This is a genomic window from Mucilaginibacter celer, from assembly GCF_003576455.2.
Classification (GTDB): Bacteria; Bacteroidota; Bacteroidia; order Sphingobacteriales; family Sphingobacteriaceae; genus Mucilaginibacter; species Mucilaginibacter celer.
This window is the reverse complement of sequence record NZ_CP032869.1, coordinates 3,803,470-3,918,812: the sequence shown is the minus strand read 5'-3', so window position 1 is coordinate 3,918,812 and position 115,343 is coordinate 3,803,470. Positions and strand designations below refer to the sequence as shown.

At 43.7% G+C, this 115,343-nt stretch carries 84 protein-coding genes and 1 tRNA gene (2 of these 85 only partly in view); 56 read left to right on the top strand and 29 right to left on the bottom strand.

Annotation, left to right across the window (positions count from 1 at the left end; all coding sequences use genetic code 11):
- Positions 1-883 carry the final stretch of a chromosome segregation protein SMC gene (gene smc / locus HYN43_RS15700; protein WP_119410249.1) on the top strand. It extends 2,660 nt beyond the left edge of the window, so 883 of the gene's 3,543 nt are visible here — the last part of the coding sequence; its start codon lies beyond the left edge, outside the window; the stop codon is at positions 881-883.
- Positions 884-1,588: 705 nt separating this feature from the next.
- On the opposite strand, the gene HYN43_RS15695 is transcribed toward smc, so the two are convergent.
- From HYN43_RS15695 to HYN43_RS15680, 4 genes are read right to left on the bottom strand one after another with little or no spacing between them, the layout of a single operon-like run.
- Positions 1,589-3,133, bottom strand: a complete 1,545-nt coding sequence (locus HYN43_RS15695) for a S41 family peptidase (protein ID WP_119410248.1) — start codon at positions 3,131-3,133, stop codon at positions 1,589-1,591.
- A 55-nt stretch (positions 3,134-3,188) separates the two neighbouring features.
- The gene (locus HYN43_RS15690) at positions 3,189-3,797 is read right to left on the bottom strand and encodes an HAD family hydrolase (RefSeq protein ID WP_119410247.1); all 609 of its coding nucleotides are present in this window, start codon (positions 3,795-3,797) and stop codon (positions 3,189-3,191) included.
- Complete coding sequence (locus tag HYN43_RS15685) at positions 3,797-4,096, bottom strand: hypothetical protein (RefSeq protein ID WP_119410246.1); 300 nt, start codon at positions 4,094-4,096, stop codon at positions 3,797-3,799. The genes HYN43_RS15690 and HYN43_RS15685 overlap by 1 nt, the downstream gene beginning before the upstream one ends.
- Before the next feature lies 1 nt (position 4,097).
- Positions 4,098-4,757, bottom strand: coding sequence for an ABC transporter ATP-binding protein (locus HYN43_RS15680; RefSeq protein ID WP_119410245.1), 660 nt, complete (start codon positions 4,755-4,757; stop codon positions 4,098-4,100).
- Between the two features lie 296 nt (positions 4,758-5,053).
- On the opposite strand from HYN43_RS15680, the gene sucC reads away from it, so the two are divergent.
- Positions 5,054-6,247 carry an ADP-forming succinate--CoA ligase subunit beta gene (gene sucC / locus HYN43_RS15675; protein WP_119410244.1) on the top strand — a complete coding sequence of 398 codons (1,194 nt, stop codon included), beginning with the start codon at positions 5,054-5,056 and terminating at the stop codon, positions 6,245-6,247.
- A gap of 433 nt (positions 6,248-6,680) precedes the next feature.
- On the opposite strand, the gene HYN43_RS15670 is transcribed toward sucC, so the two are convergent.
- The 3 genes from HYN43_RS15670 to lpdA all read right to left on the bottom strand — a co-directional run bounded on the left by HYN43_RS15670 (position 6,681) and on the right by lpdA (position 10,135).
- A complete protein-coding gene (locus HYN43_RS15670) occupies positions 6,681-7,541 on the bottom strand; it encodes a sigma-70 family RNA polymerase sigma factor (protein ID WP_090466905.1) in 861 nt (286 codons plus the stop codon).
- A gap of 232 nt (positions 7,542-7,773) precedes the next feature.
- The gene (locus HYN43_RS15665) at positions 7,774-8,613 is read right to left on the bottom strand and encodes an MBL fold metallo-hydrolase (RefSeq protein WP_119410243.1); all 840 of its coding nucleotides are present in this window, start codon (positions 8,611-8,613) and stop codon (positions 7,774-7,776) included.
- 130 nt (positions 8,614-8,743) lie between these two features.
- On the bottom strand, positions 8,744-10,135 hold the full coding sequence (gene lpdA, locus HYN43_RS15660; RefSeq protein ID WP_119410242.1) for a dihydrolipoyl dehydrogenase: 1,392 nt from the start codon (positions 10,133-10,135) through the stop codon (positions 8,744-8,746).
- A 396-nt stretch (positions 10,136-10,531) separates the two neighbouring features.
- Between lpdA and HYN43_RS15655 the strand changes: the two genes are divergently transcribed.
- Positions 10,532-13,885: a TonB-dependent receptor gene (locus HYN43_RS15655; protein WP_119410241.1), complete on the top strand. Its 3,354-nt coding sequence runs from the start codon at positions 10,532-10,534 to the stop codon at positions 13,883-13,885.
- A gap of 159 nt (positions 13,886-14,044) precedes the next feature.
- Here the strand turns inward: HYN43_RS15655 and HYN43_RS15650 are convergent, their stop codons facing one another.
- The gene (locus HYN43_RS15650; RefSeq protein WP_205589780.1) at positions 14,045-15,226 is read right to left on the bottom strand and encodes an AIR synthase related protein; all 1,182 of its coding nucleotides are present in this window, start codon (positions 15,224-15,226) and stop codon (positions 14,045-14,047) included.
- Between the two features lie 460 nt (positions 15,227-15,686).
- On the opposite strand from HYN43_RS15650, the gene HYN43_RS15645 reads away from it, so the two are divergent.
- Entirely contained in the window at positions 15,687-17,465 is a 1,779-nt protein-coding gene (locus tag HYN43_RS15645; protein WP_119410240.1) for a chloride channel protein, read from the top strand.
- Positions 17,466-17,659: 194 nt separating this feature from the next.
- Here HYN43_RS15645 and HYN43_RS15640 read toward each other — a convergent pair whose 3' ends face one another.
- A complete protein-coding gene (locus tag HYN43_RS15640) occupies positions 17,660-19,834 on the bottom strand; it encodes a glutamine synthetase III family protein (RefSeq protein ID WP_119410239.1) in 2,175 nt (724 codons plus the stop codon).
- A gap of 603 nt (positions 19,835-20,437) precedes the next feature.
- Here HYN43_RS15640 and HYN43_RS15635 point away from each other — a divergent pair.
- The 3 genes from HYN43_RS15635 to HYN43_RS15625 all read left to right on the top strand — a co-directional run bounded on the left by HYN43_RS15635 (position 20,438) and on the right by HYN43_RS15625 (position 23,993).
- The gene (locus HYN43_RS15635) at positions 20,438-22,045 is read left to right on the top strand and encodes an ammonium transporter (RefSeq protein ID WP_119410238.1); all 1,608 of its coding nucleotides are present in this window, start codon (positions 20,438-20,440) and stop codon (positions 22,043-22,045) included.
- Positions 22,046-22,274: 229 nt separating this feature from the next.
- On the top strand, positions 22,275-23,315 hold the full coding sequence (locus tag HYN43_RS15630; protein ID WP_119410237.1) for an outer membrane beta-barrel protein: 1,041 nt from the start codon (positions 22,275-22,277) through the stop codon (positions 23,313-23,315).
- A 78-nt stretch (positions 23,316-23,393) separates the two neighbouring features.
- Positions 23,394-23,993, top strand: coding sequence for a DUF4468 domain-containing protein (locus HYN43_RS15625; RefSeq protein WP_119410236.1), 600 nt, complete (start codon positions 23,394-23,396; stop codon positions 23,991-23,993).
- A gap of 436 nt (positions 23,994-24,429) precedes the next feature.
- On the opposite strand, the gene HYN43_RS15620 is transcribed toward HYN43_RS15625, so the two are convergent.
- Together HYN43_RS15620 and HYN43_RS15615 are read right to left on the bottom strand one after the other, a co-directional pair.
- Positions 24,430-25,740 carry an ammonium transporter gene (locus HYN43_RS15620; protein WP_119410235.1) on the bottom strand — a complete coding sequence of 437 codons (1,311 nt, stop codon included), beginning with the start codon at positions 25,738-25,740 and terminating at the stop codon, positions 24,430-24,432.
- A 148-nt stretch (positions 25,741-25,888) separates the two neighbouring features.
- On the bottom strand, positions 25,889-26,206 hold the full coding sequence (locus tag HYN43_RS15615; protein ID WP_162996510.1) for a hypothetical protein: 318 nt from the start codon (positions 26,204-26,206) through the stop codon (positions 25,889-25,891).
- A 337-nt stretch (positions 26,207-26,543) separates the two neighbouring features.
- Here HYN43_RS15615 and HYN43_RS15610 point away from each other — a divergent pair, with 337 nt between their 5' ends.
- Complete coding sequence (locus tag HYN43_RS15610) at positions 26,544-27,386, top strand: energy transducer TonB (protein ID WP_119410233.1); 843 nt, start codon at positions 26,544-26,546, stop codon at positions 27,384-27,386.
- Between the two features lie 82 nt (positions 27,387-27,468).
- On the opposite strand, the gene HYN43_RS15605 is transcribed toward HYN43_RS15610, so the two are convergent.
- On the bottom strand, positions 27,469-27,924 hold the full coding sequence (locus HYN43_RS15605; protein ID WP_119410232.1) for a GNAT family N-acetyltransferase: 456 nt from the start codon (positions 27,922-27,924) through the stop codon (positions 27,469-27,471).
- Positions 27,925-28,092: 168 nt separating this feature from the next.
- Here HYN43_RS15605 and HYN43_RS15600 point away from each other — a divergent pair, with 168 nt between their 5' ends.
- The 8 genes from HYN43_RS15600 (at position 28,093) to HYN43_RS15565 (ending at position 34,592) form a co-directional block, all read left to right on the top strand.
- Entirely contained in the window at positions 28,093-28,365 is a 273-nt protein-coding gene (locus HYN43_RS15600; protein WP_162996509.1) for a hypothetical protein, read from the top strand.
- 221 nt (positions 28,366-28,586) lie between these two features.
- On the top strand, positions 28,587-29,402 hold the full coding sequence (locus HYN43_RS15595; RefSeq protein WP_119410230.1) for an SDR family oxidoreductase: 816 nt from the start codon (positions 28,587-28,589) through the stop codon (positions 29,400-29,402).
- Positions 29,403-29,574: 172 nt separating this feature from the next.
- The gene (locus HYN43_RS15590; protein ID WP_119406542.1) at positions 29,575-29,907 is read left to right on the top strand and encodes a hypothetical protein; all 333 of its coding nucleotides are present in this window, start codon (positions 29,575-29,577) and stop codon (positions 29,905-29,907) included.
- Complete coding sequence (locus HYN43_RS15585; RefSeq protein ID WP_119410229.1) at positions 29,904-30,812, top strand: IS3 family transposase; 909 nt, start codon at positions 29,904-29,906, stop codon at positions 30,810-30,812. The genes HYN43_RS15590 and HYN43_RS15585 overlap by 4 nt, the downstream gene beginning before the upstream one ends.
- Before the next feature lie 203 nt (positions 30,813-31,015).
- Entirely contained in the window at positions 31,016-31,924 is a 909-nt protein-coding gene (locus tag HYN43_RS15580; RefSeq protein WP_119410228.1) for a helix-turn-helix domain-containing protein, read from the top strand.
- Positions 31,925-32,096: 172 nt separating this feature from the next.
- Positions 32,097-33,239, top strand: a complete 1,143-nt coding sequence (locus tag HYN43_RS15575) for a C1 family peptidase (protein ID WP_119410227.1) — start codon at positions 32,097-32,099, stop codon at positions 33,237-33,239.
- A 260-nt stretch (positions 33,240-33,499) separates the two neighbouring features.
- Positions 33,500-34,078 (top strand): cupin domain-containing protein, encoded by a 579-nt coding sequence (locus HYN43_RS15570; RefSeq protein ID WP_119410226.1) that lies wholly within the window; start codon positions 33,500-33,502, stop codon positions 34,076-34,078.
- A 34-nt stretch (positions 34,079-34,112) separates the two neighbouring features.
- Positions 34,113-34,592, top strand: a complete 480-nt coding sequence (locus HYN43_RS15565) for an SgcJ/EcaC family oxidoreductase (protein WP_119410225.1) — start codon at positions 34,113-34,115, stop codon at positions 34,590-34,592.
- Between the two features lie 164 nt (positions 34,593-34,756).
- On the opposite strand, the gene HYN43_RS30420 is transcribed toward HYN43_RS15565, so the two are convergent.
- Positions 34,757-34,918: a hypothetical protein gene (locus HYN43_RS30420; RefSeq protein WP_162996508.1), complete on the bottom strand. Its 162-nt coding sequence runs from the start codon at positions 34,916-34,918 to the stop codon at positions 34,757-34,759.
- Positions 34,919-35,159: 241 nt separating this feature from the next.
- Here HYN43_RS30420 and HYN43_RS15560 point away from each other — a divergent pair, with 241 nt between their 5' ends.
- From HYN43_RS15560 to HYN43_RS15525, 8 genes are all read left to right on the top strand, one after another.
- Complete coding sequence (locus HYN43_RS15560) at positions 35,160-37,124, top strand: AIPR family protein (protein ID WP_119410224.1); 1,965 nt, start codon at positions 35,160-35,162, stop codon at positions 37,122-37,124.
- Positions 37,125-37,411: 287 nt separating this feature from the next.
- The gene (locus tag HYN43_RS15555; protein ID WP_119410223.1) at positions 37,412-37,912 is read left to right on the top strand and encodes a MarR family winged helix-turn-helix transcriptional regulator; all 501 of its coding nucleotides are present in this window, start codon (positions 37,412-37,414) and stop codon (positions 37,910-37,912) included.
- Positions 37,913-38,061: 149 nt separating this feature from the next.
- Positions 38,062-38,286, top strand: coding sequence for a hypothetical protein (locus HYN43_RS15550; RefSeq protein WP_162996507.1), 225 nt, complete (start codon positions 38,062-38,064; stop codon positions 38,284-38,286).
- A 131-nt stretch (positions 38,287-38,417) separates the two neighbouring features.
- Positions 38,418-40,640: a phosphoribosylformylglycinamidine synthase subunit PurL gene (gene purL / locus HYN43_RS15545; RefSeq protein ID WP_119410221.1), complete on the top strand. Its 2,223-nt coding sequence runs from the start codon at positions 38,418-38,420 to the stop codon at positions 40,638-40,640.
- A 2-nt stretch (positions 40,641-40,642) separates the two neighbouring features.
- Positions 40,643-41,032, top strand: coding sequence for an SMU1112c/YaeR family gloxylase I-like metalloprotein (gloA2, locus tag HYN43_RS15540; RefSeq protein ID WP_119410220.1), 390 nt, complete (start codon positions 40,643-40,645; stop codon positions 41,030-41,032).
- Between the two features lie 611 nt (positions 41,033-41,643).
- Positions 41,644-42,408 (top strand): tRNA1(Val) (adenine(37)-N6)-methyltransferase, encoded by a 765-nt coding sequence (locus tag HYN43_RS15535; protein WP_342633833.1) that lies wholly within the window; start codon positions 41,644-41,646, stop codon positions 42,406-42,408.
- A gap of 1 nt (position 42,409) precedes the next feature.
- Positions 42,410-42,718 (top strand): hypothetical protein, encoded by a 309-nt coding sequence (locus HYN43_RS15530; protein ID WP_119410218.1) that lies wholly within the window; start codon positions 42,410-42,412, stop codon positions 42,716-42,718.
- Entirely contained in the window at positions 42,706-43,200 is a 495-nt protein-coding gene (locus HYN43_RS15525) for a metallophosphoesterase family protein (RefSeq protein WP_119410217.1), read from the top strand. Before HYN43_RS15530 ends, HYN43_RS15525 begins: the two co-directional genes overlap by 13 nt.
- A 31-nt stretch (positions 43,201-43,231) precedes the next feature.
- Here the strand turns inward: HYN43_RS15525 and rnhA are convergent, their stop codons facing one another.
- Together rnhA and HYN43_RS15515 are read right to left on the bottom strand one after the other, a co-directional pair.
- Complete coding sequence (gene rnhA / locus HYN43_RS15520) at positions 43,232-43,699, bottom strand: ribonuclease HI (RefSeq protein ID WP_119410216.1); 468 nt, start codon at positions 43,697-43,699, stop codon at positions 43,232-43,234.
- Between the two features lie 179 nt (positions 43,700-43,878).
- Positions 43,879-45,972: a heavy metal translocating P-type ATPase gene (locus tag HYN43_RS15515; protein ID WP_162996506.1), complete on the bottom strand. Its 2,094-nt coding sequence runs from the start codon at positions 45,970-45,972 to the stop codon at positions 43,879-43,881.
- Positions 45,973-46,095: 123 nt separating this feature from the next.
- On the opposite strand from HYN43_RS15515, the gene HYN43_RS15510 reads away from it, so the two are divergent.
- Positions 46,096-46,169, top strand: a tRNA-His gene (locus HYN43_RS15510).
- 72 nt (positions 46,170-46,241) lie between these two features.
- On the opposite strand, the gene HYN43_RS15505 is transcribed toward HYN43_RS15510, so the two are convergent.
- The 3 genes from HYN43_RS15505 to HYN43_RS15495 all read right to left on the bottom strand — a co-directional run bounded on the left by HYN43_RS15505 (position 46,242) and on the right by HYN43_RS15495 (position 52,172).
- Positions 46,242-48,518 (bottom strand): histidine kinase dimerization/phosphoacceptor domain -containing protein, encoded by a 2,277-nt coding sequence (locus HYN43_RS15505; protein WP_119410214.1) that lies wholly within the window; start codon positions 48,516-48,518, stop codon positions 46,242-46,244.
- 438 nt (positions 48,519-48,956) lie between these two features.
- Complete coding sequence (locus HYN43_RS15500; RefSeq protein WP_119410213.1) at positions 48,957-50,447, bottom strand: DUF5977 domain-containing protein; 1,491 nt, start codon at positions 50,445-50,447, stop codon at positions 48,957-48,959.
- A gap of 228 nt (positions 50,448-50,675) precedes the next feature.
- Positions 50,676-52,172: a DUF5977 domain-containing protein gene (locus HYN43_RS15495; RefSeq protein WP_119410212.1), complete on the bottom strand. Its 1,497-nt coding sequence runs from the start codon at positions 52,170-52,172 to the stop codon at positions 50,676-50,678.
- A 228-nt stretch (positions 52,173-52,400) separates the two neighbouring features.
- Between HYN43_RS15495 and HYN43_RS15490 the strand changes: the two genes are divergently transcribed.
- On the top strand, positions 52,401-53,837 hold the full coding sequence (locus HYN43_RS15490) for a DUF3863 domain-containing protein (protein WP_119410211.1): 1,437 nt from the start codon (positions 52,401-52,403) through the stop codon (positions 53,835-53,837).
- A gap of 19 nt (positions 53,838-53,856) precedes the next feature.
- On the opposite strand, the gene HYN43_RS30415 is transcribed toward HYN43_RS15490, so the two are convergent.
- A complete protein-coding gene (locus tag HYN43_RS30415; protein WP_162996505.1) occupies positions 53,857-54,123 on the bottom strand; it encodes a hypothetical protein in 267 nt (88 codons plus the stop codon).
- Positions 54,124-54,290: 167 nt separating this feature from the next.
- Here HYN43_RS30415 and HYN43_RS15480 point away from each other — a divergent pair, with 167 nt between their 5' ends.
- Positions 54,291-55,484 carry an MFS transporter gene (locus HYN43_RS15480; RefSeq protein ID WP_119410209.1) on the top strand — a complete coding sequence of 398 codons (1,194 nt, stop codon included), beginning with the start codon at positions 54,291-54,293 and terminating at the stop codon, positions 55,482-55,484.
- Here the strand turns inward: HYN43_RS15480 and HYN43_RS15475 are convergent.
- The 5 genes from HYN43_RS15475 to HYN43_RS15455 form a co-directional block, all read right to left on the bottom strand.
- Entirely contained in the window at positions 55,481-56,611 is a 1,131-nt protein-coding gene (locus tag HYN43_RS15475; protein WP_119410208.1) for a TFIIB-type zinc ribbon-containing protein, read from the bottom strand. The genes HYN43_RS15480 and HYN43_RS15475 overlap by 4 nt on opposite strands.
- A gap of 30 nt (positions 56,612-56,641) precedes the next feature.
- The gene (locus tag HYN43_RS15470) at positions 56,642-57,766 is read right to left on the bottom strand and encodes an SPFH domain-containing protein (protein WP_119410207.1); all 1,125 of its coding nucleotides are present in this window, start codon (positions 57,764-57,766) and stop codon (positions 56,642-56,644) included.
- Between the two features lie 207 nt (positions 57,767-57,973).
- A complete protein-coding gene (locus tag HYN43_RS15465; RefSeq protein ID WP_119410206.1) occupies positions 57,974-59,848 on the bottom strand; it encodes a RagB/SusD family nutrient uptake outer membrane protein in 1,875 nt (624 codons plus the stop codon).
- A 16-nt stretch (positions 59,849-59,864) separates the two neighbouring features.
- Complete coding sequence (locus tag HYN43_RS15460) at positions 59,865-63,053, bottom strand: SusC/RagA family TonB-linked outer membrane protein (RefSeq protein WP_119410205.1); 3,189 nt, start codon at positions 63,051-63,053, stop codon at positions 59,865-59,867.
- Between the two features lie 696 nt (positions 63,054-63,749).
- Positions 63,750-65,642 (bottom strand): 7TM diverse intracellular signaling domain-containing protein, encoded by a 1,893-nt coding sequence (locus HYN43_RS15455; protein ID WP_245446924.1) that lies wholly within the window; start codon positions 65,640-65,642, stop codon positions 63,750-63,752.
- A gap of 605 nt (positions 65,643-66,247) precedes the next feature.
- Between HYN43_RS15455 and HYN43_RS15450 the strand changes: the two genes are divergently transcribed.
- The 15 genes from HYN43_RS15450 (at position 66,248) to HYN43_RS15380 (ending at position 88,852) form a co-directional block, all read left to right on the top strand.
- Positions 66,248-67,432 carry an alginate lyase family protein gene (locus HYN43_RS15450; RefSeq protein WP_162996504.1) on the top strand — a complete coding sequence of 395 codons (1,185 nt, stop codon included), beginning with the start codon at positions 66,248-66,250 and terminating at the stop codon, positions 67,430-67,432.
- 293 nt (positions 67,433-67,725) lie between these two features.
- Positions 67,726-68,724, top strand: coding sequence for a family 43 glycosylhydrolase (locus HYN43_RS15445; protein WP_119410202.1), 999 nt, complete (start codon positions 67,726-67,728; stop codon positions 68,722-68,724).
- Position 68,725: 1 nt separating this feature from the next.
- On the top strand, positions 68,726-69,958 hold the full coding sequence (locus tag HYN43_RS15440) for a DUF2264 domain-containing protein (RefSeq protein ID WP_245446923.1): 1,233 nt from the start codon (positions 68,726-68,728) through the stop codon (positions 69,956-69,958).
- 9 nt (positions 69,959-69,967) lie between these two features.
- Positions 69,968-71,095 carry a glycoside hydrolase family 43 protein gene (locus tag HYN43_RS15435; protein WP_119410201.1) on the top strand — a complete coding sequence of 376 codons (1,128 nt, stop codon included), beginning with the start codon at positions 69,968-69,970 and terminating at the stop codon, positions 71,093-71,095.
- 319 nt (positions 71,096-71,414) lie between these two features.
- Positions 71,415-71,981 carry an RNA polymerase sigma factor gene (locus HYN43_RS15430; protein WP_119410200.1) on the top strand — a complete coding sequence of 189 codons (567 nt, stop codon included), beginning with the start codon at positions 71,415-71,417 and terminating at the stop codon, positions 71,979-71,981.
- A gap of 299 nt (positions 71,982-72,280) precedes the next feature.
- On the top strand, positions 72,281-73,297 hold the full coding sequence (locus tag HYN43_RS15425) for a FecR family protein (protein WP_119410199.1): 1,017 nt from the start codon (positions 72,281-72,283) through the stop codon (positions 73,295-73,297).
- A 109-nt stretch (positions 73,298-73,406) separates the two neighbouring features.
- Positions 73,407-76,874 (top strand): SusC/RagA family TonB-linked outer membrane protein, encoded by a 3,468-nt coding sequence (locus HYN43_RS15420; protein ID WP_119410198.1) that lies wholly within the window; start codon positions 73,407-73,409, stop codon positions 76,872-76,874.
- 11 nt (positions 76,875-76,885) lie between these two features.
- Positions 76,886-78,379: a SusD/RagB family nutrient-binding outer membrane lipoprotein gene (locus HYN43_RS15415; RefSeq protein WP_119411248.1), complete on the top strand. Its 1,494-nt coding sequence runs from the start codon at positions 76,886-76,888 to the stop codon at positions 78,377-78,379.
- Positions 78,380-78,411: 32 nt separating this feature from the next.
- Positions 78,412-79,911, top strand: coding sequence for a DUF5689 domain-containing protein (locus tag HYN43_RS15410; RefSeq protein WP_119410197.1), 1,500 nt, complete (start codon positions 78,412-78,414; stop codon positions 79,909-79,911).
- Positions 79,912-80,107: 196 nt separating this feature from the next.
- On the top strand, positions 80,108-81,523 hold the full coding sequence (locus tag HYN43_RS15405) for a calcineurin-like phosphoesterase C-terminal domain-containing protein (protein WP_119410196.1): 1,416 nt from the start codon (positions 80,108-80,110) through the stop codon (positions 81,521-81,523).
- Positions 81,513-82,415, top strand: coding sequence for a glycerophosphodiester phosphodiesterase (locus tag HYN43_RS15400; protein ID WP_119410195.1), 903 nt, complete (start codon positions 81,513-81,515; stop codon positions 82,413-82,415). Before HYN43_RS15405 ends, HYN43_RS15400 begins: the two co-directional genes overlap by 11 nt.
- 274 nt (positions 82,416-82,689) lie before the next feature.
- Positions 82,690-84,090, top strand: a complete 1,401-nt coding sequence (locus tag HYN43_RS15395) for an alpha-L-fucosidase (RefSeq protein ID WP_119410194.1) — start codon at positions 82,690-82,692, stop codon at positions 84,088-84,090.
- Between the two features lie 155 nt (positions 84,091-84,245).
- Positions 84,246-85,109 (top strand): HD domain-containing protein, encoded by an 864-nt coding sequence (locus HYN43_RS15390; protein WP_119410193.1) that lies wholly within the window; start codon positions 84,246-84,248, stop codon positions 85,107-85,109.
- Between the two features lie 519 nt (positions 85,110-85,628).
- Complete coding sequence (locus HYN43_RS15385) at positions 85,629-88,103, top strand: glycoside hydrolase family 95 protein (protein ID WP_119411247.1); 2,475 nt, start codon at positions 85,629-85,631, stop codon at positions 88,101-88,103.
- On the top strand, positions 88,100-88,852 hold the full coding sequence (locus HYN43_RS15380; protein WP_119410192.1) for an SGNH/GDSL hydrolase family protein: 753 nt from the start codon (positions 88,100-88,102) through the stop codon (positions 88,850-88,852). Before HYN43_RS15385 ends, HYN43_RS15380 begins: the two co-directional genes overlap by 4 nt.
- Positions 88,853-88,965: 113 nt before the next feature.
- Here HYN43_RS15380 and HYN43_RS15375 read toward each other — a convergent pair whose 3' ends face one another.
- Entirely contained in the window at positions 88,966-89,232 is a 267-nt protein-coding gene (locus HYN43_RS15375) for a CHC2 zinc finger domain-containing protein (protein ID WP_119410191.1), read from the bottom strand.
- 251 nt (positions 89,233-89,483) lie between these two features.
- Here HYN43_RS15375 and HYN43_RS15370 point away from each other — a divergent pair, with 251 nt between their 5' ends.
- Positions 89,484-90,059 (top strand): RNA polymerase sigma factor, encoded by a 576-nt coding sequence (locus HYN43_RS15370; protein ID WP_119410190.1) that lies wholly within the window; start codon positions 89,484-89,486, stop codon positions 90,057-90,059.
- A 222-nt stretch (positions 90,060-90,281) separates the two neighbouring features.
- Here the strand turns inward: HYN43_RS15370 and HYN43_RS15365 are convergent, their stop codons facing one another.
- From HYN43_RS15365 to HYN43_RS15350, 4 genes are all read right to left on the bottom strand, one after another.
- Positions 90,282-91,052 carry a hypothetical protein gene (locus HYN43_RS15365; protein ID WP_162996503.1) on the bottom strand — a complete coding sequence of 257 codons (771 nt, stop codon included), beginning with the start codon at positions 91,050-91,052 and terminating at the stop codon, positions 90,282-90,284.
- Between the two features lie 83 nt (positions 91,053-91,135).
- Complete coding sequence (locus HYN43_RS15360; protein WP_119410188.1) at positions 91,136-92,578, bottom strand: hypothetical protein; 1,443 nt, start codon at positions 92,576-92,578, stop codon at positions 91,136-91,138.
- A gap of 160 nt (positions 92,579-92,738) precedes the next feature.
- Positions 92,739-96,029: a TonB-dependent receptor gene (locus HYN43_RS15355; protein ID WP_119410187.1), complete on the bottom strand. Its 3,291-nt coding sequence runs from the start codon at positions 96,027-96,029 to the stop codon at positions 92,739-92,741.
- 92 nt (positions 96,030-96,121) lie between these two features.
- The gene (locus HYN43_RS15350) at positions 96,122-97,114 is read right to left on the bottom strand and encodes a FecR family protein (RefSeq protein ID WP_119410186.1); all 993 of its coding nucleotides are present in this window, start codon (positions 97,112-97,114) and stop codon (positions 96,122-96,124) included.
- A gap of 318 nt (positions 97,115-97,432) precedes the next feature.
- Between HYN43_RS15350 and HYN43_RS15345 the strand changes: the two genes are divergently transcribed.
- The 13 genes from HYN43_RS15345 to HYN43_RS15285 all read left to right on the top strand — a co-directional run.
- Positions 97,433-98,812: a S41 family peptidase gene (locus HYN43_RS15345; RefSeq protein WP_119410185.1), complete on the top strand. Its 1,380-nt coding sequence runs from the start codon at positions 97,433-97,435 to the stop codon at positions 98,810-98,812.
- 135 nt (positions 98,813-98,947) lie between these two features.
- The gene (locus HYN43_RS15340; RefSeq protein WP_119410184.1) at positions 98,948-100,213 is read left to right on the top strand and encodes a PQQ-dependent sugar dehydrogenase; all 1,266 of its coding nucleotides are present in this window, start codon (positions 98,948-98,950) and stop codon (positions 100,211-100,213) included.
- Positions 100,214-100,730: 517 nt separating this feature from the next.
- Positions 100,731-101,180 (top strand): GNAT family N-acetyltransferase, encoded by a 450-nt coding sequence (locus HYN43_RS15335; protein ID WP_119411246.1) that lies wholly within the window; start codon positions 100,731-100,733, stop codon positions 101,178-101,180.
- A 129-nt stretch (positions 101,181-101,309) separates the two neighbouring features.
- Positions 101,310-101,666 (top strand): hypothetical protein, encoded by a 357-nt coding sequence (locus HYN43_RS15330; protein ID WP_119410183.1) that lies wholly within the window; start codon positions 101,310-101,312, stop codon positions 101,664-101,666.
- A gap of 23 nt (positions 101,667-101,689) precedes the next feature.
- A complete protein-coding gene (locus HYN43_RS15325; protein WP_119410182.1) occupies positions 101,690-102,163 on the top strand; it encodes a Dps family protein in 474 nt (157 codons plus the stop codon).
- A gap of 120 nt (positions 102,164-102,283) precedes the next feature.
- Positions 102,284-102,982, top strand: coding sequence for a LytR/AlgR family response regulator transcription factor (locus HYN43_RS15320; RefSeq protein ID WP_119410181.1), 699 nt, complete (start codon positions 102,284-102,286; stop codon positions 102,980-102,982).
- Positions 102,983-103,102: 120 nt separating this feature from the next.
- On the top strand, positions 103,103-105,292 hold the full coding sequence (locus tag HYN43_RS15315; RefSeq protein WP_245446922.1) for a response regulator: 2,190 nt from the start codon (positions 103,103-103,105) through the stop codon (positions 105,290-105,292).
- A 468-nt stretch (positions 105,293-105,760) separates the two neighbouring features.
- Complete coding sequence (locus HYN43_RS15310) at positions 105,761-106,939, top strand: sensor histidine kinase (protein WP_119410179.1); 1,179 nt, start codon at positions 105,761-105,763, stop codon at positions 106,937-106,939.
- Positions 106,940-108,153: 1,214 nt separating this feature from the next.
- Positions 108,154-111,396, top strand: a complete 3,243-nt coding sequence (locus tag HYN43_RS15305) for a glycosyl hydrolase (protein ID WP_119410178.1) — start codon at positions 108,154-108,156, stop codon at positions 111,394-111,396.
- A 229-nt stretch (positions 111,397-111,625) separates the two neighbouring features.
- Positions 111,626-113,389 (top strand): alpha-L-rhamnosidase-related protein, encoded by a 1,764-nt coding sequence (locus HYN43_RS15300; RefSeq protein WP_119410177.1) that lies wholly within the window; start codon positions 111,626-111,628, stop codon positions 113,387-113,389.
- Positions 113,390-113,625: 236 nt separating this feature from the next.
- Positions 113,626-114,513, top strand: a complete 888-nt coding sequence (locus HYN43_RS15295; protein ID WP_119410176.1) for a diacylglycerol/lipid kinase family protein — start codon at positions 113,626-113,628, stop codon at positions 114,511-114,513.
- Between the two features lies 1 nt (position 114,514).
- Complete coding sequence (locus HYN43_RS15290; RefSeq protein WP_119410175.1) at positions 114,515-115,066, top strand: dual specificity protein phosphatase family protein; 552 nt, start codon at positions 114,515-114,517, stop codon at positions 115,064-115,066.
- Between the two features lie 174 nt (positions 115,067-115,240).
- On the top strand, positions 115,241-115,343 hold the beginning of the coding sequence (locus tag HYN43_RS15285; protein WP_119410174.1) for a TolC family protein. Its footprint extends 1,220 nt past the window's final position; the window shows 103 of its 1,323 coding nt (coding positions 1-103); its start codon is at positions 115,241-115,243; the stop codon falls past the right edge of the window.

The following is a 115,343-nucleotide window of genomic DNA, read 5'->3' as shown; positions in this document are numbered from 1 at the left end:
CGAGCAGGAATATTACCAATGGCGCGGACTTATAACCGAAAATGAAAACGAAATAAGCGCGCTGAGGCGTAAAAAAGACAACAGCGAGGTTATTGAAAACGAACTTCGCGATGAGCGCAATAACCTTAAACTTGACCTGAACGCCTTGAAGGAGCGTTTATCGGTTGAGTTTAACATCAATATTGAAGATTTGCCCGAGGCTGAAGTACCCGAAGGTGAAAACGAGCATGACCTTCGCGAGAAAGCTGAAAAGCTTAAAAAGCAACTGGACGATTTTGGGGCTATAAACCCCATGGCGGTTGAGGCTTATAACGAAATGAATGAACGTTATACCTTTATCCAGGCTCAAAAGAAAGACCTTAGCGAAGCCAAAGCATCTCTGCTGGCTACCATTCAGGAAATTGACGATACCGCCAAAGATAAATTCATGACCGCCTTCATCATGGTGCGCGAAAACTTCATCAAAGTATTCCGTTCGCTGTTTAATGAAGAAGATTCATGCGACCTGGTTTTGACCGATCCAGACCACCCGCTTGAATCGGACATTGATATCATTGCCAAGCCAAAAGGCAAACGGCCGTTATCCATCAATCAGCTATCGGGTGGCGAAAAAACGCTTACAGCTACAGCTATCCTGTTTTCGCTGTACCTGTTAAAGCCGGCCCCATTCTGTATTTTTGATGAGGTTGACGCGCCGCTTGATGATACCAATATTGATAAGTTCAATAACATTATCCGCACCTTCAGTAAAGAATCGCAGTTTATCATTGTATCGCATAACAAACGTACTATTGCCAGTACCGACGTTATTTATGGCGTGACGATGGTTGAGCAGGGGATTTCAAGGGTGGTGCCGGTGGATTTAAGGGAACTGGCTGATTAACTAAAGTACAAATCAATTATTTTCTCTCATATAAACGTAATCTCGATCATTACTCATTGATTAATATTAGATAATCACGTTATAAAGCAGTAACAAAAGAGCGTGGGGCTGACAGAAAAGCGGGCCGGGAGTATGGCCTCGCGGGTAGAAGCTTTTTTCTGTCTTGGGTTTTTGGTTACTTTTGGGCCAAGCCAAAAGTAACAGCCTCCGCGGCAAATGAGCGGCCAATGTTCTTAATATTGAACCAAGGTTCTTTACATAACGAGAATAACGAAGGCCTGATGCTAATTACAGTAACACGAAAGGTCTTTCGCTATAAACTAACGCGGTCGCCCTCTTGGCCGGGCGGGGCCAGGTACTTTTGTCTTGACACAAAAGTACCCAAAAAGTAAAGTCACCAGGAAGGCTTCCTTGTCGCACCGGCCTGCGCTCATTCCCTACGCTCGCCTTTGCGCTGCAAACCGGGCAGAACCGCGGGCTGCTAAATTTTGCCCTACTGCGTTCGGTCATAGCCCCGGCTTCTGCAAAAAGTAGCTATGCCCCTTCCTGCGCTCAAGGCCACCATCGTTCCGCCCGCTTTCGCCCGAAGCTTTCCTGTTGACGGATTCGTCTTCGAGCCGGCACTTCGTTATTGCTGATAGAAAAACAAAAAGGGCGAAAAGTACTTTACAACTCTTCGCCTTCGCATATAGATTACAAAAATCCTTATTGCTTCTTTTTAAACACAGCAGGGGTTTTCAGCATCAAACCTTTAATCTTACTTTGATTAAACTTTTGCACCATCGCACGTTTCTGTTCGGTGGTCATGATGCTTTTTGATGAGCTTGCAAAACTTTGAGTTTGCGTTGAGGTGGTTTTGTATTTGCCGTTGGCTATGTAGTATAAAGCCTGTGATACCAAATTTTCTGTAGGATCGCCAAAATCTTTGGTCAGGTCATCATCGGCCAATTTTCCTTTGTACACACCCGAACCCGGGGCCATGCCATCGTAATAGTCGCCATTGCCTGATGCGTTTTTAGTTGAGAACATAGGCATATATAGCTGATATTTGTTAATATCGATACCGTAAAAGCCAACCGGTTTACCATAAGTCTGATCGCCTATTAATTCTACATCTAAGCTGGGTATGCCTAAAAGGTTGTTGATAGTAAGTTCGCTGGCTGATGCTGTACCACCACCCACCAGGAAGATGATTTTGCTGAAGTTAAACGAACCCTGTTTTTGGAAATTCACAGTTTGGTTGTTTACCGAGAAAAAGCCGTTGGGGATATCGTACAGTTTTTTAAACAGTGTATAATTATCGCTTGTGAGCTTATCATTAAAATATGCGGTATACATTTTGGTGCCGTTTTTTGCCGACGGAACCAGCAGGTTATCGAAGTACTCGGCGGTTTCTACCGAGCCGCCGCCGTTATATCTTAAATCGATAATAACATCGCTAAGGCCACTAAAGCTGTTTAAAGCCTCGAGTATTTTAGGGCCGGCATTACTTTTATCAGTAAACGAGTTAAAAACCATATAACCCGCCTTTTTGCCCGAGCCGGCATCCAATTGTTTATAGGTAATAACGGGGTTGATGGTATATTTATCTGTATTGAGCGTAACATCAATCGAACTGCCGTCGTACCGCGTAAGTGTCATGTTGATGGTTTTGCTGTAAGCATAGGCCTGGATTACAAACTGGGTTGTTGCGCCGCCATCGTCATAATCAAGATTAGTGCGGCCGTTTATTTTGGTGATACGATAACCACGTTTTACCCCCAATTTATCGGCGGGAGAGTTGGGGTATACGTATTTTATCCGCAGATCTGAACGGGTTGGGTAAAATACCGAAAAGCCAAAATCGCCGCCGTTGCCACCTAACTCGCTGGATACGGCACCATCATCAATAAATGAATATTTGGCCGTACCCGAGGCATCGTAATATTCATAAGGGCGGTTGCTGGTAGGATTAATGGCATATTGCGAAAGATGATCAACCTCGCTGCTTAAGCCCGTAATGGTATCGCTGCTTACGTAATTGCGCGGCTGGAAATCTTTATATGAGGGTAATTGTTGGTACCACAGGTAAGTTTCTTTTGGATATAGGAAAACCGAATCCCTGATTTTATCTAACACCGTGCCGGTAGCCGGAGGGCCGGAATTGTCGTTGTTATTATCATTTCCTCCTCCGGTTCCTGGTTTGTTTTTTTTACAGGCAGCTAATGAAACTACGGAGATAACGGCTAAAAAATAGAATATTCTTCTCATATAAAACAGAGTTTATGTGTTTAACGCCTTATTGTTAAGTATGTTATAACTTATGTTATAAAAACTCTTCAACATTAATATAGTCAACCCCGCAGGCTTCTGCACATAAGATGTCGGCTTGCGAATTACCTATCATTATTATATCACGCCGTTGCAAATTATTATCCTTCATCAGTAATTCAATTACATCGGGTTCGGGTTTGGGGGCAGTTTCTTCAGCAAAATAACACCTCAGGTATTTTTCCAAACCATGCCATTCGGTTTGCTTTATTTTGTTAATCTGCTCCTGGATGTTTCCGTTGGTTACAATGAACAGCTTCTTACGGTCAACCACTATTTCCTGCATCAAGGTAAGCATATTTTGGTATAAAAGCAGTTTTAACGGCAATTTCGCTGTCAGAAGCTGGTTTTCAAACTTGTCGCGGTATTGCTCGGCTTCCGGAAACTGTTGTGCTAAATTATTAAACGCGGCATCCTTTCCTTCTGCTATATACGTATCTGTAAGCACTTTGGTTGCCGCTTTGGCATCGGTAAGTTCAACGTACTCAAGCATATTGGCAAACAGGTAATAAACCTGGAAATAATAATCCTTCCCGGGAAAAAGTACATCATCCAGCTCAAAAATAAAAGCGGTTTTACGTTTATCTATGTCCTTATATTCCATTAAGCAACAACCTGTAAGGTGATATTATATTCATTAAAAAGAGTTTCGGCCTTTAATAATAAAGCGGTTTCGTCGGGCCTGAATAAATAAACAGTATCCACCTCTTTATCCAGGCAAAGCGTAAGGATTTCGTGCGTGTAACTTGCCGATGCTGGTTTGGGCAATGTAATCATCCTGCCTGTTTTTACCATAAACTCAGGCAGTTCCTGATAATCGCCTAAAATAATGTCATGCCCTTCCAGTTTGTTTTTAAGCTGATAGGCCTGTGCTGATGTTGCTGCCGTAATTAAAATAGCCATATCAATGCCCGTTTACAATTAATCCGTCTTTCATGGTCACCGTCCTGTCCGACAGATTTGCAAGGTCTTCGTTATGGGTAACAATAACAAAGGTGTGTTTAAACTCGTTTTTAAGTTTGATAAACAGCTCATGAAGTTCGAGTGCATTCACAGAATCAAGATTGCCCGATGGTTCATCGGCAAAAATAAGTGCCGGCCTGTTAATGAGAGCTCTCGCTACAGCCACACGCTGCTGTTCGCCGCCTGATAGCTGGTTAGGTTTGTGATGCAGCCGATCTTTCAGGCCCAACAAATCCAATAATTCGCCGGCACGTTTTTCGGCTTCGGTTTTTGATTTGCCTGCTATAAAAGCGGGGATACACACGTTTTCTATCGCGCTGAATTCGGCTAATAAATGGTGAAACTGAAAAATAAAGCCTATTTGCCGGTTACGGAAATCGCTTAATTGTTTGTTGTTGAGTTTACTCAATTCGAGGCCGTTGATGGTTAAAGTACCTGAATCGGCCCTATCAAGCGTACCTAATATATTTAATAATGAGCTTTTGCCTGCGCCGGATGCACCTACTATGGTTACAATTTCGCCTTTTTGTACTTCAAGGTCAACCCCTTTAAGTATTTGAAGCTGCCCGTATGATTTGTGAATGGATGTTGCTATCAGCATTTGGCAAAGTTAACGGATTAGCTGATTTATTTTTGTTGGGATTACACCGATTATTTTTTGATTACACGGATTTTGATCGTTGATTGATTTTTGATTACGTTGATTTCGCTGATTTTTCTGAACCTGGATTTTTGGGGGATTGTAACATGGGCAGGATTTTGCTTAATTTCATGCATTATTCTGTTAATCCTAAAATTCTGTAAATTCTGATTCAGACTAAAAGGAATCAAATAAACTGAAACAAGCACTTTACCGTTTCAAACAAAATTGTAGCTTTACCGCAAATTCTTCAAAACATGAATATTCACGAATATCAGGGTAAAGCTATATTAAAAAGCTATGGCGTTAGAGTTCAGGAAGGCATTGTAGCCGATACTGTTGAGCAGGCTGTTGAGGCTGCCCAAAAAATGAAAGAAGACTTCGGTTCGGACTGGGTTGTTATCAAAGCTCAGATACATGCAGGCGGCCGTGGTAAAGGCGGTGGTGTTAAACTGGCCAAAAATGTTGACCAGGTAAAAGAACATGCCGGTAACATCATCGGTATGCAACTGGTTACTCCGCAAACCGGACCAGAAGGTAAAAAAGTTAAGAAGGTTTTAGTAGCTCAGGATGTTTACTATCCTGGCGAAAGCGCTACCAAAGAGTTTTACATGAGCGTACTGCTTGACCGCGCCCGTGGCCGCAACATCATTATGTATAGTACCGAAGGTGGTATGGATATCGAGGAAGTTGCACACTCAACTCCCGAATTGATATTTAAAGAAGAGATTGATCCTAAAGTTGGTTTACAGGGCTTTCAAACCCGTAAAATTGCCTTTAACCTTGGCCTTGAAGGCGAGGCGTTTAAGGATATGACCAAATTTATTGCCGCTTTATACAAAGCCTATGAAGGTACCGATTCATCGCAATTTGAAATTAACCCGGTTTTAAAAACCTCTGATAATAAAATTTTAGCCGTTGACGCTAAAGTAAACCTTGACGACAACGCGTTATACCGTCACCCGGATTATGCTGCTCTGCGTGATACCGACGAGGAAGACCCAACCGAGGTTGAAGCAAGCAAATCAAACCTTAACTATGTAAAACTTGACGGTAACGTTGGTTGTATGGTTAACGGTGCAGGTTTAGCTATGGCTACCATGGATATCATTAAAATTGCAGGCGGCGAGCCGGCTAACTTTTTGGACGTAGGTGGTACTGCTAACGCGCAAACTGTAAAAGCAGGTTTCAATATCATCCTGTCTGATCCAAACGTTAAAGCTATCCTGATCAACATCTTCGGTGGTATTGTTCGTTGCGATCGTGTTGCGCAAGGTGTTATTGATGCTTATAACGAGATCGGTAATATCCCTGTGCCAATCATCGTTCGTTTGCAAGGCACCAACGCTGCCGAGGCTAAAGAACTGATTGATAACTCAGGCCTGAAAGTTTACTCGGCTATCTTGCTGAAAGAAGCTGCTGACCGCGTTAAAGAAGTGTTGGCGCTTTAAGTTTAGAGATTAGAGGTTGGTGATTAGAGATTAGTTGCTGTGCCTTTTAAAATAATGAAAGCGGTGGGTTTTACCTGCCGCTTTTTTTGTTTGTAAGCCACCACGTAATTGTGTGAGTAAAAGCCGCGGCATCTGAAGGAGATATGACATTTTCCCCTTTGTCATGCTGAGGAACGAAGCATCTTCTTCGCCCTGCATAGCCGCCATGCTTGTTGAAGAAGATCCTTCGCTATCGCTCAGGATGACAATTTTTTTTAATTATGTCATCATGAGCTTGTCGAAGGCGCGCGCCTAAAGGCCCTGCCCGCCATGCTTCGACAGGCTCAGCATGACACCCATTTTAAATATTTCATAAGTAGGAACGCACGTGATGGTAACTAACAAAAAAGCCACCGGCTTTACCGATGGCTTCAAATATTGAGAAAGGCTTTAATTAACCTAAGTACGATTTCAGGATCTTGCTCCTTGACGTATGGCGCAGGCGTTGCAAAGCCTTATCCTTAATCTGGCGAACACGCTCGCGGGTAAGGTTAAATTTTTCGCCTATTTCTTCCAACGATAGCGGGTGGTTGGTACCTAAACCGAAAAACAACACAATGATCTCACGCTCACGCTCGGTAAGGGTTGAGAGCGAACGTTTAATCTCTTCAGATAACGACTCGTTAATCAGGATGGAATCAGTGTTGGGTTCCTGGTTTTCCAGTACATCCAGCAGCGTGTTTTCTTCGCCCTGAACAAACGGCGCATCCATCGAAACATGGCGGCCTGAATTGCTTAAAGTATCAGAGATCTTATCAACGGTGGTTTCCAAAATGTCGGCAAGTTCTTCGGGCGATGGTTCGCGCTCGTATTCCTGCTCTAATTTTGAGAAAGCCTTGCTTATTTTACTTAATGAACCTACCTGGTTTAACGGTAAACGCACAATACGCGATTGCTCGGCAATAGCCTGCAATATCGACTGGCGGATCCACCATACGGCATACGAAATGAACTTAAAACCTTTAGTTTCGTCAAAACGTTTGGCAGCCTTGATCAAACCAAGGTTACCCTCGTTAATCAAATCGCCCAGCGTTAAGCCCTGGTTTTGGTATTGTTTAGCAACGGATACAACAAAGCGGAGGTTGGTTTTAGTTAAACGTTCTAAAGCCGCCTGGTCGCCCTCGCGGATTTTTTGAGCTAAAATTACTTCTTCTTCAGCGGTTATCAGGTCTACCTTACCAATCTCGTGCAGATATTTATCAAGTGACTGCGACTCGCGATTGGTAATGGATTGCGTTATTTTGAGTTGTCTCATTTAGTTATTAAGCCTCGCTATTCGTGTTTAGGGATTACAACGTGTAAAGCTACAAATTTGTTCTAAAAAATTACAATTGCATAACGTATTTTGAAAAAAAATATGTAATTAAGAAAAATTTTAATAAGCTGATAATTAGTATGTTGTAAAATCAGAATTAAGAATAAGTGTAATTTTTACATTATTGTTAAGGATTGTTGCAAGCGGTATGATTTTTGCGGAATGCGGGAAATTATAACTCATTCAGCTTAAAAGTTTCCTTTATCCTGATACCTTTTTCTGTTTGTTGTAAGGTGCAGCATTCGTTTATAGGGTCGTGTTCAAAGTACAAAACGTAATCATTTTCAAGTGCCTCGTTTAAAAATAATTTCTTCTCGGCAAGGGTAATAAGCGGGAACATATCGTAGCCCATAACGTAGGGGATAGGGAGATGCCCGGTTGATGGCAGCAAATCGGCCATATATAATATTTTATGCCCTTTATAATTAATAAGCGGCAACATCATCGATTCGGTATGGCCGGATACAAAGCGCACGTCAAAATCATTGCCGAAATTTACGCCATCCTTAACATCAATAAACTGCAACTGCCCGCTTTCCTGTATCGGAATAATATTTTCTGTAAAGAACGAAGCTTTTTCACGTTCGTTAGGATTTACCGCCCAGTCCCAGTGCTTTGGATTGCTCCAGTAAGTAGCATTTTTAAAGGCAGGTAAAAGTGCTTCGCCCTCACGTACAGCCGCTCCGCCTACGTGATCAAAGTGCAAATGGGTTAAAAATACGTCGGTGATATCATCCCGATGAAAACCTAAAGATTTTAATGAACTATCCAGGCTGGCATCACCATGTAAATAATAATGGCTGAAAAACTTTTCGCTTTGTTTGTTACCAATGCCGGTATCTATCAAGGTAAGCCTGTCGCCATCTTCAACCAGCAGGCAGCGCATGGCCCAGGTGCAAAGATTATTCTCGTCGGCAGGGTTTGTTTTGTTCCAGATAGTTTTGGGCACAACGCCAAACATGGCGCCGCCATCCAATTTAAAAAAGCCGGTATCGATGGTGTGTAGTTTCATGTTGGTCGATAGTCCATAGACCATGGTCTATGGAGCGTGTTTAAAACAAAAATAGCCATAAATTGAATGTTTAATACATCAATTTATGGCTATCATAAACTATTGTTTCCCCTTCATGGGGTTAGGGGGCTTACAAGTGGATACACTCGCCATAAGCTTCGGCAGCTGCTTCCATTACAGCTTCGCTCATGGTAGGGTGCGGGTGTACCGATTTGATGATCTCGTGGCCGGTAGCTTCCAGTTTGCGGGCTGTAACTACTTCGGCAATCATTTCGGTAACGTTGTAGCCTAACATGTGCGCGCCTAAAAACTCGCCATACTTAGCGTCAAATATCACTTTTACAAAACCATCTTTAGCACCTGCAGCACTTGCTTTGCCCGATGCCGAGAATGGGAATTTGCCTACTTTAATTTCGTAACCGGCCTCTTTAGCCGCCTTTTCGGTATAACCTACCGAAGCAACTTCAGGCGAGCAGTAAGTACAGCCCGGAATGTTATTATAATCAAGCGGATGAGGGTTTTGACCTGCAATTTTTTCAACGCAGATAATACCTTCGGCAGATGCTACGTGAGCAAGGGCCTGGCCTTTTACAATATCGCCAATGGCATAAACGCCTTCAACGTTGGTGCGGTAAAAATCATCAACCAATACTTTACCACGATCAGTTTTAACACCGTTCTCTTCCAAACCGATGCCTTCAAGGTTGGTAGCGATACCAACTGCCGATAACACGATCTCTGCTTCTAATGTTTCGGTACCGGTAGCGGTTTTAACGCTAACCTTGCAAAGCTCGCCGCTGGTATCAACCGATTCAACGTTCGAGCCGGTCATGATATTGATACCTTGTTTTTTAAGGATACGGGCAAGGCTTTTTGATACATCTTCATCCTCAAGCGGAACGATGTTATCCAGGTACTCAACCACGGTAACTTTAGTGCCTATCGAGTTGTAGAAATAAGCAAACTCGATGCCGATAGCGCCTGAACCAACCACAATCATTGATTTTGGTTGCTGAGGCAGTACCATAGCCTGGCGGTAGCCGATAACTTTTTTACCATCCTGTTTAAGGTTAGGTAACTCGCGCGAGCGGCCGCCGGTAGCTAATATAATGTGCTTGCCGTTGTAAGTTTTAGCAGTACCATCGGCAGCTTTAACTTCAACTACGCCTTTGCTTTTTAATTTGCCGAAGCCAACAAGTACGTCAATTTTGTTTTTCTTCATCAAAAACTGAACACCTTTGCTCATGCCATCGGCAACGTTGCGGCTTCTTTTAACAACAGCGGCAAAGTCAACCTCGCCGGCGCCGTTAATTTTAATACCGTAATCGGCACTATGGTTGAGGTATTCAAAAACCTGGGCGCTTTTTAACAAAGCCTTGGTTGGGATACAACCCCAGTTTAAGCAAATGCCGCCTAATGATTCTTTCTCTACAATGGCGGTTTTTAAACCAAGCTGGGATGCGCGGATAGCAGCAACATAGCCACCCGGACCAGACCCAATAACAATTACATCGTAATCCATATTATTGATATACTTTTTAATTTCTTCAAAAGGTAAATAAGCGCTGTATTTAATTAGTCTTAAAATACAGGCATTATTTTTTGAATGCCAAAGCTAAGTAAAAGGGCTGAAACAATGAAATGCAATCAAATAGCTAATACTGCACCGATGGCACTTTGTATCTTCTTAATGTCATAAAACACGATGTGTTAATTTTAACCGTAGGCCCGATATGATTTAGGTTATAAAATTTACAATATTTTCAGCAATAATGACCATTATTTTAGGGGTTTTGTGTTTATCTTGTAAAATGTTGATAAATATATAATAATTGTTAACCTTAATTTAACATTGGGAATTGGTTCATTAATTATCTTTGCGCCAATTAATTAAACGTATAATTAAAAAAAGCAATTTATGAGGAAGCATTACCTTCTTTTATTCATTTTTTCGCTGCTTACCCTAAATTTTGCGTTCGCGCAAAACGTTACTACGAGTAGTATGTCGGGTACAGTGGTTGACGAAAAGGGATTACCACTCCCTGGTGTAACCATCACAGCGTTACACACCCCTACAGGTACTAATTATTCAACCGTTAGCCGTGTTGATGGCCGTTACAACTTACCAAACATCCGTGTTGGTGGTCCGTACACTATCAGCTTCAAATTTATCGGTTTTAACACTTTTACTCAAGACAACATCACCTTGTCTTTAGGTCAGGATTTCAAGATCAACGCTAAAATGGCTCCAACCAACACCGAATTGAAAGAGGTTGTTGTGTCTGGTGTTCAAAACAAGGTGATCAACACTTCACGCACAGGCTCGCAGGAGATCATTAACCGTGCCCAGATCGATCGTTTACCAACTATCAACAGGTCAATTTATGATTATACTAAATTAACGCCTACTGCTAATGGTACATCATTCGGTGGTCGTAACGGTAACGGTAACAACTTAACTGTTGACGGTGCGTTGTTTAACAACTCATTTGGTTTGTCAAACACTTTGGGTGGCCAGGCAAACTCTCAGCCAATTTCGTTAGACGCGATTGAGCAGATCCAGGTTTCTGTTTCTCCTTTCGACGTTAGCCAGGGCCGTTTTGCAGGTACCGGTATCAATACCGTAACCAAATCAGGTACCAACGAATTTAAAGGTAGTGTATACTACTACAAACGTTCGGCCGGTTTAACAGGTTTACACACCCTTACCACTGATGTTCAAAAACCAACAGTTGATTATAATCAACGCGGTATCAGCTTAGGTGGCCCGATCATCAAAAACAAATTATTCTTCTTTATATCTGGCGAGCAGGAAAGGATTAAAGACCCTGCAACTTCTTACACCGCTTTACGCGATGGCCAAACAGCTGGTGGTAGTATTTCACAAGTTACTTACAAAGATTTAACAGATCTTTCTACTTTCCTTCAAAAAAACTATGGTTATAACCCAGGTGCTTTTGAAAACTACCAGTTACGTACGCAATCAGATAAAATTGCTGCCAAATTGGATTGGAACATCGATAAAAACAATACTTTATCATTGAAATATTTCTATCTGAAATCTTTCCGTGATGTGCCTCCGAGTGGTTCTGGCGCGCCTTCAGGTGGTCGTACGCCGGGCAGAGCAAACCTGCCGTTCTTTGCCTCTTATTATACCATCAATAATAACTTTAATATCGGTATTGCTGAGTTGAATACACGCATCAGTTCAACCGTGGCTAATAAATTAACCGTTGGTTACCAGTCTTTACGCGATTTTCGCGAATCTCTGGGCGGTAATCCATTCCCGATGGTTGATATCCAAAATCCGGATGGAACTACAATGACCTCATTTGGTTACGAGCCATTTACAGCTAATAACGTGTTAAATACCGATACATGGCAGGCATCAGATAACTTAACTGTTTACAAAGGTAAACATGAGTTAAACTTTGGCATTTCGTACGAGTCGAATAAATTTAAAAATGGTTTTGCCCCTAACTACTATGGTATTTACCGTTTCAAGAGCTTAGCCGATTTTTACGCCTCTGCTGATCCAAATAATGGTTTAAGTAATGCGCAAAGGGCTACTGCAAGTCTTTATAGTTTTCGCTACTCAGCTTTGCCGGATGGTTCGTTTCCGTTTGCATACGTAAAATCATATACTGTAGGTATTTACGCGCAAGACAAATGGACTGTTAACGATAACTTCAAATTAACTTACGGTATCCGTGCCGATTTACCGGTTTACAATACCGAAAGCCAGTTTAATGCCTCGGCCGCAAATCTTACAGGTTTCCTGGGTGGTTACAAAGTTAATACTGCGCAATTTCCTAAAACATCTATCCAGATTTCGCCAAGGGTAGGCTTTAACTGGGATGTTAATGGCGACGCATCTACTCAGGTACGCGGTGGTGCAGGTATCTTTACCGGTCCGGTACCTTATGTATATATTTCAAACCAGGCAAGTAACAATGGTGTTCAGTTCGGCTTCTATAACATCCAGCCAGGCTCGGCAGGCGTATCTGCAACTGATCCGCGTTTTATATTTAGCGGAGATGTTAACAAAAACAGGCCTGCTGCCGGTGCTGCATCTAATTCGTACAACCTGGTTATTACCGATAAGAACTTCAAATTTCCATCTAACTTTAGGGTTAACTTAGCGGTTGATCAAAAATTACCTTTCGGTATCATTGGTACGTTGGAAGGTATTTATTCAAAAGATATCAATTCGGTATATTTCACTAACATAGCATTGCCTTCTACCGGTTCAAATCTTATGGGTAGCGATAATAGGTTCCGTTACAGTAGCAGTACAGCATATCCAGTTTTAGCTGCCGGAAACACCCCTGAGAATCCTAACATTAGTGATGCTATCCTGATGAAAAATACCAGCAAAGGATATACTTATAGCGTTACCGCCCAGTTGCAAAGAACCTGGAAAGAGTTTTATTTCAACATCGCTTATACGCATTCTGATGCCCGTACGGTTAACGATGGTGGCTCTATCGCTCAATCAACCTGGAGAGACCGTTATGTGTCTGGCGATCCAAACTCAGATGCAACTTCTTACGCAAATTTCTACCAGCCAAACCGCGTTATTGCTTCGATGTCATATCGTAAAGATTATATTAAACACCTTACTACCTCGGTTGGTTTAACTTTTGAAACTGCTAACAACGGTGTAGCTTCATATACTTACGCTGGCGACTTAAATGGTGATGGTCAAACTGTAAACGATTTGATGTACATTCCTAAAAATGCAAGCGATATCATATTGGTTGCCGATAACGCGGGCGATTTACGTACCGGTACCAAAACTTTGTTAAATACTAATGGAAAAGACGATGGTGGCGTGCTATATGCTCAATTAAGTGCCTATATCAACCAGGATCCTTATCTGAGTAAACGTCGCGGCAAATACGCAGAGCGTAACGGTTTAGTGCTTCCTTACTTCAATCAGGTTAACTTTAACTTCACCCAGGATCTTTACGCAACCACAGGTAAAGTGAAAAACACCTTGCAATTAGAATTTAACATTATTAACCTTGGTAACTTCCTGAACAGAAACTGGGGTAACTATAAATTTGTTAACCGTGCAAGCCTCTTATCATTTAAAGGTATTTATAACAACGCGGCTAACCCATCCGATCCAAATAACGGAAAGCCTACGTTTTCTTTCCCTTATTTAGATAATACAAACCAAATCCCGCTTACTTCTACATTTGGTAACGGTATTTCGCAGGTATCACGCTGGCAAGCTCAAATTGGTTTAAGGTATATCTTTAACTAATTGAAAGTTTAGCTAAATAAAATGAAAGCCCTGGTCAAATTGACCGGGCTTTTTTATTTGTAGATATTTGGATAAATCTTCTTTAGAGTAGATTAGAAAAATAGGAATAAAAAATGCGCTTGAGTTTCGTCAAGCGCATTTCTGTTTATAAAGATATTTCTACTCATACTCAAACACCCCAAACTCCGAAGTTACAGTGACTTTCTTGCTCTCTGCCTTTTCAACCCGCCCAATAACCTGCGCATCCACACCAAAGCTTTTCGAAATATTGATTAAATCCGCAGCAATAGCTTCAGGCACATAAAGCTCCATACGGTGACCCATGTTAAATACCTTGTACATTTCCTGCCAGCTGGTTTTTGATTCTTCGTGGATAAGCTTAAACAGCGGCGGAACCGGGAATAAATTATCCTTAATAATATGCAAGCCTTCAACAAAGTGTAATACTTTGGTTTGCGCGCCGCCACTGCAATGTACCATACCATGCACCTGGCTGCGATATCCATCCAGTATTTGTTTGATGATAGGGGCGTAGGTGCGGGTAGCGCTCAATACCAGTTTACCGGCAGTAACGGTTTCGCCGTTGCCTATCTCAATTGGGTCGGTAAGGTTTTTACTGCCCGAAAATATGAGTTCGTTAGGTATTGCAGCATCGTAAGCCTCGGGATATTTATTGGCAATGGTTTTATTAAACACATCGTGACGGGCGGAAGTAAGGCCGTTTGAGCCCATACCGCCATTGTATTCTTTTTCGTAAGTAGCTTGTCCGTATGATGCTAAACCAACAATCACGTCGCCGGGTTCAATGCGGTGGTTCGAGATCACGTCTTCGCGTTTCATGCGGCAGGTAACTGTCGAATCAATAATGATGGTGCGCACCAGGTCGCCAACGTCGGCGGTTTCGCCGCCGGTTGAGTAAATGCCTATGCCGGCTTCGCGTAGTTCGGCTAAAATTTCTTCGGTGCCATTGATGATTGCCGCGATAACTTCGCCTGGGATGATGTTTTTATTGCGGCCAATGGTTGATGATAGCAGGATGTTATCTGTAGCTCCAACACAAAGCAGGTCGTCCAGGTTCATGATGATGGCGTCCTGGGCAATACCGCGCCAAACAGAGATATCGCCGGTTTCCTTCCAGTAGGTGTAAGCTAAGGATGATTTGGTACCTGCGCCGTCGGCATGCATAATATTGCAATACTCGGCATCGTTGGTTAATATATCCGGAACTATTTTGCAGAAAGCTTTCGGGAAAATGCCTTTATCTATGTTTTTTATGGCATTGTGAACATCGTCTTTGGAGGCTGATACGCCACGCTGATCATATCTTTGCGAAGAAATCATGGGCAAATATAAGGCTATCAAGACTGATTTGCGATTTAGTATTCCAAAATTCTGGAAAAATGTATTTTGCCGGGATGATTGAAGATTGTTTTAATGCTTAATATTCCCAGCCTTCGTACTTTATATTCGGGATTTCTGTGTTGGCCGTTTGTCTTATTTTACGGTTCGTTGTTTCTTGAGTCATTTCCTGAAACCGGCTTTTGGCCTAATATTATATTTTCGGGAAACCCATGTTCTATCTGCTGATTTTGTAACGACATATCCTTGTTAAGAAGGATAAATTTAATAACTATTTCAAGGCGACAGAAATCAATACCTGATCTATCCAACAAAAACTCATCAAAAAACCGTTACTTTGCAAACAGGGGCTGATTTATATTATCTAACCCGCATTTTACCCGATCTGTAAAACAATCCGCGTTGATAAACCTTCATCAACCGGGTTTAGTAACTACTTCTGATGATGTTAAAAACGCTTTCTTACAAAATTGGCCGCTGGAGGCTAAAACGCAATAGTCAACGTAATTTTTTAATTTACTGTAGTGTGTTTGTTGGTTTTGTAGGAGGGTTAGCAGCTATCGCGCTTAAATTTTTAGTGCATTTAATGGAAGAGCTGAGCCGCAACATATCATCACATCTTTACTATCACATAGCCTATGTGTTTTTACCCGCGCTGGGTATATTGCTCACGGTTGCCTATCAGCATATCATCAACCGCGATAAAATTGAAAAGGGGATAGGTAATATCCTCATCAATATCAAAAAAAACCGATCAAACATCAAGGCTAACAACCTGTATTCGCACCTTATCACCAGTTCGTTAACGGTTGGTTTTGGTGGTTCATCAGGCTTGGAGGCACCTATTGTTTGTACCGGGGCGGCCATAGGCTCAAACCTTGGCAAGTTTTTTAAATTAACCCCCTACGAAAAAACGGTTCTATTGGCTGCCGGCGCTTCGGCCGGGATTGCAGCGGTATTTAACAGCCCAATAGCCGGTGTGCTTTTCTCGTTAGAAATTTTGATTGGCGAAATTACCATCCCTACATTTATACCTTTATTAATAGCATCCGCTACCGGTGTGGTTGTATCAAAAGCTTTGTATTCGGGCCAGTTATTTCACCTGGTTACCGAGGGCTGGGTTATGGCAGCTTTGCCTTTTTACGTGGTTTTAGGTTTGTGCAGCGGCTGGATGGCCATATATATAGCTAAAGTAGGGGGCAAGCTGGAAAGCGGTATTTTTAAAAAGCAAAACCGATATGTGCGTGCAATTAGCGGCGGGGTTTTGTTAGGATTGATTATTGTAGTATTTCCGCAGTTGTTTGGCGAAGGTTATCATTATCTTACCGCTATATTAAATGGCAATATCCATGTACTGAAAGAGGAAGTATTGTTTGGCAATCTGCTCGACGAGCCGCTGATCATGCTACTGTTTATAGCCGCGCTGGTTTTTATGAAAATTATTGCTGCCGGAATAACCATAGGCTCCGGCGGAAACGGGGGTACCTTTGCGCCAACTATGTTTACCGGTGCTTTTTTGGGTTTGCTGGTTGCTTATGGTGTCAATCAAACCGGACTTATTCATTTAAACACAAGTAATTTTATAGCCGTGGGGATGGCCGGCGCTTTGGCCGGGGTATTACATGCGCCGCTAACCGCCATATTTTTGATAGCCGAAATTACCGGCGGATATGTGTTGTTTATTCCGCTCATGATCGTATCGGCTATATCTTACATCATATCGCGCTATTCATCGCCCCATAATATGTACTGGAGCCACCTTATTCATCATAACAACATACAGCCTGGGCAGGATTATGGTATGTTAAACTCTATATCGCTTGATAGTATTATTAACAGAAAATATACCGCAGTTGATAAATCAATGACGGTGACCGACTTTTATAAAGTGCTGGCCAAAACAGATGCTAATATTTTTCCGGTGTTGAAGGATGACGGCAGCCTGGAAGGAGTGGTGCTGATAGATGATATCCGTCGCCGTTTATTTAACAAAGAGATTGCCGATAGCCTGATTACTGATATTATGATAGAGCCGCCAACGGTGATTGACTATGAACAACCGGCCAGCAGTGTGATGGATACTTTTGATGCCATTGATGTTTGGCAGCTGCCGGTAATTAAGGATAACCGCTTTATCGGTTTTATATCTAAATCGGCCTTGTTAAGCAAATACCGGTCGGTGTTGATTGAGCAGCATAAGGCGAGTGATTTGTTTGCGTAGATTTTCTCCAATTCTTCCATCACGTCATTGCGAGGTACGAAGCAATCGCGAACTGTACAGAGCGGACTTGCATAGCCCCTCGACTTCTGTGCGATTGCTTCGTACCTCGAAATGACGTGGTGGAGTACAATGACAGAAAACAAAAAAAGCCGCTAACTTTAAAAATTAGCAGCTTTATCTTTATCAATAAGGTCTTATTTTATAAACAACAACTCCCTAAACTTAGGCAGCGGCCATAAACCATCATCAACCAGTTGCTCCAGTTTATCAACATGGTAGCGGATGGGCTGGAAGAAAGTTTTTACCTTTTCATCATAATCAATTGCACGCTGGCGGATATCGTCAATCACGTTGGCTTTTTTGCGTTCATCAATCATTTGCTCGGTATTGGTTTTGATGAAATTTACATGCTCTGAGATTCGGTTGATCAGATCAAGTTGCGAAGCATAGGTAGATTTATCCAGGCCGAGATCTTTCAAGCCTTTAACGTTTTCAATCAGCTTGCTTTGATAAGCAATGGCCGATGGGATAATTACGTTCATTACCAGTTCGCCGATAACACGGGCTTCAATTTGCAGTTTTTTGTAGAAAGAATCCAGCAGAATTTCGTGGCGGGCGTGTGCTTCGCGTACGCTGAAAACGCCGCTTTCGGCAAACAGATGCTCTGCTTTATCATTAATTAAAGCATCAAGTGCTTTAGGGGTAGTTTTAATGTTTGATAAACCGCGCAGGGCCGCTTCTTTTTCCCACTCTTCGCTATAGCCATTGCCTTCAAAGCGGATGCTTTTTGATTCTTTGATGTATTTTTTAATCACCATTAGTAAGGCAAGATCTTTTTTCTCACCTTTTTTCATCAGTTTATCTACATCGTATTTGAATTTTTTAAGCTGATCGGCCACAATCAGGTTCAAAATAGTCATTGGGCTGGCCGAGTTGGCTGATGAGCCTACGGCGCGCAACTCGAACTTATTACCGGTAAAGGCAAAAGGCGAGGTGCGGTTACGATCGGTATTATCAGGCAAAATTTGTGGGATTTTCGGGATGCCCTGCCATAGCATGTTTTCCTCTTTAATTTTTTTGCTGATGCGTGAGGTTTCGATCTCGTCCAGAACATCACTCAGCTGGCTGCCCAAAAATATCGAGATGATAGCCGGTGGAGCTTCGTTGGCACCCAAACGGTGATCATTATTTACCGAGGCGATAGATGCCCTCAACAAATCTGCATGTTCATAAACCGCTTTTATGGTATTCACAAAAAAGGTAAGGAACATGAGGTTGTTTTTGGGTGTTTTACCCGGCGATAACAGGTTTTTGCCTGTGTTGGTAATAAGCGACCAGTTATTGTGCTTGCCAGAACCATTTAAACCTGCATAAGGCTTTTCATGAAGCAAAACTTTAAAGTTATGGCGCTTGGCTACACGATCCATCAAATCCATCAGTAGTTGGTTATGGTCGATAGCCAGGTTAATCTCTTCATATATAGGCGCGCACTCAAATTGCGATGGTGCAACCTCGTTATGGCGGGTTTTAAGCGGGATGCCTAATTGTAAAGCCTCGGCCTCCATATCCTGCATGTAGGCATACACACGTTCAGGTATCGAACCAAAATAATGATCTTCCAGCTGCTGGTTTTTGGCCGACATGTGACCGAACAGCGTGCGGCCTGTTAAATATAAATCCGGACGGGCATTAAATAAGGCCAGATCAACCAAAAAGTATTCCTGTTCGATACCTAAGGATGCATTTACTTTTTCAACGCCTTTATCAAAGTAGTGGCAAACATCAACGGCAGCTTTATCTAATACGTTTAAGGCTTTTAATAAAGGTACCTTATAATCTAAAGCCTCGCCGGTGTATGATACAAATACGGTAGGGATGCATAAGGTACGGGCCATTAAAAAAGCCGGAGACGAAGGATCCCATGCGGTGTAACCGCGCGCTTCAAAAGTATTACGGATGCCGCCGCTCGGGAAGCTCGATGCGTCCGGCTCTTGTTGGGCTAATGCATCGCCCGAAAAACGCTCGATAGCACCGCCATCGGCAGTTGGTTCAAAAAAAGCATCGTGCTTTTCGGCGGTGGTGCCTGTTAATGGTTGAAACCAGTGTGTATAATGTGTAGCTCCTTTACCTAAAGCCCATGCTTTCATGGCCGAAGCAATCTGCTCTGCCAGGTCGCGGGGGATTGGTTCGCCCTTTTCTATCGAGTTTACTATTCCCTGGTAAGCTTCTGATGATAAATATTCCTTCATTTTCTTTTTATCGAAAACATTGGAGCCGAAATAATCAGAAATTTTTGGTGAAGGTGGTTTTATTTCGGGAATAGTTCGCGAAAGTACATCCTGTAATGCTTTAAATCTGATGTTGGACATATTTTAATGAGGTTTAAATAAAGGTTAGTGGTCAAAATTATAACTATCCTTTAAAATACGGGGCAAAATTAAGTTAAATATAACATACCGCCTAATGGCGCAAAAAAGGATGAATTATTGTGCTAAAATCATTAATTGGTGTTAAAGTTTTACTTAAAACGATAAAATGCCTGTTTTTTGAATGTATTTTCGGGTTTTTTATCTTAAAATCCAGTTAAAACTGAATTTAGTTGTTAAAAATTGATGTTTTTTAAATTTTTTAATAAGTAAAATGAAATTTAGTTAGAAATATCATTTTCAAATATTCAAAAAATGACACTTTAATGTGTGTTTTTTTGCAATTTTCGTAATTTTTTGATTTTTTACCATTAATTTATCATTAATAATTTGTTATTGTTAAAAATACTACATAATTTCAGAAAATAATTTACAAAAACACTCCAATTATTGAGCTTTTTATAAAAAAATGTAAATAATTGAACGGTAAAATGAGTGATTAGAGAGAAAAGGTGTTTTTGTAAAGCCTGAATAGCAATCAAACTAAATTTAAATACAACAATCAAACTAATTAATTTTTAAAAAACAATCAAACTAAATTAAACGATGAAAGTAGGTTCTACAAAACACAACTTCCTAAGTTCAGTCCGACAGCTGACACGTGAGAAATGGGCGCTGGGTGCAACCATTTTTACAGGAAAAATGATTGGCCTGTTGCTGGTATTTGCAGCAATGATGGTTATACCTGGTATGTTCGGCACAAAAGCTCACGCTGCCGAAACATATACTGCCCACGAAACAACGATGATGGATACTGTTAACACTGTTTGGACACTGGTTGCAGCCTTTTTGGTATTTGGTATGCAGGCAGGTTTCGTAATGCTCGAAGCTGGTTTTGCACGCAAACGCGAAACTGTGAACGTGCTTATGGAATGTATTTTTGATACTTGTTTGTGTGGTTTACTTTTCTACGCAGTGGGTTATGCCTTTATGTTTGGTAAAGGCAACGGCTTTATTGGCTGGGGCGGTGGTGATGGTAAAACCTGGTTCTTTCTTCAAAACACTCCTGCAACATACATGAGCACAGGTATTCCTGTATTGGCACACTGGATTTTCCAATACGCTTTTGCTGATACCTGCTCAACTATCGTATCGGGTGCTATGATCGGTCGTACCAGCTTCCGCGGTGATATCCTTTACAGTATCGGTATTACAGGCTTTATTTATCCTATTATCGGTCACTGGGCATGGGGTCCGGATGGTTTCCTTGCTAACATGGGAAGTTCTGGTTTATTCCAGTCAATCAGTGCTCAGCCTTTCCGCGATTTTGCAGGCTCTACCGTAGTACACACTATTGGTGGTGTTGCTTCATTGGCTGGTGCGATGGTGTTAGGCCCACGTTTAGGTAGGATCTTCGCCCGCGATGATAAAGAAAAAGGCGGTTTGCCTCCAGGACATAACTTATTGGTTGCTGCTGTAGGTGGTTTTATACTTTGGTTTGGTTGGTACGGTTTTAACCCTGGTTCAACATTGTCTGCAATGGATATGCAGGGTATCGGCCGTGTTGCTGCTAATACTACTTTAGCTGCCTGTGCCGGTGGTTTCACCGCTATGCTTGCCGCTTTGTGGTTTGGTCCAACAAAAGGCAAGTTCGATTTGGCCTTCACCATTAATGGTTTCCTTGCCGGTTTGGTTGCTATTACCTGTCCTTGCTATTGGGTTAGTCCTTTCGGTGCTATCATGTTAGGCGCCATCTCTGGTTTCATCATCTTCGGTGGTGTTTATTTAATCGAGTGGTTCCGTATTGACGATCCGGTTGGTGCTGTATCGGTACACGGCTTTAACGGTATCTGGGGTACTATTTCATTAGGTCTGTTTGCTTCTGGTCAGTATGGTGCTACAGGCGCTTATGGTGCTGATAACTCTGCTCCTGTAACAGGCTTATTTTACGGTGGTGGTTTTGGTGTATTGAAAGCTCAGCTTATCGGTAGCTTAACTATTACACTTGCAACTTTCGTGATCTCTTTCGTGATGATGTACGTGATTAACAAATTAGGTCATCCATGGAAATTACGTATCGAAGAGCATGGCGAAACCGGTGCCGGTGGTATCGACGTGTTTGATCACGGTATTGAAGTTTACCCTGTTCAGGATGACGAGATCAGCTTAAGCGGCCTTTTTGACAAAGGTGCTAAAGTTGCCTCTGAAGCTTAATAGTATAAGCTTAACAGCTTAACAAAAATATTTGATGCCTTGTGCGGTTGGTGGTGAGTGGTAGTTTTTGATGGACGTTGCCCGTTGCCAACCGTACAGGGATTTTTTATGCCGACACATAAATGATCCCGATAATTGAAAGGTGTTGATAATCAATTAATAACAATATAAAAAGCCAAAAAAACAACAATTAACAAATAGTTTATCAATTCACAATTAAATCGTTATCATGAAAAAAGTATTTCTACTCTTCTCATTTTTTTCAATTGCGGCCTTTACGGTGAAGGCCCAGGACACGGTTAAAACCACGCCCGATGCTCCTTTGGTTATCTACGGTTCGGTAGATACCTACTACAAATATGATTTTTCTGACAAAGGCTCACAAATCCCTACCAGCTTTGCAAGCGACCATAATTCGGTATCAATTGGTATGATCGATTTGGGTTTGAAGAAAAAAGTAGGTAAAGCTGCTTTTGTAGGTGAGCTTTCATTTGGTCCGCGTGGTCAAAGCCAGTCAATCCCTAACGGCCCGGATGGCGATTCATTCCACATTCAGAATTTATATGTATCGTACGATCTGACCGATAAATTAAACATCACCGGTGGTTATATGGCTACCTTTATCGGTTATGAGGTTATCAGCCCTACAGGTAACTTCAACTACTCAACCTCGTATTTGTTCACCAATGGTCCGTTCCAAAACCCGGGTGTTAAGTTAACTTATGCTTTCAGTGATAAAGTGAGCTTAATGGCCGGTATTTTTAACGATACCTGGAACTATTATACTTCAGCTAAAAAAGTTAACACTTTTGGTTCGCAGTTATTTGTATCGCCAGTAAAAGGATGGACTGCCTACATCAATCTTGCTACTGGCAAAACATCAGGTACCGAAGTTGACTTAACTACTGCTTATCAAATTACCGATGCCTTTAAATTAGGCTTAAACGGTGCCACTTATTCAGCACCAGATGATGGTGGTGGCTTTAGCGGTGTGGCTTTATATCCTCAGTTAGCCGTATCAAAAGTGGTTACTTTAGGTTTAAGGGGTGAGTACTTTAAAACTAAAAAAGGCGCTTTGCAAACTTTTGGCCCTCCTCCGGGCGAAAACGTTACTGCTGTAACCTTTACTGCTGCTATCAAATCTGGTCCGCTTACTTTTATGCCCGAGATCAGGTTAGATCATGGCTCATCTGAGTCGTTCCTGAATCACTCTGGTAACCCGTCAAAATCAGCCGGTCAGTTTGTTGTAGCTGCTGTTTACGCTTTCTAATAAAAAATTTAACGACCGATCTTATTTTATCACAAGCCGTTCCGATTAAAACCGGGGCGGCTTTTTTATATTTGTTATATGAAAAAAATACTGTTTGCTTTTGTTGGTCTTCTTTTTTCGATAAATGCCCTGGCGCAGAAAGATTCGCTGGCGCTTGATGAAAATAACAAATACATTTATTATAAAACTGCCGATCAGCCCGGTGCGGTAGCTGATACGCTCTATGACAGGGCTTTGTCTTTTTTAACCAAAGCTTATACCAAAAAAGAGCTTAGACTGGTCAAGGCTGATAAAGGCGGCAATGCGTTAAATGGGGCAGGTGTTTTTGTGATTAACAAAAAGAACTTTTTTGGAGGGAATAGCGAAGGCGGTGAGCTTGCTTATTCTATTAAAATAGAGGTACGGGACAATAAATACCGCTACTGGCTTACCGATTTTGTATACCAGCCCTATCAGCGTAACCGTTACGGTAATTCTGAAATTGTGCACGGTAAGGATGTCGCGCTTGAAAAAGCTTCCGAAAAATTATCAAAAGCTGATTTTAACGCCTGTTTAAACCAGGTACTTGCAAGCAGCAAACAGGTAGGAGATAAGTTAAAAACTTATATGCTGAAAGCCTCTACAGTGGAGCATCATGATGTTAAGAAAGTGAAAAGGGTATCTACTAAGGAGTGGTAGGGTGTGTTATTGTATTTCGGAAGTCGGATTTTCGATTTCGAATTTTTTCTGAACCGGAATTTATCGAATTAAAGAATTTGTAGAATTTGCTTTGCATTTTGCTGATTAGTTAATTCTCTCCAATTAACGTTCAGAAAGAAATGAAATTCTCTTTAAAAAGATCTGTGAAATTAAAAGAATCACCAAAATCATCTCAAAAAAATCGGTGTAATCCCGAAAAATAAAAATCAGCGGAATCAGCGTAATCATTCTAATCAGCGGTCAAAATCGGTGTAATCAACCTCCAATCGCTGTAATCCCCAAAAATAAAAATCAGCGGAATCAACGTAATCAAAAGAATCAACGGTTAAAAATAAAAAGAGGCTGATCATTTATGATACAGCCTCTTGATATTTTATTTGTCAATTAGGTTTGTTGAGGAAAGCAAAGGTCGGGATTATAGTTCTTCGTCGTGCTGGCTGATATCCAGGCCGGCAAGTTCTTCTTCGGGAGTAACACGCAGTTTGCTGATCATATCGGTAACTTTTAATAAAATAAATGAACCGAAGAAAGCGAATGCTGATACGCCTATTAATGTAATTAAGTGAACAATAAATAAATGGGTTTCGCCATAAAATAAACCATTGCCGGTTGTGTTGCCGCCGTTTACGTTTTGGTGAGCAAATACACCGGTTAGTAACATGCCTACCATGCCGCCTACACCGTGGCAAGGGAATACGTCGAGGGTGTCGTCGATGCTGGTTTTTGTTCTCCAGATCACTACCAGGTTACTTACTACAGCGGCTACTATACCGATAATTAATGAGTGAGGGATAGTTACGAAACCTGCAGCAGGGGTGATAGCCACCAAACCTACAACGGCGCCGATACAGGCACCCAATACGCCGGGTTTTTTACCGCGAAGAATATCAAAAAACATCCAGGCCATGGCAGCGGCTGCCGATGCAGTGGTTGTGGTAGCTAAAGCAGTGGCTGCTAAAGTGCCTGAGCCTAAGGCCGAACCGGCATTGAAGCCAAACCAGCCGAACCAAAGTAAGCCTGTACCTAATAATACATAGCTGATACGGGCCGGGGCGTGCGCGGTTTCGTTACGGCCTTTTAAGTAGATGGCCGATGCAAGGGCTGCCCAGCCTGCGCTCATGTGTACAACGGTACCGCCGGCAAAGTCAAGTACGCCTTTACCAAACAGGAAGCCATTTGGGTGCCAGGTAGCGTGTGCGAGCGGTGCATATATAAATACCATAAACAGGCAAAGGAAAATAACATACGAGTTAAAGCGAATCCGCTCAGCAAAAGCACCTGTGATGAGGGCCGGCGTGATAACCGCAAATTTTAACTGGAACATGGCAAACAACACCAGCGGGATGGTTTGGGCTGCTGGCCATACTGCGGTGCCTAAAGTGCCTTTCATCATGAAGAAGGTAGATGGATCGCCGATGAAGCCGCCAAGTCTGTCATCGCCAAAGGCAAGGCTAAAGCCGAATATTACCCATAAAACGGTAATTACGCCCATACAAACAAAGCTTTGCAGCATGGTTGATAATACGTTTTTCTTGCTAACCATACCGCCGTAAAAAAATGCGAGGCCGGGAGTCATGATCAATACAAGGGCGGTACTTACTAAAAGCCAGGCAGTATCGCCCGAGTCAATTTTGCTGTCTTTAACGTTGGTAAGGGTAACTGAAGGATCTATAAGGGCTAATACTATTACAATTAAAAGTATGCCAAAGGGTATGAATCTTTTCATGTTTGGGGTTTAAGGGAGGATAAATTAAGGTTGAATAATACCACCCGGTACCAATCAAAATACCGGGTAGTATTAAAACTAAATTTTTTAAAAAACAATAAATCCCAAATGCTTAATCAGGGCATAAGGGTTGATTTGTTTTTTAATCCTACCAAAAATCATGAAACGGAAAAAGGATGAGTTTGCGGAAGCGCGACAGTTGCCCGGAGCCTTCGCCGCAAATAAAATCAAGATACTTAACCCTCAGGGTGTAGTTATATGCAAAGGCAGCAAAATGCTGAATGGAGTGCGCACCCCGGTGTTGGCGTACATTAATAACCGGTGCGGGCGGATTATTGAGCGTAAATGCTAAACTAAAGGGCTTATTGTGCGGTGTTTCGGTAGAAACAGAGGCGTTTTTTTGATTTTTTTGATAATAATGGTATAATCCTCCACGCCCGGATGCTGAATATCCGGAAAAGAGCATTAAAAATAAGGCGATAAGTTTATAAAGCCTGTTTACCATATCTAAAAGTAATAAAAACAATAAATAATTGTAAGATTTTTTTAAAAAATTTTAATTTTTTACTGTTTTACTTATTAAAAGTATTTACAAAGTGGTTTTTTATTGACGATTTTATGGTTTTAGTGGATTTATATGTCCTTTTGGAAGATTTTTTAAAAGAATTTTAATCAGAAGATCGTTTTTTACAAAAGATGAAAATTTGATGAAAATGTGCGCCGGAATTATTTGTAATAATTTTTACTTTTTGCAAAATATAATAAAAGAATAATCGTTATAAATAAAATTTAATTCCGAAAATATGCTTATCACCAAATTTGATTTGTACAAGAGCGAGTGGCTCGATCTTGTATTTGACCATCGCAACAAAAATTACGGCGCGTATGAGTTAAGGAAAACTTACAGCAGCACCATGACCAAAGCTATGGGGATTGCCTTTGCGGCAGTGGCCTTGTTATCGGCCTCGACAATTATTTTCAGGGCTAAGCCGAAACCCGTATACGATTTTCACGAAGTGAAGCTTACGCCCCCTATTGATATCCCTAAGCCGCCTGTGGAAGCAAAGCCTAAGCAACCAGATCCGCCGGCGCAGGCCAAACAACCGCAGAAAATTGAGGCACCGGTAGAAACTAAGGCCTTCACCAATTTAAGGGTAGTACCAAATGACCCGCCCACAGACCCGCCTACAACGGAAGAACTAAAAAATGTAGCCATCGGATCTGAAAATGTAAAGGGAGCCGAAGGAACGGGTAATGTAGTAAAACCCGAAGAGGGAACACCGGGGGGAACAGGTGCGGCCCCTGTTGATAATAACGAAGTGCATACTTTAGGCGGGCTTGAAGTAATGCCCGAGCCGGTTGGCGGTGCAGCGGCATGGGCCAAATTTTTACAAAAAAACCTGCGCTTTCCGTCGGTAGCCCAGGAAAACGGGGTATCTGGTAAAGTATTAATGAGTTTTATTATAGAAAAAGACGGCTCGCTATCTAACATTAAGGTTGACCGCCCGGCCGGTTATGGTTTTGATGAGGAAGCTACCCGTGTATTAAAACTGGCCAAAGCATGGAAACCAGGCGTACAAAACGGCCAGAACGTGCGGGTTAGATACAGCATCCCGATAACCTTTCAGTTAGCAACCGAAGAGTAAGATAATAATTGGTAGTGTTTTTAATGATGTGTGTTTTAGGTTGCTGATTGTGTGTAGAGAGCCCCGCGTAAGCGGGGCTTTTTTATAATTGTTTACGGTAGCAAAGGCTATCAGGCAGATTAGCATAAGGCCCATAATTAGGTACACGCTCATAGCCGGATTTATGATACAGGCTTTGTGCCTCTACCTGCTTACCGGCAGTTTCCAACACCGTGGCTCTAAAACCAAGTTCACGCGCCCAGGCCTCAAGTTCATTGAGCACCCGCCGGCTAACCTGGTTGCCCCTCGCTTCGGGGCGTACGTACATGCGTTTAATTTCTACAGTATGGTTATCGTAGTATTTAAAACATCCGCACCCGGCAGGTACATTGTTGATGTACGCCACTATCACGGTATCTATCTGTTCAATTATGTTGTGCTGATCGTAAAGATCCATCACTTCGCCATTGCGGAGGCGTAAGTCGGCATCAAGTTCAGCGGTTAGGGTTTTGAAATTGGGATCGGTGCTGGTTGTGCGTTTTAGGGTAATGGTGGTCATGGGGTAAATTTAGTACAATTGGTATGTTAAAAATCAGTTATCTTTAATTGAGGTGATTTTATGAGGATTTTATGTTTTACAGTGTTTATTTTATTTTTTATCGCGGTCCCAATTTATGGACAGGAATACGGAGCCGCAACGAATGCAACCGAGCTAAAAGTGTTGCGTTTGATTAATTCATTACCGGAAGTACAAAGGGAAAATAAATTCAGAAGGTTACATAAAAACCCCCGGTTGTTAAAGGCGCTTATTCAAAGTACACCTACTAAAGAGAACAATTATTACCAGGTATCAATAAGCGAAGATCTCGGATTTCAACTGCGTACCTATGAATGGTATGAAGTTGACGCAAAAACTTTTACCATAAAATATTTCGATGTTGCGAGCGGTAAAAGCATGACTTTGAGTGAAAAGCGAAAACTGAATAAGAAAAAACAATAAGCTACGTGCTGGTGAGTAAAGTTTAACCTTTTTTGGGACGAAGGTTACGCTTTTGTTAAGTTTCGGTCAATAAGGTAGGAATGCAAATTCTGCATTATTCTTAAACCCTATCAATTAAGTTCCTATCCGCAAAAAGTATACAAACTCCCTCAATTCGTATTAACTGCCAACCTGCTATTGTTGCCACCTTTACATCAACAAAAAGATAAAGAAAAAACACAATGAAAAATACCATTTTAATAACAGGAGCAAGCAGCGGCATAGGTAAAGCAACCGCACAATTATTTCAGGCTAAAGGTTGGAATGTGATAGCCACCATGCGCAAACCTGAAAACGAAACCGAATTAACCGCGTTGGATAATGTGCTGGTAACCCGGTTGGACGTGTTGGATCTGGATTCGATTAAACAGGCGGTGAGTGCCGGTATTGAAAAATTTGGCAAAATAGATGTGTTGGTAAATAACGCGGGTTATGGCGCTTACGGGCCGCTGGAGGCTTTTCCGCGGGAAAATATTGTGCGCCAGTTTAATACCAATGTGATTGGACTGTTAGACGTTACACTGGCCCTGCTGCCGCATTTCCGTGCTAATAAAAGCGGCGTGATTATTAATATTTCATCTATAGGTGGTAAAATGACCTTCCCGATGGGAACACTGTATCATGGTACCAAATTCGCGGTGGAGGGTATTACTGAATCGTTAGGTTTTGAAGTGGAGCAGTTTGGCGGCAAAGTAAAAATTGTTGAACCGGGTGCCATAGCTACCGATTTTGCAGGTCGATCGTTTGATTTCAATAACGATGAAAGCCTTACCGAGTACCAGGAGCTGGTGAATAAAGTGATGACTGTATTACCTGCAATGGTTGCCAATGCATCGCCGGCAAGTGTAGTTGCTGATGTAATATACGAGGCTGCCACCGATGGTACCAACCGCCTGAGGTATACCGCCGGCGAAGATGCCCGTGAAATTATTGCTAACCGTAAACTGGCTGATGACGAAACGTTTATTGGCGGGATGAAAGCGCAGTTTGGGTTGTAAGCAAATGCAATCAGTTGGCAGTTTACAGATGGTTTTGCTGATTTTTGTCTGAATCAGAATTTACAGAATTAGGGAATTAACAGAATGCTGAGCAAATTCGATAAATTCCAACAATTCCCCCAAATTTGGGTTTGACTTGTCCTGCTATAGGTTGACACAAAAGTAGTCAGCAATGGATTATACATTAAGAAAAGCGCTTGCCATAGAAGAATATTTGGCGGGCGGCACAACATCAGCTAAATTAGGGCAGAAATACGGATTCGGAAACGCGAGCGTATCAAGATGGGTTGTGGAAGAAAAGAAAAAGAACAATAAAATAGCGCAAAGGGCAGCATCCCTTCAAGTGGCAAAAGAACGGGAGGGCATGCCAGAGGACATCAAGGCCTTACAGGAAGAGTTACGTAAAGCCCAATTGAAGATCCATCTACTGGAAGCAATGATTGATATATCGGATGAGCAGTATGGCACCGATATCAGAAAAAAAGCTGGCCCCAGGCAGTCATGAAAGTAGAACAAAGCCAGGGTTGTAGCTTATCCCTGTTATGTTCACTGTCTGGGTATTCGCGCCAAGCCTATTATAAGCGACGTTTATTGGAAGAGCGGGACCCCATCAAGGAGGAATTGTTGGTTCAGCAGGTTATCGGCTACAGGGATTTACAGCCCCGTATCGGAGGCCGTAAACTATTCTTCCTTATGACCCCTTTTATCAAGGCCCATAAATTAAAAATGGGTAGAGATCACTTTTTCAGGATGCTGGGCAAGTATGGCTTGTTGAACAAAAAGCGGCGTGGTAAACCACAAACTACTGATTCCAATCACTGGATGAAGAAATATCCCGACCTGATCAAAAACATGGTCCCTACGCGCTCAGAACAGTTATGGGTAAGTGATATCACTTACCTTGAACTCAGCAGTGAATTTGCTTATCTGAGCCTTGTAACGGATGCCTATAGCCGTAAGATCGTTGGTTTTCATGTTAGCGGGAACCTTACAGCCGAAGGCAGCATATTAGCATTGAAAATGGCTATTGAGGGGCGTCAGAATAAAGAAGAATTGATCCATCACTCAGATCGGGGAACGCAATATTGTTGCCACGATTATATAAAAACACTACAGGAGAACAACATAGATATTAGCATGACCCAAAGCGGGGATCCAAGAGACAATGCGATTGCTGAGCGGGTAAACGGGATCCTGAAAATGGAACTACTAAAGCCATCGTTCATAGATATTGAAGATGCAAGAACTGCTGTGACACAGGCAGTCAATATTTATAATTACTTACGCCCTCATAGCAGCATATCGATGTTAACACCTGCACTGGTACATACCAGAAAGTTTAAACTCAAACGCCTCTGGAGGAACAATTATAAGAGTAAACCTGCAAAAAGGGAGGAGACAGCCGGGTAGTTATCAACAACAAACGCCCGTTTTTAAAAAGAAAAAAAGAAGCAAAAAAAGAAAAACGTGTTAGGATGTGGATAACGCTACGCGTTACCCACATCCTAACACGACAAACAAACAATAATTATCTTTATTTTTATAAAATCACTGTCAACCTTTTTTAGGACGAGTCAGTTCAGACAGCTGCCTCACATTTATATTTGTATATCATGAGTACATTCATTCATCTGCAAACCATTCCTGATTTGTTGAAGTTTTTCAGGCTTGACCAATCTGTACGGCACCCGCTGATTGCTATTGTTGATTTTAGCCAGGTGCAGGAAGAGATTAACGGGGTGACAAGGTTATCGGCCGATTTTTATTCGCTGATATTGAAAAATTATAACCGTAACAATGTGCGGTATGGCCGTAAACTGGTTGATTTTACCAATGGCAGTTTAATATGTATGGCGCCCAACCAGATTATTGAAATGGACAGCGATACCGAAGCACCGGCAGAGATGAGCGGCTGGGGCCTGTTTTTTCACCCCGACCTGATCCGCGCTACTTTTTTGCACGATAAGATGAGCGAATATAGTTTTTTCTCGTACGAGATGTCGGAAGCGCTCCATATATCAGAAAAGGAAAAGCAGGTTTTGTATAATGCCGTGCAAAAAATAGAAGCGGAGCTGCAGGAAAATATCGACGTGTACAGCCAGGGTATTATTGTTTCGGGGATAGAAATGTTGCTAAATTATTGCGCTCGTTTTTACGGCAGGCAGTTTATCACCCGCAAACAATCTAACAATACGGTGGTGGCACAGATAGGTAAACTATTGGGCGATTATTTTAAACGGGATGATATTGCCGAGCGCGGCCTGCCAACCGTAAAATACCTGGCCGAACAGGTGTACCTCTCGCCGGGATACCTGAGCGATTTGCTAAAAAAGGAAACCGGGAAAAATACCCAGGAGCAGATCCATTTTTATTTGATAGAGGAAGCAAAGAACATATTGCTCAACACCAATCAATCAGTAGGGGAGATAGCCTACCGTTTGGGTTTTGAGTATCCGCAGTATTTTAACAAGCTGTTTAAACAGAAAACCGGGAAAACGCCGGTGGAATTCAGGAATATGTAGCCTCACCCCAGCCCTCTCCAAAGGAGAGGGAGCATCTTGCATTTAAAGTCCTCTCCCCCGGAGAGGATTTAGGTGAGGCTTCTATTCCGGTAATTTTAACATATCATTAACTAATTTAATTTCATTATTTTTCGGATTGTTTAATACATTTAGTTTTCACTCCAAAAAATACATGAAACATATAACTTCCTTACTGGCACTTTCGGCAATTACGTTCACCGCATTTGCACAGGAGCCTACCATTAAAGTTAAACTGGAAACTGCCAGGCCCGAGTTTACCGTAATTAAAAACAACCAGGCAACTTCGGTTAAAAATCAGGGCAACTCGGGCACCTGCTGGTGCTTTGCCACTACATCGTTGGTTGAAAGCGAGATGATAGCCAAAAAAGAAGCAGCTCCCGATCTGTCGGAAGTTTATACCGTATATAATTTATACATCGATAAAGCCGAAAAATACATTCGTCGCCGCGGCAATACCCGGTTTACCGAAGGTGGCATACAGCAGGACGTCATGTTTTCGACCGATAATTTCGGCGCTATGCCGCAGGAAATTTACCCCGGTGTAGGCAGGGACACCGTACTGAACCATGATGGCCAGATGGAAACCAAGCTAAAAACTTACCTGGATAATTTATTGAAAACCAATCCGGATACCATCCCCGCCAACTGGAAAACCGATTACAAAGCCATATTGAACAGCTACCTTGGCGCTCCGCCCGAATCATTTAGCTACAACGGCAAAACCTATACAGCCAAAAGTTATGCTGCGCAATATGTGCCGCTTAAACTTTCGGGCTACGTGGGTTTAACTTCGTTTAAACACCATCCGTACGGCACTACCTTCGCCATCGAAATACCTGATAACTATAACAGCAACATGTTTTATAACCTGCCGCTCGATCAGTTTATTGCCAGCGTTAAAACTGCCGTTATGCAGGGCTATACCGTAGCCTGGGATGCCGACGTGAGCAACAACGGTTTCAGGATGGGAAAAGGCCTGGCCAAATGGGTAACCAAAGACGACGAAACCAAAGATTTTGAAACTTTCACCGAAAAAACACCAACCGCCGACATTCGCCAGGACTTGTTTGACAGGCAGGTTACGCAAGACGACCACCTGATGCAGATAACCGGCATGGTTAAAGATGCCAAAGGCAACGAGTACTTCATAGTTAAAAATTCATGGGGTACAGGTGCCAGTCCGCTGGGTGGGTATTTGTATGTGAGTGTGCCTTATTTTGCTATTAATACCATATCGGTGGTGATTAATAAAAAGGCATTACCGACTACCTTGTTGGCTAAGGTGGGGAGTTGATTTTATTTGACTTTAGATATTGGGAAAGCGTCATTTAATGGCGCTTTTTTTTTGAGCCGATTTGCCGTTGATATGACCTTCGGCGGGTGAGCATAACCATACTATTTCAAAATTGGTCAAGAGCCCGATCAGTTAAATGAAATATTCTTTAACTTTATTAATGAGAGGTTTATGTTTTTATTTTATATTTAAAAAGTAATATCAAACCTTATCTAAAGTCTTGAAAGTCATTCATCAATCAAACATAGTTTAATCATATTATGAAGCGCGACAAATTTCTAAAGCTGTTAGCTGTAGGCGGAGTTGTTTTAGCCCGGCCAGTCGGCGGCATAGCCAAAAGTTATACAAAGCTCCGGGAAAAATTGGGTTTTAAGATCGATGCCGGTGCGGATCGTTTTCAAAAACCGATCAATCTTTTTGATGGCGATACTTTTTACACCAAGGTATCCACCAAAGATACTGATGGCGATTTGTACGTGTACGAATCGTCGCGTGTGAAAAAAGGCGGGCCAAATTTGCACGTTCATCCCGAACAGGACGAATGGTGGTACATTCTGGAAGGTGAGTTTGTGATTAAAGTAGGCAATAAAATGCACCGGGTTAAGCAAGGCGATAGTGTGTTTGGGCCGCGGGGTGTGCCGCACGCGTTTTCCAAAATAGGAGAAGGTGTTGGCAGGATGCTCACTACTTTTCAGCCGGCCGGTAAAATGGAAGAGTGTTTTATAGCAATAAGTGAAGGCCAAATGAAAGGCAAACCCGAAGCCGAGCAGGACGAGTTTAGAAAACAGCACGGCTTTGAACGCGTAGGCCCTCCAATTGATATTTTAAAAGCTTTTTAAGTAGAAAGTTGCCTTGTTTTTAAATTAACAACCTATGAAAATCAGTTACAAGTTTATAGCAGTTTTCATCTGCTGTTTGTTGGGTTTGAAAGCCTACAGCCAGCAGCCAGACACCGCCAAAGAAAATACTGCGATTAGGCAGGTTATCAAAAACTACGAAGACGCCTGGAACCGCCACGACCCAAAAGGCCTTGCCGATAACTATACCACCGATGCTACCTGGGTAAATTGGTTTGGCGCTTATTACAAAGGGCGGGATGATATCGAGTTTCACTACAAGCAGGTGCACACCACCTATTTTAAAGCAACCCATTATTACACCCGCTCGGTTGAAGATATTACTTATCCCTACCCCAATCTCGCCATATCACATGTACGCACAGGCTTGGATGGCGATACCCGCTATCCCGGTGAAACATTTGAGTTTAGGCGGATGATTGTGCTGGTGAAGCGTGATGGGGTTTGGAAGATTTTGGCCGGGCAGAATGCTAAGTTGGAAAAGGGTGTAAAGTAAGAGGAGTAGGTCATCTTTTGCTGCCGCAAGAGTATTCGCTTGTAGCCATCGTGCTAAGCTAAGCGATATCTAACGGTTACTTAAACGAGAGCAATAAGCGAGGACGCTTCCGGCAGTGGGGGCTTTTTTGTTTTGGCGATTTTCATATTATTGCTAACGATTAACTAATTCTTCAAGTTCAGAGTAAGCTTTGGTAAACTTGCCTTTTTGGTTAGGATACCGGATTTGTTAAGCGATAAGATAGCTCGCTTTTTGGTCATGGTTTTAACCTCTTTTAACTTTATATCTGCTATCTCAACTAATTTCAGCATGTCTTTGTTGGTCATTATGATCGAAGTTTGTATCTAAATATAAAATTGATTCTCTGTTATCAAAACTTATTGTTTTGACAAATAAATGTCTCGATAGGAAAAAAGCTTTTTCGCAGTATTTTAATACCGAAAGAGTCGAGTATGCTTGTTATGATAGCTAAATGTTGTTGGCCCTTAGTTATTTAACTATATGTTGAGCATTGGATTTGTTGAAATAGATTGTATATATTTACTGCACAATCAATAAGCCTGTCACATGGATTTCGACTTACGCGCAACAGAAATTTACAATGATTTTCAACATTTTCCATCTAATAATTCTATAGTTCGGAGTAATCATAGAAATGATGCATATACTATTTTAGCTTTTGAAATTTTATTTAACAATTATCATCAAGTAAAAAAATTCAGACGAGAAGAAATTGGAAATCTCGAAATACTTATAAAGTCGTTGGTTGCGCCACCAGATGATTCAATTGATATATTTTATGAAGAAATAGATGTAGATGAACAGCATTATCATATCGTCCAAGTAAAGAATCAAAATTTAATGCCATCTGAGATAGAAGCGGCGTTCTTGCTCATGGAAAATACAATCAGTACTTATTTAAAAAGGCCTTCTGATGTTAGAAAGAATCTTCGAGAAGTTATAGCAAAAACTGATTTTTCAAAGCAATACAAAGCATTTTGTACTTACTACGTAATACACGCTGGATCAAATAATTTTATTAGGCGCCAAAAAAGCAACCAACGAATCGTAACATTTGAAGAGCTTACCATATTAGAAAAGGGAAGTCGGCAAATGAGTGTTCCCAAATACAGCTTTAGAATAGATAATGCTAATAATTTTATAGTAAACAATTTTATTAAGGACGACTATCAACACGCAAATAATGATTTACCTCAATCGCTACTTTGTAATTTTAACGGGTATGATCTTGCAGTACTTAATAACAAATATTCAAATACATTATTAGGACGTAATATATTATACGGACTTAACTTACGTGAATCTCTCAATAAGGCTTCCAAGACGTTTGAAAAGATGTTTGAAACAATTGATAATGAGCCTGAATTATTTCTTTTTTACAACAACGGAATAACTATTATATCGAGTCATTTTAATACCGAGAAGGGAGATAATACAGAAAACATAATGATTGAAAATTTTTCCATCATTAATGGCGCGCAAACAACAAGCACATTAGGGGAGTATTTGCGTAACGCGGAAATAAATCAAGATACAGAGAAAATTGAAAAACTCAAAAAGGTTTTTGTACTTACAAAGGTTTATGAGATAAACAGCAAGTTGAAAAACCATGAAAAAATAAGCGACAGGATTAAAATATTTAACAATACACAAACTCCGCTATCGACCAGAGATTTGGTATCAATAAGAAAAGAGCAAATTCAATTGCAAGAACGTTTACTTAATGTTGGGGGCTATCCGAACGTATTCGTTTATATTAAAAAAGGTGAAAGTTCTCCGTCTTTTCCCAAATTATACCCACATCAAAAAATTACCAATGAGGTCTTAGCTCAACTTGCATTATGCGGCTTTTATTCAGAACCATTCAATGCTAAAGATAAGAAGCTGGCAATATTTGAAAATGAAAACAAGGAAGAGTATGTTTTAAATCCCACTTATGATAAGATATTCAGTATAGAGCGTGGCATTTTATATAAAAAATCGCCCGATCAAATTAACGAGTTGCTTTTTATTTACAAACTACATAATGACACAAAAAATTTCCTCAAAACTTTTTATAAGGACTTTGTCAATCGTATAAGTCAAACGCCATCAAAAAATGAATTTGACCGAAATAAAACTATTCAGGTAGATAAACTGAAGAGAGATTTAGAGATAGCAAATGCGTGTTTATTTTACAATGTAACTTGTTACTTTGAGATACGTGATATGTTTGATTCCTACGCACAGGATGTTAATAATTTATCATTTGACACAAACGCGTATTACGACAATAAAAATAATTATCGCGAAAATTTGAAAGCTGCTTTTAGGGATTTATGTTATAATGTAACTATTGAGATCATTAGGGTTTGTTCGCAAGGAGATAACGTAGTAAATTGGTTACGATTAGAACGTAACCAAATAATCTTTATTGAAGCTTTAAGGACTCATTTAACCAGTAATGCAATGACATTAGTTGAAAGGTACAACAGTTTTGTAGTTCACTTCAAAACTGTTGAAATTGTGTGAAAGATTTTTAAATAGAAAATACGGCATGGTGTGTTGATGAAAGGACTTTTTATATCCTAAATCTATTAGGTTATGTCTAAATCTTTTAGAAGTAATATTCATTAAATTTCTTGCGTTAGCGATAGTAGCGGATACCGGCCAATGCACTTAAGGCCTGCAGGCGTATTAGCGGATAGCGCGGCCCACGGGGAACGCCACCAATTAAATAGATTTTAGATAATAATAATCCATTTTCATTTTACACTAAAATGGTAATCATTGATTACTAAATCAATAATTTCGCCCTCATGAACGAGGCGATCACTAACAAACAACTAAAAGCATTTGAAGGCCTGCAGGATAAAAACTGGCAGCGATTAATATTCATCCTCCGCAAACACCTTGATGCCTGGGCGCACAACAATATCAAACCTTACTGGGGGCAAATGAAAATCTCGTACATGCCCGTACTATGTAATATCATGGTTGATGGCATCAGCATAACCGAGTTGTCCCGCCTATCCATGGTATCCAAACAAAACATGAGCCGTACCATTCACGAGCTGGAAGAGCACGGCATGATCACGAGCGAAGCCAACAGCACCGATAAACGAAGCGAAACCCTTAAACTAACCACCGCCGGTAAACAATTTATGCTTGAAGCCAACCAGGATGTTTTTAACCTCGGCAATATGTACAAAAACCTGGTAGGCGAACAAGACCTGGAAACCGCGGTGCGTGTGTTAAATAGGATTATTGATTTTCACGAAAACTTTGGCGATGGCAACGAGGAGCAGATAGAGGTTTAATATTATAACGACTTATTTAAGACTAAATTGTTAAATTTATACCCAACATGAATAACGGCCGAACCTTATTAATTTATTTGTTTCTGATCGGTTTAATAACCAACATAGGCTCTATATTTATAGTTAACCTAACAACTAATTACCTGCCGTTGGAAGATAATCCGTTTTGGGATCAAATAACAACCATTGCATGGATACTGTGCTTATTACAAGCGCTAATAATAGCCATTGTAAAACGTCGCCTGCTTTTTACAGGGAGAAGATTTATCTGGACGTTACTGGCTTTAATTTTATGCACTCCTATTCCATTGGTTATAAAATACAAAATGGACGAAGCAAAATTTAAAAACGTTCTTGATATGCCCTCTAAATAAATCCCCTAACCTCCTTGTTTTCGCCCCTCAAACAGCCCCACCACAAGCAAATCAAACCTTTCACCTTTAACTTTAACCTTTCCGCCTTTTTTCATACTTTTGCGCATCCTTTCAAATAAAACAATATTACATTGGAGCACCAGGAATTAACCACCGTTGAAACCGCCAAAGATCTGGGCCTTTTACCCGAAGAATTTGCACGTATAAATGAGATATTAGGGCGAGTGCCCAATTTTACCGAGCTTTCTATTTTTTCGGTAATGTGGAGCGAGCACTGCTCATACAAAAATTCAATTACATGGCTTAAAACTTTGCCAAAGGATAGTCCGCGTATGCTGGCCAAAGCTGGTGAAGAAAACGCCGGTCTGGTTGACCTTGGCGACGGCATTGGCTGTGCCTTCAAGATCGAATCGCACAACCACCCTTCGGCCCTTGAGCCTTACCAGGGTGCTGCCACAGGTGTGGGCGGTATTAACCGCGATATATTTACCATGGGCGCAAGGCCTATCGCGCAGCTTAACTCATTGCGTTTTGGCGATTTAACCCTCGACAAAACCAAATGGTTGGTTAAAGGCGTGGTTAAAGGTATCAGCCATTATGGTAACGCTTTCGGTATCCCAACCGTAGGCGGCGAACTATATTTTGACGATTGCTATAATGTTAACCCGCTGGTTAACGCTATGTCGGCCGGTATTGTTAAGGCCGGCGAAACCGTTTCGGCTACGTCATATGGTGTGGGCAACCCGGTATATATCGTTGGTTCGGCTACAGGTAAAGACGGGATCCACGGTGCCGCCTTCGCTTCAAAAGATATCACCGAAGATTCGGTAAACGACCTTCCTGCCGTGCAGGTGGGCGACCCTTTCCAGGAAAAACTGTTACTGGAAGCCACCCTCGAGGTTATTAAAACAGGCGCCGTTGTGGGTATGCAGGATATGGGCGCTGCCGGTATCATCTGCTCAAACTCAGAAATGAGCGCCAAAGGCGAGCACGGTATGCGGATCGACCTGGATAAAGTGCCAACCCGCCAGGATAACATGAAACCTTACGAGATCCTGCTTTCTGAATCACAGGAGCGGATGCTGATTGTGGTACACAAAGGTCGCGAAAAAGAGGTTGAGGCTATTTTTGACAAATGGGACCTGAACTGCGCCATCATTGGTGAAGTTACCGATACCCAGCGCTTAGAGTACTTTATGCACGGCGAAAAAGTTGCCGATGTACCTGCCGACGACCTTGTTTTAGGCGGTGGTGCCCCGGTTTACCAACGCGAATACCGCGAGCCTGCTTACTTTGCCGAAAATCAGAAATTCAATATTGATGACGTTGCCGAGCCTGCAAATCTTGTTGAGGTTGCCGAGCATCTGGTAAGTCACCCAAATATCGCTTCAAAACGTTGGGTAACCGATCAGTACGATAGCATGGTAGGTGTACAAACCATGACTGCCAACCGCAGCTGCGACGCCGCTGTTGTTGCCGTTAAAGACACCGACAAAGCCATCGTTTTAACTACCGATTGTAACTCGCGCTACGTTTACGCCGACCCTTACAAAGGTACCGCAATTGCCGTTGCCGAAGCTGCACGTAACATTACCTGCGCCGGTGGCGAGCCTGTTGCCATCACCAACTGCTTAAACTTTGGTAACCCTTACATCCCCGAGGTTTACTGGCAGTTTGTAAGCGCCATTAAAGGTATGGGCGATGCCTGCCGCAAATTCGATACCCCGGTAACCGGTGGTAACGTAAGTTTCTACAACCAATCTGCCGATGGTGGTTCGGTATTCCCTACGCCAACCATTGGTATGCTGGGCGTAATGGATAACGTTGATAACATCATGACTGCCGACTTTAAACAGCCGGGCGACCAGATCTACCTGATCGGCGAATCGGTTAATGACATCGCTTCATCACAATACCTGGCTTCATGGCATAAAATAACCAAAGCACCTGCACCGCATTTCGATATCGATGCAGAGTACGATGTACAGCAAATTGTTAAAGAGCTGATCAAACACAAAGTAGTTGAATCGGCCCATGACGTTGCTGATGGTGGTTTATACATCGCCCTGTTAGAGTCGGCCATGCCAAACGGCTTAGGTTTCGAGATCTCTTCTGATGATAGCATCCGTAAAGACGCTTTCTTATTTGGCGAAGCACAAAGCCGTGTAGTAGTGAGCGTTGCCCCTGAAGAGCAGGAGCGTTTTGTTGAGGTAATGGCTACCAGCGAAGTTGAATTTACCCTGTTAGGTACCGTAACTAACGGCGGCTTAACTGTTGATGAAGAAAACTTTGGCCATGTAACCGATTTGAAAATGGTTCACGCCAACATCCTTCACGGTATTTTAGGCGAATAATAATGCTGAAACTTAACCGGGTACATCATATAGCTATCATCTGTTCGGATTACCAAAAATCCAAACAGTTTTATGTTGAGGTATTAGGTTTAAAAATAGTTCGCGAAGTATATCGCGAACAACGACAATCATACAAGCTTGATCTGGAAGTGGGCAACCTCTACCAGATCGAGCTTTTTTCTTTTCCCGAACCGCCGCCGCGTCCATCGCGACCTGAATCAACTGGTTTGCGCCATTTAGCTTTTGAGGTTGATGAGTTGGATGAGGCCGTAACACATATTGTATCTTTTGGTGTCGAGGTTGAACCTATTCGGGTGGATGAGTTTACGGGCAAACGTTTTACTTTTTTTGCAGATCCGGATGGGTTGCCGTTGGAATTGTACGAGAGGTAAGATATCAAGACGTCAAGAATAAAGAAGCAAGGTTTTCTATTCACGCGGTTAACCGTTTCTGAAAAGCTTTATTCTATCTAACAAACATTGGCCCGCTCAATCGCCGCGGGGAGGCTTTGTTCTTTTTCTTGACAAAAAGAACCAAAAGTTAAGTCACCAGGAAGGCTTCTTTGCCCGCTGGCTCCCGCGCTTTCCCTCGCTTGCCTTTGCCCTGCAAACCGGGCAGAACCACGGGCTGCTAAATTTGCCCTCCGTTAGCCAACGGACGCTCTATTCCCCTCGCTTCTGCAAAAAGTAGCTATGCCCCCTCCTGCGCTCAAGGCCACCACGTTCTGCCCGCTTTCGCCCGAAGCTTTCCTGCTGACGGCGAGGGTAACCACGATAATTCGAAACATCGACAGCCGTACGAGAAGAAAAGGAATTCTTTAAAAAGACATATAACACTATTAGTCCTACCAACCGAGCGGTGGCCCGACAGAAAAGCGGGCCGGGCGTATGGCCTCGCGGGCTGAAGCTTTTTTCTGTCTTGACTTTTTGGTTACTTTTGTGTCAAGACAAAAGTAACAGCCTCCGCGGCAAATGAGCGGCCAATGCTGGTGTGTTAGCATAAAATATCGTACAGAACGATTAGCGAACATGGCTTTAGGTCGAAATATTACCCAAAGAGAATGTTCCGTTTCAAACAATTCAATGTAGATCAAACCGGCTGTGCCATGAAAATCAATACCGATGGCGTATTGCTCGGCGCAATGGTTACAGCAAATAATCCGCAAAATATACTTGATATAGGCACCGGTACGGGCGTGATAGCGATGATGCTTGCCCAACGCTTCACCAGTACCAATATTGATGCTGTTGAAATTGACGAACAGGCGGCCAGCACAGCAAATGCTAACTTCCAAAATTCGCCCTTTCAAAGCAGACTTACACTTTATCCCGGCAGTTTCGAGCATTTTTTTGATCAGCATCCGCAAATAAAATATGATCTGATAGTTTCAAATCCACCGTTTTATATCAATTCGCTGCAATCACCAACTATAAAAATAAACCTTGCCAAACATGCTGCCGAAGGCTTTTTTGAAAAATTGATAGCCTCAATTGTAAACAGGCTTACCGAACATGGACTTTGCTGGTTAATTTTACCGGTAGATACATCTGAATTGATTAAAGGAATAGCGAAACAACATGGCCTCCATTTACAAAAAATTATAAATGTGCACTCGTTTCAAAAAGATAATCCCCATCGCGAAATTGTAGTGTTTGGCCGGAATGCCGAAGCGTCTGTACAAATTGATCAATTCAATATTTATGAAGATGTAAATATTTACTCGGCAGCATACAGGCAATTACTTAAACCTTATTTTTTAGCTTTTTAATATGAAAACCACATCGGCAGTTTTAACAGCCTTATTATTTATCCCGATATTGGGATGTATTTTCTTCGCATTTCAGGTTTACATGAGGATTAACATAACATCCGACGAGCAATTTGCTAAACACGTTGCTTTTCAAAATTTATTGCCTGTAGTAGTTTATTTGATATGTTTGGTAGCTGCGATAGTATTGAACGTAAAGCAAAAATATCGTGAAAACAGCATCATGTGCGGAACCATAGTGGGTGTTTATATCCTATCGGTTATTGTTAGTTCGGTTGGAACTTTTATAGCGAATACATGGTTAAAATAGGCCTCATCTCCGATACCCACAGCTACCTCGACGACTCCGTTTTTAAACACTTTGAAAACTGCGACGAGATTTGGCATGCCGGCGATTTCGGCACCCTCCAACTGGCGGATCAGCTTGCTGCTTTTAAACCTTTAAAAGGCGTGTACGGCAATATTGATGATAAAGATGTACGTGCGGTTTACCCCGAGCATCTGCGTTTTAAATGCGAAGAGGTAGACGTTTGGATGACGCATATTGGCGGTTATCCCGGTAAGTATGCACCTGCGGTTAAAAAAGAGATCTATCTAAATCCGCCTAAATTATTCATTACCGGGCATTCGCATATTTTAAAAGTGATGTTTGATAAAACTATTGGCTGCCTGCACCTCAATCCCGGCGCGGCCGGTAAGCAAGGCTGGCACAAAGTGCAAACACTAATGCGGTTTAATATCGACGGGGATAAAATTCAGGATTTGCAGGTTATTGAGTTGGTGAATGGTTGATTGGGTTGATTAGGGGAGTGGTAGGGTAGATTTACACCCCGGCCTTTGCATGTTCAGCTTCAAAAACCGTGTCTATTAACAAAGGCGCACGCTTACCTGCGGCCACAGCCAGCTGATCGCAACGCTCGTTTTCAGGGTGTCCGTTATGGCCGCGTACCCAGGTGAATTTAATTTTATGGAGTTTACTGATGGCGAGGTAACGCATCCACAGGTCTTTGTTTTTTTTACCGGCAAAGCCTTTGGCTACCCAGCCGTTTAGCCAGCGTTTTTCGATAGAATCGATAACGTACTTCGAATCGGAAAAAATGATCACATCCTGGCCGGGAGTTTTGAGTGCTTCGAGGCCTTTTATTACAGCCAATAACTCCATGCGGTTGTTGGTGGTTTTGCGGAAACCCTCGGATAGCTCTTTATAATGCTGTCCCGAACGTAAAATAACACCATATCCACCCGGTCCCGGGTTACCGCTCGAAGCCCCGTCTGTAAAAATCTCGATCATTTAAATTAGCTCGTGGTTGATGGTTCATGGATCATAGCCAGAACCCGATTAACAAATTAGTTGATGGTTAATGGTTCATAGATCATGACCTGTCACCAACTAACAATCAGCTTCAAAAATAAGAAACTTTGAGTTAGCAATGGAAGCTAATAAACCTAAAAGCTGCCATGAACCATGATCTATGAACCATGAACTTTCTTCACTTTCAACCTCAACGAGTTACCAATCACCACAACATCCGAAAATGCCATGGTGAGCGCGCCAACCATCGGGTTAAGGAAGCCCATGGCAGCTACCGGGATAGCGATTATATTATAAGCAAAGGCCCAAAAAAGATTTTGTTTGATGGTAAGCAGCGTATGTTTACTAATCTGCAGAAATTTTACCACCGAGTTGAGATCGGTATTCAGCAATACCACACTGGCCGATTGGATGGCTACATGGCTGGCATCATTCATGGATATACCCACGTCGGCATGGGTTAGGGCAGGGGCATCGTTAATGCCATCGCCAATCATAATGGTTTTGCCTTTCTTTTTGTAAACGTCTATTACGGCAAGTTTTTCGTCCGGAAGCCTTTCGCCGTGAATTTCTGTAATGCCTAACTGATTGGCTACACTTACACACCTGTCTTTTTTATCGCCGCTTAAAAGCACCGGGATTATGCCCATGTTTTTAAGCTGTGCTATGAGTTTGGCTGCTTCGGGCTTTACCTGGTCGTCTACCGCAATTTGGGCTACTAATGCCTGGTTTTTATATAGGGCGAGGTTAAAGTGATCGCCCTTGGTTTTGGCTGTGCCTAAAAAGTAGTTGTTGCCCTGTACGTCTTCGGCACGCATGCCGAGGCCTTTTTCTTCTTTAACCGATTTTAAAATGAGTTTTTGCTGAGGTAAACCTTTCAATCCGTTCACCAGCGATTTGGCTATCGGGTGATTTGATCGTTCTTCAATGGCAGTGATCATGCCTCGTATCTGCTCAATATCCGCACCATCCTCAATACTGATTTCCTTAACACTGAATTTCCCGGTAGTAAGGGTGCCCGTTTTATCAAATACTACGTATCTGGTGTTGGTAACCGCTTCAATAGTATCGCCCCCCTTTACCAGGATGCCGTTTTTTGCCGCCCTGCCTAAACCTACCATAACGGCGGTTGGCGTGGCAAGCCCCATAGCGCAGGGGCAGGAAATAACCAGTACCGCAATGGCATTCATCATGGCATGCTGAAAACCGGCCTGGCCAACAAAATAAGTAAGCGCGAAGGTAATGAGCGCTATCATAATTACAGCCGGAACAAACACTGCAGCCACCTTATCGCCCAGTTTTTGCACGGGGGGCTTAGCTGCCTGGGCTTTTTTCATCAGATCAATGATCTGGGCAAGAATAGTGTTCGAACCAACACGGGTTGCCAGCATATGAAAATTGCCGTTAAGCAATATAGTGCCGCCGATAACCTTGTCATATTTTTGTTTTTCAACCGGGAGGCTTTCACCGGTAAGCATGGCTTCATCTACCGAGCCCTGACCCGAAAGGATCTCGCCATCAACCGGGATCTTATCTCCCTGGTTTACCAGCAGTGTATCACCCGGACGAACTTCGCGGGCATCAATTACCTCAATGCTGCCGTTAACCATACGATTGGCGCTCACCTGTTGAAATTTAACAAGATCCTTAACAGCCGAGGTAGTTTGATTAACCGAACGTTTTTCGAACACATTACCCAGCAGTACCAGGGTAATGATAGTGGCACAGGTTTCGTAAAACTGGTATTGAGGACCGAGATTTTGAACCGTACCTATCAAACTGTAAACAAAAGCCGAGGTTGAGCCTACAAAAATTAACACATCCATATTGGGGATGCCTCCTTTTATCGAACTGATAGCGCTTTTACCAAAATGCAGGCAACCCACTATAAAAACAGGCAGGCACAATAACAATTGAACAATGGGCTGATGCAGAAAATGCCATGGCAGTATCATATGCAATAAAAGCGGGGCAGTAAATATGGCGCAGAAAATAAATTTATTCTCCACCCGCTCATAAAACGGTGTGATATGTGCCGAAAGATCTTCAACAACTTTAAAACCTAAATTTTCTATACCTTTTATTACTTCGGGAAGCTGGGCATCGTTGTCGGTAGAGAACTTTACCTCTTCGCCGGCAAAATCAACCAGGATATTATGTAAGCCCTTTTTTTCGAGGAATTTATGGACAGACATGGCACAGTTATTACAGTGCATGCCGGTTACATTCAGTTCAATCAGTTGCTCAGCCATAGATACAAAAGTACCTATTAAGTATAATCGTTCTAAATAAAACGGGTAAGCTTAATGTAATTTTAAAAAAGAGTTTGCAAATACCCGGGAGATTTCTATTTTTGCACACTCGCAAGAAAAACGGTAGGTATAGCTCAGTTGGTTAGAGCACCAGATTGTGGTTCTGGGGGTCGTGGGTTCGAGCCCCATTACTTACCCGCTAACGCCTCTTAGGAAACTAAGGGGCGTTTTCTGTTAGATAATTATTCAATTATCTGCAAAAAATACTATTAAACGCTTTTCTGGCTCGCTATAATTGTCGATATCACCGGGAATTTAATCGAAATAGTTACTCCTGCATGGTAGGTAATATCAAACGCCCCTCTCAGTTGGCTCGTAAGCCCCTTTATGAGGGTTAATCCCAGCGAGTCTGTTTTAAAAAGATCAAAATCAGCCGGCAGCCCTACGCCATTATCGCTTATCAGCATTTCCATCTCTCCGTCTGATTGTTTAACCAGCACAGTGATCTCACCTTGGTCGCCTGCCGGGAACGCGTATTTTAGGGCGTTAGTTACCGATTCATTTAATATAAGCCCAACAGGTATCGCCTGCGAAACATCAAGCATCATGTCGTCAACTTCATACCTGATCAAAATTTTGTCCCGCCCGATGTTAATGGAGTTGTTGAGCGAATCTAACAGGTCGGCTATATAAGGTCCAAGCGCTATTTCCGCAATCTGGTCTGTATGGTACAAGGTATCGTGAATAAGTGCTATAGCCTGAACCCGGCTCTGGCTTTCCAGGATGGCTTCCTGTGCTTTTTTGTTTTGCATATAGCCCGATTGCGATTCGAGCAGGCTCATCACTATTTGAAGGTTGTTTTTAACCCGGTGATTTACTTCTTTCAAAAGCAGGTCTTTTTCGTACAACAACCCATCTTTTTCGCCAACAAGTTGTTGAAGAGAAACATTCTGACGGTCTATTTCTGATTTTTGTTTGGTTAGCAAAATATTGCTGCGTTGTTTCAGCCGGTATCTGCTGTAAACGAGCGCCGTTATTATCAGCAGAAAAACGCTCCCTGTAATGGCAATTTTTTGAATAAGCTGTGTTTGTTTTAATTTGGTATCTTTTATTTCGGCTTGTTTTTTTAATTTATTCAGATCGTTATTCTTTTTTTCGGTTTCGTTTTCGATACTGAGCAGGGAAATTTGATAAGCTTTGGTTACGTTATCTACCGAATCTCTCAACCGTTGAGCATTCAAATAATGTACAATTGCCGATTTGAAATTTCCATTGATCGAATCAATACGATAATGCGTTCGTTCGGCATTAATTATAGCAATGGGTAATTTACTTGCATACACTATTTTAGTATCTAAATCATTATAAATTTTTGCTGCTTCAGGTTGGTTGATACCCAGGTAATATTTTGCAAGCGAACTGTACGACAACTCGAACTGGCTATAATCATCAGGAGAGATTTTTGTTAACGCCAATTGTATTTTTTCTGCGTATGGTTTGGCCTTCTTAAACTGTTTGGCATAGATAAGATTACTAAAAATACTTTCCATAAGAGTTAGGTCCTCCGGTTCTCCTATAAAATATTTTTTTAACTCTTCAAGTAGCACGAGTGCCTGATCGAGCCGGTTTGCCCGCGTATAAACTGAGGCCAGCAACAAAGTAACCGTACCAATGTATTCAGGACTGTTATATCGCCTGGCAATTTTTAATGCCAGCAACGCGTTAGGAATGGCCCGATCATAATCCCGCAGGTTGCTGTATATTGCGGCAGTGGTATAATGAATACTACAGGCAAGTAAAGTGGTATCCTTAACTTCGTTTGCAGTTTTAACAGCTAATAAAATATATTTTAAAGCATTCGTAAAATCCCCCATATCCCGCGAAGTGCGGCCAATTAACCAATACACGCTTTGAATTTGTTTGTTGCCTATAGACTTATCGATATTAAGCGCTTCAAACAGTAGTTTAACTGCATCGGTTTTTTGCCCGGCCAGAAAAAGCAATTCGGCCTCATCTTTTAGTAAAGATCCCAGCCTGAACATGGCATGTTCCTTTCTAAAAATGGTTATAGCTTTATTATTATACAACATCCTTGTCTGGAGCCCGTCATGGGTATAAACATCGTAATGGTGCCCCATAACTATATAAGATTCTGCCACTCCGCGGTTGTTTTTAACCCGGTTTGAAAAAGCGAGGGTTTGTTGTGCTTCCTGAAAGCCTTTCGCCTTATTCCCCTTTTTATTATAACAGAGCGCCGATAGCAACATCGCATCAATAATACCATCATTATACCCCACTTTTCTGCTTAGCTTCTCTGCCTGTACAGATAAGTTAAATGCCGAGTCGGCCTGTGCGTTTCCACTGCCCGATTGATGGATAATTACCCTCCCCAAAGCTATTTGAAGCTGTATGGTACTTGTATCGTTTTTACTTTCGGCCAGTTTTTGCTTTAATACGGGTATCGGAAGGTGTTCAAGCGAACTGGATTGTGCAGAGGCTGAAATCGCTAAAAGCAGAAAAAGCTGGAGGAGGTAAATTTTTTTCATTGATTTACTGGTTGGCAAAAAACGTTTGTCGGGAAATGTGCAGGTATAATTCCCTCACAACTCCTGAATAGCTGAAGTGATACTCGTTCATAAATTATATATAGGAGCGATACCGCCGATAAGGTAACAGGCTTTGCGGGCAGGGGTAATTTGATGGCAAAGTTACCCGGCTTTATGGTACCGGTTATTTATGCACTAAATTTCGGATTATTATAAGTTGACAACTTATCAGATAACTTATAACAGTTATCAGATAAATGATAGCACAGCAATTGTTTGGTTCAGGTTTGTTGATTTAACATGTAATGTGCGCGGGTAAAAGCTTTTGTGGAAATGCTTTTTGGAAGAGGATGCCCGCTGAGACGGAGGTATGATGCAAGGAAAATAAAAAACGCACCGCAAACACATGCAGGCGCGTTTTTTTATTATGGTTTTTACTTAGTTAATTGAAAAAGTTGCCGGGTTTCCGCAATTCATCAAAACATTATTGAATGTTGCAGATGTTCCCGAACTGCCATAATTCATAGTACAGGTTGAACCCGAATAAGAGTGACTGGCTGTTGAGCCGCCAATAGGGAAGATGCCTACCTGGTAAATACCGGCAGGTACGGTAACGGTAGTTGTGCCCGGGTTAAATGGTTTTTGATATGTTCCCGGCGCGCCGCTAAACTGGATGCTGTATGTGCCGCTGATAGAAGTGCTTCTGTTTAATGTAACGGTAATTGTGGTTGGCGTACATGTACCGTGCGAGTTGGCATAAGTTTGCCCATTGTTATTAATGTCGTTTTGTGCAATGGCATTGGCTGCAGCTACGGATACCGGAGACCAATAAGTGTTGGCTGGAACAGTGTAGATTGCCTGGCCGGTTCCTACACCAACGCTGCATGATGGTGTAAAGCCGCGCGATTGCGCTGTATTGTAATATACATGAGTAGCAGTGGTGCTAAACGGCTGCATCACATACGATTCGCCGCCGGTGCTGCCACCTTGTGCTAAAAGTGTGCTGATAACGTTGTAAGTAACCCAAACGCAACCAGGATAGGTTGAATCGCCAAAAATTGTGCCCCATGAGTTTTGCACTAAAAATGCACTTTTAGCATCGTCATAACCTATAACGCACACGGCATGCCCCAAACCGGCACTTGGTGAATTTAATGTTGACCAGGTGGTTCCTGAATTAAAGGCTGTTCGGAAATCTTCATAAAAGCGAAAGGCAAAATAAACAGGCAAACCGGCGGCTACCAGCTGTTTAATATCGTAATAGCTGGTTACAGCAGCATAACTGGCTACTTTATCGGTTGCTGCTGAGGTGTTTGCAGCAGTTGTAGGGGCTGGTGAACATGCCGCGAATGATGGCTGGGCTGTTGCCGAAGCTACCCCATAGTTTTTTACGCAATCTAAACCCGAGCCGGAGGTTAGGCCATTACCGCTATAAGGTGGTAAATCTCCCGCCGAACAACCTATGCCAGACAGGCCCGTTGCGTAAAGTTTGTTGTAAATATACCATCCGCTTCTTTGGCCCGCATCGGCGGTAGAGCTTTGCCAGGTTAGGTCTAAAACCTGTTTGGCCGCATAACCCAGTGACCATGAAACGCAGGTGTTTGTATTACCCTGATCGCCGGGAGTTGGGTGTAGCAATACTACCGAACTTGGCGGAGTGGTATTGGGGTTAATGGTTTCAACCTGTTGTTTTCCGGCAACACGTAATTCAAATTTAGGTGTAATCCCATTGGCTTTTAGCGAAGCTTTAATTGCCGCGATGTCAACTTTTGGCGCGTGAAGAAATGCGTCATGATCAAGGATGGCACCCATTCCATGCGTTTCGGTTTTAACCGGACGATCAGCATTGTTTACAGTTTGATTTTTTTTGCAAGCTCCTGCCACCAGAAGCAATGCAATGGCGATGTAGATTTTGGTTTTGTTTATCATTTGTGTTTAGATTTGGATTCGGATTAGGCTATTGATTGGAGTAATCAATATTGTGTTTCCAAAGTAAGTATTTTTTTCTTTTTGGGAAAATATTAACTGTGTTTAATTTTTTTTTAATTAATTATTCCATATTCAGATCAACCCCGGTTAAATAGCTTTTAAGGCCTTAAGGAAAATAAAAAGCGCGCCGCATGTAAAAATGCAGGCGCGTTTTTTATTATATGGCATTTAATTAATCGAAAACGAAGCACCGCTTCCGCAATTCATCAACACATTATTGAAAGTAGCCGATGTTCCGGAACCGCCATAATTCATGGTACAGGTTGAACCCGAATAGGAGTGGCTGGCTGTTGAACCGCCAATAGGGAAGATCCCTACCTGGTAAATACCGGCAGGTACGGTAACGGTAGTAGTACCCGGGTTAAATGGTTTTTGATATGTTCCCGGAGCGCCGCTAAACTGGATGCTGTATGTGCCGCTGATAGAAGCGCTTCTGTTTAACGTAACCGTAATGGTGGTTGGCGTACAGGTACCGTGCGAACTGGCATAAGCCGGACCATTAGTGTTAACATCGTTTTTGGCAAGCGCATTTGCCGCATCAACAGATACCGGTGAAGAGTAGGCATTGGCTGCCACGGTGTATGTTACCTGGCCAGAGCCTACACCAACGCTGCATGAAGGATAAAATAAACCTGATTGTGCCACATTGTAGTACAAATGCGTAGCGGTTGTACTGAACGGCTGCATAACATAAGCTTCGCCGCCGTTGGTGCCGCCTTGTGATAAAAGTGTGTTAATAACGCTGTAGGTAACCCAAACGCAACCCGGGTAGCTTGAATCGCCACCAAAAGTTCCCCATGAATTTTGTACTAAGAACGCATTCCTGTTGTCGTCATACCCAATTATACACACTGCGTGGCCAGATCTCAAATGCGGCTTGTTTAATGTTGACCATGTAGTGCCATAGTAAAAGGCATCTTCAAAATCAAAGTAATAACGAAAAGCAAAGTAAACAGGCAAACCTGCGGCCAATAACTGTTTTATATCGAAAAAGCTGTTCACCGCTGCATAACTTGCTACCTTATCAGTAGCTGCAGATGTGTTTGCGGCAGTAGTTGGGGCAGGAGAGCACGATGCATAGGATGGCTGGGCTGTTGCCGATGCCACACCCCATGTTTTAACGCAATTTAAGCCATTTAATGAACCCAAACCCTGGCCACCGTAAGCAGGCGTATCTGTTACTGCACAACCCCAGCCGGATAAATTCGACGCATATAATTTATTGTAAATATACCATCCGCTCCGTTGGCCGGCATCAGCGGTAGAGTTTTGCCAGGTTAAGTCTAATATTTGTTTGGCTGCATAACCCAAAGCCCATGAAACACAGGTGTTTGTTGATCCCTGGTCGCCGGGGGTAGGGTGCAGCAGTACAACAGAGGTGGGTGGAGCAGGGTTAGGATTAATTGTTTCAACCTGTTGCTTGCCCTTAACAAGCAATTGAAATTTGGGCTTAAAACCGTTGGCTTGTAAAGCTGCAGTTATTGCGGCAACGTCGGCCTTTGGTGCGTTCAGAAATGCCTGATGATCCAGAATGGCACCCGTACCATGTTTTGGTGTTTGAAGCGAACGATCAGTGTTGTTTGTGGTTACAGTTTGATTTTTTTTGCAAGCCCCTGCCACAAGGAGCAATGCCATGGCGATGTAGATTTTGGTTTTGTTTATCATTTGTGTTTAGATTTGGATTCGGATTAGGCTATTGATTGCTGAAATCAATATTGTGTTTCCAAAGTAGGTATTTTTTTCTTTTTGGGAAATATTAAATGAAATAAATTTTTTTAATTAATTATTCCATACTCAAATTACACCAAAGCATTGTATTCTTTAAAATCTAAAAACACAATTGTTCCTCTCTTCAAATAATCGCTACTTTGCCGCTATCAATTTTTCAAACCGATGGAAAGACGAGCCTTTTGCAAAAATACCCTGTTGGGCGGAGCCGCAGTATTAGCCAACCCGCTGATTAACAAAGCCGGTCAGCTGAAATTTTTAACTGGCAATGAACCCCTGTCGTTAATGGGCAACCGCTTTGTAACCTTTTGCATCATGATCCGCACTTCACCATGGGAAGTATCACGCGATGTAAAGCTTATCAACCGCGATGAAGGTTTTGCCCATACCCTGGAGGTTGTACGCAACCTGCGCGAAATTTTTGCAAAAAACGTTCCCGGCGGTAAGCTAACATGGGGCTTCACCTTAAACGCCCTCGAGGATAAGCGCCGGAATTATGTTGAGATCCGTAGCTACGTAACCGAATGCCAGGCAAAATATGGCGATGAGGTATCTTATTTCCCGGGATATTTTCCGGCTATGTATCTGCCCCGTAAAAGGGTTAACCAGGAAATGACCGAAGCCCTGCAGCGTATTACAGCCATGGTGGGTAAAGGCTACAGGCCAAAAGGTATTATGGGCGGCTTTTTATCAGCAGATAACCTGGCCTACCTGGCCGAAAAAGAAAATATCCACGTAGCCCACGCCGTAATTTGGAGCCAGCACGAAACCGATGGCGGCGGCGCCGATGGTTCGCCATCCTATCCTTTTTATCCTTCCAAACAACACTTCTGTAAACCGGCACAAGGCAAGGCCGATTTTATAGATTGCGTAAATTTGGACGGCTGGAGTGTTGATTTTTTGTGCGCCCTGCAAAGCGGCAATGTTTGGGGAACTACACCTTTTAACGGCGCGGCCAGCCGTAGGGGAGTAGGGCCGATAGAAAGTTATGGCGATTGGGGGCTTGAGATAGGGCACCTTTCGGTAATGCACACACAATCTATCCATTTTGATAAAGGATTTGAACTGAATGGTTTTGGTTGGATCCCGAACATTTGGGAAGCCGCCCTTGTAAAAATAGCCGAGCGAAAAAACTGGGACGATACCCTTGCTTACCGGGCACTGGAAAAATGGACATCAGGCACAGTGCAGCGCTGGCCCGATGTGAAATTTATAACTTTTGGCGAGTATGGTGAGATCTGGCGAAACCACTACCACGATAACAGCCAATGGAATTACCGCTTTGAGGAGCGGGGCCTTGGCATAGGCAATTCATGGGGGAATGAAGAGATAAAATGGTTTATGAACCGCGAATTCAGGCTGGCTACCCTGCGTAACTCGCACAAAAATACGCCCGAAATGGTGGTTGATTTTACCCGGTATGATCTCCCCGCAAAAGAACCCGCCGATCCATCACCCGAAAAACCTGTAAAGGACTGGAGTTTAATGAACCGTATTAACCAAAAAGGGGTAAGGCCGCAGGATGCCCCGGTATTATTAACCCAACTTACAAATGAGGAAAAGGATTTAATAGCCAGGTATTACCCCGGTTTATTTAAGTGATAAAAAACACAACAAGGTGTTATAGATTTAGATTTTTCAGCAAATTATCCATTTCGTGTTTATTGCCGGTTAAAGCGCCGGCAACTTCTTCCTGTTCGTAAACGTCCAATACCCTGCCGTCATAAATCCAGTTATCTTTGGTATCGAATAAGATCCGGCCGGATTCGGTCTCATTCAATATATCGTAAATGAGGTAATTGTTGTAACCATCAGGTATAACACGTAGCCACCTGCCCGAGTTGGTTTTTACCGTTTCTACCTTGTCATCAAATAGTTTACTTCTCACCGTTATTGCAAAATTGATTAAAAAAGGTGAGAAAATAATGTTAAATGCTAAAAATATTAGTTGTAGATAATTTATCACGAACGAACTGATTGAATAAAATGTTACTTTAAAGTAAAGTGTATAAATAACACTAACTTTAACACAACCGATAAACGTATCTTTGCTGCATGGAAGCAGAATCGGGTATAAAAGCCGCATCATCAAATATCGTTTTAACGATAATAGGATATGTTAAATTTACTTTTATCGGTTATTTCACAATAGGCTTGAGCCTTGGAGTTCTCCCGGTTTTTATTCACAATCAATTAGGTTACAGCGCTATGATAGCCGGAGTGGTTATCAGCCTGCAATACCTGAGTACTTTTTTGTTCCGGGGATTTGCCGGTAAAATTATTGATCGTAAAGGCCCAAAACCTGCAGTACTTATTAGTATGACAGGCTTTGCCATAAGCGGATTGTTTTTACTGGTGGCTTTATTGCTAAAAGAATATCGTGAAATTTGCTTGTTGCTGCTGGCCCTGACCCGCCTTGCTACAGGCTTTGGCGAGGGCCTGATAGGTGCCAGTCCCATTACCTGGGCCATTAACGCAGCCGGCGAACATAATACGGCCAAAGCAATATCATTTAACGGCATAGCCAGTTACGGTGCGCTTGCAGTAGGGGCGCCTGTTGGTATTTTATTAGGTAATGCTTACGGCATTGGTAGTATTGGCCTTGTAGCTCTTATAGTAGGTCTGGCCGGATATTTCCTGGCTCAACAGAAACAGAATATCAGGGGCGATAGTAGGGAGCCAGGAAAATCATTTCTGGCGGTTTTAAAAATTGTAGCTCCTTATGGTATTGGTTTAGGTTTGGGAGGATTGGGTTTTGGTGCTATATCTACTTTCATCACTTTATACTATGCTTATCTTAACTGGACCAACGCGGTTTTATGCCTGTCGGTATTCAGTACCTTTTTTATTTTAGGCCGGTTGATATTTGCCGATGCCATTAACAATTACGGTGGTTTAAAAACAGCTATGGTTTGTTTGGCTACCGAATCGATTGGATTGATGATCCTTTGGCTGGCCCATAGCCAGCAATTGGCGCTGGTTGGCGCGGGTGTAACAGGTTTGGGTTTCTCGCTTGTTTTTCCGGCGTTGGGGGTGGAGGCTGTAAAACTGGCACCTGCATCAAACAAAGGTGCCGCATTGGGTGCCTATGGTTTGTTTATTGATGTTTCGCTCGGCCTAACAGGCCCGCTTATTGGCGGAGTGGCCAGTAACTTCGGGATGCTTTATATTTTTCCTTTTAGTATGGTAATGGTGTTTATCGGTTTTGTTTTGTGCGTTGTTGTAAACCGGCAACGGAAGGTTGTTTAGCTATTAGCCTGCCCGTTTTGTACCAAAATCACAATCACAATAATCAATATTAAAACAAACAGCACCGCCAGCGTAATTTTCAAAGCGCTTAGCGGTCGTTGCCCAATCACCTCGCCGGTACTGGCATTTACAGTAAATTGGTAAACTTTATTATTGTATTTATAAGCACTTACCCAAACAGGCAACATCAGGTATTTGATACCTTTATTCAAATAATCAATATCTGTACTGCTAATCTGTTGTTCGTCGCCGCCAATATCGCGGCGAATGACCGAGCGGATCTCCGGATCCATTTGCATGGTCGCCTTGGCAAATCCCCGTTCCGGATCTAAACGATATGTTTCCGATCGAAAACCGCTCATGTATCGCTCATCAAAATTTACCAGCATTTTAAAATTCCAGGGCCGCAGTTGGTCTAATGTTTTTTCGGGAAGAGAGTTGCTGGCCGGCACCATCACATCCCTGAAATCAACATACACAGTGCCTGATGCGTGCGACCAGGCCGTATGTCTTACCTGCCTTGTTTTGGTTTCTGTTCGGCCGTCAACTGTTTCTGTATAGGTTTCGGTGGTGTAATAGTAATCGCCGCGTTGGCCGGTGTAATCGGTTACGGTATCGCTGTTGTACGACCAATGGGGCAGGTAAACACCCCTTAAACCCGTCGAATCGTTCACCAATTTCTTTGCCAAATCGGCCGGTGACCACCACAAACCATTTATCCATTTTTTAAAAGCATCAATGCCCTGTTGCTGGGTGATGGCAAAAGGTAAAATATAATGCGGCTCAACATATTGCCGCCCACATTCGGGCACCAAAACCAGGGGTGCTGTGCAAAAAGGGCATTTATCTGATGTTATAAACGAATCGAGCGCTGTTTGCGAGCCGCAATTTTTACAGCTTACCAGTTTTAAAGTACTGTTGGAATTGGTTGTGCTTATCCCCGCTACAAATTGCTCATAATCGTATGTATAAATGTTCTCATCCGCATCCTTTGGTTCGATAGGATTACTGGCACCGCAATAATCGCATTGAAGGTTATGGGTGCCGGGAGCAAAGTGCAGCAAGGCCCCGCAGCCGTTACAGTTTAATGAATTGTTAACGGTCTGCGGCTTATTCTGATCGTTCATGCGGTATAATATTTATAATGAGGGATACGATCAGGCAATTGGCGGAGGTACGTTTTCAAATAACTGGGCAACCTCGGCAACTGTTGATGCTGCAGCCCAGGCAGCCATGCCTTTTTTCCAAACCAGGGTTTCGCGGGTTATCTGTCCGCTCATTACCATCGCATTAAGATCGGCAATACTGTGTGGCCCATCAGATTTACCGTCTTTCACGATATGGATCTGCGCGACCACGGGTACAGCCGGAGGAAGATCACCTGTTGAGGAAACGTTTGCCGAGTTTGGGTTAAACTGGTTTTGCTGAAAAATATTACCAACCTGGCCCATCATGGCTGCGCCAACACCTAAACCCATGCCTGCGGCACCAAGGTTACCGCCAATAGTATTTTCGGCCGATTTTTCTATCGCGTTAGCAGCCTGGAACTGTGCATAAGCGCCCAGGTTACCCAAAATGCCCATTTCGCTGCGTTTATCAAGCATTTGCTCAACCTCGGCAGGGAGTGATATGTTTTCAACCAGTAGTTTGGTAAGCAGTAAACCAATCTCCGCAAAATCAGGCTGGATACTTTGGGTTATCATTGTGCCCACTTCGTTGTAGTTGGCTGCCAGATCCAAAACCGGGATTTTTGACTGCGCCACGGCATCCATACCGCGCGATACGGCAGTGTTGCGTAGCTGTTCGTTAATATCTTCCAGTACAAACTCCGGATTAGTTGCCGCAATCTCGGTGATAAATACCTTCGGATCCTGCACTTTAAAATTGAAAGTACCGAAGGCGCGTAACCTTACCGGCCCAAACTCTGGGTCGCGAAGCATAACCGGGTTTTTGGTTCCCCATTTTTGGTTGGTGAACTGGCGTAAACTCACAAAATATACATCTGCCTTAAATGGGCTGTTAAAACCATACTTCCAGCTCATAATGGTGGTTAGGATGGGCATGTTCCCGGTTTGCAGCTCGTAAGTGCCGGGCATAAAAACGTCGGCAACTTTGCCGCCGTTCATAAAAACAGCCGCCTGCGACTCGCGCACGATCAGCTTGGCACCCATTTTTATAGCATTATCATATCTCGGAAATTTCCAAACCAATGTGTTTTGGGTGGTATCAACCCACTCAATGATATCTAATAATTCGTTTGAAAGTCTGCTTAAAAGGCTCATCTATTTGTTGTAATAGGTTTAAATAATGAATAAATATGTAAAAAAAATAGTTACGTAGGGCAATGTTACCATTAATTTTTTGCCCGAAACCTCTAAATCTTTTACTTCCTTAATGAGGTTGCTCATCGGCAGTAAAATCTGTAAAAAACAAAACCGGGCATTAATCAATTGACTAATGCCCGGTGCAAATGTTACAGTTTAAATTAATTAAGGTACTACTTTATCAAGCGGTGGTATATTGGTTTCTGAACCCGAATATCCCTTGCTTTGGTTAATATGCCCATTCACGTTCAGGTCGATCTCGCTTTGCGGGATAGGCCATAAAACGTGGTACGGCGATATGGTGAAGTGATTGCCCGAGTTGGTTACAACGTTAGGGTTTTTATAAAAATCGTTCTTCTCCATAATCCTGTCGTAAAAGAAGTTATTGGTTGAGAAGTTGGCCACATTGTAGGTTTTGCCATTGTAAGCCTGGATACCGGTTTGCGCAAAGATGTAGGCAATACGGGTAAGCTCGGTTTTACGCGGTTCTTCCCAGTAAAGCTCGCGTTGGCGCTCATCCAGTATGGTACCGATATTTACTGCCGCCGGATCTGTTAACAGCGCAGCTTTGGCGCGGGCCCGCACCTGGTTAATATCGGCCATGGCTAAGGCTGTCTGGCCTTTCCAAACGTAAGCTTCGGCACGCAGCAGATAAGTTTCGGCTAAGCGGAATACATACCAATCGGTATTGGTACCGCGCGGCGGGCTCCACCATTTATCAAGCGCAATAGGGCCCGAGCCGATAAACACTTTGTAATGCGGCCAGCCAAACCAGGCACGGATGGTATCTTTGGCGCCATTTAAAAAGCGCTGGTTTACATTGGCAGCAGTGTATTGTTCCAGGTGTTTACCGTACCAGGACGGGTCGGAAGTTTTGATGGCCGGGCTGTTGTAAACCAGGTCGGTCATGTCCATCCAGTTGCCGTGCGAGTGGCGTAAATCGGTGGTATCTGTCCAGATGTATTTGGTAGCGTAAGGCGTACCACGTAAGCGGCCAATACCGCGGCCATACCAAAGCGTAAGCGGAAACTCTTCGGTAACCTTATCCGAGATACCCGGTTTCAAGGCACCCGGGGTAAGGATGGTACCGTTATGCCACATCGGCACACAATTCCTCATCACCTGCGATCCGTTTGGTGTAGCACCGTCAAGGGTTTCGCGATCAAGTACCACGTACAATGCTTCGGCGTTTGAGCCTAAAGCTTTGTTTTCTGGCCGATGCAAATCCCAGATCACATTGCGGGTTGCATCATTGGCTACAATACCAAAGCGGCCGGTCATGAGGTGATAGGGCCCATTGATGGCGATGTTTGCAGCCGCGATGGCATCGTCAAACAAGCCAAGTGCCAGATCAACTTTAGCTAAAAGGTGAGCGGCACCACCTTTAGAAATATCGCCTTTGGCATTTGCATCGGTTAAGTTGGATACGGCAAACTCCAGATCGGTTTTCATTTGCTTAAGTATCACGATGCGCTGCGTGGTGAAGTAGCCTGTATTTACTGCGGTTTCTTCTTTAAGCAGCAATGGTACATCGCCAAACTCATGCACCAAACGATAGTAACGGTATGCCCGGTGAAACAGCGCGGCGGCTTTCACCAGGTTTTTATCCGCGTCGGACGGCCATTTGATGTTATCCAACCTCGACAAGATAACGTTACAATCATGAATGCCCTGGTACCATGAACTCCAATAGCGGCCTATCTTGTTATAGTCGTCGCTGTTAAGGTTGGCGGTAGGGGTGATACGCGCATTTAAATCCTGTGCAGGTGTTGTTTTATCGGTAGTGCCCTCCACAGCCGCATCGGTAAATATCGATTCGGTAAGCAGCGGGGCCGAGTCGCCAAAATATTCAAACCTCACGCTCACGTTCAGCGTAGCCAAAGCTGCTTTAAATGCTGCAGGTGAAGTATAGGTTACGTCGGGCGTAAATTTGGATGGTGCCTGCGGGTACAGATCGGCCCGTTTGGTACAGCCTGCGTTTATAAATATGGTTGCTGCTGTTAAAGCCGCCGCCATGATGTTTTTATTTATCTTATTCATGTATTAAATCCCTCCTTTAAAAAACTACATTGAAACCGGCCGACAGGTAACGAGGTGTTGGACCGTTATTTTGCGGATCCCAAAGCGGCCAGCTTGAAAACACGGCGGCGTTGCTTGCATTAACAAAGAATTTGGCGCTTGTGATGCCCACACGTTTCAGCAACTCTTTGCTGAAAGTGTATCCAATTGAAGCTGTTTGCAGCCTCACAAATGAGTTTTTGCGCCAAACGTTAATGGTAGTGCCCGATGAGCCAGAGTTTAAGCGTGCATAATCGTTAATCTGGTTATCAGGTGTCCAGTATGGCAGTACGTATGAGTTCATACGGGCGAAGCCTACACTACCGGGGTTGTTTAAAGCTTGGTTGTATTGTTTTAACTGGCCGATGTTAGATACCAGCAGGAACGATACATCAAAATGCCCAAGGAAATTGAAATCGTTACGTAACGACCAGCTGAATTTTGGATTGGTTGAACCCAAAAACTGCTTATCGGCATTGGTGAATTTAAAGTCGCCGTCAACATCCTGTAGTTTAAAGTCGCCGGGTTTTGCGCCGTATTTGGCAGCGTCTGTAGCTTCTTCGGTTTTCCAGGTGCCCAGTATTTTATAATCCCAAACAGCGTTGATGTCATGGCCGATGAACCAGCCGTTACCGATATCGTCTTTCTCTACATTAGTTGTAACACCATTAGCATCGGTAACCGGGAAAGCGCCGTACAGGTGAACAATTTTGTTGCGGTTAAGGAAGAAAGTTCCGCTTGCGCTCCATTTAAAGTTTTGGCTTTGGATGATCTTGCCATCTAACGAGATTTCAAACCCACGGTTTTTTACCTGGCCGATATTGGTGAATGGGTTGGAGTTGTTGCTGCCGCCCACTAAATCTCCCGATGAGTTGTAGCCCTGTAAATCAAGGATACTGCGTTTAACCAGCAGGTCGGTTGTTTTACGGTCGTAAACATCTATCGAACCGCTTAACCTGTTATGGAGCACCGTGAAATCCAAACCGATGTTAGGGCCTACGGTACGTTCCCATTTAAGCTGGGCATTTTGTAAAGTGGCTACATAAATGCCGTTAGTGTTGGTAATTGTGCCCGAGTTGTTAGCCGTTGGATATTTTACCCCACCCAATACAGCCAATGATATCGACGGATCGGGATTGAACGTAGAGGTACGGTTACCATTGGCACCATAGCTAAAGCGTAGTTTACCATAATCAAGCCATTTAAAGGCATCGCCCTTCATAAACGGTTCATCGCTGAAGATCCAGGCCACCGCGGCAGATGGGTATACTTCGCGTGGGTGTGCTAAGCCAAATGCCGAGAAACCATCGCGACGGATAGTGGCTGTAACAATATAACGGTTAAGCAGGGTGTAGTTAATCCTGCCCATAATAGCATCGCCGGCGTAAACAACGTCTGAACTACCCAGAACCGGCAAGTTGCCCGCAGCAATGTTATGGTAACCCAAAATATCAGTTGGGGTTAACTGGCTGTTTGATGCGGTAGTTGTCCAGCTTTGAAATCTTTCTTTATTAAGCAGGAAGGTTGCATCAAAATTGTGGATGCCAAAAGTCTTGTTCCAGCTTAAAATGTTATCAAGGTTATAACGGTAGCGGCTTTCCTGCGAGCGTGAGGCTGTACCGCCCGAAAGCTCGTTAGGGTTGGCTACCGGACGGTAAAAGAAGTTTCGGTACCATTCCAAATCAGGAGCATAATTCACCGTGTATTTAATGCCGAACGGAAGATCTAAACGGGCAAATATTACCGAAAACAAGGTGTTTTGAACTGCCACGTTCTGGTTATAACGTTGGCCCAAAAAAGGGTTACGCTGATTTAATCCGCTATCATCAGTATCAATACGGCGTAATGAGCCATCGGCGTTGTAAACATCGCCGTAGGGTGATGAGTTGATGATCTGGCCCCAGTCGGCTTCGGTAGCATCGATAGCCTGGTTGCTCATCGGGATGTTATTGTAGGTGTTGGTTTGTATGGTAGCACCTTCGTCGCGGCTTCCAAATTGTGCATTTACACCGATGGTTAAAAATTTGGCGGCTTTACCCTCAAGATTCACGCGTATGCGGCCATCGCTGTACTGGCCTCCCTGTATCAGGTTTTGGTTTTTTACATAGTTGCCTGATATATAATATTTAACAGTTTCTGAGCTGCCCGAAAGACTGGCAGTATAATCCTGGCGGAAGCCGTTGCGGAAAATCAGTTTCGACCAATCGGTTACTTTACCGGCCTGGTAGTTGGCAATCTCGTTAGGGAATAAACCCAGGCGCTGTAACCAGATTGTTGTAGGATCGCCGGTAGCACCGTTTAAAAACTGCTGAAGGGTTACACCATCAGGCAGTTTGTTAGGGTTGCTGTAATAGTAATAGGGGTTTGAAGTGTTGGAGCTGCGGGCACCATCGGCACGCCAGTTAAGGAAGCCTTCGCCGGTATAATATTTTTGATTTTGAAGTAACTGAGCTACACCAACGTTGGCGTTTAAGGTAATTTGCGTGCTTGTTTTTTTACCTTTTTTGGTAGTGATGGCAACAACACCGCCGGCCGATTGCGAACCGTAAACGGCAAGTGCGCTCGGATCGCGCAACACGTCAACACGTTCAATATCATTGGGGTTGATATCAGCCAGCTGGCCTGGATAAATAACTCCGTCTAAAACTATCAATGGCTGCACGTTGCCCGATAGCGAGGCTTTACCCCTGATCTGCAAATCGCCGGTGTTTCCGCCTTTTGCAGAAGTGTTTAAGCCAACCGAAATACCGGGGATATTGCCCCTGATAATATCGGTAGTGCTGGCAGGGTGTTCGTTTTCCAGTTTTTCGGCTCTAACGCTGCTGATAGCGCCGGTAACGTCTTTAACGGCGCGGGTACCGTAACCGATAACTACAACTTCTTCCAGTTGTTTATTGGCATCAGCAAGGGTAACGTTAACGGTGGTACGACCGTTAATTTTTTGCTCCTGCGTGGTAAAACCTACAAAGGTGAATACCAGCGTAGCATCACTATTGGCAGTAATTGAGTAGTTGCCTTTTACATCTGTAACCGTAACAGCGTTTGTTGCTTTGTTTTTTACGGTTACCCCAGGCAATGGCTGGCCCAGGTTATCGCTAACAGCACCTTTTACAGTAACATCCTGGGCGAATGCTTGCGTAAGCAGGGTTAGCAGTAAAACAAAAATCAGTGTAAATTTTTTCTTCATAATTAATTGTTCTTAAGTTGGTTAAGCAGCGTGGCTGCCGGAATTGGCCTCTGCCCGAACCTTGTTCGCGCAAAAAGCAATGCGGTTTTTGTGCAGTTAAAACAGCTGTTTCATTGATGATACTTTTGGTTAACGGATTATTACTGGTAATTGGTGGCGGTAAATTTAACGTGGAATACCTGATAATTGCAATAGTTAATCAGTTGTAACTTATTGATATAAAGATATTTACATAAATTTTGATACGCTTAACCCGCGAACTACTCAAACGTTATAGGAGCCTCATTTCAGCACGTTACGTATTCATTGCTTTTGCGGCTGATACGCTTGTTGAACAAGAAAAAAAAATGAAAATATTTTAAAAAATGACAATTGAGGCGGTTTTACCGGGAGTTAAAAAGGTGTTTTGAAGGTTGATGGGCCAATTGAGTAATGAAAAAGCACTTGTTAGCAAGCTTACTTTCATCTGCAACCTCAGTAAAATGCTCATGAATGTGATAACGCAGTAGAATTAAACTTGCGCTCGTTTGCAACGAGTACTTAAAGTGGGTACGCGATTGCATCGCGGGGTTTGCGTTTTAAACGCAAACCCAAGTTAAGCGCTCATTACAAACGAGCGCAAGGATATTTTGTTGTCCGCAAATGCTGCATGCAGACGAAACCAAAATCCACAGACGAAACAAAAACAAAACCAAATCACATCACCAGCACAGTCCATCCTTGTTGCAAGTCAGTCTTTTTTCTTGATTTTTTCTTCTCCTGCAGCACTTTTTTTATGCGGATGGCATAAGTCCAGCAGGTGCTTTGGCGAATCTCCAGCTTTTCGGACAGCTGGTGTGATGATATGGTGCCGTTGGTGCTGTAGATGAGATAGGTTAAATAAAAAGCCTTGTTAATGGGGATGCGGCTGTTTTGAAAAATAGTATTATGCAGGGCCGATTCTTCGTAGCTGCATTTTGTACACCTGCGGCTATGAGGCAGCCTGCCCGCGCAATAGGTAGTATTGCTGCAGCGGGTACAAACAAAGCCATCCTTCCATTTCAGGGCAGATAAAAATTTGTAGCAGGCCTCCTGATCGGGATACTTGGCACTAAACTCGTCGAAATCAAGCTCGGTTGATAAAGCTCTTGATTCAGTTACCTTTTCGATGCTGCTTTTCAGTTGTACATTATCTTTTTCAAGCAAAACGTTCATCCGCAGTATTTCGCCGGCTTGTTGCTCAAGCAGCAGGTTGGCTTTAAGCAGTTCGTGGTTTTGTTTTTCGATGATGTGGCTTTGCTCCAGCAATACGTTTTGTTTTTCTAACAGTTCGTGGGTGCGGGCTTCTACCTGGCGTTCAAGTTCGTCATTAATCGAATCTTTTAGCTGGCTGTTCAGCTCCATCTGTAAAATGGTTTCCTGGTGGGCAGCATCCTTTTCCTTGCGGAGGATGCGCACCTGATCGCCAATGGCGAAGGATAACAGCACCATCTCAATAATAAAACAAAAACTGAGACTGTAATAGCTGATAGGAGCAGGAAGAAAGTAGGTATAGCCCAGCGCGCTGAGCGCCTTTACAATAAAGCCCACAAACAAAATGGAGTAGGCCAGCACAAAGAACCGTGCAGGCTTATACCCGTTTTTATAAATATACACCCCCGCCGCAAAAGCCAGCGAAAGCGGAATCACCTCAACAAACTTGTACACAAACAACGATTTGTTGAAAAACAGGCAATATAAAAAGTACATCGACCTGAGTACAAGCACATAGTTGATGAGCCTGTTGATGGCAGGTGCCTTTTCCCTCACCTGCAAGAGTTGCTTACTGAATATGAGCGCGAAAATGCTGGTAAGATACAGCGCCGTGCCGTTGCCATAGTTGTTCAACGCCGGATACCCGGGCCAGAGGTATTGGAAAGCCACCCCATCGGCACTCATTTCATAAAGGCCTACGCTCAAAATATAAAAAACGTAGTAAAGGTACTGCCGCTTTTTAACTGCCAGGAACATGAGCAGGTTATGAAAGCAAAAAATAAGGATCATGCCATAAAACAGGCCGTAGGTAATGTATTCGTTAAGCGCGTAATGAATAAAATAGCCAATGGTGCGGTAAACAATAATTACGTTAACCACATTGTGCGATTTTACTTTGAAGTAGTAGGTATATTCCCCCTTCCGGGTATCGGGAATAAGGAATTCAAAATTTTTATGGTGGAAAAGCCTGTCCTGGAAATTCAGGTTTGCGCCCGAGGCAGTTTCCGTGTAATTACCGGCGGTATCGGGCAGATAGGCGAGCACATTATCGGTAGTTTGATCAAATAGTTCAATGATACTGCCATTAACCGGTGTTGTTTCGGTAAAGCGCACTTTTACCTTAAACCAGTAGGTGTACCGCCGCTGATTGTTTTGGGGATAATAAGCCCGGTTTTCGTTAAATTTTAGTTTTTGTACATCATTAAAGCTGAGGGTATTGCTGCTGTCGCGAAGGTACTCAACCTCGTTTAGCGTAAACTTATATTGTTGTACGCTTTTATTGATATTTAATATTTGCTGCGCCTGTAGCTGCGATACCATAAGGCACAGAAAGCAGGAGTATGAAAGTTTATTCAAATTTGGTAAATGCTTGGTTTATAATATGCTTCAGGGTGTTTAAAACAATATCATAAAGGAATCCGCTAAGAATCCCGCTTTTATATGTTCAATAAATCACCGAAGATTGGTTTATAATCTCCCAAATATAACTAAATGTTAAATTATTTATCAGCCGCGTTTTTATCTTTCTTAATAAAATTTGTGGGTATTGTTTTCTTAAAATAATGCTAACCCAAACGTCAAAAAATGTTCCCGGAGCGTAATAAGGGGTGCTTAAAACTGATGTGAAAGCGGTGCTTATGTGCTAAAAATATGTTCGGCAAGCGTATCAGCCGAAAAAAAATCAAAAAAAATTACAACCGTCGTTGTGCTCAAAACAATTTTTTGATGTAGAGGCTATTTGTTCATTAAGCGTATCAAAAGGTTATTATATTGTTAATAATCAGCTTTTTGTATTCATTTGTTTTGAGAAACGAGCACTCAGAACTGGCTTTTTTCCGTGCTTTTACCGGCCACCCATTTAAATGGCGATAGCAACAGGGGCCTATGGTATGTGCGGAAGATGGATCAGATTGAGAGCTCCAACTTTTCCATCAAACCAAAAAATAAACCAGTTGAGAATTATGAAGAAGCATGAATTTAATTACCTGCTTGTTGCCATTGCATCTATTTTTATAGTGGTGCTGTTATTGGCAAACTGTACCAAAACCGATAGTGCCAAACAATCGGGCACCGGCGACGGCGAAAACCAAAAGAGTGTAAAAACAAATGCCACGGGTTTTGTACATCCGGGCATTCTGAACACCAAATCCAGTCTTGATTTTATCGCCGGCGAGGCTAATAACACCGCCACCCAGCGCTACCAGGATTACACCAATACGGTACTGGCGTACTGCAACAGCCACTCGCCAAGTAACGCTTACAAAAGCAATGTAGTAGTTGCGGGAGGGATTACGACCGATGACGAGATCCATTTTAAAGGAGATGCATTATTATGCTACGCCCTGGCATTACGTTGGGCAAAAACCGGCACGGCATCGTATGCAACCACAGTAAAACAAATTTTGGATGGCTGGGCAAATGCTTTCCGTACCATGAGCGTGAGCAGCGGCAATGCCGCACAACCTACGCTCGAGGCCTCGTGGGCAGCGCCTACATTTACCGCTGCCGCCGAGATCATTAAATGGTATGTACCCGCCAACGGCCAGGGCGCCGGTTGGACTGATGCCGAAAACACCCAGTTTACCACTTTTTTAAACCGCCTGAAAGACCAGTACATTAACCATGTTGCCGATCAGCATTATAACAACAACTGGGATGTATCTGCCGGATACGCTAAAATGGCTATCGGTATTTTTGAAGATAGCCAAACCGTTTACCAAAACGGGCTAACTATCATCAAAAATATGATGCCGCTGGTTATTGCCGCCGATGGATCGATGGATAATGAAATTTGCGGCAGCCATAATGATTGTACGCATTTTCAATATTCGCTTACCGGCTTTACTTATGCCGCTAACATAGCCTATATGCAGGGCGACCAAACGGTGTATACCATTAACAATTCGCGTTTGCTTACCGGTTATAACTACCAATATGGTTTATACCACGGTACGGTACACCCAAGCTGTGGGCAAACGTGTTCGCCAAATGGTGCAACCGTATGGCCGGGCATTGAAATAGCCGACAGGCACTACCATACCACCGAAACTGCCTATATCCGCGATCTGGCTGACCCTTACGGCTTACCGGGCGGAGACCTTGGCTTTTTAGGCTGGACTACCTATACGCATCATAACGTACCATGAGCTTGAGTTGGTTGAGCACCTGTTAATAACGGGTATAGCGCCGCGGAGGAAACTTCGTGGCGTTTTTTATGTTTTTGCAAGTGTTGAATTATAAAATATATAGATCAGGATAAATTACAAACAGTAAAGGCTTACACATTTTAATAGATTTGAAAAAATTGGATGGCTGAAATTTTTAGGTATAATGGAGAAAAAGATAATATAGCTTATTTTGCCCCCCATAAAGTGCAGTTTTACCACCGTTGCCCGCAGATAAATAAAGCTTATTTAGTAGCTTCCAATAAAACTGTTTAATGATGTACATAACTTATAAGATTAAAATAACCGCACTATCCCGATTTTTAATTTTTGTGGCATTTGTTAGTTTTTCAGCGGCCACTTCATCTGCCCAAACCATTGATACGTTAAAGGCACCGGCACCCGTATTGAAAGGTTTGTATGCCGACCCGAATATCACCGCTTTTGGCAAAAAGTTTTATATCTACCCAACCAGCGATGGTACCGTTGGCTGGATGTCTACAAGTTTTACCTGCTGGTCGTCGGATAATTTGGTGGATTGGAAAAATGAAGGCGTGATTCTTGATTTGCCGCGCGATTTAACCTGGGCTAAAGAAAGGGCCTGGGCCCCAACCATCGCCACAAAAAATAACAAGTATTATTATTACTATTCGGCCAATGTAAATATAGGTGTGGCCGTGGCCGATAAACCGGAAGGCCCGTTTAAAGACCCGATAGGCAAGCCACTTATTGCCAGAGGCACCCGCGGAGGCCAGATGATTGACCCGATGGCTTTTGTTGACGACGATGGTACAGCTTACCTGTACTGGGGGCAGGGGCAATGCAATATTGTTAAACTGAATGATGATATGACATCCTGCGACACCTCGAAAATTATATCGGTTAAGCCCGAGGGGTATAATGAAGGTCCGTTCATGATTAAACGGAAAGGGATTTATTACCTGATGTGGTCGGAATATGATACCCGCGATCCGCGATATTCTATTGCCTATGCTACTTCTACTTCGCCTTTGGGGCCGTTTAAAAAGGCCATTGGTCATCCCGTGTTAAAAGGTAAAGGTGTGGTGAAAGGGGCAGGGCATCATTCGGTAGTACAGGTGCCCGGTACGGATGATTGGTACATCGCTTACCACCGCTTCGCCATTCCGGATGGCAATGGTTATAACCGCGAAACCTGTGTGTCGCCTATGCGTTTTGATGCAGACGGAAATATTTTACCGGTAGATGTTTTTGAAAAACTGAAGCCTGTTAAAATTAAAAAAGCTAAAAAATAAAATGATGAAGAGGGCTGTTTTATGGATGTTATTGCTTTGCGGATGCTTACCGGCATCGGCACAAAATAAACCTGCCAATGGTTTAGCCGATAGAAAACTGTGGTTGGATTACCTGGATAAAATAGCCCGCCCGGTAATATCCAACCTTGCAAACGATAAGCTGAAGCAAAACATGCCCGTAATGCTTGCCGATAATACCGACAGTAAAGAAAGCCGCACAAAAGTAGCCTACCTCGAAGCCTTTGGCCGCACGCTAAGCGGCATAGCCCCATGGCTGCAGCTGGAAGGTGGTAATGCTGCCGAAGTAAAACTGCGCGATCAATACCGACAGTGGACATTAAAAGCAATAGCCAACGCGGTAAATCCGCAGGCTAACGACTATTTGGAATGGAGCGGCGGGCAGCCCTTGGTTGATGCCTCGTTTATGGCCCTGGGCCTGATCCGGGCACCATGGCTTTGGGAGCACCTGGATGGCCAAACCAAAAAGAATGTTGTTGAAGTGATGAAAACAACCCGTGCAACGGTGCCGGTATATTCTAACTGGATTTTGTTTTCGGGGATGATAGAGGCTTTTTTCTGTAAATATGATCTGGGTGATGATCCGGTGCGCACCGAGTATGGTATCCGTGAATTTACCGAACATTGGTATGTGGGCGATGGTATGTATTCTGATGGGATGAATTTTCATCTGGATTATTACAACAGCATTGTGATACAGCCTTATCTCAGCACCATTTTACAGGTTGAAGCAGAGAAGAAAGATAAGTACAAAGCACAGGCAGAGAAAGCTAAAAAGATAGAGCAGCGTTACGCGCAAATACTGGAACGTTTAATTAATGCCGATGGCAGTTACCCGGCAACCGGTCGCTCCATAGTTTACAGGGGTGGCGTTTTTCATCACCTGGCCAATGTGGCGTTTAACAGGCAACTGCCCGCTTCACTACCGCCTGCCCAGGTGCGCTGTGCTTTGACTGCCATGATTAAAAAAACGCTCGAAGCACCATCTACATTTACGAAAGATGGCTGGTTGAATATCGGCCTGTATGGAAAGCAGCCCGGTCTTGCCGATTTTTATATCACCACCGGCAGCCTTTACCTGTGTACCGACGCCTTTTTGCCCTTAGGTTTACCTGAAACGGATGAGTTTTGGAGCGCCTCTTCCTTACCATGGACTGCGGTTAAAATATGGAGCGGACAGGACGTTCCGGCCGATCATGCTTTGGACATCAAATAAAACTGAACTATGAATACTACTTTATATATCAAACAAAAAACAAAATCGCTTCTGCTGATAGCCATCTTGTTGTGCCTTGGTTCGCACAGCAAGGCGCAGCAAAAGCAATTTACTCCCGGCAAAATATGGCCCGACGATAAAGGCGTACACATTAACGCGCATGGTGGCGGCATACTCTATAAAAAAGGAAAATACTACTGGTTTGGCGAACATAAAATAGCGGGCGATGCAGGCAACCGCGCTATGGTAGGCGTACATTGCTACTCCTCAACCGATTTGTACAACTGGAAGGACGAAGGGATAGCTCTCAATGTATCCGACGATCCTGAAAATGATATTGCCAAAGGCTGTATCCTCGAGCGCCCGAAGGTGGTTTACAACAAACTCACCAAAAAATATGTAATGTGGTTTCACCTTGAGTTGCTGGGCAAGGGATATGCTGCCGCCCGCGCCGGGGTGGCTACCAGCGATAAGGTAACCGGGCCGTACACCTTCATCAAAAGTTATCGCCCAAATCCGGGGCAGATGCCGTTTTATACGCCCCTTACCCCCGAAAACGAGAAAGTGAACTGCGCCGCTCCTGCCTCTGAAACCGATGGCTTTTTTTGTCGCGATCTGCCTGGCGGACAAATGGCCCGCGATATGACTGTTTTTGTTGATGACGACGGCGAAGCTTACCACGTTTTCTCATCTGAAGAAAACTATACCCTCGACCTGGCCCAACTAACGCCCGATTACACCGGCCATACCGGAAAATTTATCCGTATTTACATCGGCCATCAAACCGAAGCCCCGGCATTGTTTAAGCGCAATGGCATTTATTATATGATAGGTTCGGGTTGTACAGGCTGGGCGCCTAACGCGGCCCGCTGGTTCTCGGCCAAATCCATCTGGGGGCCATGGATTTTTCATGGCAACCCTTGCAAAGGCCCGGATAGTAATATTACTTACGGCGGCCAAAGTACCCATGTTTTGCCTGTAGCCGGTAAAAAGGACGCGTTTATTTTTATGGCTGATAAATGGACACCTAAAGATGCAATTGACGGAAGGTATTTGTGGTTGCCGATTACTTTTAAAGGTGATGATATCGAGATTAATTGGTTGGATAGCTGGGATTTGGGTGTGTTTAAGAGATAAATCAACCTTTCTGCTTAAAAAAATGTCATTTCGACGAACGGAGCGCGGGATATAGAGCGGGTGGGGAGAGGTGAAATCTTGTACGCCAGGCCAGGCGAATATGCAGGGTGTAGAATTTCTCCTTCGCCTCGGCGCTCAATCCACCCCGGCTCAGTCGAAATGACATTTTGGATTATGATTGCGATCGGGAATAAGGTAACAACTCCGTGACAATATCAACCAATTATTCAAAACTCTCCCAATAAAACAACCAAGCCCAATCGCCTTAACATTGCCGTAATATAGCAGCCTTACATTTGGCCAAAACTAAAACACCGGCATGTATCCTGCACTTACCGATGAGGCGTTAATGGACCGTTTAAAAGCAAACGACGCGTTGGCGCTTGAAACACTTTTTAACCGTTACTACAAATCGTTGTGCCAGCTATGCGCAGTGTATACTAAAGATTATGCCGTTGCCGAAGAGATCATTGCCAACCTTTTCATCAAACTTTGGGATAACCGGGATACGGCCATCCTCAATGTGAAAAGCTACCTGTTTGTTGCTGCCAAAAATCTTTCATTAAACTACGTTCAAAAAAAGAAAGATCCGGTTCACTCTATCGAAGATCTCAACCTCGAACAGCTTACTTTAAAAGACAGGGACAATCCTTTCAAGATCCTGTCGGGCCGCGAATCGTACAATAAAATATTGGCTATGATAGATACCCTGCCAACCAGTCAGCGCCAAGTGTTGTTGATGAGCCGCATCGATAACCTTGATAAACATGAGATAGCCAAAGTTTTAGGCATCTCGGTACGCACGGTTGAAACTACCCTTTACCAATCCATCAAAAAACTTAGGGAACTGTTGAAGGGTGAGCATAATTTTACTTCGGGTAGTTAATCCGGGGAATCGCTTTTAAAAAAACGGTTATACGAGGCTCCTATGGAGCCGACTTCACTCGCTGAAATATTGCTATAAACACGATACTCCTAACGGAGTTGCAGAAATTGGCTGCTAAGTACCCCATAGGGGTAACGTGTTTATAGATGCCAAAATATAAGCTTTTCGGCTCCATAGGAGCCTCGTGTTTCTAAAACTGATGCTTTTCGGATGGTTAACGATTTTTTAATGTAAACTTAACTTTTTTCGCTACGTATCGGCTACGTAAAATCGGTCTTTAACATCGGGAGACAGATTTAATGGAAGATAATAGCTACCGCTTAATAGTTGAATATTTTGAGAAAACCATCAGCGATGAAGGTTTAACGCAATTACAGGAATGGATTGAGGAAAGCCCCGAAAACCTCGCGCAGTTCAGCGAGACCATCCAGATACTGGAGGCATCAAAATCATATTTTAAACAGCCTGAGCATACAGAAAATAGCTGGGCTAAAATCAGCGCGCATATTGATCAATCTCAAAACCGTCCAACAAAACACAAATTTAAGTTAAGCTGGATAGCCTACGCCGCGGCCTGCGTGGTTATTTGCGCTACGGCCTGGTTTACTTTTCAATCTATGTCTGGTCTGTCGGCTTCTGATTATGCCGAGGTAGCTAATGCCGACGGCAAACACTCTACTTTTAAACTGCCTGATAACTCTATAGTATACCTTGGTGGTGGCAGTAAATTAAGATACCTCAAAAATTTCAGCGGAGAAAAGCGCGATGTACAATTGGAAGGTGAAGCTTTTTTTGATGTGGTACACCAGGCTAAACCATTTGTAGTTAAAAGTGGCGATATCACTACGATAGTATTAGGTACCTCATTCAATATCAGGGCTTATCATAACGAGCATAAAGTTGCTGTTACCGTGCAAAGCGGTAAAGTTGGTGTAATGGCTAATGTTAACGGTAAATCGCAACTGGTAAAATATTTGATAAAAAACGAGCAGATCAGCATCAATACCCAAAACGGTATTTATGCATTCAACAACACCGATGCAGGTGCGGTTACCTCATGGATTAACAACGACTTTATATTTTATAATACTACCTACAGGGATATAGCCGTCTCGCTCGAGCATCATTACGGTGCAAGCATCAGGTTTACAGAACAGGACCTGGGCAATGTAAGGCTTACGGCCAAATTAAAAGGGATGACTTTGGTTGATGCCATGGAAACCCTGAGCGCACTATCGGGCCTGGGCTATACCCAAAAAGGTAACCAACTGTTTATTTCACACAACAATCAAAAAGGAGGGAGCATCATGAAATAACATTACCCCGGTTATTTGAAAAAGCCCGGACGTTGCTGGTAACAACCCCAGGCTTCAAATTTTGACAATTTAAACTCACGGTTAAACAAGTATAAATTAGCGTAAATATATGAAAAAGTTATGGTTATTAACCATGCTGTTCTTTTTACAATTGCCGTTTAGCGCCCTAAACGCTAAGGCACAAACAGTAATAAATAAAAGGATCACCTTTGGTGCCGATGGCATTATGCTGAAAGAGGCTTTTCAGCAGGTTGAAAAATTAAGCGATATCTCCATCAGTTATAACAACACCTTACTGGATGATACCCGCAAAGTAAAAGTAGCAAAAGCCGAACGCACGGTTGAAGAAACATTAAACATCCTGTTAAAAGGAACCACCTGCACTTTCAGGCAGGCGGGCGAAAAGAATATCCTCATCATTGCAAAAACACAGGATAAGGGTAGCATTAAAGGGAAAGTGGTTGATGAGAAGGCTCAGCCGCTTCCCGGTGCTACTGTACGCATCCCGGGTACCGGCGCTTCGGCCATCAGTGCAGGCGATGGTAGCTATGTATTGAACATTGTGCCCGGTGAGTACACGGTTGAAGTAAGTTTTATTTCGTTCGAGACAAAACGGATCCAAAACGTGAGCGTTACATCAAACGCTGCAACAACCTTAAACGTAACCCTTACCCCGGCAGATAATAAGCTGAACGAGGTAGTAGTTACCGCTTTGGGCATCAAGCGCGAGGAAAAATCATTAGGCTATGCCGCAACTGTAGTAAAAGGCGATCAGCTTACCGGTGCCCTTGCCGGTAACTGGACGGATGCCTTATCTGGTAAAGTTGCAGGCCTGAACCTCATCCGTTCCAACAGCGGTCCGGCCGGATCGAACAAGATCATCCTCCGCGGAGAAAACAACCTTACAGGCGATAACGAAGCCCTGATTGTTGTGGATGGTGTGGTAATTAACAATGGTAGCGGCAGGCGCACAGGCGTATCCGGCGAAACCCCTTACGGCGTAGCCAGCGATAACATGCCCGCCGACTATGGCAGCAACCTGAACGATTTAAACCCGGAAGATATTGAAAACGTAACCGTGTTAAAAGGCCCCGGCGCGGCAGCGCTTTACGGGCAGCGTGGTGCTAACGGTGCTATTATCATCACCACCAAATCGGGTGCCAAACATAACGGTTTGGGTATCACCTTTAACTCCAATGCCAGTTTAGAGAGTGTGAACCGCTGGCCCGACCTGCAATATGAATACGGGCAGGGAACAGCTGGTTCTCGTTATTATTCGTTTGGTGCAGGGCCGGATGGGGCAAGCACCAGCGCCACAAGCTCGGCCTACGGCCCAAAGTTTGATGGGCAGATGTTTTACCAGCTCGATCCGGTTACTCAAAAGCAAAGTACAGTACGCACACCATGGGTGCCTTACAAAAACCAGATCCGCGATTTTTTTGATGTTGGCCAAACGTTTACCAACTCTATCAGCATTGATGGCGGTACCGATAAAACAAGCGCGCGCTTTTCGGCAACTAATGTTAACAACCATTGGATAACGCCCAATACAGGCTATACCCGTAACAGCATAGCGCTTTCGGTTACCTCGAAGATCAATGATAAATTAACCATCAGCGCTAAAGTAAATTATAACAATAAAAACAGCGATAACCTGCCGGGTGCAGGCTATGGTAACCAGTCGCTGATGTACTGGTTTATTTTCTGGCAGCCTAATGCCAATTTAAACTGGCTTAAAAACTACTGGAAAAACGGGCAGGAAAACAAAGCGATATTTTATCCTTTCAGCTCCTTCCCCGAAAATCCTTACGCGGTATCGTACGAGTTTATCAATAAATCCAACCGTAACGCGGTAACCGGGAATATCGAAGCGCTTTACAATATCACCAAAGAGCTGAGCCTGCAATTACGTGCTACCTTAGATATGGGCTACGAGCAACGCGCGCAGCAACGCCCTTATGATGCCGGTACTAAATATCCGTTGGGATCATACCGCACGCAAAATATCTATTCGGAAGAAAAAGGCGGCGATTTCCTGTTGAAATACAACAAAAAAATAACCCGCGATTTCACAGTAACGGCCACAGCCGGTGGCAGCATGCTGCGCAATAACTATAACCGCGATGAGGTACGTGCCGATTCATTGGTGTATCCGGGTGTGTATTCGATGGCTAATAATGCCGGTCCGCTGGTTACCCTGCCTTATAAGGCTAAATACGCTATTAACAGTTTTTACGGCTTGCTGAGCACCAGCTTTAAAGATTATTTATACATGGATTTAACCGCCCGCCAGGATTGGGTGAGCACTTTGGCTACGGCTAACCGTACCGATAAGGTAGGTTTCTTTTATCCATCGGCAAGCTTAAGCTTTTTACCATCGGAGGCATTTAAACTGCCTGCTGCAATTAATTATGCCAAGTTAAGGGCGTCGATAGCGGGTGTGGGTAGCGGCACAACGCGGCCATATCAAACATCATTTAACTATGTTACTGCCGGAAGCACCTATGCAGGCGGCTTGCAAAACCCACGTACGCTTTCAAACCCCGATTTGAGTCCGCTACGTACCACAACTATCGAGGTTGGTGCCGAGGCGCGTTTTTTCAACAGCCGTTTAGGTTTTGATCTGGCCTTATACACAGGTAGCACCCGTAACCAGATTTTGAGCCGTACGGTGGATCAGTCGTCGGGCTTTAGCCAGGCGGTGTTTAACGTGGGTAAGGTAAATAATAAAGGTATCGAACTGGCCCTGAACGGTACGCCAATCCGCAAGGCCAATGTATTTAGCTGGAATATCAGCGCTACATTCTCGGCCAATAAAAATACCATCGAACAATTGGCCGATAGCTCGGTAGTGTTGCGTAACGGCCCAACAGGTGGCGGCCAGATTGTAGCCAAAGTAGGCGGTAGCATGGGCGATATGTATGGCCGTGGTTACCAGCGCGCTCCGGACGGGCAAATAGTTTACGACCCGGCCACAGGCTTTGCCAAATTGGCCAGCGACCTGGTTTACCTGGGCAACACCAACCCTAAATGGAAAGCCAGCATGGGCCACGATTTTAGGTATAAGCAATTTAACCTGCACCTGTTGTTTGATGCCCAGGTGGGTGGAGTAGCCTACTCGCTTACCAACTATAAACTGGCCGAGCAGGGTAAAACAACCATCACGCTGCCGGGCAGGTACAATGGTATGATAGGTAAGGGTGTGATACAGAATGCCGATGGTAGCTATCGCCCTAATGATGTGATTGCTACGGATATTGATGGTTACTACCGTTCACACTATGGTATTGATAATGCCGAGGGTAACACTTTCTCTACCAATTTCCTCAAATTCCGCGAGGCAAGGTTTGATTATACGCTGAACCCGCGCTTTGTTAAGCGCCTCGGCTTGCAACGCGCAACAATAGGCGTTTACGGTCGTGACCTATACATCTGGACCAAATGGCCAATTTTCGACCCTGAATTTGGTACCCTTAACACCAATGCCGATGGCGGCAGCGATATAGTGCAGGGCTTCGAGATAGCGCAGTTTCCCTCAACCCGCACCTTTGGTTTCAACTTAGTTATCGGCTTATAATGATCAACAATATGAAAAGAAACGGATATATATTGCTATCGATGATGGTGTTGTTTATCAGCATACTGTCGTCATCGTGCAAAAAAGATTTTATTGAACTAAATACTGATCCCAACGGTACGCCGAACGCGCTTCCGCGCCAGTTGCTGGCACCTGCTTTGGTAAATACATTGGGTATTAACATGCTGCGCTCGCGCAATTTTAATAACGAGCTGATGCAGGTTTCTGTTGATCCCGGCGATTCGGAAGGCAAAGTATTCAGGTATGATGTTAAACGCAGCTGGGCCGATTACACCTGGAACGGCTGGTACACCCAGTTAACCAACTTTAAGGATATTTATAATATTGCCAGCCAGGAGGTTACTTACAGTAAAACCTATATGGGCATTTCGCTCATTTGCCAATCGTGGATATTTTCGATGCTTACCGATACTTATGGCGATGTGCCTTATTCAGAAGCGATAAAAGGTCGCGATGGTAATTTTACACCTAAGTTTGATAAGCAGAAGGACATCTACACGGATATTTTTAAACAACTTGAAGCTGCCGATACTTTATTAAACGCCGCGGCTAACGTAACCGCGGGCAGCGACCCTGTATTTAACGGCAACGCTTTAAAGTGGCGTAAATTCGGCAACTCGCTTTATCTGCGTTTGCTGATGCGGGTATCGGGCAAGGCCGATGTTTCGGCTGATGTGATTGCCAAGATCAAACAGATTGTAGATACCAACCCTGCTGATTACCCGGTTATGGGTAGTAACGATGATTCGGCGGTTTTACGTTGGACGGGTACAGGTTCCCTTACATCGCCATTTATCGGCGGTGTGCGCGAACAAGATTGGCGGCAACCCGGCGTTTGCGAGTTTTTTATTGGTAACCTGGCCAAATGGGCCGATCCGAGGTTGGTTAACAATCGCTTTTCTATTTCAAGCTACCAGGGAGGCATCCAGGGCATCCCGAGCGGTTATGCGCCGGGCGAGAATATCGGCATTAAATCCTACTTCCTGTCAACCACATCGGCTACTACGCTGATGAATGACCCGTTGATGGGTAATATCATGAACTATTCAGAACTACAGTTTATACTGGCTGAGGCAGCCGCCAAAGGATGGATTGCAGGCGATGCCGGTACCTATTATAAAAACGGCGTACAATCGGGCATAACCTTCTGGATCCCGACTTTCAACACACCTATCGACGACTATTTAAAAGCTGCCGATATAGTTTGGGATAACGCCGCACCGCTGGGCGATAAAATGGAAATGATCCACGTACAAAAATACTACTCAATGTTTTACACCGATTTTGAGCAGTGGTTTGAGTATCGCCGTACAGGCTACCCGGTATTGCCAAAAGGTAACGGCCTGCGCAACGGCGGGGTAATGCCTGCAAGGTTGCAATACCCGGTTTATGTACAATCGGCCAATCCCAACAATTATAAGGCCGCGGTGGCCAGCCAGGGTGCAGATGAGATCAATACACAGGTTTGGTGGCAAAAACAATAATCAACCGGTTTTAAAATCAGGAGATCAACAAAATGAAAAAGATATATTTATTACTGGTGCTTGTAACGGCTATCGGTGTAAATTCATGTAAAAAGCACAGCTATGCCGAGGGGACATTAAGCCCCATTATAGCTGTGGTAGATTTGAAGGCCATTTACAAAGGCTCGGACGTGGTTTTGAATGAAGCCAACATGGGCGGTGCTAAACAAATTGTTGGCGTGGTGGTATCAAACGCCTCGGCGGGTAACACCCCCGCGGGCGTATTGGTGCTGCAAAATAACCGCCGTAATGCGGTAAGGGGTATTGCGCTCGAGATTGGCAGCGCGGCAGCCAACTACGTTGTCGGCGATTCGGTAGTGGTGCAGGTAAGCGGTGCTACCCTTACTAAAGTTAACGGCAGCATGCACGTTAAAGGCTTAACCGAGGCATCGGTAAGTAAAGTTGCCGATGGCAGGCCTTTCAAGGTGCAATCGGTACCATCGGCAACGGTTATTGCATCGCCCGATGTATATGAATATACCGTAGTAACCATTGCCAACTCCGTTACCGATCCTGAACCGCAAAAAGGTGAAACTTTTGCAGGAGATAAAACCATTAATGATGGTTTTGGTAAGATGGTGGTACACACAGAAGCAGGTGCCGCTTTTGCCGGTAACGAATTACCTTTCAGCGCCAACTTTACCGGCCTGGTATTCCCGGTTACCTCAGGCACCGAAACCAAAATGCAGCTTTGGCCCCGCAGCGGCGATGATATATTTACGCTTGCCGCCACCAAACCCTCGCCAATAATTATTACGGGTTATCTTACCAACCCTACAGGCGACGATGCCGATTATGAATACATCCAGCTGATGGCTACTAAGGATATCGATTTCTCGGTAACCAACTATTCACTGGTAACCTGTAACAATGCCGGTTCTAACCCGCCGCCAACTAATGGCTGGGCGCAGGGATTGGCCAAAACCTACAAGTTTAATCTTACTTCGGGTACGGTTAAAAAAGGCCAGTTGTTTTATGTAGGCGGATATAAAAATATCTGGGGCTTAGGTTCAACAGATATTAGTGCCGCCAATTGGATAGCTAATGTGATGTATGCCGAGGTGCCGGGTGCCGATTTTGGTAACGTAACCAGGAACTTGCTCGCTAACAGTGGGAACGTAGCTGGTATAGCAATTTTCGGCGGTATTGCTGTTGATGCTTCAACTGTTCCATTAGATGTGATCATGTATGGCGGTAGTGGTACCGTTTATTCTCCTGGTCCGCCGGAAATTGGGTACCGGATTACCAATACCGATTATTACAGCCTGATTAACGCGGTAAGCCACGCCGATCAGGGCTTTTATGGCGGAGGAAGCAATACTTCGAAATTGCCTTTACCAACTGATGGCAACTTTGTACAGTTGGGTGGTGTTTACGATGCCCTTACCGGTAGATGGGTAGCCGGGCGCACGGTTACCAGCGTTCCGCTTACATTGACATCGCCGTTAAGCACTATTGAAACGGGGGAGAAGTTTACTAAGATTCAGAATTAGAAGAAGATAAGGCAGGGAAAAAAGAAGCGGGGGATAGCGCGATTCCCTCCCTTCGGAGGGTGTAGGGAGGGGTTTCGGCGATGTGCTTATTCGTTAGCATGGCGTATAAACCCCTCCCTGCCACCGCTCAACCCCAGCGCACCCCTCCCGAGGGAGGGAATTGAAAAACTCCGATTCCCTTAAAAAAACATTCCAAATGAACAGAAGATCATTCTTACAAAGCGCCTGCCTCATCACAGGCGGCGCTTTTATATCACTCAAAGCCAACAGCCTCACCCGGCTCCTGGCTACCGATACAGTTAAAGGCCGCGTAACATCCGGTAAAAAAGGCATCAAAGATGTAGTAATCTCCGATGGCTTTTCGGTAGTATTAACCGACGATAAAGGCTACTACCAACTTACCCCGAACGAAAAAGCCAAAAGCATTTTCATGAGCACGCCATCTGGCTACGAGTTTAAAACGGATTATAACGTAGCAAAGCACTATGAAAACATCAGCGGCGGTTCGCACTTTGATTTTAAACTGGAACCGTTGAAGATTGATGACAACCAGCACCACTTCATCATCTGGGCCGATCCGCAGGTGAAAAATAAAAAAGATGTGAAGCAGATGATGGATACTTCGGTACCTGATACCATCGCCACCATCCAATCATTAGGTAAAAACGCCCTGATACATGGTATTTGTGTGGGCGATATTGTTTGGGATAACCATGAGTTGTTCCCTGCTTATAACGAAGCTGTGGCGCAGATGAACATCCCGTTTTTCCAGGCCATAGGCAACCACGATATGGATTACCGCATGGGGGGCGACGAAACTTCGGACGTAACCTTTAAACAGATCTACGGGCCAACCTATTATTCCTTTAACCGGGGCAAAGCGCATTATGTGGTTTTGGATAATGTGCGCTATTTAGGTGTTGAGCGCGAATACGATGGCTATATTACCGAAGATCAGCTAAGTTGGCTGGCCAAAGATTTGCAGCATGTTAAAAAAGACCAGCTGCTTATCATCAACTTGCATATCCCGGTATATAACCAGGTAAAAAACAACCAGGATTTTTATAAAGTACTGGATGGTTTCACGAACGTGCACATCATGTCGGGCCATACGCATTATCATGATAATAATATCACCAATGGTATTTTTGAGCACAACCACGGCACCGTTTGCGGCGGCTGGTGGACAGGGCCAATTTGTGTTGACGGCACCCCACGTGGCTACGGCGTTTACTCGGTTAACGGTACCGATTTAAAATGGTATTATAAATCGACAGGTTTGCCTATCGAAAACCAGATCAGTGTTTATGCCGAAAAACTCAGCAGCCAGATGCGCCTCATTGCCAATGTTTGGAATTACGACCCGGCCTGGAAGGTGGAATACTTTTTGGATGATAAGCCAATGGGCGCTTTAACTAAGCAGCAGGGTTTTGATCCCTTATCAGTAACTTTGTATAAAGGCGATCAGTTACCGGCAGGGCGTCATTTTGTTGAGCCGCACGAAACCGGTCACCTGTTTGTGGCGCATTTTGAGCCATCGGTTAAAAAGGTTAGGGTAGAGGCTACAGATCGTTTCGGAAATAAATACACAAGCGAGTTAGATGCAAAATAAATTAACCATTATTGCCGGTATAAGTCTGATCATGTTATCAGGCTTTACCATTGTTAAAACCATGCCGATTAAAAATGCCGGTTATCCGGCATTCAGCACCGAAGCCCATCGTGGTGGCCGCGGATTGATGCCCGAAAATACCATTCCGGCCATGAAAAACGCTATCGACCTCGGTGTTACCACGCTGGAGATGGATACCCATATCACGGCCGATGGACAGGTGGTTTTATCGCACGATGAATACATCAATCCGCTGTTTTCGATTACACCCGATGGCAAAGAGATCGGGAAGGAAGAGGCAAAAAATCTCATCCTTTATAAAATGAAGTATGATGAGCTGAAAAAGTATGATGTAGGCTCGAAGTTTTACAGCAAATTTCCGAAACAAAAAAAGCTGAAAACCTATATGCCGCTGCTCTCTGAACTGATTGATTCGGTACAGGCTTACATAAAGGTTAATCATAAAAAGCAGGTGTTTTATAATATCGAAACCAAATGTTCGCCTGCCGGTGATGGTGTTTATAATCCTGGTCCGGATGAGTTTGTGGAGAAGTTGATGGCGGTATTGGTACAGAAAAAGATATTGCCTTATGTGGTAATCCAGTCGTTTGATAAGCGTACGCTGCAAATCATCCACAAAAAATATCCTGAGGTTCGTACTTCATTTTTAATTGAGAATAAAAAGAGCTTTGAAGATAATATGTCCGATTTGGGCTTTACGCCATTTATACTAAGCCCGGCTTATAAATTGGTGGATGCCGACCTGGTAAAGAAATGCCATGACGCCAAAGTTAAAGTTTTGCCCTGGACGGTGAATACTAAAGAGGAGATTGAACTGTTGAAAGCTTTAGGTGTGGATGGGGTGATTACGGATTATCCGGATTTGTATTAAGCTAAAAAAAAGCACGAATGCATACATTTTCTTGCGCTCATTTAAAATGAGTGCTTAAAATGGGTTTGCGTTTATAACGCAACCGGCGATGCAATCGCCAACCCAAGTTAAGCACCCGTTGCAAACGGGCGCAAGTAAAATACTATAACACAACTGTAACCCCGACATTTCTTACGCCAAATAACCTGAACGTAATGTTAATTTAATACAATATCCGCGCGGTTTTTAATGGCATATTGCGATAAAATAAGTTGATTAAACGTTTTATCAAACCATGTTCAAACTGAAAAATATATGCTTAATTGCATGTTGTGCTTTTTCGCTTACGTTAAAAGCGCAAACTACTACTCAAACCGTTAAACCGCTTGCACAGTTGCAACAGGAATTTGTGGATCTCCGCTTCGGCATGTTCATCCACTTTAACATCCCTACCTATATGGATCAGGACTGGGCCGACCCGGACGCTTCGCCTGCCATTTTCAATCCTAAAAAACTAAACTGCGACCAGTGGGCCAAAGCCGCCAAATCGGCCAATATGACTTACGGTTGCATCACCACCAAACACCACAGCGGTTTTTGTATCTGGGATACCAAAACAACCGACTATAACGTGATGAACAGTCCGTTAAAAAAAGATGTAGTAAAAGAATATGCAGACGCTTTCAGGGCCAACGGCTTAAAAGTGTTTTTATATTATTCTATTTTGGATACCCATCACCGTTTAAGGCCAAACATGATTACGCCTAAACATATTGATATGGTTAAAGCCCAGATTACCGAATTGATGACCAAATACGGTGAAATAGGCGCTTTAATTATTGATGGCTGGGATGCTCCATGGTCGAGGATTTCATACGATGATGTTCCGTTTGAAGAGATTTACACCCTGGTAAAATCATTACAGCCAAACTGTTTGGTGATGGATTTAAACGGTGCCAAATACCCTGCCGAAGGTATGTATTATACAGATATCAAAACTTACGAAATGGGCGCGGGCCAGCGTGTATCAACCAAGGATAACCGCATGCCGGCCATTGCCTGCTTGCCATTGCAAGCCAACTGGTTTTGGGAAACCAGCCATCCAAACAACCCGGTAAAAGAACCGGCGAAACTGGTGAATGAAATATTGAAACCGCTAAACAATGTAGATTGTAACTTTATCCTGAACGTAGCGCCTAACCGCGATGGCATTTTTGATGATAACGCGCTTGCAGCATTAAAAGAGATAGGCAAAATTTGGAAAAACGAAGGCCCGGTTGCTAAGCTATCCAAACTTGAGGCACCTATTATTTCATCCAACCTGGCTAAAAACCAACCGGCAAGTGCAAGCTGGAGCGATGACTCGGCTATTATGGATTTTGCCAATGATGATGATTTCCACAGTTCATGGGTTTCAAACCCCACAGTAAAAGCACCATGGTACGAAATCGACTTTAAAAAAGAGCAGGCGATAAACACAGTTGTAATTGCTGAAGAAAACCCAAATATCACCAACTATAAATTGGAGTACTATCTGGATGGTGATTGGAAACCGCTGTTTGAAGGCGAAAACGGTAACAAAATTAAAGTACACCGTTTTGACAGGGTATGGGCCGGTAAGGTGCGTATCTCGATTGAAAAAGCTGCTAAACAGGTGTCTATCGCTGAGTTTCAGGTTTATAACGAAAGAAGGTAAACTAATCAACCCAAACGAATATTTAGATTAAGAACCCGCCCGAAAAGGCGGGTTTTCTTATTTTATATCGTTAATAATTGCTAAAAATATTAGTATTTATGCTTTGAAGTTTTTAATTTTACAACGTAACTGGTACGAACATTGGTAATACTTAAATGATGAAACTGAGCGATATCCTATACGGAGAGTTTGAGATAGAACCGGTACTAACCCACCTGCTTAATTCTACACCTGTACAGCGGTTGAAAAAAGTGCACCAGGGTGGGGCTATCTTTTTGGTTGATCCTGCAATTAACCATACCCGTTACGAACATTCGGTAGGGGTAATGTACCTGGTGAAAAAACTGGGCGGAAGTATGGAAGAGCAGATCGCTGCCTTGCTTCACGATGTTTCGCATACCGCTTTCTCGCACGTGGCCGATTATATTTTTGAAAACATCAACGAAGATTATCACGAAGGTATTTATCAGGATGTGATCATGCAATCGGAGATTCCTGGTATTTTAAAAAAACACGGCTTCTGTTATGATATTTTGTTTAGGGAAGATTACAACATACTTGAACAACCACTGCCCGGTCTTTGTGCCGATAGGGTTGATTATACCCTGCGTGATCTGTTCCACGCCGGGTTGATCGGTATTAAAGATGTGCATCACTTTTTAACTCAATTGGTATTACAGGATGGTAAAATGGCACTGCGCAGTGTAGAGGCCGCCGAATGGATCAGGGATAAATTCACCGAATTGAATAACGATTACTTTAAAAAACCCGAACATGTGTATGCCAACATCAAACTGGCTGGTCTGCTAAAAAATGCTCTTGAAAAAGGAATAATTAAAAAATCAGATTTGCTGAAAGATGATTTTGAAGTATTAGCCCGGTTAAAAACCGATCCGGACAGTAATCGTAAGCTGGAAGATATTAAAAGTATGGCCCGGTTTAAACAATTTGCAGTTGCAGGCGCAACTCAACGTTTTAAAAGGCGTGAATTGCATCCGGCCATTTTTTGTTGCGCCTGAGAAGTTGTTTAAAAACATATAAAAGCCGTCAATTGCGAGGCACGAATTAATCGCGAATATGCGGAGCAGCTAAGCAAATCCGCCCTGTACAGTCCGGGATTGCTTCGTTCCTTCCCATAACATAATTAAATGGGTGTCATGCTGAGCCCCGTCGAAGCATGGTGGGGAGGGCCTTTGCGCGCGACCCTTCGATAAGCTACCCATTACATAATTAAAATTGAGGTCGTGCTGAACTTGTTTCAGCATCCCACTCGCTAAGCAACGCGGCTACCTGTCTTGTGGGATGCCGAAATAAATTCGGCACGACGATAGGAGTGATATGCCATATACTCCTTACAGAGGCTTCGGCTTTTACTTACTCGCAAAAACGCCCGGAGATATAGTGATTCTTTTGAATCGCTGTTAGATAGCTTCTGAGATTTACACCCGGGTACGTTTTCGCGTATAAAAATGCCAATAAGCATTATTTTTTATCGCTACGGCATAGTTATACTTGTAAAAACAATTGTAATCTATTTTATGAACCAAGGTTTGAAAGCAACATTTCTGTTGGTGGTTGTACCACTATGCCTGCAGCTGGCGGCACTTAACGCGAATGCGCAAAACAACACATTATGGTATAAACAACCCGCAAAAGAATGGACAGAAGCATTACCCATAGGCAACGGCACCCTCGGTGCAATGGTTTTTGGCGGTGTTGACGATGAGTTGCTGCAACTAAATGAAGCCACCCTATGGTCGGGCGGACCGGTGAAGAAAAACGTAAATCCCGAAGCCTTCCAATACCTGGCGCAGGTGCGCGAGGCCTTGTTTAAAGAAGATTATCAAAAAGCGCATGATCTTACGCAAAAAATGCAGGGATTATATTCTGAAAGTTTCCTGCCCCTTGGCGATCTGCATATCAAACAATCGTTCGGCGGTGCAAAGCAAGGTGCGTACTACCGCGATCTGAATATCGGCAACGCCATAGCTACCACAAAATATACGGTTAATGGTGTGAATTACAAACGGGAGATTTTTGCATCCGCTCCGGATAAAATTATCGTGATAAGGGTCTCAGCCGATAAAGCCAAACAGTTAGATTTGAAAATAAACACCGGGAGCCAGCTTCGCTTCCAAAAAAGTGTAATTGGAGGCAACACATTGCAATTAGCCGGAAAAGCCCCTGCCCACGTTGAGCCCAGCTATGTGGACTCGAGCAATCCGATTATATATGCCGATGACGATAAATGCCGCGGTATGCGTTACCAATTGCTGGCCAAAGCTATAAGTAACGACGGTAAAATAATCACCGATACCAGTGGCATTACGGTAAAAGGGGCATCTTCAGTTACGCTTTATGTAACAGCGGCCACCAGTTTTGTTGCCTACAACAAATGCCCCGATGGTAATGAAAAAATAGCCGAAACCTATTTAAGCAAGGCCACTAAAAAAACATACGCACAACTACTTGCCGCTCATGTTTCCGATTACCAAAAATATTTTAGCCGTGTTAACCTGAGCCTGAATAATGGCAAAGGCAGCCGTACTGATTTACCTACTGATAAAAGGCTGGCGGCATATAATACCAACCAAAGTGCCGATCCGGGTTTGGAAGCTTTGTATTTTCAATATGGCAGATACCTGCTTATCAGCAGCTCGCGTGCCAAAGGTGTACCGGCAAATTTGCAAGGCATCTGGAATAAAGAACTTCGTGCGCCATGGAGTTCAAACTATACCAGCAATATCAACGTCCAGATGAACTATTGGATGGCCGAAGATTGTAACCTATCTGAAATGCACACGCCGCTGTTCCAGTTGATAAAAGGGTTATCCGAAACCGGGAGCGAAGTTGCTAAAAGCTATTATCATGCGCAAGGATGGGTAACGCACCACAATACGGATATCTGGGCACTGGCTAACCCTGTTGGCGATTTAGGTAAAGGTGAGCCGAAATGGGCCAACTGGCCAATGGGAGGCGATTGGCTTACCCGTCATTTATGGGAACATTATCTATATACCGGCGACAAAGAGTTTTTGAAAAACACCGCCTACCCATTAATGAAAGGCGCTGCTCAATTTACCTTAGATTGGCTGGTACCCGATGGTAAGGGCCATCTGGTAACAGCACCATCCATGTCGCCCGAGAATGATTTTATTTATGCGCCAGGCAAAATCGGGGAGGTTTCTGTGTCAACAACCATGGATATGGGGATCATCCGCGATTTATTTGATAACCTGGTGACTGCGGGCAAAATATTGGGTGTTGATGCCGCGTTCCGCGATACGCTTCTCGCCAAAAAAAGTAAACTGATTCCGTATCAAATTGGCAGCAAAGGCCAGCTACAGGAATGGTACAAAGATCAGGAATCGTCAGATCCGCATCACCGCCATGTATCGCACCTGTATTCGGTTTACCCGGCAAATGAGATCTCGATAGCTACCAATCCTGAACTGGCTGCTGCTGCAAAAAGAACATTGGAACTACGTGGTGATGAAAGTACCGGATGGAGCCTGGCCTGGAAAGTAAACCTTTGGGCGCGCTTGCTTGATGGCAATCACGCTTACAAACTGTACCGCGATTTATTAAGGCTTACAGGTACCAGCGAGACTAATTATAGTGAAGGAGGGGGCTTGTACCCCAATATGTTCGATGCCCACCCGCCGTTCCAGATAGACGGCAATTTTGGCGGTACATCAGGTGTAGCCGAGATGTTGTTGCAAAGTCAAAACGGCAATATTCATTTATTGCCCGCTTTACCCGATGCCTGGGGTACAGGACAGGTGAATGGCCTTGTAGCAAGGGGCGCTTTTGTGATTGATATGAAATGGACCGGCGGCAAAATAACCAACGCCAGCGTTTTATCAAAAGCAGGAGGCGTTTGCCGTGTAATATCTTTATCAAAACTGAAAGTGACCGGGGTAAGCGCTGCACCATCCAAAGTAAAAGAAGGATATGAGTTGGTGTTTAATACTCAAAAAGGCAAATCATACCAGTTAACAAGCAGTTTATGAACAACAGCAGGAGGGATTTTTTAAAGAAAGCTTCACTTGCCGGTGCCGCTATGGCTGCGCCTGCATTGGTTTCGGCATCTCAAACAAGCCAGCAATATCGGGCCGAGGAAGAGAAAGGGAAGATCATCCTTTTCCAGGGCGATTCAATAACCGATGGCGGCCGAAGCTTTGATAAAGACTGGAACCATGTGTACGGGCAAGGCTACGCTTATTTAGTAACGGCCCGCACCAATTTTGATTATCCCGAGAGGGATTACCAATTCTATAATCGCGGCATCAGCGGCAATACGGTAAACGATCTTGCTAACCGTTGGCAAAAAGATACGCTTGATATAAAACCCGATGTATTGAGCATATTGATAGGCGTTAATGATGTACACCGGATAGTGATGCAAGGCGATAAATCAACCGTGAAAGATTTTGAACAGGCATACAACCGGCTTTTGACCCAAACGCTTGCTGCATTACCCAATGTTAAACTGGTGCTGCTGGAGCCTTTTATTTTACCACTTGGCATGGTAAACAAAAGTGTGGAATTGTGGACGACCGAAGTGCAAAAACGACGGGCCGTTGTTAAAGCCCTTGCATCAAAGTTTAATGCCATTTATGTTCCTCTGCAGGATGTGTTTAACAAAGCGCTCCAAAAAGCACCGGCCGATCATTGGATCTGGGATGGTGTACATCCTATGCCTGCCGGTCATGAGCTCATTGCCCGCGAATGGTTGAAAGCGACTAAAAAGCTGTTATAGTATCTGGAAATATTCTCTCGCAGGAGCGCAAAGATTCGAGAATCCTTTGCGCTTTTGATTTAAGATATTGGTTCATGATATGTACCGTCTATCGCTAAATTATAATTGAGTTTTTAGTTGAATGCTGTAATCATCTGAATGGCTTCTTCGCGGGTTTTATTTTCAATAGCCATTACAAACTCAACGGGGCCGCCGCCTTTGCCGCAGCCAAAGCATTGAAAAATGTTTTTTTCGGGCGATACCATTAATGATGTTGCCTGGTCTTTATGAAAAGGGCAGCGGCCTTTCAGGTTTCGGCGACTGGCTTCGAGCAATACATATTTTGAAACAATTTGTACAAGATCGGCCTGTACGGGCGACAGGGAATGAGATGCAGACATGTTGTGCTTAGTATATTTTAATCAGGCTGCGAAAATAAATTTTTGCGGGGCTGGGTAGGACAATTGTTGAAAAAAACTGGTTTATAAACAAAAAAGTCGAAGCAGCGCAAACGGTACTATTATACGTCATTTACAATGTTTTTAATTGCATTATTATTATTTATAGCAAAATTAAAATATCTATAAAATATCTTGAGTGTTTAACATTCAGTTAATATCATCCGGGTAATTTACATTCGTAAAACCTGCTTATGAAATTGACTGAAAAATCTGCCCGGCTGGCGCGTTTTGAGGATATTTATAACCATACCTTTAGCAAACTCAGGAGTACCTTTTTGAAACTCACCCGAAACGAGGATCAAACCAACGATCTGCTGCAAACTGCTTACGTAAAACTATGGGAAAAGCTCGATGATCTTGAAGATCAGGGCGACTATGCACCCATATTGTACGTTTATGCCCGCAACGCATTCAGGGATGAGCTCCGGAAAAAATGCCGCCAGGAAATAGCGGAAGCCGAAATTGGCTACATGGCTGCTGCTGTAACAGACACAGCCGGCACAGCCGAACTGAAAGAGTACGAGGGCATCGTAAAACAGATCATCGATAAAATGCCTGTAAAAAGGCAGCGCGTTTACCGTATGTTTAAAGAGGATGGCCTGAGCTATAAAAATATAGCGCTAAGCCTGGGGATCTCGCCAAAAACGGTTGATAATCATTTAAATGAAGCTTCGAAAGAGATAAGACGGCAGGTGAAGCTGGCTTATGAAGTAGGCCATTTATCATCATTAACAGTAGTGCTTTTGGCCGAGCTGTTGCGAAATTAATGCGGTTGAAAAATATTTGCCAATTTGTGTTTGATATTAATTAATTCAAAAAATATCTACCAATGGTTAATATTAAAATTACATAGAATTAATAACAAAAAAGCTTATTTTTGCAGATATCCCGGATAAGAAATTACCCGATGGATAAATTGCATTTTTAAAAAAAAGCCGGTGATTTGGGACCGGCTTTTTTTTGTTATATATGCTGATTGTTGTTTTGAGCTATTTGATTTCGGTTTCGTAAATAACGGTTGTACTGAGAAGTCCGGATGGATCTCTGACTATGCCTAAAGAAACTACTTTGTTGGGCACAAAGAAAGGGTTACCTGCCTCGAATTGCAAAGTGGGAAAATCCGTAAATAAATCAACAAGTTTTTCATTAGTTGCGGCGTTATAAATTTCGTAATAATACCCCCCAAAACCGTCGTCGATGTGTTTGGGGGGCGAAAGCTCGATGTAAGAACTAAACCCGGTTTTGGTTATTCCATTTATAGTAGCCGTTTCAAGAGAAAAATAATCACCCGCGTCGTTATAATAAATTTCATAAATTTTCATATTAAGTAACGGCGGCAGGGAGTTTTCTAAATTAACAAATTGCACCAGGCTATTTCCGCGCGCTGGTTTCATGGTGCCGTCGTACCCGCCGCCAATAATTTTTAAATCTCCTGTATACAGAAAGTTCAGCTTCAGGCTGTTATCCTTTATATTAAATATAGTGTCAACTATGGGGTCGTTAGCTTTACCCGGTTGGTATATCTTTATTTTTCTATTCCCAATATAGGCTTTTATGATTGTGTTATCTACCGGCGCTTTTAATGTATCTGTTACTTTACCATCAACATCAATCAGAAGGTTACCGATTTCGGTAGTGGTGGTTGAACTGATATAAAAGCTACCATAGCTTTTTGCTTCCATAAGCTGCCCATCTTTTTTACAGGCAAAAAAAAGCTGGCTAATAATTGCAATTAAAAACAGTAGTTTGATTTTTTTCATAAAAAACAATTTAAAAAGTACCGTGGACATCTGCCCACGGTACTCAGAATCTTTTAATTATAACCGCTCAGAATAAATTTTAATTAGTAAGCATTGGTGAAAGGCTCGTAAGAAGCCCAGCCACCGCTATCCCAACGGCCAGCAGATTGTAAACCAAATGCTCCTAAATAAGCAGGAGTAGTATCAAATGCTGTGAAAGTACCACCTGGGTGAGTAACGGCTAAACCGGTAAATACTGCGCCCGTTCTGATTGCCGCTGGTGCCGATGCCTGGATCCTCCAATCTGGTGCAGTTGTGCTGAATGGAAGAACCAATTTAATAGTAGTATTAGGGTTAGCACCGGTTAAAGTAGTTACAGCAGTTGAAGTAGCAGCCGAACCGCTAACAGCTGCAGTGTAACCATGTACATAGCTGTTTGAATACTCGCTGCCGGTAGTGCTGATTAAGGTTGCGCCGTTATTAAAGCCAAAGTTGATAGAGTTACGTACAATATAGCTTGAATTTACACGGAACAGGTGGCCGATACCTGAAGTTGGGCCGGCTGTAGCACCACCAACAAAAGTGATGTTTGATAAAACCGGCTGTGTAACACGGCTTGCAAATGCACCACCGGTAGTAACGATAGGCGAAGAGATGTTATTGCTTTCGATACCGTTAGGGCTTGATGAATAGGTAAAATTCAGATCTTTAGCAGCAAGTGCAAACTGGATTGAACCCTGGAAACCTTGATCAAAATCCAAATCATCATCGTCATTACCGTACGAGATCAGATATTTAGCATTTACCGAACCACCGAAAAACTCGAAGGCGTCATCGGCACCATAAGATACCTGGATATGATCTAAAGTAGTGCCGGCACCAACACCGCCTAAGGTAAGGCCGTTAAGCTCGTTACCCAAGTCAGCATCAACAATTACGCCCGCAAACTCGATACGTACGTTTTTCAGGATGCCTGAGTTATCAGTTTCGGTAGCACCACCGTAACCGATAGCGTCTTTACCGGCAAGTGCGGCAGGAATTTGTGTAGCCGGGATACCTTCAATTTGTGGCTTAGCCTGGTTGGTAGGAGCCTGGCCTAAAAGTACTACACCACCCCAATCGCCTTTGGCACGTTGGCCTGATGCTTTTGCTGATGTAAACACGATAGGGTTAGCAGTTGTACCCTGTGCATCAATTTTAGCACCCCTTCTGATTACCAGGTACGATGGGAAACCGCTTGTAGTGGTTGAAGTGGCTTTACCTTTAATGTAAGTGCCTGGTTGGATGGTGATAGTAGCCAAACTGTCAACAAAAGTAGGGCCGTCAATAAACCAAACTTTGTCGTTGGTAAGCGTAATGTTGCTGGTAATTACACCGCTGATGGTACCGGTAGCTGTTGGCAGCGTGTGGGTATCAGGAAATAAAGCTTTTGACGAACGATCGAAATCGCCTTTGGGAGCGTTTACGCCGTCTTGTTTTTTACAGCTGGTAAAGCTTACAGCTGCAGCAAGTACTAATACACCGATAGATTTAAATTGCATTTTCATAGTGTGCGTTTTTTAAATAAATAGAAATTTGGTTCTGTTTATTCATTTGGTTTTTTAATTGGCTTCACCTTTTAAGCCGATAAGCATAGCAGGCTTTGGGTTGTTTTTTAGGTAGATGTTTGTGTTTCCTTTCTTTTTAAAATTTATATGATGGTTACAATTAAAAGCGATAAATAAAGTTGAGTGTCGATGTGGTTCCGTATTGCCAGGTATATATTTTAGTATCATATTTGGCATTGTATTTTGTTCCTTTAGGGTCAATTTGCTCAGCAGGCAGCGGAGGGGTACCATCGCCCGGATATGGCTGTACAGAAGGTATCGGCTGCTCATCCGGTTTGCCGGTTGGCTGGTAATGGTTTCTGTAATAAAACATTTGGCTGTTAAGCAAATTGCTGATGTTGAGACGAAACTCGGCTTTGTTATCCTTTGAAAATTTATAACTCAGCTGCATGTCAATCACGTTTCTGCCATTCTCATACAGGTCTTCCGAACGATCGGGCGAAGCGTATACTATGCGATGGCCGAAGCGGTTATAGGTAGCATTGAATCCAAAATGTTTGCCGGTGTATAATATCCCCCCGTTAATAATATAGGGCGACTGGCCGGTTAGCGGACGGTTCCGTTTACCCGGAACGGCTTTGCCATCGGCATTTACCGAGTATACCGTACCCAGATCAACACTGGCATCTAAATAGGTAAAGTTGCCCGAAATGTACAAGTTTGACCAAAGGGGTGAGGAACCGGAAATAAAATTTAATGATTTCCGGAGGTCTACTTCTATCCCGGTGTTTTTGGCACCTTTTAAATTGCTATATACATACTTTCTTGGATTTGCATTCGGATAAAGTATTTCAATAGGATCTTTAAAATTTTTATAGAAACCCGAAACCGAAATAATCTCGCCTGGTGAAGGGTAAAATTCATACCTTAAATCATAGTTCTGAATAGACGTACGCTTAAGGTTGTCACCGCTAACCGAAACAAACAAATCATAATCAAAATAGCTGAAAAAAGATAGCTCTCTGAAATCGGGCCGGGCCACTGTTTTATAGTAAGCTGCCCTTAAATTCATTTTGGGTGTTAAAGTGTAAATTGCGTTAACAGACGGTAAAAAGTCGTTATTTTTTGATTGAATCAAGCTATCAACAATTGGAGGAAGCTGGTTGGCGGGAGCTTTGCCGCGAGTGGATGTAAATACGTTTTGTTCATTTCGCTCATATCTTACGCCTGCAATTAACCTCAGGTTTTTAACCGGTTTTAAATCAACCATACCATAAAAGGCGTTTAATTTTTGCCTGCCTTTGTAGCCTGTGCCCGCATCAGAACTTGTTATGCCGTTTCCCGCAGGAACCGTGGGATACAGGTATAAGCTTCCGTTAGCGAATTGCGATGGATTATAAACATCATAATAGGCAATACCATCATACTGGTTACTGTTAGCGGATGACGTACTTTTAATGCGATAAAGATCGGCACCAAAATTGGCGCGGCGGTAGCTGCCCTGGTAACCCAATTTTACCGAGTGGTTTAGCTGATTAAAACGAAACGGAATTTGCAGGTTTGTTTGCCATGTATATCGTCTCTCGGCCAGATGGGAGTAAAAGATGTTACCCAGTTGAAAATTACTATCATTGAAGTTGTAGGAATAATAGTCATCAGGTTGATGGCCTAAGGGATGGTATTGGTACATAAGGCGGCTAAAAGGTTGGTCGCGGTCTACAGTAGATAATGCAAAGCCATAATCAGCCTTAATACCACGCTTGCCCAGCGTATGTTCTCCGGTGAAATTAGTTTGAAATAACTCGTTTACAATTGTTTGATTACTATAGGCGTTAACATAGCTGTTATCGTTCATATTGATCCCCGAAAACGTAAAGTGCTCATCGTTAAAGCGACGGTTATAAGTGTTTTTAAGCGTGAATTTATTGTGCCCGCTGGTATAGGCCAGGTTAAGGCTACCGCCCCAAAGGGTGTTAAAGATATAATCGGTACCCTTGTAATCCTTATCAGTTAAAATATTTACATCGTGCTGGTTATTAAGTTGTTCATTGCGGTAAGTTAAGGCAGCTATAACACCCAGTGTTGAGTTATCCTTAAACGGAAAACTATGTGCTGCTGTAAACTGGTAGCTTTGAATGGGCTGAGCAGTATATTTGCGTAAAGCCCAGTTATCGGGCAGTGTACCCAGAAATTTAGCTGCCTGCGCCTTTTGATCGGCCGTGGCCGAATTATCTACAATTTTTAGCGCCAGGTTATCATATTCGCCCAGGCTCATGCCGGTCGGCTTGCGCTGATAATCGTTTGCAAAACCAAAATAGTTGGCTGTACCGCGGTGTCCGCTTATAAAATCTTTACCGGTAGCGCGGCTGTTATATCCACCGCCAATGGTAATTTGCATCGAGTTTTCATCCGGGATATCTTTGGTAGTTATCTGCACAAGGCCGCCGGTAAATTCGCCTGTTAAATCGGGCGTTGCGGTTTTGTTTACCACAATATTATCAACAAGGGAGCTTGGTATCACATCAAAAGCAAAATCGCGGCGGTTGGGCTCACTGCTGGGTAGCGGCGCGCCGTTCAGCATAACATTGTTATACCTGTCGCTCATGCCGCGTACCACAACAAACCGGTTTTGCGATACCTGCAAACCGCTTACCCGGGTGAGTACCTGAGCGGTATTGTTATCGGGGGTACGGCTAATCTGTTCGGCGGTAATACCGTCGGATAGGGCGGCATTATTTTTTTGCCTTGCGTACAGCCCCTGGATGGAAGCTCTTTTATAATCAGATTTAACAACTACCTCGCTTAGCGCATTCGAAGCCGGTTTCATGGCGATATCCAGCAGCGTACTTTTATCTGCGTTAACTACAACGCCCGAGATCCGTTGCGATTGAAAGGAGATATAAGTGATTTCGATAGTATAAGTGCCCGGCACAACTACAAACTGGTACGATCCATCAGGGGCGCTTTGTACGGCTTTGCCAGCTTCTACCAGCTTAATGGTAGCGCCGGGCAGGGTTTCACCCTTGTCGTCCAGTACCTTGCCGGTAATTTTACCATCTTTTTGTTGTTTGGCGGGGGCCTGTGCCGGGCGTTTTTCTATCCGTACCGATATTTCCTTACCCTGCAGGTCATACTCGAGCGATTGGCTCTTTTTCAGATCGGTTAAAACGTTGCCAAGCGGAGCGTTGTTGTATTTGATATTGTTAACCTTTACTTTTTTAGCGGCCTCCTTGTCGTAAAAAAAGTCGTAGGTTGATTGTTTTTTAAGTTGTACCAGCACTTCATCTAAATTGGCACTTGGCATGGTAAGGCTTACCGGGTTACGCAGTTGTGCTACATTGCCCTGCGCATTGGCTTTAGTTATCGCATAAAAAAGAACAAATGAGATGATGAGAACGATGAACGGGTATTTTTTTTGCTTGAAGAAATTATTATTAGTAAATACGTGCATAAATTTTTTAATAGCGTTTTTCCAGAACTTATTTCAAAATTTAACCGGGGATACCGTTGCCGCGGTATTCCCAATTTTTTATAAAAAGGAGCTTAGTTGTTTATAGTATACTCATGGTCCCCCTTCTTTTTAAATTTTAACCCGTGGATAAACAGCACGCGGCGCAAAACCTCGTCGACTGTGTTGCGGGTATAGGCCCCGGTTATCATTTTGTTTTGAAGTACCGAGCTGTCTTTCAGGTCGATATTCACGTTGTAGGCATCGGCAATACGTTTCAGTGCTGCTGATAAAGGCAGGTTATCAAATACCATTTTGCCGCTGGTAAATGCCTCCATTTTGCCGTCGATAGCCACGTTGTTTACATCAATACTGCTGTTATAATTATTGTAGCTCAATAACTGGCCCGGTAAAAGCACCCGGTGCTGTTTGCCCGATGTTACCTGCACTTTGCCGCGCACAAGTAATACACGAATGTTTTTTTCGGTTTTGTAAGCGGTGATATTAAAGGCCGTACCTAAAACGCGTGTTACAATCCTGCCCGATGTTACTTTGAAGGGCTTGGCGGCATCGTGGCTTACATCAAAAAAGGCCTCGCCGGTTATGCTCACTTCGCGGCTGGTATCGGCAAAGTTATTTTTGCTGTAGCTGATGGATGAATTAGGGTTTAGCCACACTTGCGTACCATCGCTTAAAACAACTTTGTGTGTAAATTTTTCGTGATTGCTGATGGTAACCAGCTGTTGTGTCTGCCCGCTTTTTTTATTGCTGCCAAACCAGTAAGCTATACCCACGGCCATCAGTAAAGCTAAACCTGCCGCTACCCGGTATGTTGTTGCCGGTTTCCAGCCGATTATCCGGCGGTCGGCAGGTTTGTTTATGATAGCGCCAAGCCTGGCAAAAAACTCCTGTTTTACAGTATCAGGCGTTTCAATAGGCTTGCCTTCGGCAGCCCGTTCCATAATATATTCATCCAACACCGACTGATCATCCTGTTCCAGGTAAGCTAATACCTGTTTCTTTTCGTCGGGATTACAATCCCCGTCGAAATATTTTCTGAGCAATGCTTTGGTGATCGTGTCGGCCATGTGGTGGTGTATTTTCCTTTTTTTATAGGTAATACGCCGGGGAGGGTGGGATTCCCTATTGGGGTTGGAATTTTTAGGCGTTTGTAATTGCGGTATTTTTGTAGATAAAACAAACGTAGTATAAAGGGCTGTTTGATAAACAATTTTTGACTATTTGATGGGGTTTGTATCAGAAAGTTATACTATATGATTTAAATTTCGTCGTAAAGTATAATTTACAGACTATTTAGCATGTTCATAAAAAAAGATGGTTCATAAATAGGGAATATGCTTCCGCCAAGCGTATTTGAAGTAGTATAAAACGCTACCTTAATAAAAATGAAAAATCCTCGCCGTGTTTTCTTTGTTTGTTTGATACTGATAATGATTGCGGCGTTATCATGCAAAAAGAATAATGTAACTTCTAATAACCTGTCGTCAACCCAAAAATGGATCCTCGACAGCATGCAGGTATACTACTATTGGAACGAAACCCTCCCCAAAAAAACCATATCCGGTACATCTTCCACATCTTTTTTTAAAAGCCTGCTTAATAATGCCGACAGGTTTTCGTACCTCGATGATCCCGACGAAGTGAAAACTGAATATTCATCATTTGGCTACTATGGCTTTGATTACGCCATACTCGCCAACGCAACCGCGCCGGGCGGTTTGGTAGCTACGGTAACATTGGTTGTACCGGGAAGCGCGGCCTACAAAGCGGGCTTAAAACGGGGCGACTTTTTTACGTCGGTTAACGATATCGTAATCAATAGCACAAGCAGCAGCAACGTGCAGCACATCCTGAAGCAGGGTAATCCTATAAAACTACAATTGGCGGCCTTAGCGGATGGTACTATCTCAAATACCGGAACCTTAAGTTTATCCGCCCAATATTTTACCGAGCAGCCGGTATATCTAACCAAAACATTCAGTTCGGCAGGCAAAAAAACGGGTTATATTTTTTACGATGCCTTTAATGGCGTGTTTGATCGTAACCTGCTCGATTCGTTGTCGAAACTAAAGGCGGCAGGTATCTCAAATCTTATTATCGATCTGCGTTATAATCCAGGTGGCGATGTATCTTCGGCAGCCAAACTGGCGGGTATGCTGGCCAATACCGAGGCCAACCAAACTTTTGTAATATACCAGGCTAATAAAAACGGGGGGCGCAGCAACCGGAGTTTTCAACAAACTATGCAGGAGAATGATTATCAGCCGCAATTATTTTCTGAAATTAAAAGCAGGCGTTTAAGCCTTGAAAAAGTGATAGTGCTAACCACGGCAGCAACCGCTTCATCGGCCGAATTGCTGATTAATGCCCTTAAACCATACGCTACAGTAGTACAAATAGGTGAAAAAACCATTGGCAAGGATATGGCCAGTTTTGCTATTGCCGATGAACGTAAGCCTGTTGTGGTAAACCTTGTATTGCATCCTTTGGTATTTAAATTATACAACGCCAACGCACAGGGCGATTACAGCAATGGCCTGAACCCTGATTATATGGTTGATGAATTTTCAAACCTTCCGCTCAAACAATTTGGCGATGCAGCTGATCCTCTCCTCGACCAGGCATTAAAATTAACCGGTAATGTTACTACCACGGCTGTTAACAAAGCGACTAATGTAAGTGCCAATACAACAATAAACTACCAATCGGCGGTTGAGCGGGCTGCATATGCGGCACCGGTCGCAGTTCATCGCCTGGCGAGATAAATATTAAAGCTGTTGTTTGTGATATTACGGCAGATTGTTTTGTAACGATTTAAAAGCTTTTAGCATTTTGCGGGCCCGCGGGCTTCTTATTTATGCTGGCTATCATTAAATTAGCCCTAACCAAAATCTACATTTATGAATAAAAAAGCACTCCTGCTGATCACTGTGTCTGTCGCGATAGTAAGCGCACTGGCCTCTTTTAAATTTACAGGGCAGGATGGCCCGATAAAAAATAAGTCGGCGGCCGATGCCGGCATTAAGATTCCCGAGGGATTTAGCGCTACAATTATTGCTGATAATCTCGGCCCGGCCCGCCATATGGTGGTAACCCCCAATAATGATATTTACGTGCACCTGGAAGGTTTTAAAAATGGTAAAGGCATTGTTGTTTTGCATGATAATGGTGATAAAGCAGATGTTAAAACCAGCTTTGGCAATTTTGGTGGTACTGGCATCCGGATAAACAATGGCTATTTATATGCCTCTTCAGACAAAGCCGTGTATCGTTTTAAACTGAATGATAAGCAGGAAGTAACAGACCCTGAACATCCCGAAACCGTTGTAAGCGGATTAATTAGCAGGAGGGCGCATAAGCCCAAAGCCATTGCGTTTGATAACGAAGGTAACCTGTATGTAAATATTGGCGCTTACTCCAACATTTGTTCCGAGTTTGATCCTCGGAAAAAGGGCTGCCCGATACTGGATTCGGCGGGGGCTATCTGGAAATTTAAAACAGATAAAATTAACCAGAAACAAAGCGATGGGATCCGTTTTGCCTCCGGTTTGCGTAACGTAGTTGGGTTGGACTGGAACCAGCAGGATAACCAGCTATTTGTGATGCAGCACGGCCGCGATGCCCTGCATGATCTGTTTCCGAAATATTATACCACCCAGCAATCGGCCCTGTTGCCTGCCGAGTGCATGTACGCCCTTAAGCAGGGTGATGACGCCGGCTGGCCGTACATGTACTACGATGATGTAAAACACAAAAAAATATTAGGCCCCGAATATGGTGGTGACGGAGAGAAGGAAGCCGATGCCAAATACCTCGATCCGGTGGCGGCTTATCCTGGTCACCTGGCACCTGATGGGTTATTGTTTTATACCGGCAGCCAATTTCCCGAAAAATATAAAAACGGCGCGTTTATCGCCTTCCATGGTTCGTGGAACAGGGCACCTGAGCCGCAGGCCGGTTACTTTGTAGTTTTTCAACCTTTTAAAAATGGCAAGCCCGATGGTAAATGGGAGGTATTTGCCGATGGATTTGCAGGTACAGCCGAAGAAACATCGCCGGGCAAGGCCGAACACCGCCCATGTGGTTTGGCTCAGGGGGCGGACGGTTCATTGTATGTGAGCGATGACTTGAAGGGGACGATTTATAAGATTACGTATAAAAAGTAGCGGCAAAAAAACTTCTTGCATTTGATGACGGCGATAGGAGGCACCTACGGAGCCAAAATCGGTTGAATTAAACTACAAACATGGTACTCCTACGGAGTTTGAAAAATATATGCTATTGCAACTCCTTAGGAGTACCATATTTATAATAAGGCATTGAGAAGCGATTTTGGTTCCGTAGGTGCCACCCTATAATCGCCGTGCCGGTAATATCCGGCAGGGGTTCGCTTTTAGAACACGTGGCTCCTATGGAGCCGGAAAATCTCTATTCATTTGCTATAAACACGATACCCCTATGGGGTGGTTTTATAACTCCGTTAGGAGTTTCGTGTTTATAGCAATATTTTAGAAACTATGAATGGCTCCATAGGAGCCTCGTGTAATCCACTTTTTTTAAAAGCGATTTCCCTGTAACATCCGGTTAAGCGTATCATTATCATGACCAAATATTTACCTTAGCACCTTCATTTAGATAGTGAAAGCCAGCGGCTTGATTCCTTCGCGTGAAAAAAATAAAAACATGAGCTACACCCACATCTTTAAAGCATTCCACGATCTTACTGTTACCGAACTATATCAACTGCTGAAACTACGGAGCGAAATATTTGTGGTGGAGCAAAATTGTGTGTTTCTTGACCAGGATGATAAAGATTATGCCTGCCACCACCTGTTGCTGTTTGATGAAGATCAGGAACTGGTGGCTTACGCGCGCATAGTACCTGCGGGTAAATCATACGCCGAAGCATCCATAGGCCGTATAGTGAGCAGCAGCAAAGTGCGGGGAAAAGGTGCCGGCAAGGTATTGGTGCAAATAGCCATTGATAAGACCAAACAACTTTATGGCAACGTGCCGATAAGGATAGGAGCGCAATACTATGCCGTTAAGTTTTACGAGATTTTTGGCTTTAAAGCCGAGGGTGAGATATACGATGAAGACGGCATCGATCATATTGAAATGGTGCTGGCCTGATTATCCGTTTAAACATCATCCTGTTCAAAATTCCGTTTAACGATTAAAATTGCCCGCTCAACGAATTTGAGGCGGGCTTGTAAGGGGGCGCGATTAATTTTAGGGTATCAAAAAGTAAAACAGGATACCATGAAAACATTGCTTTTACCACCCGATCCGCGCGACGTAGTTAAACATACATCAGCCGAAATAAAAAACGTTTCAAAACCTGCCACGGTCATACACGAGGGCTTTTCCTGGAGCAAAATTACCGATAAGCTTTTTCCGGAAGATACCGCCGAAAACCTGAGCACTACCGAGGCCGTTATTCGCGGAGCGCTGGTGTTTACCATGCCGGTACTTTCGGCTGTCGACTGGAATTACCAAACCCATACCATGCTGCTGATAGCCCCGGTTATTTTTTACCTCGAGGTAACCGCGTTTACCATGTATTGCCCCATTAAAAGGTTGTTTAGCAATTACAGCCACCCGTCACGTATCGAATAAATCACCCTAAATAAAAATACATCATGAAAACCAACATCGGAATAAACGAAGCCCACCGCCAGGCTGTTTCAGATCAGTTAGCCAAACTACTTGCCGATGAATTTGTACTGTACACTAAAACCCGCAACGCGCACTGGAATATTGAAGGACCGGATTTTCACTCCATGCACATCTTTTTTGAGCAGCAGTATAATGAGCTTGATGAGGTGATGGACAGCGTTGCCGAGCGCATCCGTAAAATTGGCCATTACGCGCCTGCCACCTTAACCCAGTTATTGCAACTTACCCATTTAACCGAAAAGCTCGACTATAAAAATGACAGCCTCGGTTTTATTAAAGAGTTGCTGGAAGATCATGAAGGCATTATCGAGTTTATCCGCGGCAATATCAACGCCTTCGCTAATGATTATAACGATGCCGGTACCAGCGATTTTATTACCGGGTTGATGGAAACCCACGAAGGTATGGCCTGGATGCTGAGGTCGCATTTCCGATAAAAATATCCCCTCTATCATAACCGCTGTTTGCTCCGCAAAAACGGTCCTTCCTTATTGGGCGGGAGGACCGGGGCAAAAAGCAAAATATGCTTATCTTAGCCCCAAATTCAACCTGCCTGTATGAATAGCTTAATTGTCGACGATAACCCCATAGCCCGTGCTACGCTGAGTCACCTGGCCGGCCAGGTGGCAGATCTGAACGTGATTTGCGAGTACTGTACCGCTATGGAGGCTTATAACCATTTGCAAACCCAAAACGTCGATCTGTTATTCCTGGATATTGAAATGCCCGAAATGGATGGGTTGGAGCTTACCCGCAACCTTAAAAATAAGGATGTGGTTATCATCTTCACCACATCAAAAAAAGAATACGCCGTTGAAGCTTTTGAACTGAACGTGGCTGATTATATGGTAAAACCAGTTACGCCCGGCCGGTTTTTACAGGCGGTAAACAAAGCCCGCGAAATTATTGAAAGCCGCAAAGCCGAAGAGGTACAGGTGAAAAACGATGAATTTATTTTTGTGCGCGATTCCAGCATTACCCGCAAACTGATGCTCGATGATATTTTATATGCCGAGGCCATGGGCGATTATGTAAAGTTTTATACCCCTAAAAAAGAGTATGCCATACACGGCACTTTAAAATCGGCCGAAGAAAAACTGCCATCATCAAGGTTTATCAGGGTGCACCGCTCATACATCATCGCGCTTGATAAAATTGACACCCTGCAGGATGGCGGTTTGGTGATAGGCGGCAAGTTTTTACCCGTTGCCGATGCCTACCGCAAAACGCTTAACAGCCGCATGAACGTGTTTTAGGCCCGTCGATTACCGGGGCCTTTTCACCGACAGATTTTCCCCCGCTAACGAATTGTATATTTAATATAGGATTAACAGCTGCATATTTATTGATCATCAATGCGTTCAACGCCTTTTGTAATGACTAATAAGAAATTTGCTTACCTGATACTGGCATCATTTGCTGCCGGAACTATATTGCTGTTGGTTATCCAATATAATTTTGCACAAAACATGACCTCCATGCGCAAAGGCAACGAAAGCCTGCTGCGCGAACTGCATACCAGCAATCACCTCCGCGAAATTGACCGCGATTTGCTGGGCGTTGAAGCCCGCATCCGCGCGGCCATTGCAACTGATGATACCTCGCACCTGGAGGGCGTGGACTCTAAGATAAAAGCGGTTAAAGATTACCTCGATTCGATTGAGATAGGTGTGCATGACACTAAGGTGAAAGGATACCTTGATCGTTTAAACGTTTTGGCCGATGAAAAGGTGAAGATTAAAAACCTGCTTCTGTATCGCTATGCGAAAACCGGCAACATGAACGATACCAGTTTTATAGCCAACCCGCGGGCGCGCCGTATCTCGAACGAGATTACCGTGGTAACCCATAAAATATATGATAACCGCCAAAAAATGATGGATGGCCTGAGCGCTGCGGTAATCAAAAACAGCTCGATGGCGCGGTTGTACGGTAATTTGCTGATGGTGTTCATGTTTTTAAGCGGTGGTGCTTTATGCTGGTTTATAGTGAACCAGTTTCGCCAGCAAAACAGGCTGATCAATAAACTCGATGCGTCTGAAAAAACTGCCCGTGAAGCCTTGGCGATAAAAGAAAACTTTTTGGCCAATATGAGCCATGAAATCCGCACGCCGCTTAACTCTATCCTGGGTTTTACCAACCTGCTTAAGCGCCGCAAAATAAACGCCGATGCCGATGAGTTTGTAGATTCGATACAAAAGGCAGGCGAAAACTTGCTGGCTATTATTAACGATATCCTCGACCTATCGAAAATAGAGGCAGGCATGATGCGCATTGTACACTCGCCGTTTAGCGTTCGTGGATTGATCGATTCGATCGAGACTTTATTTAACGAACGCATCAGCGAAAAAGGCCTTATATTCAGCAATAAAATAGGTGCCGATGTCCCGGATACGCTTATTGGTGATGCAACCCGCCTTACGCAGATTTTAGTGAACCTGATAGGCAACGCCCTCAAATTCAGCGAGCGTGGCCGCATCAGGGTTGAAGTTTACAACCGCGGCGTAAGTGGTAAAACTATACAACTGGGCATTAAAGTAGCGGATGACGGTATCGGCATCCATAAAGATAAACTGGCATCCATATTTGAGCGCTTTAACCAGGCCGAAGATTCGATAACCCGCAGCTACGGCGGCACAGGCCTGGGTCTTTCGATAGTAAAGGACCTGGTGGTGTTGCAACTTGGCGAAATTGAAGTGAGCAGCGAACCGGGCAAAGGCACCGAGTTTAATTTTTATATACCTTATGCCATTGCCGATGAGCAGGTTACCGGTGGTCACGCAGTAGATGACGCAGGCTATATAGCTACCCAGGTAACCCGCGAATTGAATATACTGGTGGTTGATGATAATGCCATGAACCAGAGCCTTATGAAGCACCTGCTTGGCCAGTGGGGTGCCGGTTTTGATGTGGTATCAAACGGCGAAGAAGCCATTGCTAAACTTAAAACCCAAACCTACAGCCTGGTGCTGATGGATATTCAAATGCCTAAAATGGATGGCTATACGGCAACCTACCACATCCGCAACGAGCTTAAACTTAATGTACCCGTTATAGCCATGACGGCCCACGCCATGGCCGGCGAACGCGAAAAATGTCTGAGCAATGGCATGAATGAATATGTAGCCAAGCCGGTTAACGAGGATGAACTGTTTAAACTGATCCTGAAGTTTATCCCCAACGCCTCGCGCCAGGAGCAGCCTGCCGAAACTGTTGAATATGCCTACAAACATATCGACCTGGGGTATATGAAGGAAATAAGCAAAGGCAACACCGGTTACGAAAAACTGGTAACCTCGCAGTTTATTGAACTTGCTTTAGCCGATATTAACGCGCTTAAAAACCTGTATAAAGAAGAGGATTTTGCCGCGCTGAAAACCACGGCCCACAACATGAAAACCACCGTGGCCATTATGGGCCTGCTGCCGGTTTTAGAAGCCGACCTTGATTTACTTGAACAGGTTACTGTAGCCGATGTTGAAACCCTGAAGCTGATAAACGATATAACCGCGGTTTGCCTGAATGCTATTGATGATGCGAGACATTTTTATGGTACCTTAGTGTAGGCCCGCACGACTACCTCATCCTCTTGTCATCCTGAGGAACGAAGGATCTTCTTCGCCACGCATGGCGGCTATGCAAATTGTAGAAGATGCTTCGTTCCTACCCATGACATGTTTAAAAAAGGTTGTCATCCTGAGGAACGAAGGATCTTCTCCGACAAGCTTGGCCGCTATATAGGGCGGAGAAGATGCTTCGTTCCTCAGCATGACAAACCGGCTAATGCCATACCTCCTTCAGAGATGATAGCTTTTACTTCCTCATCTATCACAACATGTTTTTAAACATGGATAGGTTAATAACCTTCAGCCATTTCCAACCACGGCTTACTCATCGCTAAACCCGCGACAGGAGGAGAAAAATCCTTCCCAATAAATGTTAATCCCCTTCACCGACAGTTTTTGCCCGTTCAACGAATACCCGCCGTCAACCCTGGGCAATCGCCTTAGTTTTATCATAACAAAACTAAACTCATGGCAACAACCCTTACCTCACAGCAATTTGTAAAAGCCGGTACTCAATTTCCTTTAACTGGTAATGCCGATGGCTATAGCCGCCCTGTTTTGCCGGGCAATGTGCTAAACCCTTATGCTTTTTTGGTGGATATTTCGGAGCGGGCGCACACCCGCGAAATGGCTATCACCAATGTGCTGGCTACCGCAGGCATAGGGATGTGGAGTTACGGCGTGTACAGCAAAAAGTTTCACCTGTGCCCGGTTGCCAGTGGATTTTTAGGGATGAAAGGCAGCAGCACTTTCGGTATAGGTTTATTAATGCAGAAACTGGTGGAGTGGAATCAGAAACACGTAATGGAAGCCGCCAAAACAGCCTGCTGTACCCAGCAGGATTTTGAAACCGAACTGCAAATTAACACGCAAGGTTGCGACAGCCGCTGGCTTAAAATAACCGGTAAGCTTTATTGCAGCGACGGCCTGGCCATGAAAATGATGGGCACCCTAACCGATATTACCGCCGCCAAACAGGAAGAGTTACGTAAAAACGATTTGATGGCTTTTTTAAACCATGAGTTGCGCACGCCATTAAGCACCATCAAACTTTATATCCAGAATACTGCCCGCGTGGCCCGGATGGAAAACAACAAACCGCTTGAAGATAAAATGCTCCGGGCCGATCAGCAAACCGTGAGCATGACCCAGTTGATCAATAACTTTTTAACCCTCTCGCAGGTGCAGGGTGCCAAACTTACCCTGCATAAAAGCAGTTTTAACTTATGCGGATTGCTTGAAGCCGTAGCTGCCGATATGGTAGTACTTTATCCCGGTCGGAAGTTTAAAGTGAAACCATCAAAAGCCATTTGGGTAAATGCCGATTATGATAAGCTAACACAGGTACTTATAAATTATGTAAACAACGCCGTGAAGTTTTCGGCGGCAAAAAGTGTGGTTACCTTATCATGCGGGATGTTGAATGGCGAAGCTGTTGTTACAGTACAGGATAAAGGCCGGGGTATTAAACCCGAAGATCAGAAACTACTGTTTTGCCGTTATTCGCGTATCGGACAAAAAAACACAAAGGGCTATGGTTTGGGTTTGTACCTCTCCCGTGAGATTGTTGAAAGCCACGGGGGAGAAGTTGGTTGTGAGAGCGAATATGGTAAGGGTTCGGTTTTTTATTTCAGGTTGCCTTTGTAGGGTTTTATTCTCGGAGACGCAAGGTTGTTGTATGCATGTTGGAGGTTTTTAGGCACGCAAAGGCGCGAAGGCGCAAAGAATTTTTGTGGATGGTTTGAGAGTTTAAGATCGCAAAGTTGGCAAAGTCGCAAAGGTTTTTAGGCACGCAAAGTCGCGGAGGCGCAAAGAATTTTTGTGAATGGTTTGAGAGTTTAAGGGTGCAAAGTCGCAGAGGTTTTAGGCACGCAAAAGCGCGAAGGCGCAAAGAATTTTTGTGGATGGTTTGAGAGTTTAAGATCGCAAAGTTGGCAAAGTCGCAAAGGTTTTTAGGCACGCAAAGTCGCGGAGGCGCAAAGAATTTTTGTGAATGGTTTGAGAGTTTAAGGGTGCAAAGTCGCAGAGGTTTTAGGCACGCAAAGGCGCGAAGACGCAAAGAATTTTTATGCATTGTTTGAGAGTTTAAGGGCGCAAAGGGAGGCAAATTCGCAAAGGTTTTTAGGCACGCAAAAGCGCGAATGCGCAAAGAATTTTTATGAATGGTTTGAGAGTTTAAGGGTGCAAAGTCGTAGAGGTTTTAGGCACGCAAAGGCGCGAAGGCGCAAAGAATTTTTGTGGATGGTTTGAGAGTTTAAGATCGCAAAGTTGGCAAAGTCGCAAAGGTTTTTAGGCACGCAAAGTCGCGGAGGCGCAAAGAATTTTTGTGAATGGTTTGAGAGTTTAAGGGTGCAAAGTCGCAGAGGTTTTAGGCACGCAAAGGCGCGAAGACGCAAAGAATTTTTATGCATTGTTTGAGAGTTTAAGGGCGCAAAGGGAGGCAAAGTCGCAAAGGGAGGTTAGCTAAAAAAAACGAAAACAAAAAGCGCGGTGGCCTGACAGAAAAGCGGGCCGGGCGTATGGCCTGTGGGGGGAAGCTTTTTTCTGTCTTGGGTTTTTGGTTACTTTTGGGCCAAGCCAAAAGTAACAGCCTCCGCGGCAAATGAGCGGCCAATGTTAGTATAATTGGATACAGCTTTTATAAACCTCAATGCCGTTTCAAAGGATTTAGAACGGCTCAACTTATTTACCTCCCGCTAATATCCTATATCATTAAGGCAAGATAGTACAGGATGCCGGTTTGTATCAAAAAACATAGTATTGTTTTAATTATAAACTTAGCAAAAGAATTTAATGAAAATCGTCGTTCCTCGCAATAACGGAATTTGTTAATCACCTTTAATTGAAAGCACGCTATCCTGATGCAAACTATCTACAAAAAGCTTTTTACCATTTTCCTAACCTGCGGCGCAACCTGTTTAATGCAGCAGGCATCCGCCCAAATCAAACCCTTAAAACAGGATAAATTATACAGCGGCTTCAAAACCGTGCCCGACTCTGTACAAACCAGCGTGTACTGGTACTGGATTTCGGGCAATATTTCGAAAGAAGGCGTAGTGAAAGATCTTGAATCGATGAAAAAAGTGGGTATTAACCGGGCTTTCATCGGTAATATTGGTTTGGATGATATCCCTTACGGTAAGGTGAAAATGTTTACACCCGAGTGGTGGGATATTTTGCACGCAGCGCTTAAAACTGCTACCAAACTTAAAATAGATATCGGTATTTTCAACAGCCCCGGCTGGAGCCAGTCGGGAGGACCGTGGGTAAAACCGGAGCAGGCCATGCGGTACCTGGCTTCATCAGCTTTAACCGTAAAAGGCCCGCTTAAGGTCGATCAAAAATTAACGCAACCACATAAACAGTTTCAGGATGTAAGGGTAATTGCTTTCCCTGCACCGGTGGCCTATGGCGAAGCGATGAAAAGCTCGTTTATTAGCGCTGTTCCGGTTAATACGCATGTAAGCAACCTGGTGGACGGCGATGAAAGCACAGTTTATACCATCCCTAACGATCCTAAACCATCGGTAACTATTGATGCTGCTTCAGCTTACACAGCGCGCAGTTTTGTTTTTTACCCGGCACATAAAGCCCTGCGTTTTGAGGGCGACATACAGGCGCGGGATGCATCGGGCACTTACCAAACTGTTAAGCATTTTGTGGTGGATAGGAGCAATGATAACCTTAACGTTGGTTTCAGTCCTTACTCGCCTGCCGCGGTATCCATACCTGCTACCACAAGCAACAGCTTCAGGATTGTTTTTAACAACGGATCGCAAGGCAGCGATATCGCGGAGCTAAAAATATCGGCCTCGCCCAATGTAGAAAACTATGCCGAAAAATCGCTGGCTAAAATGTATCAAACCCCGTTGCCTTACTGGAAAGAGTACCAATGGCAGCCGCAGCCCGTGGTTGATGATAAACAATATGTTATCGATCCTCAAAAAGTTATCGATATATCTAACCACATGCAACCTGATGGTACGCTGAAATGGGATGTACCAGCCGGCAACTGGATTATTATGCGCACCGGCATGACACCTACACAGGTTACCAATGCCCCCGCACCGCCCGAAGGCCGCGGACTGGAAGTAGATAAAATGAGCAAAAAACATATCGCCGCGCATTTTGACGCTTTTTTGGGGCAGATCATCAAACGGATCCCGGCGGCTGATCGCAAAAGTTTTAAAGTAACTGTTGAGGACAGCTACGAAACCGGCAGCCAGAACTTTACGGATGATATGCTGAAAAATTTTAAAGCTAAATACGGTTACGATGCCCTGCCATACCTGCCCGTGCTAAGTGGCAGCGTAGTTGGCAGCCAGGATCAAAGCGACAGGTTTTTGTGGGATCTGCGCCGTTTTGTAGCCGATAAGGTAGCTTACGATTATGTGGGGGGATTAAGGGACGTTAGCCATAAAAACGGCTTAACCACCTGGCTGGAAAACTATGGGCACTGGGGTTTCCCGGGCGAGTTTTTGCAGTATGGGGGGCAGTCGGATGAGATTGGGGGCGAGTTTTGGAGCGAGGGCGATTTGGGGAATATCGAAAACAGGGCAGCCTCGTCATCAGCACATATTTATGGTAAAACAAAGGTTTCGGCCGAGTCATTTACCTGTGCCGGCGGCTCCTTTACCCGCTACCCGGCCATGATGAAACAACGCGGCGACCGCTTTTTTACCGAGGGTATTAACAATACCTTGCTGCACGTATTTATCTCACAGCTTGCCGATAATAGGGTGCCGGGCAACAACGCCTGGTTCTCGAACGAGTTTAACCGCAACAATACCTGGTTTTATGATATGGACCTGTTTTTGGCCTATATCAAACGCTGTAATTATATGTTGAGGCAGGGCAACTATGTAGCCGATGTAGCTTATTTTATTGGGGAAGATGCCCCAAAAATGACCGGCGTACGTGACCCTGAATTGCCTCCCGGCTATTCGTTTGATTATATCAATGCCGAGGTGCTGAACAACAGGGCTAAAGTTGTAAACGGCAGGCTGGTATTGCCCGGCGGTATGAGCTATAAAGTATTGGTGCTGCCCAAATTGAAAACCATGCGGCCGCAGCTTTTAAAAACCATTACCAAACTGGCGAATGATGGTTTAACAGTATTAGGCCCGAAACCCGAGCGCTCGCCAAGTTTGGAAAATTATGGTGCTGCGGACGCGGAGATCAAAAAAATGTCGGCTGCTTTATGGGCTGATATCGACAGCACAACGGTTAAAACAAATCGGTACGGTAAAGGATTGGTGATTAGCGGTATGGACCTGCAACAAACGCTTGATTTGGTGAAGGTAAAGCCCGATTGTAAATTTAATACCGTAGGCCAGGCTTTGTTTATTCATCGTAAACTAAGCGATGGCGAGATGTATTTTGTTTCCAACCAAACGGGGCAGCATATAGATATCAATGCCGCTTTCAGGGTGCAGGGCAAAACCCCCGAATTATGGGATGCCACAACAGGCCAAAACCGCGACCTGCCCCAATTTAAACAGCAGGACGGTGTAACCACGCTGCCGCTTAAACTGGATGCCTATCAAAGCGCGTTTGTAATTTTTAGAAAGCCTGCCGGTGCGAAAGGCGGAACGCGTGAAAACTTTCCGGATCAGAAAGTGATAGCGGAGTTGAACACCCCATGGTCGGTTACTTTTGATGCGAAAAGATGGGGCCCGGCCAAACCGGTTATATTTGATAAATTGGTTGATTGGACACTGAGGGCCGAGGATAGTATCAAATACTATTCGGGCGCGGCGGTTTATCATAACGCTTTTAATATTGCCGGGGTAGAAAAGGGCAAACACTTTTTGCTTGATTTGGGCGATGTAAAAGCCATGGCCCGCGTAAAGGTAAATGGTATTGCTGTTGGAGGCGTGTGGACGGCTCCTTATCAACTGGATATAACCGCAGCTTTAAAAACCGGCGTTAATACAGTTGATATTGAAGTAGTAAATACCTGGGTAAACCGCTTAATTGGTGATAGTAAATTACCGGTTAATGAGCGCCATACCTGGACAAATGTTAACCCTTATAAGCCCGACAGCAAGTTGGAAGCTTCGGGATTGACAGGGCCGGTGGTGATTAAAGAGATGGTTTATTAATATATAGAATTACACAAAACTGGTTGAAGTTTAGCGACAGCGTAACTTCGACCTAAACTGTTGGAAGCATTCTGCTTCCGTTGCCCAACATCGTTTACTATTGAATTTAGAAAAAACTAAAGCAAAATATTATAAAGTTAAGCTGAAAGCTTAACACAGTTTAGGTCGAAGTTACGCTGTCGCTAAACTTCAACCAGATGCATATTTACTTTAGCTTAGTATCGTTTACATGAAAAAATTATTATCTGTTCTTTCGTTAGCCCTCGCCGGTTTTATAACCCAGGCCCAACAACTCCCCCAGGTTTTTGATGCCAAACGATCTGCCGAAGCACAATCAACCGAAACCGTACGGAAATACCTTTCTCCTGTGCGTATCCTTTGGAAATCCACAGATGAAAAAACTAATATTCTAAATGCCGAAAAACTGCTGAAGCAAGGCACCGGGCAGGCCGATCTTTCCGGAAATGATCTCTGCATTTTGCAAAGCAATGATAAAGGGATACCCGGCCTGTTATTGGATTTTGGTAAGGAGCTACATGGCGGGTTACAACTGGTAACCGACCAATCGCGCGGCGGTAAACCCGTACGGGTGCGCATCCGTTTTGGTGAATCGGCAAGCGAGGCGATGTCAAACATCGATACCATTAAGGGAGCAACTAATGATCATGCCATGCGCGATATGATTGTATCCTTACCCTGGTTGGGCAAGCTGGAAATTGGCAACACAGGCTTCCGCTTTGTGCGGATTGATTTGGTTGACTATAACAGCCAACTGAAACTGAAAGAAGCGAGGGCGATTTTTATTTACCGCGATATCCCGTACTTAGGCTCGTTTAAATGCAGCGATACCCTGCTTAATAAAATCTGGCTTACCGGTGCCTACACCGTACACCTCAACATGCAGGATTACCTTTGGGACGGCATCAAACGCGACCGCCTGGTGTGGGTTGGCGATATGCACCCCGAAACCTCAACTATCGCAGCGGTATTCGGCAGCAACCCGGTGGTGCCCAAAAGCCTCGACCTTGCCCGCGATATCACCCCGCTGCCAGGCTACATGAACGGCATGGTATCCTACTCCATGTGGTGGATACTCATTCAACGAGACTGGTACATGCACACCGGCGATTTGAAATATCTCCAGCAACAAAAAAACTACCTCATCAAATTATTAAACCAGTACGCGGCACAGGTAGATGCTAACGGCAGCGAAAAGCTGGATGGCGCAGGCCGGTTTTTAGATTGGCCATCGAGCGAAAATCAACCCGCTATCCACGCCGGGCTACAGGCCATGCTGGTGATGACGCTGAATGCCGGATCAGAACTCTGCAAAATTTTAAATGATCCGGCCACAGCCCAAAAATGCGATGCCGCCGTTGCAAGGCTTAAAACCAATGTGCCCGATGCCAATAATTCAAAGCAGGCTGCCGCTTTATTAGGTTTATCGGGATTGCTCCCAGCACAAAAAGCTAACAACATTCTCTCGGCTGGTGGCGTACACAATTACTCTACATTTTTTGGATACTATATGCTATTGGCCAAAGCCAAAGCAGGCGACTACCAGGGCGGTATTGATGCTATCCGCAATTTCTGGGGACCAATGCTTGATTTAGGCGCCACCACCTTTTGGGAAGATTTCAATGTCGATTGGCTACCCAACGCCTCACGCATTGATGAACTGGTACCCAATGGTAAAAAAGATATCCACGGCGATTATGGCGCTTATTGTTATAAAGGTTTCAGGCACAGCCTGTCGCACGGCTGGGCATCAGGCCCAACTCCCTGGCTAACCGAGTATGTGCTTGGTGTAAAGGTAATGGCTCCTGGTTGCAAGGTAATCAAAATTGAACCCCATTTAGGCGATTTGAGTTTTGCCGAAGGTACTTATCCAACACCCTTAGGTGTGGTAAAAATAAAACATGTTAAACAGGCGGATGGTAAAGTGAAAACCATTGTGAATGCACCGGCAGGAGTAAAGGTGATAGTTGTCTAATCCCCAAGTTTTGTCTGAACCCGAATTTTGGGGAATTAAGTAATTGACAGAATGCTATAAAAATCAGAAAGCTAAGCAAATTCTATAAATTCTAATAATTCCCCCAAATTCGGGTTCAGACAAATAGCATCCTGAAAATTCTAAAATCCTGTAAATTCTGATTCAGACAATTCTATTCACACAAGCAAAACCATCACCACCCGGCGTCTGTTAACCCATAGCATAACAGCCTGCAAATGAAATTTAAACATATCCACTTTATTGTTAATCCGGCCTCGGGGAAAGAAGAACCGGTACTGTCTTATATCAACAAAGTACTTGATGACAGCGGCATTAACTGGGAACTCAGCATCACCAAAAAACATATAAGCGCGGCTGATATTGCCCGCAAACTTATCGGCAAAACAGAATTGATAGCGGTATACGGCGGCGACGGCTGTGTTACCGAGGTTGCTTCGGCTTTGCAGGGCAGCGGCACCCCAATGGCCATTATTCCCGGCGGTACGGCCAATGTGATGGCTAAGGAGTTGGGTATCCCGCAGGAAACCCTTTTAGCGCTCGAAGTTTTAAAAAGCAACGGGGCCATGCTTAAACTTGTTGATATGGGCCTGATGAACGGTAAGCCGTTTTTATTGCGGGTTAACCTTGGCATTATGGCCGACATGGTTTTACAGGCCGACCGGGAATTAAAGGATGAGATCGGGCAGCTGGCATATGGCATTACCGCTTTAAAAACCATCAATAATGCCGAACCTGTTAAATACCGGTTGGAAATTGACGGAGAGGTGTTTGAGGAGCAGGCGGTTTCGATAACCGTAACCAATTCGGGCAATATGGGTATCGGCGATTTTGCACTTCAGCCGGGTATCAGTATTACCGATGGTTTGCTGGATGTTATTTTGTTGAGGGATAACAGCTTTATGTCGTTAATGAAGGCCGCCGGAAGCGCCCTGTTGCAAAATAAAACCGATGCCGTACAGCACTGGCAATGCAAAAAAGTGGCAATTGATTCACTTACCGAACAAAAATTTATCTGCGACGATTTTGAACAGCAGGCAAAACGGATTGAGATTGAAGTGATCCCTGCCTCCATAAACATATTGGTACCTCCTGATAAAAATTGATATGATCGGCAAAATAAAAAGTATCATCACGCTCATAATTATCTTTTTCCAGAAGATATATGATAACATCTACCGTTTTTTTGCGGGGATGCCAACCCTTAAACGGAGCCGGATTACGGCCAACCTATTTTTAGGCAGCCAGTACAATTTGCTGGGTTTGCGTAAAATGAAAGCGCTCGGTATTACAGCCATCATCAATATGCGCATGCATTCGGTATACAGCGAGGCACAATACCAGGGTTTTCACTACCTGCATTTGCCCACGGTGGATAATACCCCGCCACCAATGGATGTATTGATTAAAGGTGCCGATTTTGCCGATGCCGAGATAAAAGCAGGTGGTAAGGTATACATTCATTGCAGGCAGGGCCTGGGCCGGGGGCCAACCATGACCCTGGCTTATCTTCTTAAAACCGGGTTAACCTTTCAGGATGCTTTTAATTTGGTAAAAAAAGTGCGCACGTTTATCAATCCCCGCCCCGGCCAAATTGAGCGGCTTAAAGAGTTGGAACAGTACTATCAAAAAAACATACAGGAGCAAACTATGGTGTAGTCGATTGCTATTGGACTATTCGTGGCTTAACCAGATTTTTTAACGCCTTGGTTTGCTTTGATTTTAAAAGAGTTTGAGTGGATTTTAAAAGGCGAGGCCTTTTTTTAACGGCTAAGTTTGTAATGCAAATGCTGCTTAACAGGTATTAAACAGTATGGCATTATAATTTACCAGATGAAGAACAGGTACAAGGCAATTGTATTTATTTACGCGCTGTTTAATTGTTGTTACCTGCACGCACAGGATACCCTTACCCGCAAAGTACTTACCATGAAGG

Excerpts from the sequence above, each read along its gene's own strand:
- HYN43_RS15440 (WP_245446923.1), top strand. The coding sequence starts at position 68,726 with ATGATGAAGAGGGCTGTTTTATGGATGTTATTGCTTTGCGGATGCTTA.
- HYN43_RS15320 (WP_119410181.1), top strand. The coding sequence starts at position 102,284 with ATGAATAGCTTAATTGTCGACGATAACCCCATAGCCCGTGCTACGCTG.
- HYN43_RS15350 (WP_119410186.1), bottom strand. The coding sequence starts at position 97,114 with ATGGCCGACACGATCACCAAAGCATTGCTCAGAAAATATTTCGACGGG.
- HYN43_RS15605 (WP_119410232.1), bottom strand. The coding sequence starts at position 27,924 with ATGACCACCATTACCCTAAAACGCACAACCAGCACCGATCCCAATTTC.
- HYN43_RS15335 (WP_119411246.1), top strand. The coding sequence starts at position 100,731 with ATGAGCTACACCCACATCTTTAAAGCATTCCACGATCTTACTGTTACC.
- HYN43_RS15385 (WP_119411247.1), top strand. The coding sequence starts at position 85,629 with ATGAACCAAGGTTTGAAAGCAACATTTCTGTTGGTGGTTGTACCACTA.
- HYN43_RS15290 (WP_119410175.1), top strand. The coding sequence starts at position 114,515 with ATGATCGGCAAAATAAAAAGTATCATCACGCTCATAATTATCTTTTTC.
- HYN43_RS15610 (WP_119410233.1), top strand. The coding sequence starts at position 26,544 with ATGCTTATCACCAAATTTGATTTGTACAAGAGCGAGTGGCTCGATCTT.
- HYN43_RS15670 (WP_090466905.1), bottom strand. The coding sequence starts at position 7,541 with ATGAGACAACTCAAAATAACGCAATCCATTACCAATCGCGAGTCGCAG.
- HYN43_RS15580 (WP_119410228.1), top strand. The coding sequence starts at position 31,016 with ATGAGTACATTCATTCATCTGCAAACCATTCCTGATTTGTTGAAGTTT.
- HYN43_RS15325 (WP_119410182.1), top strand. The coding sequence starts at position 101,690 with ATGAAAACCAACATCGGAATAAACGAAGCCCACCGCCAGGCTGTTTCA.
- gloA2 (WP_119410220.1), top strand. The coding sequence starts at position 40,643 with ATGCTGAAACTTAACCGGGTACATCATATAGCTATCATCTGTTCGGAT.
- HYN43_RS15490 (WP_119410211.1), top strand. The coding sequence starts at position 52,401 with ATGGAAAGACGAGCCTTTTGCAAAAATACCCTGTTGGGCGGAGCCGCA.
- sucC (WP_119410244.1), top strand. The coding sequence starts at position 5,054 with ATGAATATTCACGAATATCAGGGTAAAGCTATATTAAAAAGCTATGGC.
- HYN43_RS15480 (WP_119410209.1), top strand. The coding sequence starts at position 54,291 with ATGGAAGCAGAATCGGGTATAAAAGCCGCATCATCAAATATCGTTTTA.
- HYN43_RS15315 (WP_245446922.1), top strand. The coding sequence starts at position 103,103 with ATGACTAATAAGAAATTTGCTTACCTGATACTGGCATCATTTGCTGCC.
- HYN43_RS15530 (WP_119410218.1), top strand. The coding sequence starts at position 42,410 with ATGAAAACCACATCGGCAGTTTTAACAGCCTTATTATTTATCCCGATA.
- HYN43_RS15460 (WP_119410205.1), bottom strand. The coding sequence starts at position 63,053 with ATGAAGAAAAAATTTACACTGATTTTTGTTTTACTGCTAACCCTGCTT.
- HYN43_RS15570 (WP_119410226.1), top strand. The coding sequence starts at position 33,500 with ATGAAGCGCGACAAATTTCTAAAGCTGTTAGCTGTAGGCGGAGTTGTT.
- HYN43_RS15665 (WP_119410243.1), bottom strand. The coding sequence starts at position 8,613 with ATGAAACTACACACCATCGATACCGGCTTTTTTAAATTGGATGGCGGC.
- HYN43_RS15395 (WP_119410194.1), top strand. The coding sequence starts at position 82,690 with ATGTTCAAACTGAAAAATATATGCTTAATTGCATGTTGTGCTTTTTCG.
- HYN43_RS15630 (WP_119410237.1), top strand. The coding sequence starts at position 22,275 with ATGAAAAAAGTATTTCTACTCTTCTCATTTTTTTCAATTGCGGCCTTT.
- HYN43_RS15380 (WP_119410192.1), top strand. The coding sequence starts at position 88,100 with ATGAACAACAGCAGGAGGGATTTTTTAAAGAAAGCTTCACTTGCCGGT.
- HYN43_RS15370 (WP_119410190.1), top strand. The coding sequence starts at position 89,484 with ATGAAATTGACTGAAAAATCTGCCCGGCTGGCGCGTTTTGAGGATATT.
- HYN43_RS15405 (WP_119410196.1), top strand. The coding sequence starts at position 80,108 with ATGAACAGAAGATCATTCTTACAAAGCGCCTGCCTCATCACAGGCGGC.
- HYN43_RS15300 (WP_119410177.1), top strand. The coding sequence starts at position 111,626 with ATGAAAAAATTATTATCTGTTCTTTCGTTAGCCCTCGCCGGTTTTATA.
- HYN43_RS15625 (WP_119410236.1), top strand. The coding sequence starts at position 23,394 with ATGAAAAAAATACTGTTTGCTTTTGTTGGTCTTCTTTTTTCGATAAAT.
- HYN43_RS15425 (WP_119410199.1), top strand. The coding sequence starts at position 72,281 with ATGGAAGATAATAGCTACCGCTTAATAGTTGAATATTTTGAGAAAACC.
- HYN43_RS15640 (WP_119410239.1), bottom strand. The coding sequence starts at position 19,834 with ATGTCCAACATCAGATTTAAAGCATTACAGGATGTACTTTCGCGAACT.
- HYN43_RS15475 (WP_119410208.1), bottom strand. The coding sequence starts at position 56,611 with ATGAACGATCAGAATAAGCCGCAGACCGTTAACAATTCATTAAACTGT.
- HYN43_RS15525 (WP_119410217.1), top strand. The coding sequence starts at position 42,706 with ATGGTTAAAATAGGCCTCATCTCCGATACCCACAGCTACCTCGACGAC.
- HYN43_RS15420 (WP_119410198.1), top strand. The coding sequence starts at position 73,407 with ATGAAAAAGTTATGGTTATTAACCATGCTGTTCTTTTTACAATTGCCG.
- HYN43_RS15310 (WP_119410179.1), top strand. The coding sequence starts at position 105,761 with ATGGCAACAACCCTTACCTCACAGCAATTTGTAAAAGCCGGTACTCAA.
- HYN43_RS15555 (WP_119410223.1), top strand. The coding sequence starts at position 37,412 with ATGAACGAGGCGATCACTAACAAACAACTAAAAGCATTTGAAGGCCTG.
- HYN43_RS15330 (WP_119410183.1), top strand. The coding sequence starts at position 101,310 with ATGAAAACATTGCTTTTACCACCCGATCCGCGCGACGTAGTTAAACAT.
- HYN43_RS15560 (WP_119410224.1), top strand. The coding sequence starts at position 35,160 with ATGGATTTCGACTTACGCGCAACAGAAATTTACAATGATTTTCAACAT.
- HYN43_RS15360 (WP_119410188.1), bottom strand. The coding sequence starts at position 92,578 with ATGAAAATGCAATTTAAATCTATCGGTGTATTAGTACTTGCTGCAGCT.
- HYN43_RS15690 (WP_119410247.1), bottom strand. The coding sequence starts at position 3,797 with ATGGAATATAAGGACATAGATAAACGTAAAACCGCTTTTATTTTTGAG.
- HYN43_RS15465 (WP_119410206.1), bottom strand. The coding sequence starts at position 59,848 with ATGAATAAGATAAATAAAAACATCATGGCGGCGGCTTTAACAGCAGCA.
- HYN43_RS15305 (WP_119410178.1), top strand. The coding sequence starts at position 108,154 with ATGCAAACTATCTACAAAAAGCTTTTTACCATTTTCCTAACCTGCGGC.
- HYN43_RS15565 (WP_119410225.1), top strand. The coding sequence starts at position 34,113 with ATGAAAATCAGTTACAAGTTTATAGCAGTTTTCATCTGCTGTTTGTTG.
- HYN43_RS15615 (WP_162996510.1), bottom strand. The coding sequence starts at position 26,206 with ATGCTCTTTTCCGGATATTCAGCATCCGGGCGTGGAGGATTATACCAT.
- HYN43_RS15505 (WP_119410214.1), bottom strand. The coding sequence starts at position 48,518 with ATGAAAAAAATTTACCTCCTCCAGCTTTTTCTGCTTTTAGCGATTTCA.
- HYN43_RS15470 (WP_119410207.1), bottom strand. The coding sequence starts at position 57,766 with ATGAGCCTTTTAAGCAGACTTTCAAACGAATTATTAGATATCATTGAG.
- HYN43_RS15650 (WP_205589780.1), bottom strand. The coding sequence starts at position 15,226 with ATGATTTCTTCGCAAAGATATGATCAGCGTGGCGTATCAGCCTCCAAA.
- HYN43_RS15685 (WP_119410246.1), bottom strand. The coding sequence starts at position 4,096 with ATGGCTATTTTAATTACGGCAGCAACATCAGCACAGGCCTATCAGCTT.
- HYN43_RS15375 (WP_119410191.1), bottom strand. The coding sequence starts at position 89,232 with ATGTCTGCATCTCATTCCCTGTCGCCCGTACAGGCCGATCTTGTACAA.
- HYN43_RS15340 (WP_119410184.1), top strand. The coding sequence starts at position 98,948 with ATGAATAAAAAAGCACTCCTGCTGATCACTGTGTCTGTCGCGATAGTA.
- HYN43_RS15515 (WP_162996506.1), bottom strand. The coding sequence starts at position 45,972 with ATGGCTGAGCAACTGATTGAACTGAATGTAACCGGCATGCACTGTAAT.
- HYN43_RS15655 (WP_119410241.1), top strand. The coding sequence starts at position 10,532 with ATGAGGAAGCATTACCTTCTTTTATTCATTTTTTCGCTGCTTACCCTA.
- HYN43_RS15575 (WP_119410227.1), top strand. The coding sequence starts at position 32,097 with ATGAAACATATAACTTCCTTACTGGCACTTTCGGCAATTACGTTCACC.
- HYN43_RS15645 (WP_119410240.1), top strand. The coding sequence starts at position 15,687 with ATGATGTTAAAAACGCTTTCTTACAAAATTGGCCGCTGGAGGCTAAAA.
- rnhA (WP_119410216.1), bottom strand. The coding sequence starts at position 43,699 with ATGATCGAGATTTTTACAGACGGGGCTTCGAGCGGTAACCCGGGACCG.
- HYN43_RS15620 (WP_119410235.1), bottom strand. The coding sequence starts at position 25,740 with ATGAAAAGATTCATACCCTTTGGCATACTTTTAATTGTAATAGTATTA.
- HYN43_RS15635 (WP_119410238.1), top strand. The coding sequence starts at position 20,438 with ATGAAAGTAGGTTCTACAAAACACAACTTCCTAAGTTCAGTCCGACAG.
- HYN43_RS15430 (WP_119410200.1), top strand. The coding sequence starts at position 71,415 with ATGTATCCTGCACTTACCGATGAGGCGTTAATGGACCGTTTAAAAGCA.
- HYN43_RS15585 (WP_119410229.1), top strand. The coding sequence starts at position 29,904 with ATGAAAGTAGAACAAAGCCAGGGTTGTAGCTTATCCCTGTTATGTTCA.
- HYN43_RS15450 (WP_162996504.1), top strand. The coding sequence starts at position 66,248 with ATGAAGAAGCATGAATTTAATTACCTGCTTGTTGCCATTGCATCTATT.
- HYN43_RS15680 (WP_119410245.1), bottom strand. The coding sequence starts at position 4,757 with ATGCTGATAGCAACATCCATTCACAAATCATACGGGCAGCTTCAAATA.
- HYN43_RS15365 (WP_162996503.1), bottom strand. The coding sequence starts at position 91,052 with ATGAAAAAAATCAAACTACTGTTTTTAATTGCAATTATTAGCCAGCTT.
- HYN43_RS15410 (WP_119410197.1), top strand. The coding sequence starts at position 78,412 with ATGAAAAAGATATATTTATTACTGGTGCTTGTAACGGCTATCGGTGTA.
- lpdA (WP_119410242.1), bottom strand. The coding sequence starts at position 10,135 with ATGGATTACGATGTAATTGTTATTGGGTCTGGTCCGGGTGGCTATGTT.
- HYN43_RS15500 (WP_119410213.1), bottom strand. The coding sequence starts at position 50,447 with ATGATAAACAAAACCAAAATCTACATCGCCATTGCATTGCTTCTGGTG.
- HYN43_RS15355 (WP_119410187.1), bottom strand. The coding sequence starts at position 96,029 with ATGCACGTATTTACTAATAATAATTTCTTCAAGCAAAAAAAATACCCG.
- HYN43_RS15695 (WP_119410248.1), bottom strand. The coding sequence starts at position 3,133 with ATGAGAAGAATATTCTATTTTTTAGCCGTTATCTCCGTAGTTTCATTA.
- HYN43_RS15495 (WP_119410212.1), bottom strand. The coding sequence starts at position 52,172 with ATGATAAACAAAACCAAAATCTACATCGCCATGGCATTGCTCCTTGTG.
- HYN43_RS15595 (WP_119410230.1), top strand. The coding sequence starts at position 28,587 with ATGAAAAATACCATTTTAATAACAGGAGCAAGCAGCGGCATAGGTAAA.
- HYN43_RS30420 (WP_162996508.1), bottom strand. The coding sequence starts at position 34,918 with ATGACCAACAAAGACATGCTGAAATTAGTTGAGATAGCAGATATAAAG.
- HYN43_RS15415 (WP_119411248.1), top strand. The coding sequence starts at position 76,886 with ATGAAAAGAAACGGATATATATTGCTATCGATGATGGTGTTGTTTATC.
- HYN43_RS15400 (WP_119410195.1), top strand. The coding sequence starts at position 81,513 with ATGCAAAATAAATTAACCATTATTGCCGGTATAAGTCTGATCATGTTA.
- HYN43_RS15445 (WP_119410202.1), top strand. The coding sequence starts at position 67,726 with ATGATGTACATAACTTATAAGATTAAAATAACCGCACTATCCCGATTT.
- HYN43_RS15345 (WP_119410185.1), top strand. The coding sequence starts at position 97,433 with ATGAAAAATCCTCGCCGTGTTTTCTTTGTTTGTTTGATACTGATAATG.
- HYN43_RS15435 (WP_119410201.1), top strand. The coding sequence starts at position 69,968 with ATGAATACTACTTTATATATCAAACAAAAAACAAAATCGCTTCTGCTG.
- HYN43_RS15590 (WP_119406542.1), top strand. The coding sequence starts at position 29,575 with ATGGATTATACATTAAGAAAAGCGCTTGCCATAGAAGAATATTTGGCG.
- HYN43_RS15390 (WP_119410193.1), top strand. The coding sequence starts at position 84,246 with ATGATGAAACTGAGCGATATCCTATACGGAGAGTTTGAGATAGAACCG.
- HYN43_RS15295 (WP_119410176.1), top strand. The coding sequence starts at position 113,626 with ATGAAATTTAAACATATCCACTTTATTGTTAATCCGGCCTCGGGGAAA.